The 111,397-nt window shown below is 58.0% G+C and carries 114 protein-coding genes (1 of these 114 only partly in view); 57 read left to right on the top strand and 57 right to left on the bottom strand.

Annotated features, from left to right (window positions below):
* The 3 genes in view from AC2FJZ_RS01385 to AC2FJZ_RS01375 are tightly spaced (at most 9 nt apart) and all read left to right on the top strand, a layout consistent with a single transcriptional unit that may run on beyond the window.
* Positions 1-400: the 3' portion of a YeeE/YedE family protein gene (locus tag AC2FJZ_RS01385; RefSeq protein ID WP_050603269.1), read on the top strand. 29 nt of this gene lie to the left of the window's left edge; 400 of the gene's 429 nt are visible here — the last part of the coding sequence; its start codon lies beyond the left edge, outside the window; the stop codon is at positions 398-400.
* Positions 400-831 carry a DUF6691 family protein gene (locus AC2FJZ_RS01380; RefSeq protein ID WP_050603374.1) on the top strand — a complete coding sequence of 144 codons (432 nt, stop codon included), beginning with the start codon at positions 400-402 and terminating at the stop codon, positions 829-831. Before AC2FJZ_RS01385 ends, AC2FJZ_RS01380 begins: the two co-directional genes overlap by 1 nt.
* Positions 832-840: 9 nt before the next feature.
* Positions 841-1,272 carry a protein tyrosine phosphatase family protein gene (locus tag AC2FJZ_RS01375; RefSeq protein WP_050603268.1) on the top strand — a complete coding sequence of 144 codons (432 nt, stop codon included), beginning with the start codon at positions 841-843 and terminating at the stop codon, positions 1,270-1,272.
* Positions 1,273-1,276: 4 nt separating this feature from the next.
* On the opposite strand, the gene AC2FJZ_RS01370 is transcribed toward AC2FJZ_RS01375, so the two are convergent.
* The 5 genes from AC2FJZ_RS01370 to AC2FJZ_RS01350 form a co-directional block, all read right to left on the bottom strand.
* Complete coding sequence (locus AC2FJZ_RS01370) at positions 1,277-2,380, bottom strand: FliM/FliN family flagellar motor switch protein (RefSeq protein ID WP_496775825.1); 1,104 nt, start codon at positions 2,378-2,380, stop codon at positions 1,277-1,279.
* A 78-nt stretch (positions 2,381-2,458) separates the two neighbouring features.
* The gene (locus AC2FJZ_RS01365) at positions 2,459-5,137 is read right to left on the bottom strand and encodes an ATP-binding protein (RefSeq protein ID WP_496775823.1); all 2,679 of its coding nucleotides are present in this window, start codon (positions 5,135-5,137) and stop codon (positions 2,459-2,461) included.
* On the bottom strand, positions 5,137-5,442 hold the full coding sequence (locus tag AC2FJZ_RS01360; RefSeq protein ID WP_496667442.1) for a hypothetical protein: 306 nt from the start codon (positions 5,440-5,442) through the stop codon (positions 5,137-5,139). The genes AC2FJZ_RS01365 and AC2FJZ_RS01360 overlap by 1 nt, the downstream gene beginning before the upstream one ends.
* Positions 5,442-5,822, bottom strand: a complete 381-nt coding sequence (locus AC2FJZ_RS01355) for a response regulator transcription factor (RefSeq protein WP_050603264.1) — start codon at positions 5,820-5,822, stop codon at positions 5,442-5,444. Before AC2FJZ_RS01355 ends, AC2FJZ_RS01360 begins: the two co-directional genes overlap by 1 nt.
* A 77-nt stretch (positions 5,823-5,899) precedes the next feature.
* Positions 5,900-7,192 (bottom strand): helix-turn-helix domain-containing protein, encoded by a 1,293-nt coding sequence (locus AC2FJZ_RS01350; RefSeq protein ID WP_496667443.1) that lies wholly within the window; start codon positions 7,190-7,192, stop codon positions 5,900-5,902.
* Between the two features lie 212 nt (positions 7,193-7,404).
* Between AC2FJZ_RS01350 and AC2FJZ_RS01345 the strand changes: the two genes are divergently transcribed.
* The 4 genes from AC2FJZ_RS01345 (at position 7,405) to aat (ending at position 10,622) form a co-directional block, all read left to right on the top strand.
* On the top strand, positions 7,405-7,941 hold the full coding sequence (locus AC2FJZ_RS01345; RefSeq protein ID WP_496667444.1) for a helix-turn-helix transcriptional regulator: 537 nt from the start codon (positions 7,405-7,407) through the stop codon (positions 7,939-7,941).
* A gap of 152 nt (positions 7,942-8,093) precedes the next feature.
* Positions 8,094-8,582, top strand: a complete 489-nt coding sequence (gene accB, locus AC2FJZ_RS01340) for an acetyl-CoA carboxylase biotin carboxyl carrier protein (RefSeq protein ID WP_496667445.1) — start codon at positions 8,094-8,096, stop codon at positions 8,580-8,582.
* A gap of 9 nt (positions 8,583-8,591) precedes the next feature.
* Complete coding sequence (accC, locus tag AC2FJZ_RS01335; protein WP_496775821.1) at positions 8,592-9,941, top strand: acetyl-CoA carboxylase biotin carboxylase subunit; 1,350 nt, start codon at positions 8,592-8,594, stop codon at positions 9,939-9,941.
* A gap of 48 nt (positions 9,942-9,989) precedes the next feature.
* Positions 9,990-10,622 carry a leucyl/phenylalanyl-tRNA--protein transferase gene (gene aat / locus AC2FJZ_RS01330; RefSeq protein WP_496775819.1) on the top strand — a complete coding sequence of 211 codons (633 nt, stop codon included), beginning with the start codon at positions 9,990-9,992 and terminating at the stop codon, positions 10,620-10,622.
* Here the strand turns inward: aat and AC2FJZ_RS01325 are convergent.
* From AC2FJZ_RS01325 to AC2FJZ_RS01300, 6 genes are all read right to left on the bottom strand, one after another.
* On the bottom strand, positions 10,577-10,945 hold the full coding sequence (locus tag AC2FJZ_RS01325) for a DUF2155 domain-containing protein (RefSeq protein WP_496667448.1): 369 nt from the start codon (positions 10,943-10,945) through the stop codon (positions 10,577-10,579). The genes aat and AC2FJZ_RS01325 overlap by 46 nt on opposite strands.
* Positions 10,942-11,394, bottom strand: a complete 453-nt coding sequence (gene mlaD / locus AC2FJZ_RS01320) for an outer membrane lipid asymmetry maintenance protein MlaD (protein WP_496667449.1) — start codon at positions 11,392-11,394, stop codon at positions 10,942-10,944. Before mlaD ends, AC2FJZ_RS01325 begins: the two co-directional genes overlap by 4 nt.
* 11 nt (positions 11,395-11,405) lie before the next feature.
* Positions 11,406-11,789, bottom strand: coding sequence for an NADH:ubiquinone oxidoreductase subunit NDUFA12 (locus AC2FJZ_RS01315; protein WP_050603256.1), 384 nt, complete (start codon positions 11,787-11,789; stop codon positions 11,406-11,408).
* An 80-nt stretch (positions 11,790-11,869) separates the two neighbouring features.
* Positions 11,870-12,232 (bottom strand): RidA family protein, encoded by a 363-nt coding sequence (locus AC2FJZ_RS01310; protein ID WP_496667451.1) that lies wholly within the window; start codon positions 12,230-12,232, stop codon positions 11,870-11,872.
* Between the two features lie 156 nt (positions 12,233-12,388).
* Positions 12,389-13,657: an ATP-dependent Clp protease ATP-binding subunit ClpX gene (gene clpX, locus AC2FJZ_RS01305; protein WP_050603254.1), complete on the bottom strand. Its 1,269-nt coding sequence runs from the start codon at positions 13,655-13,657 to the stop codon at positions 12,389-12,391.
* 131 nt (positions 13,658-13,788) lie between these two features.
* The gene (locus tag AC2FJZ_RS01300) at positions 13,789-14,421 is read right to left on the bottom strand and encodes an ATP-dependent Clp protease proteolytic subunit (protein ID WP_496775817.1); all 633 of its coding nucleotides are present in this window, start codon (positions 14,419-14,421) and stop codon (positions 13,789-13,791) included.
* A gap of 366 nt (positions 14,422-14,787) precedes the next feature.
* Here AC2FJZ_RS01300 and AC2FJZ_RS01295 point away from each other — a divergent pair, with 366 nt between their 5' ends.
* Together AC2FJZ_RS01295 and AC2FJZ_RS01290 are read left to right on the top strand one after the other, a co-directional pair.
* Entirely contained in the window at positions 14,788-15,126 is a 339-nt protein-coding gene (locus AC2FJZ_RS01295; RefSeq protein ID WP_496775816.1) for an ArsR/SmtB family transcription factor, read from the top strand.
* Positions 15,127-15,187: 61 nt separating this feature from the next.
* The gene (locus AC2FJZ_RS01290; RefSeq protein ID WP_083445217.1) at positions 15,188-15,325 is read left to right on the top strand and encodes an entericidin A/B family lipoprotein; all 138 of its coding nucleotides are present in this window, start codon (positions 15,188-15,190) and stop codon (positions 15,323-15,325) included.
* 1,157 nt (positions 15,326-16,482) lie between these two features.
* On the opposite strand, the gene AC2FJZ_RS01285 is transcribed toward AC2FJZ_RS01290, so the two are convergent.
* The 3 genes from AC2FJZ_RS01285 to AC2FJZ_RS01275 all read right to left on the bottom strand — a co-directional run bounded on the left by AC2FJZ_RS01285 (position 16,483) and on the right by AC2FJZ_RS01275 (position 17,794).
* Positions 16,483-16,932: a hypothetical protein gene (locus AC2FJZ_RS01285; protein WP_496775815.1), complete on the bottom strand. Its 450-nt coding sequence runs from the start codon at positions 16,930-16,932 to the stop codon at positions 16,483-16,485.
* A 107-nt stretch (positions 16,933-17,039) separates the two neighbouring features.
* Positions 17,040-17,360 carry a hypothetical protein gene (locus tag AC2FJZ_RS01280; protein ID WP_496775814.1) on the bottom strand — a complete coding sequence of 107 codons (321 nt, stop codon included), beginning with the start codon at positions 17,358-17,360 and terminating at the stop codon, positions 17,040-17,042.
* 80 nt (positions 17,361-17,440) lie between these two features.
* Positions 17,441-17,794: a hypothetical protein gene (locus AC2FJZ_RS01275; protein ID WP_496775813.1), complete on the bottom strand. Its 354-nt coding sequence runs from the start codon at positions 17,792-17,794 to the stop codon at positions 17,441-17,443.
* A 669-nt stretch (positions 17,795-18,463) separates the two neighbouring features.
* Between AC2FJZ_RS01275 and AC2FJZ_RS01270 the strand changes: the two genes are divergently transcribed.
* Positions 18,464-19,033, top strand: a complete 570-nt coding sequence (locus AC2FJZ_RS01270; RefSeq protein ID WP_496775812.1) for a hypothetical protein — start codon at positions 18,464-18,466, stop codon at positions 19,031-19,033.
* A gap of 90 nt (positions 19,034-19,123) precedes the next feature.
* Here AC2FJZ_RS01270 and lepA read toward each other — a convergent pair whose 3' ends face one another.
* Complete coding sequence (lepA, locus tag AC2FJZ_RS01265) at positions 19,124-20,923, bottom strand: translation elongation factor 4 (RefSeq protein ID WP_496775811.1); 1,800 nt, start codon at positions 20,921-20,923, stop codon at positions 19,124-19,126.
* Positions 20,924-21,084: 161 nt separating this feature from the next.
* Between lepA and AC2FJZ_RS01260 the strand changes: the two genes are divergently transcribed.
* The 3 genes from AC2FJZ_RS01260 to AC2FJZ_RS01250 all read left to right on the top strand — a co-directional run bounded on the left by AC2FJZ_RS01260 (position 21,085) and on the right by AC2FJZ_RS01250 (position 23,516).
* The gene (locus tag AC2FJZ_RS01260; RefSeq protein ID WP_496775810.1) at positions 21,085-22,191 is read left to right on the top strand and encodes a Hint domain-containing protein; all 1,107 of its coding nucleotides are present in this window, start codon (positions 21,085-21,087) and stop codon (positions 22,189-22,191) included.
* Positions 22,188-22,496, top strand: a complete 309-nt coding sequence (locus AC2FJZ_RS01255; RefSeq protein WP_496667461.1) for a hypothetical protein — start codon at positions 22,188-22,190, stop codon at positions 22,494-22,496. Before AC2FJZ_RS01260 ends, AC2FJZ_RS01255 begins: the two co-directional genes overlap by 4 nt.
* A 66-nt stretch (positions 22,497-22,562) precedes the next feature.
* A complete protein-coding gene (locus AC2FJZ_RS01250; protein ID WP_050603245.1) occupies positions 22,563-23,516 on the top strand; it encodes a LysR family transcriptional regulator in 954 nt (317 codons plus the stop codon).
* Here AC2FJZ_RS01250 and AC2FJZ_RS01245 read toward each other — a convergent pair.
* Entirely contained in the window at positions 23,513-23,956 is a 444-nt protein-coding gene (locus tag AC2FJZ_RS01245; protein ID WP_496667462.1) for a low molecular weight protein-tyrosine-phosphatase, read from the bottom strand. The genes AC2FJZ_RS01250 and AC2FJZ_RS01245 overlap by 4 nt on opposite strands.
* Positions 23,957-23,983: 27 nt before the next feature.
* On the opposite strand from AC2FJZ_RS01245, the gene AC2FJZ_RS01240 reads away from it, so the two are divergent.
* Together AC2FJZ_RS01240 and AC2FJZ_RS01235 are read left to right on the top strand one after the other, a co-directional pair.
* A complete protein-coding gene (locus tag AC2FJZ_RS01240) occupies positions 23,984-24,682 on the top strand; it encodes an NAD-dependent deacylase (protein ID WP_496775808.1) in 699 nt (232 codons plus the stop codon).
* Between the two features lie 61 nt (positions 24,683-24,743).
* Positions 24,744-25,352: an HdeD family acid-resistance protein gene (locus tag AC2FJZ_RS01235; protein WP_496775807.1), complete on the top strand. Its 609-nt coding sequence runs from the start codon at positions 24,744-24,746 to the stop codon at positions 25,350-25,352.
* Between the two features lie 90 nt (positions 25,353-25,442).
* Here the strand turns inward: AC2FJZ_RS01235 and AC2FJZ_RS01230 are convergent, their stop codons facing one another.
* From AC2FJZ_RS01230 to meaB, 4 genes are all read right to left on the bottom strand, one after another.
* A complete protein-coding gene (locus tag AC2FJZ_RS01230) occupies positions 25,443-25,916 on the bottom strand; it encodes a copper chaperone PCu(A)C (RefSeq protein WP_496775806.1) in 474 nt (157 codons plus the stop codon).
* Positions 25,917-25,956: 40 nt separating this feature from the next.
* Positions 25,957-26,232, bottom strand: a complete 276-nt coding sequence (locus tag AC2FJZ_RS01225; protein WP_496775805.1) for a hypothetical protein — start codon at positions 26,230-26,232, stop codon at positions 25,957-25,959.
* Positions 26,233-26,713: 481 nt separating this feature from the next.
* Entirely contained in the window at positions 26,714-27,001 is a 288-nt protein-coding gene (gene rpmB / locus AC2FJZ_RS01220) for a 50S ribosomal protein L28 (protein WP_050603240.1), read from the bottom strand.
* Between the two features lie 185 nt (positions 27,002-27,186).
* The gene (gene meaB, locus AC2FJZ_RS01215) at positions 27,187-28,158 is read right to left on the bottom strand and encodes a methylmalonyl Co-A mutase-associated GTPase MeaB (protein ID WP_496775908.1); all 972 of its coding nucleotides are present in this window, start codon (positions 28,156-28,158) and stop codon (positions 27,187-27,189) included.
* Between the two features lie 88 nt (positions 28,159-28,246).
* Here meaB and AC2FJZ_RS01210 point away from each other — a divergent pair, with 88 nt between their 5' ends.
* From AC2FJZ_RS01210 to AC2FJZ_RS01195, 4 genes are all read left to right on the top strand, one after another.
* Entirely contained in the window at positions 28,247-28,927 is a 681-nt protein-coding gene (locus AC2FJZ_RS01210; RefSeq protein ID WP_496775804.1) for a DUF3108 domain-containing protein, read from the top strand.
* 69 nt (positions 28,928-28,996) lie between these two features.
* Positions 28,997-31,450, top strand: a complete 2,454-nt coding sequence (gene hrpB, locus AC2FJZ_RS01205) for an ATP-dependent helicase HrpB (RefSeq protein WP_496775803.1) — start codon at positions 28,997-28,999, stop codon at positions 31,448-31,450.
* Between the two features lie 157 nt (positions 31,451-31,607).
* The gene (locus AC2FJZ_RS01200; RefSeq protein WP_496775801.1) at positions 31,608-32,066 is read left to right on the top strand and encodes an NUDIX hydrolase; all 459 of its coding nucleotides are present in this window, start codon (positions 31,608-31,610) and stop codon (positions 32,064-32,066) included.
* A gap of 89 nt (positions 32,067-32,155) precedes the next feature.
* Positions 32,156-33,634 (top strand): inorganic phosphate transporter, encoded by a 1,479-nt coding sequence (locus AC2FJZ_RS01195; protein ID WP_496775799.1) that lies wholly within the window; start codon positions 32,156-32,158, stop codon positions 33,632-33,634.
* 9 nt (positions 33,635-33,643) lie between these two features.
* Here the strand turns inward: AC2FJZ_RS01195 and AC2FJZ_RS01190 are convergent, their stop codons facing one another.
* From AC2FJZ_RS01190 to AC2FJZ_RS01180, 3 genes are all read right to left on the bottom strand, one after another.
* Complete coding sequence (locus AC2FJZ_RS01190) at positions 33,644-34,618, bottom strand: 2-dehydropantoate 2-reductase (protein ID WP_496775798.1); 975 nt, start codon at positions 34,616-34,618, stop codon at positions 33,644-33,646.
* Positions 34,619-34,695: 77 nt separating this feature from the next.
* Positions 34,696-35,658 carry a pirin family protein gene (locus tag AC2FJZ_RS01185; protein WP_496775797.1) on the bottom strand — a complete coding sequence of 321 codons (963 nt, stop codon included), beginning with the start codon at positions 35,656-35,658 and terminating at the stop codon, positions 34,696-34,698.
* A gap of 120 nt (positions 35,659-35,778) precedes the next feature.
* Entirely contained in the window at positions 35,779-36,612 is an 834-nt protein-coding gene (locus AC2FJZ_RS01180; protein ID WP_496775796.1) for a phytanoyl-CoA dioxygenase family protein, read from the bottom strand.
* A 210-nt stretch (positions 36,613-36,822) separates the two neighbouring features.
* Between AC2FJZ_RS01180 and AC2FJZ_RS01175 the strand changes: the two genes are divergently transcribed.
* The gene (locus tag AC2FJZ_RS01175; RefSeq protein ID WP_496775795.1) at positions 36,823-37,311 is read left to right on the top strand and encodes a twin-arginine translocation pathway signal; all 489 of its coding nucleotides are present in this window, start codon (positions 36,823-36,825) and stop codon (positions 37,309-37,311) included.
* Positions 37,312-37,317: 6 nt separating this feature from the next.
* Positions 37,318-37,911, top strand: a complete 594-nt coding sequence (locus tag AC2FJZ_RS01170) for a ferric reductase-like transmembrane domain-containing protein (RefSeq protein WP_496775794.1) — start codon at positions 37,318-37,320, stop codon at positions 37,909-37,911.
* On the opposite strand, the gene argF is transcribed toward AC2FJZ_RS01170, so the two are convergent.
* Together argF and AC2FJZ_RS01160 are read right to left on the bottom strand one after the other, a co-directional pair.
* Complete coding sequence (gene argF, locus AC2FJZ_RS01165) at positions 37,908-38,834, bottom strand: ornithine carbamoyltransferase (protein ID WP_496775792.1); 927 nt, start codon at positions 38,832-38,834, stop codon at positions 37,908-37,910. The genes AC2FJZ_RS01170 and argF overlap by 4 nt on opposite strands.
* 74 nt (positions 38,835-38,908) lie before the next feature.
* The gene (locus AC2FJZ_RS01160; RefSeq protein ID WP_496775790.1) at positions 38,909-40,096 is read right to left on the bottom strand and encodes an aspartate aminotransferase family protein; all 1,188 of its coding nucleotides are present in this window, start codon (positions 40,094-40,096) and stop codon (positions 38,909-38,911) included.
* A 273-nt stretch (positions 40,097-40,369) separates the two neighbouring features.
* Between AC2FJZ_RS01160 and AC2FJZ_RS01155 the strand changes: the two genes are divergently transcribed.
* Entirely contained in the window at positions 40,370-41,254 is an 885-nt protein-coding gene (locus AC2FJZ_RS01155; RefSeq protein ID WP_496775789.1) for a DMT family transporter, read from the top strand.
* A 51-nt stretch (positions 41,255-41,305) separates the two neighbouring features.
* On the opposite strand, the gene AC2FJZ_RS01150 is transcribed toward AC2FJZ_RS01155, so the two are convergent.
* The gene (locus AC2FJZ_RS01150) at positions 41,306-42,109 is read right to left on the bottom strand and encodes an ABC transporter permease (protein ID WP_496775788.1); all 804 of its coding nucleotides are present in this window, start codon (positions 42,107-42,109) and stop codon (positions 41,306-41,308) included.
* 125 nt (positions 42,110-42,234) lie between these two features.
* Here AC2FJZ_RS01150 and AC2FJZ_RS01145 point away from each other — a divergent pair, with 125 nt between their 5' ends.
* Together AC2FJZ_RS01145 and AC2FJZ_RS01140 are read left to right on the top strand one after the other, a co-directional pair.
* Entirely contained in the window at positions 42,235-42,810 is a 576-nt protein-coding gene (locus tag AC2FJZ_RS01145) for a GcrA family cell cycle regulator (RefSeq protein ID WP_050603230.1), read from the top strand.
* Positions 42,811-42,815: 5 nt separating this feature from the next.
* Positions 42,816-43,460, top strand: a complete 645-nt coding sequence (locus AC2FJZ_RS01140; protein WP_496775787.1) for an NUDIX hydrolase — start codon at positions 42,816-42,818, stop codon at positions 43,458-43,460.
* Between the two features lie 2 nt (positions 43,461-43,462).
* Here the strand turns inward: AC2FJZ_RS01140 and AC2FJZ_RS01135 are convergent, their stop codons facing one another.
* Positions 43,463-44,539 (bottom strand): T6SS phospholipase effector Tle1-like catalytic domain-containing protein, encoded by a 1,077-nt coding sequence (locus AC2FJZ_RS01135; protein ID WP_496775786.1) that lies wholly within the window; start codon positions 44,537-44,539, stop codon positions 43,463-43,465.
* Positions 44,517-46,808 carry a xanthine dehydrogenase family protein molybdopterin-binding subunit gene (locus AC2FJZ_RS01130; protein ID WP_496775784.1) on the bottom strand — a complete coding sequence of 764 codons (2,292 nt, stop codon included), beginning with the start codon at positions 46,806-46,808 and terminating at the stop codon, positions 44,517-44,519. The genes AC2FJZ_RS01135 and AC2FJZ_RS01130 overlap by 23 nt, the downstream gene beginning before the upstream one ends.
* 163 nt (positions 46,809-46,971) lie before the next feature.
* Here AC2FJZ_RS01130 and AC2FJZ_RS01125 point away from each other — a divergent pair, with 163 nt between their 5' ends.
* The 4 genes from AC2FJZ_RS01125 to AC2FJZ_RS01110 all read left to right on the top strand — a co-directional run bounded on the left by AC2FJZ_RS01125 (position 46,972) and on the right by AC2FJZ_RS01110 (position 52,792).
* Entirely contained in the window at positions 46,972-47,871 is a 900-nt protein-coding gene (locus tag AC2FJZ_RS01125; protein WP_496775783.1) for a phytanoyl-CoA dioxygenase family protein, read from the top strand.
* Positions 47,872-47,965: 94 nt separating this feature from the next.
* Positions 47,966-51,121 carry a valine--tRNA ligase gene (locus AC2FJZ_RS01120; protein ID WP_496775781.1) on the top strand — a complete coding sequence of 1,052 codons (3,156 nt, stop codon included), beginning with the start codon at positions 47,966-47,968 and terminating at the stop codon, positions 51,119-51,121.
* A gap of 135 nt (positions 51,122-51,256) precedes the next feature.
* Complete coding sequence (locus tag AC2FJZ_RS01115; RefSeq protein WP_496775780.1) at positions 51,257-52,420, top strand: benzoate/H(+) symporter BenE family transporter; 1,164 nt, start codon at positions 51,257-51,259, stop codon at positions 52,418-52,420.
* A gap of 39 nt (positions 52,421-52,459) precedes the next feature.
* Entirely contained in the window at positions 52,460-52,792 is a 333-nt protein-coding gene (locus AC2FJZ_RS01110; protein ID WP_496775779.1) for a DnaJ family domain-containing protein, read from the top strand.
* On the opposite strand, the gene AC2FJZ_RS01105 is transcribed toward AC2FJZ_RS01110, so the two are convergent.
* Positions 52,793-53,575, bottom strand: a complete 783-nt coding sequence (locus tag AC2FJZ_RS01105) for a crotonase/enoyl-CoA hydratase family protein (protein ID WP_496775778.1) — start codon at positions 53,573-53,575, stop codon at positions 52,793-52,795.
* A gap of 66 nt (positions 53,576-53,641) precedes the next feature.
* Positions 53,642-54,712, bottom strand: a complete 1,071-nt coding sequence (locus AC2FJZ_RS01100) for an SMP-30/gluconolactonase/LRE family protein (protein WP_496775777.1) — start codon at positions 54,710-54,712, stop codon at positions 53,642-53,644.
* Positions 54,713-54,796: 84 nt separating this feature from the next.
* On the opposite strand from AC2FJZ_RS01100, the gene AC2FJZ_RS01095 reads away from it, so the two are divergent.
* Complete coding sequence (locus AC2FJZ_RS01095) at positions 54,797-55,912, top strand: pyridoxal phosphate-dependent aminotransferase (RefSeq protein WP_496667492.1); 1,116 nt, start codon at positions 54,797-54,799, stop codon at positions 55,910-55,912.
* 128 nt (positions 55,913-56,040) lie between these two features.
* On the opposite strand, the gene AC2FJZ_RS01090 is transcribed toward AC2FJZ_RS01095, so the two are convergent.
* The 6 genes from AC2FJZ_RS01090 to AC2FJZ_RS01065 all read right to left on the bottom strand — a co-directional run bounded on the left by AC2FJZ_RS01090 (position 56,041) and on the right by AC2FJZ_RS01065 (position 64,849).
* Positions 56,041-57,231 carry a pyridoxal-phosphate-dependent aminotransferase family protein gene (locus AC2FJZ_RS01090; RefSeq protein ID WP_496775776.1) on the bottom strand — a complete coding sequence of 397 codons (1,191 nt, stop codon included), beginning with the start codon at positions 57,229-57,231 and terminating at the stop codon, positions 56,041-56,043.
* Between the two features lie 51 nt (positions 57,232-57,282).
* Positions 57,283-57,915, bottom strand: a complete 633-nt coding sequence (locus AC2FJZ_RS01085) for a bifunctional 4-hydroxy-2-oxoglutarate aldolase/2-dehydro-3-deoxy-phosphogluconate aldolase (protein ID WP_496775775.1) — start codon at positions 57,913-57,915, stop codon at positions 57,283-57,285.
* 3 nt (positions 57,916-57,918) lie between these two features.
* Positions 57,919-59,724: a phosphogluconate dehydratase gene (edd, locus tag AC2FJZ_RS01080; RefSeq protein ID WP_496775774.1), complete on the bottom strand. Its 1,806-nt coding sequence runs from the start codon at positions 59,722-59,724 to the stop codon at positions 57,919-57,921.
* Between the two features lie 2 nt (positions 59,725-59,726).
* Positions 59,727-61,172, bottom strand: coding sequence for a glucose-6-phosphate dehydrogenase (gene zwf, locus AC2FJZ_RS01075; RefSeq protein WP_496775773.1), 1,446 nt, complete (start codon positions 61,170-61,172; stop codon positions 59,727-59,729).
* A gap of 148 nt (positions 61,173-61,320) precedes the next feature.
* Positions 61,321-63,564 (bottom strand): phosphoenolpyruvate--protein phosphotransferase, encoded by a 2,244-nt coding sequence (gene ptsP / locus AC2FJZ_RS01070; protein WP_050603217.1) that lies wholly within the window; start codon positions 63,562-63,564, stop codon positions 61,321-61,323.
* A gap of 46 nt (positions 63,565-63,610) precedes the next feature.
* Entirely contained in the window at positions 63,611-64,849 is a 1,239-nt protein-coding gene (locus AC2FJZ_RS01065) for an aspartate kinase (protein ID WP_050603216.1), read from the bottom strand.
* Positions 64,850-65,014: 165 nt separating this feature from the next.
* Here AC2FJZ_RS01065 and AC2FJZ_RS01060 point away from each other — a divergent pair, with 165 nt between their 5' ends.
* Positions 65,015-65,371, top strand: coding sequence for a hypothetical protein (locus tag AC2FJZ_RS01060; RefSeq protein ID WP_496667497.1), 357 nt, complete (start codon positions 65,015-65,017; stop codon positions 65,369-65,371).
* Here the strand turns inward: AC2FJZ_RS01060 and AC2FJZ_RS01055 are convergent.
* The 5 genes from AC2FJZ_RS01055 to AC2FJZ_RS01035 form a co-directional block, all read right to left on the bottom strand.
* A complete protein-coding gene (locus AC2FJZ_RS01055; protein WP_050603215.1) occupies positions 65,365-66,003 on the bottom strand; it encodes an SDR family oxidoreductase in 639 nt (212 codons plus the stop codon). The two genes, AC2FJZ_RS01060 and AC2FJZ_RS01055, sit on opposite strands and share 7 nt — an antisense overlap.
* A 3-nt stretch (positions 66,004-66,006) precedes the next feature.
* Positions 66,007-66,462 carry a DUF1178 family protein gene (locus AC2FJZ_RS01050; protein ID WP_496775772.1) on the bottom strand — a complete coding sequence of 152 codons (456 nt, stop codon included), beginning with the start codon at positions 66,460-66,462 and terminating at the stop codon, positions 66,007-66,009.
* A 72-nt stretch (positions 66,463-66,534) separates the two neighbouring features.
* Positions 66,535-66,996, bottom strand: coding sequence for an NUDIX hydrolase (locus AC2FJZ_RS01045; RefSeq protein ID WP_496775771.1), 462 nt, complete (start codon positions 66,994-66,996; stop codon positions 66,535-66,537).
* 136 nt (positions 66,997-67,132) lie between these two features.
* Positions 67,133-67,876: an EcsC family protein gene (locus AC2FJZ_RS01040; protein WP_050603212.1), complete on the bottom strand. Its 744-nt coding sequence runs from the start codon at positions 67,874-67,876 to the stop codon at positions 67,133-67,135.
* Positions 67,877-67,928: 52 nt separating this feature from the next.
* The gene (locus AC2FJZ_RS01035; RefSeq protein WP_496775770.1) at positions 67,929-68,423 is read right to left on the bottom strand and encodes a GNAT family N-acetyltransferase; all 495 of its coding nucleotides are present in this window, start codon (positions 68,421-68,423) and stop codon (positions 67,929-67,931) included.
* Between the two features lie 71 nt (positions 68,424-68,494).
* Here AC2FJZ_RS01035 and AC2FJZ_RS01030 point away from each other — a divergent pair, with 71 nt between their 5' ends.
* Positions 68,495-69,100 (top strand): flavin reductase family protein, encoded by a 606-nt coding sequence (locus tag AC2FJZ_RS01030; RefSeq protein ID WP_496775769.1) that lies wholly within the window; start codon positions 68,495-68,497, stop codon positions 69,098-69,100.
* Positions 69,100-69,738, top strand: a complete 639-nt coding sequence (locus AC2FJZ_RS01025; RefSeq protein ID WP_496775768.1) for a CatB-related O-acetyltransferase — start codon at positions 69,100-69,102, stop codon at positions 69,736-69,738. Before AC2FJZ_RS01030 ends, AC2FJZ_RS01025 begins: the two co-directional genes overlap by 1 nt.
* 31 nt (positions 69,739-69,769) lie before the next feature.
* Here the strand turns inward: AC2FJZ_RS01025 and AC2FJZ_RS01020 are convergent, their stop codons facing one another.
* Positions 69,770-71,404, bottom strand: a complete 1,635-nt coding sequence (locus AC2FJZ_RS01020) for a SulP family inorganic anion transporter (RefSeq protein WP_050603208.1) — start codon at positions 71,402-71,404, stop codon at positions 69,770-69,772.
* Positions 71,405-71,495: 91 nt separating this feature from the next.
* On the opposite strand from AC2FJZ_RS01020, the gene AC2FJZ_RS01015 reads away from it, so the two are divergent.
* Both AC2FJZ_RS01015 and AC2FJZ_RS01010 read left to right on the top strand, forming a co-directional pair.
* Positions 71,496-72,131: a hypothetical protein gene (locus tag AC2FJZ_RS01015; RefSeq protein WP_496775767.1), complete on the top strand. Its 636-nt coding sequence runs from the start codon at positions 71,496-71,498 to the stop codon at positions 72,129-72,131.
* Positions 72,132-72,196: 65 nt separating this feature from the next.
* Positions 72,197-73,069 carry an S-methyl-5'-thioadenosine phosphorylase gene (locus tag AC2FJZ_RS01010; protein WP_496775765.1) on the top strand — a complete coding sequence of 291 codons (873 nt, stop codon included), beginning with the start codon at positions 72,197-72,199 and terminating at the stop codon, positions 73,067-73,069.
* Positions 73,070-73,076: 7 nt separating this feature from the next.
* Here AC2FJZ_RS01010 and AC2FJZ_RS01005 read toward each other — a convergent pair whose 3' ends face one another.
* Complete coding sequence (locus AC2FJZ_RS01005) at positions 73,077-73,874, bottom strand: hypothetical protein (protein ID WP_496667507.1); 798 nt, start codon at positions 73,872-73,874, stop codon at positions 73,077-73,079.
* A 309-nt stretch (positions 73,875-74,183) separates the two neighbouring features.
* On the opposite strand from AC2FJZ_RS01005, the gene AC2FJZ_RS01000 reads away from it, so the two are divergent.
* Positions 74,184-74,813: a LysE family translocator gene (locus tag AC2FJZ_RS01000; protein ID WP_496775764.1), complete on the top strand. Its 630-nt coding sequence runs from the start codon at positions 74,184-74,186 to the stop codon at positions 74,811-74,813.
* Between the two features lie 7 nt (positions 74,814-74,820).
* Here AC2FJZ_RS01000 and AC2FJZ_RS00995 read toward each other — a convergent pair whose 3' ends face one another.
* Positions 74,821-75,000 carry a hypothetical protein gene (locus AC2FJZ_RS00995; RefSeq protein ID WP_298853306.1) on the bottom strand — a complete coding sequence of 60 codons (180 nt, stop codon included), beginning with the start codon at positions 74,998-75,000 and terminating at the stop codon, positions 74,821-74,823.
* Positions 75,001-75,318: 318 nt separating this feature from the next.
* Here AC2FJZ_RS00995 and AC2FJZ_RS00990 point away from each other — a divergent pair, with 318 nt between their 5' ends.
* Both AC2FJZ_RS00990 and AC2FJZ_RS00985 read left to right on the top strand, forming a co-directional pair.
* Positions 75,319-75,858 (top strand): adenine phosphoribosyltransferase, encoded by a 540-nt coding sequence (locus AC2FJZ_RS00990; protein WP_496667509.1) that lies wholly within the window; start codon positions 75,319-75,321, stop codon positions 75,856-75,858.
* Between the two features lie 170 nt (positions 75,859-76,028).
* Complete coding sequence (locus AC2FJZ_RS00985) at positions 76,029-76,511, top strand: fasciclin domain-containing protein (protein ID WP_496667510.1); 483 nt, start codon at positions 76,029-76,031, stop codon at positions 76,509-76,511.
* Positions 76,512-76,547: 36 nt separating this feature from the next.
* Here AC2FJZ_RS00985 and AC2FJZ_RS00980 read toward each other — a convergent pair whose 3' ends face one another.
* From AC2FJZ_RS00980 to coxB, 11 genes are all read right to left on the bottom strand, one after another.
* Complete coding sequence (locus AC2FJZ_RS00980; protein WP_496775763.1) at positions 76,548-77,963, bottom strand: FAD-binding oxidoreductase; 1,416 nt, start codon at positions 77,961-77,963, stop codon at positions 76,548-76,550.
* Positions 77,964-78,001: 38 nt separating this feature from the next.
* On the bottom strand, positions 78,002-78,820 hold the full coding sequence (locus tag AC2FJZ_RS00975; protein ID WP_496775762.1) for an MBL fold metallo-hydrolase: 819 nt from the start codon (positions 78,818-78,820) through the stop codon (positions 78,002-78,004).
* Between the two features lie 103 nt (positions 78,821-78,923).
* Positions 78,924-79,508, bottom strand: a complete 585-nt coding sequence (locus AC2FJZ_RS00970) for a GNAT family N-acetyltransferase (RefSeq protein ID WP_496667513.1) — start codon at positions 79,506-79,508, stop codon at positions 78,924-78,926.
* A complete protein-coding gene (locus AC2FJZ_RS00965; protein WP_496775761.1) occupies positions 79,508-80,770 on the bottom strand; it encodes a M16 family metallopeptidase in 1,263 nt (420 codons plus the stop codon). The genes AC2FJZ_RS00970 and AC2FJZ_RS00965 overlap by 1 nt, the downstream gene beginning before the upstream one ends.
* Positions 80,767-82,155 (bottom strand): threonine synthase, encoded by a 1,389-nt coding sequence (gene thrC, locus AC2FJZ_RS00960; RefSeq protein ID WP_496775760.1) that lies wholly within the window; start codon positions 82,153-82,155, stop codon positions 80,767-80,769. Before thrC ends, AC2FJZ_RS00965 begins: the two co-directional genes overlap by 4 nt.
* Entirely contained in the window at positions 82,152-82,829 is a 678-nt protein-coding gene (locus AC2FJZ_RS00955; protein WP_496775758.1) for an SURF1 family protein, read from the bottom strand. The genes thrC and AC2FJZ_RS00955 overlap by 4 nt, the downstream gene beginning before the upstream one ends.
* A gap of 156 nt (positions 82,830-82,985) precedes the next feature.
* Positions 82,986-83,801, bottom strand: coding sequence for a cytochrome c oxidase subunit 3 (locus AC2FJZ_RS00950; RefSeq protein WP_496775757.1), 816 nt, complete (start codon positions 83,799-83,801; stop codon positions 82,986-82,988).
* 22 nt (positions 83,802-83,823) lie between these two features.
* On the bottom strand, positions 83,824-84,399 hold the full coding sequence (locus AC2FJZ_RS00945; RefSeq protein ID WP_050603195.1) for a cytochrome c oxidase assembly protein: 576 nt from the start codon (positions 84,397-84,399) through the stop codon (positions 83,824-83,826).
* Positions 84,399-84,560: a cytochrome c oxidase system small membrane protein gene (locus AC2FJZ_RS00940; protein WP_172677862.1), complete on the bottom strand. Its 162-nt coding sequence runs from the start codon at positions 84,558-84,560 to the stop codon at positions 84,399-84,401. The genes AC2FJZ_RS00945 and AC2FJZ_RS00940 overlap by 1 nt, the downstream gene beginning before the upstream one ends.
* Positions 84,557-85,507, bottom strand: a complete 951-nt coding sequence (gene cyoE, locus AC2FJZ_RS00935; RefSeq protein ID WP_496667519.1) for a heme o synthase — start codon at positions 85,505-85,507, stop codon at positions 84,557-84,559. The genes AC2FJZ_RS00940 and cyoE overlap by 4 nt, the downstream gene beginning before the upstream one ends.
* A gap of 89 nt (positions 85,508-85,596) precedes the next feature.
* Complete coding sequence (gene coxB / locus AC2FJZ_RS00930) at positions 85,597-86,508, bottom strand: cytochrome c oxidase subunit II (RefSeq protein WP_050603360.1); 912 nt, start codon at positions 86,506-86,508, stop codon at positions 85,597-85,599.
* Between the two features lie 176 nt (positions 86,509-86,684).
* Here coxB and tldD point away from each other — a divergent pair, with 176 nt between their 5' ends.
* The 5 genes from tldD to AC2FJZ_RS00905 all read left to right on the top strand — a co-directional run bounded on the left by tldD (position 86,685) and on the right by AC2FJZ_RS00905 (position 93,701).
* Positions 86,685-88,106: a metalloprotease TldD gene (gene tldD, locus AC2FJZ_RS00925; protein WP_496775755.1), complete on the top strand. Its 1,422-nt coding sequence runs from the start codon at positions 86,685-86,687 to the stop codon at positions 88,104-88,106.
* Positions 88,107-88,346: 240 nt separating this feature from the next.
* A complete protein-coding gene (gene dprA / locus AC2FJZ_RS00920; RefSeq protein WP_496775754.1) occupies positions 88,347-89,471 on the top strand; it encodes a DNA-processing protein DprA in 1,125 nt (374 codons plus the stop codon).
* Positions 89,472-89,651: 180 nt separating this feature from the next.
* On the top strand, positions 89,652-92,279 hold the full coding sequence (gene topA / locus AC2FJZ_RS00915; RefSeq protein ID WP_496775753.1) for a type I DNA topoisomerase: 2,628 nt from the start codon (positions 89,652-89,654) through the stop codon (positions 92,277-92,279).
* A 91-nt stretch (positions 92,280-92,370) separates the two neighbouring features.
* Entirely contained in the window at positions 92,371-93,075 is a 705-nt protein-coding gene (locus tag AC2FJZ_RS00910; RefSeq protein ID WP_050603358.1) for a CoA transferase subunit A, read from the top strand.
* A complete protein-coding gene (locus AC2FJZ_RS00905) occupies positions 93,075-93,701 on the top strand; it encodes a 3-oxoacid CoA-transferase subunit B (protein WP_050603192.1) in 627 nt (208 codons plus the stop codon). The genes AC2FJZ_RS00910 and AC2FJZ_RS00905 overlap by 1 nt, the downstream gene beginning before the upstream one ends.
* A gap of 36 nt (positions 93,702-93,737) precedes the next feature.
* Here AC2FJZ_RS00905 and AC2FJZ_RS00900 read toward each other — a convergent pair whose 3' ends face one another.
* A complete protein-coding gene (locus AC2FJZ_RS00900; RefSeq protein ID WP_496775751.1) occupies positions 93,738-94,604 on the bottom strand; it encodes a lytic transglycosylase domain-containing protein in 867 nt (288 codons plus the stop codon).
* Between the two features lie 353 nt (positions 94,605-94,957).
* On the opposite strand from AC2FJZ_RS00900, the gene AC2FJZ_RS00895 reads away from it, so the two are divergent.
* From AC2FJZ_RS00895 to pdeM, 15 genes are all read left to right on the top strand, one after another.
* A complete protein-coding gene (locus AC2FJZ_RS00895) occupies positions 94,958-95,185 on the top strand; it encodes a Flp family type IVb pilin (RefSeq protein WP_496667523.1) in 228 nt (75 codons plus the stop codon).
* Between the two features lie 299 nt (positions 95,186-95,484).
* A complete protein-coding gene (locus AC2FJZ_RS00890) occupies positions 95,485-95,712 on the top strand; it encodes a hypothetical protein (protein ID WP_050603189.1) in 228 nt (75 codons plus the stop codon).
* Positions 95,713-96,003: 291 nt separating this feature from the next.
* Positions 96,004-96,885: a Flp pilus assembly protein CpaB gene (cpaB, locus tag AC2FJZ_RS00885; RefSeq protein WP_496667524.1), complete on the top strand. Its 882-nt coding sequence runs from the start codon at positions 96,004-96,006 to the stop codon at positions 96,883-96,885.
* A gap of 194 nt (positions 96,886-97,079) precedes the next feature.
* The gene (locus tag AC2FJZ_RS00880; RefSeq protein WP_050603187.1) at positions 97,080-98,486 is read left to right on the top strand and encodes a type II and III secretion system protein family protein; all 1,407 of its coding nucleotides are present in this window, start codon (positions 97,080-97,082) and stop codon (positions 98,484-98,486) included.
* A gap of 17 nt (positions 98,487-98,503) precedes the next feature.
* Entirely contained in the window at positions 98,504-99,136 is a 633-nt protein-coding gene (locus tag AC2FJZ_RS00875; protein ID WP_050603186.1) for an OmpA family protein, read from the top strand.
* Positions 99,137-99,335: 199 nt separating this feature from the next.
* The gene (locus AC2FJZ_RS00870; RefSeq protein WP_050603357.1) at positions 99,336-100,574 is read left to right on the top strand and encodes a CpaE/TadZ family protein; all 1,239 of its coding nucleotides are present in this window, start codon (positions 99,336-99,338) and stop codon (positions 100,572-100,574) included.
* A gap of 24 nt (positions 100,575-100,598) precedes the next feature.
* A complete protein-coding gene (locus AC2FJZ_RS00865) occupies positions 100,599-102,041 on the top strand; it encodes a TadA family conjugal transfer-associated ATPase (protein ID WP_496775750.1) in 1,443 nt (480 codons plus the stop codon).
* Between the two features lie 11 nt (positions 102,042-102,052).
* Positions 102,053-103,021 (top strand): type II secretion system F family protein, encoded by a 969-nt coding sequence (locus AC2FJZ_RS00860; RefSeq protein ID WP_496667526.1) that lies wholly within the window; start codon positions 102,053-102,055, stop codon positions 103,019-103,021.
* Positions 103,022-103,030: 9 nt separating this feature from the next.
* Positions 103,031-104,005: a type II secretion system F family protein gene (locus AC2FJZ_RS00855; RefSeq protein WP_050603183.1), complete on the top strand. Its 975-nt coding sequence runs from the start codon at positions 103,031-103,033 to the stop codon at positions 104,003-104,005.
* A gap of 15 nt (positions 104,006-104,020) precedes the next feature.
* Positions 104,021-104,605 carry a tetratricopeptide repeat protein gene (locus AC2FJZ_RS00850; protein WP_496667527.1) on the top strand — a complete coding sequence of 195 codons (585 nt, stop codon included), beginning with the start codon at positions 104,021-104,023 and terminating at the stop codon, positions 104,603-104,605.
* A 26-nt stretch (positions 104,606-104,631) separates the two neighbouring features.
* The gene (locus AC2FJZ_RS00845) at positions 104,632-105,483 is read left to right on the top strand and encodes a tetratricopeptide repeat protein (RefSeq protein ID WP_496775749.1); all 852 of its coding nucleotides are present in this window, start codon (positions 104,632-104,634) and stop codon (positions 105,481-105,483) included.
* A gap of 3 nt (positions 105,484-105,486) precedes the next feature.
* Complete coding sequence (locus AC2FJZ_RS00840; protein WP_496667529.1) at positions 105,487-106,032, top strand: prepilin peptidase; 546 nt, start codon at positions 105,487-105,489, stop codon at positions 106,030-106,032.
* A gap of 117 nt (positions 106,033-106,149) precedes the next feature.
* The gene (locus AC2FJZ_RS00835) at positions 106,150-107,457 is read left to right on the top strand and encodes a DUF8689 domain-containing protein (RefSeq protein WP_050603180.1); all 1,308 of its coding nucleotides are present in this window, start codon (positions 106,150-106,152) and stop codon (positions 107,455-107,457) included.
* A 40-nt stretch (positions 107,458-107,497) separates the two neighbouring features.
* Entirely contained in the window at positions 107,498-109,909 is a 2,412-nt protein-coding gene (locus AC2FJZ_RS00830; protein WP_496775748.1) for a ligase-associated DNA damage response DEXH box helicase, read from the top strand.
* Positions 109,910-109,949: 40 nt separating this feature from the next.
* On the top strand, positions 109,950-110,612 hold the full coding sequence (gene pdeM / locus AC2FJZ_RS00825) for a ligase-associated DNA damage response endonuclease PdeM (RefSeq protein WP_496775747.1): 663 nt from the start codon (positions 109,950-109,952) through the stop codon (positions 110,610-110,612).
* 2 nt (positions 110,613-110,614) lie between these two features.
* Here pdeM and AC2FJZ_RS00820 read toward each other — a convergent pair whose 3' ends face one another.
* Positions 110,615-111,301, bottom strand: coding sequence for a LytTR family DNA-binding domain-containing protein (locus tag AC2FJZ_RS00820; RefSeq protein WP_496775746.1), 687 nt, complete (start codon positions 111,299-111,301; stop codon positions 110,615-110,617).
* Positions 111,302-111,397: the final 96 nt, after the last annotated feature.

The raw sequence follows: 111,397 nt of genomic DNA, 5'->3' as shown, positions 1-111,397 counted from the left end.
CGGCGGTCTACTGATTGGGCTGGGCGGAGCGGTTTACCTGCTTGGCAATGGCCGGATCATGGGCGCCAGCGGCATTCTGGGCGGCCTTGTTGACGGTAGCGCCCGAGATACGATGGCCGAGAAGTTGGCCTTTGTTGCCGGCCTGATCGGTATGCCAATTCTGCTGCGCCCGCTAATCGCGCCCGAGGTCCAAACGCATCTTACCAACAACCTGGGCCTTGTTGTCATAGCTGGTTTGCTGGTTGGCGTCGGCACGCGTATCGCCAATGGCTGCACATCTGGTCACGGAGTGTGCGGCATTTCACGGTTTTCTCTGCGCGGAATCGTGGCCACTGTCTTTTACATCCTTGCCGGAGGCGTGACCCTCGTTCTGCTGCGCCATATTTGGGGGCTGATCTGATGCGCCTTTTTGTTGCACTGATTGCCGGATCACTGTTCGGGGCCGGATTGCTCATCTCGGGCATGACCGACACGACAAAGGTTCAAGGTTGGCTGGATGTGTTTGGCCAATGGGACCCGACCCTGGCCTTTGTGATGGGCGGAGCCATCCTGCCGATGCTGATCGCATGGCGATTGACAATCGGGCGCAAGGCTTTGATCGGGGACGATTTTCCACCCCCTGCCCAATCCGAAGTGGATCGCAGGTTGGTTGTAGGATCGGTTCTGTTCGGGATGGGCTGGGGTCTGGTCGGACTGTGTCCCGGACCGGCCATGGCCTCGCTGAGTTATGGCGGGCTCGGCGGTCTGGTTTTTCTGGCCGCGATGATCGCAGGCATGTTCGCGGCCCCAATGCTGGGCGCGCAACTGGACAGAGCTGCAAACGCAGCCTAAGGAAATGGCATGGAGATTCGACCGATCACCCCCCGCTATGCCGTATCGCCGCAAATCACAGTTGAGGATGTGCCGGCGATAGCCGCTGCCGGTTTCGTCAAGGTGATCTGCAACCGGCCCAATGTTGAAGTACCTTCCATCATGCAGTCCGACGCAATCGGAGATGCCGTGCGTGCTGCTGGTATGGAGTATGAAGTGCTGGAACTGACCCATCAGACCATGTCGCCCGAGAATGTGAAGCGGCAACGCGATATGGCGGAAAGCTGCAGCGGTCCTGTGCTGGCCTATTGCGCATCGGGTACACGGTGTTCGGTCGTCTGGGCCTTGGGTCAATGCGACCACATGAGTCCGGATGACATCCTGAGCGCGACGACCGATGCCGGATACCAGTTGGAAGGTCTGCGCCCGGCTCTGGAGCAACTCCGCGGCACCTCCGGCTAGGCCCCTAGCCTTCCCCGCTTCCCGGTTCTTGTGTGTTCAGCCCGGCAAGGTGAGAGATTTCGGCAACCATCCGTTCTGAATCTTCAATCAACGGATTATCCGGCACGATCTCTGTGCCTTCTGGTATCGACGCAGGTGGCAAAATGTCCACGTTGTTGGTGATTGGCTCTTGCACATTGTCCTGCGGGCGAAGCCTTCCTCGGCTTTCAATGAATTCCTGTGCCTCGGCACCGCTGAGCGCAGGTAGGGCAGCATGTTCATTCAGACGCACGGCTCGTAAACCGCCGCATTGGCCCAGGCGACCGACTCCTGCCCGCGTGCGGTCAATTGTCAGAACCACCGTTCGATCCAGACGCGCCCCAGGCAAAGGCAGAACATCATCAATCCGCATCGCGGACAGCGCGGACAAAGGCAGGGTCATCCGGCACAAGGCTGCATTCAAGTCAGCCCGCACCACGCCCGAGGATTGCTCAATCCGTGGGTCGGAATGTTCCGGATCCTGCTCAGCCACCTCCAGCGCAGCGGATGTTTCGGGCAAAAAGACCGATATGTGCCCCTGCCGCACCCCATTTGCCAGATCGACGGTCAGATCATAGCTGCGGTACACCTCATGGGTCATGGCCAGAGACAACTCGCGCAGGTTTGCCGCGCGTGTCGAATATTCATGCCCGGCCAGACAAACCAGTTCGTCGGCCGTATCGATCAGGTCGGCAGATCGGGTCAGCGCCGCTTCGATCAGGGGTGCCGCCATAGCGGCATCCGTATCGGTAAAGACCCGTGGGGCCGGGTCGACAGGCATCACTTCGCCAATCGTTTGGGTCTGGACGATGGCGGACACCACATGCGGGTCCAGACACACCGCCGAGCGCCCTTCAACCGCTTCAAAAACCAACAACAGCCAGTCCTGACCAATCGTTTCGCCAAGATCTTCCGCCGATCGGCTGGATTGTTTAGCCCCGATCACCGCAAGCGGCAAGTTCAGGCGATCCCCCGCAGCCCGCGCGAACCCCAAACGCAACGCCCGCAAACCCGAGCGCGGTCGGTCGCCCAAATCCTTCTTCCCAACGGACAGTTTCCGCGCCAAAGCGGCATTGACGGTTTCTGACATGTCGCCTGATCACCAATTGTTCCAGCAATTGGCAACAGGTGTACACCGCCGGACGTTACGAAGTTCTTTATGACTGCGTCACTGCGCAGCCTGTCGATGGGCCAATGGCAGACTGACTCGAAATGCTGCCCCGCCCTGCCCCGGCAAATAGCTGATCTCACCCCCCAGCCGCTGCATGATCTCGCGGCAAATGGCCAGACCCAGTCCCGCCCCTCCGGCTTTGTCGCCGCCAACGCGCGCGAATTTCTCAAACACCATCGAGCGCGCACCGGGTGGAATGCCGCTACCATTATCGATGAAATCAATGATAATGCGCCCGCCGACGTCATATGCAGAAATGGTCAGGACGGGCTCTTCCGCGTCACAGTATTTTTGCGCGTTAGAGATCAGGTTGATGAATACCTGCCCCAACCTGTCCAGGTCCGTGTGCAAGACAATCCGCTCTGCTGCACGTGCGCGTCGCACGCTGATCTTGCTACCTGCCCCGGCCAGTGCGCTGGACACTGCGCGATCCAGAAGCGAACGCAAGCTATCATCGCTGATGTTGAGGTTGACCTGACCATTCTCCAGAACGCTCAAGTCCAACAGATCGTCCAGCAGACGGGTCAGGCGCAACGCTTCGTCATGGATGATCGTGGCGTATCTGGTCTGTTCGTCCCCGCTCAACCCCTCGGCGTCGCGCATGATCTCGGAAAACGCCCGGATCGAAGTCATGGGCGTGCGCAATTCGTGACTGACCTGACTTAGGAAGCTGTCTTTTTGCGCCGACACCTGCGTAAGTTTGGCATTTGCTTCACGCAGTTGCCGTGCCGTCCGGCTGAGTTCTGACGACTTCACCTCAAGCTGGCTGGAATACTCCAGCAGCTGAGCCGATTCATCGGCAACTGCCAACAGGTCTTCAACCGATACCGACGAGCCGCCTACGATCTGTCCGATCATCGCATGAGCTGTGGCCGTTCCAACCGACCCGCTCAACTCGCGCTCCAGACGGCCAAGGAATGCCGGTGTCGGCTCGGGCAGGTGCGAACGCCCTCCCTGTTTCTCGGCCTCGGCCTGAAAGAACTCCTGCGCGGGACCGGTGCCCAGAATACGTTGGGTCATGATCATCAGATCTTCGCTTTGCGCGACCGAGCCGGACCAGCCACGTGGCGCGACCGAATGATCGAAGACATTGACAAACTGCGCGCCCTGTAACCGCTCCAACGGGCTGGGAAAGCTTAACAATGAGGCCACGCAAAACGCGATTGTGTTCAGCAACAGCGACCACATCACGGAATGGACGATCGGATCGATTCCTTCGATCCCGAACAGAGCCTGCGGGCGCAGCCAGCCTAAGCCGAACAACCCGTCCTGCAGCACGGATTCTGGCATCGACGCACCACTCATGCCGGGCAACAAGAGAGTGTAAATCCACAGCACAAAGCCAACCGTCAGCCCCACCAGAGCCCCGGTTCGCGTGGCCCCGCGCCAAAACAGACCGCCGACCAAAGCGGGCAGAATTTGGGAAATCCCAGCAAAAGCGACCAACCCGATCGACGCCAGCGCCGCACCTCCGCCAGACAGGCGGTAGTAGAAATAGCCCAACGCCATCACAACGGCGATGGACACGCGACGCGCCATCAAAACGATATTGCGCACATCGCCCGAGACCGAGCCCGTGCCCTCTTGCGTGTTCAACCAAATGGGCATGACGACATGGTTCGATACCATCGTGGACAATGCCATGGCTGTTACGATGACCATTGAGGTTGCAGACGAAAATCCACCGATGAAAGACAGCATTGCCAGCCAGTCGTTGCCCTGCGACAGGGGTACTGTCAGAACGAAAAGGTCGGGATTGGCCCCTTCGGGTAAAAGGTCCAACCCCACAACTGCGATGGGAACGACAAACAAGCTCATCAAAAGCAGATAGAGAGGAAAAGCCCAGGCAGCGGTTCTCAGGTGGCTTTCATCATCATTCTCGACCACCATCACCTGAAACATACGCGGCAGACAGATAAAGGCCGCCGCCGACAGGAAAATGAAGGTCGTCCACCGCCCGGCATCAACATGCCACTGCCCGATCTCCGACGCGTCGATCCGCTCCATCATGGGCGCGATACCACCAGCGATGCCCCATACGACAAAAACGCCGACCGCGATTAACGCAAACAATTTGACGACGGCTTCTACCGCGATGGCCGTGACCACCCCGTGGTGGCGTTCATTCACGTCCAGATTTCGCGTTCCGAAGAGGATGGCGAACACGGCCAAGCCAGCCGCAACCCAGAACACGCTGGACCCTTCGCGATACAGGCCCGATGGATCGGCTTCGGCGAAGATCGAGAAAGACAGCGTAATCGATTGTAGCTGTAGCGCAATGTAAGGCGTGCCGCCCAACACTGCCAGAATGGTAACGCAGACCGCCAGCGTGTTTGATTTGCCATAGCGAGACGACAGCAGGTCCGCGATAGAGGTCACTCTTTGACTGCGTCCCACACGCACCAATTTGCGCAGCCCCCACCACCAGCTGACCATGACCAGTGTAGGGCCAAGGTAGATCGTGACAAACTCCAACCCTGACCGCGCAGCGTTGCCCACGGCGCCGTAGAAGGTCCAAGCGGTGCAATAAATCGACAACGACAATGTGTAGATCAGCGGCGAGCGCAGCCATTTCCCACGCCCCGCCGCAGCCATGCGATCCGCAGCGAACGCAACGGCAAACAGAAAGACGACGTAGCCCAGACAAACCAGAATCAGAACGTTTATAGTGGCCATTACTCGGCCCCTGTATCAGGGTCCTCGGGCGTGCGCACGCGGCGCGCAACAAAGCCGAAGATCAGGCCAATCACGATCAGCGCACCCCAGCAGACGAAGATGTAAAATATTGCTGAGGACAAAGGCACGGCCGCATCACCGCTGGACCTATCCGGCCAAAGAAGCGGCAGCGCGAACAAGAGCGCCCCAAGAAACGGCAAAAGCCGGGCCGCATCGGTCAGCCTGCGACGGCGATAGCTTTGCCGTTCCAGAAAAAGCGAGGGTCTCACACTCGGCGGCTGACCTTTTTCGCTCTCGTCTGACATTACATTTGGGTCGCCTGAGCGTGAAGATCACGCACAGCCGTCAACACTTCGGCGTTGGAAAACGGTTTGGTCATAAAGCGGCTGACGCCTGCATTTTCCGCCATTTCCCGGTCGCGCGACTGCCCGCGCGCTGTCAGCATCAAGACCGGAAGGCTTGCAAGCTCTTCCATCTCTCTGAGATCGCGCAGAATATCCATGCCGCTTTTGCCCGGCAGCATGACGTCCAGAATAACCAGATCGGGCTGAGCCCCCTGTATAACCTGAAGCGCATCGGTGCCATCGCCATGAATCTCGACCTGCCAACCCTCGCGGGTCAACAGGAACCGGATTGCCTCGGCAATGTTCGGCTCGTCCTCGATCAGCAGAACCTTACGGCTCATATTTTCAATTCCTCCCAAGACCGGTCGCCCATCCCAAGGCCGGTCACAGCCAGATTAAGCGTTCTGTCAGGAAAGTGTCAAAAACCTTCGCTCAAAATCGACGGCTCGCGGCGTGCGGTGCAGGTATTGCTGGGACAGACCCGGCAGTTCGGCCCGACCTTTGTGACTGCTGCGTCGCCGGTTGTTTCCTGCACGGGGCGCACCAACATGACGGATCGATAGGCCGGATCCTGATCATATCCTGCTACCGTATGCGGCCAGGCATAGGCGAAACACTCGAACGTGGCCGAGGCCCGCCCAGTTTGTACAACGTGCTTGCGCACCGGAACCAATGGGCGGTTCAGAGCGGTAAATACTGGCCAAAGGGGGCAAGCCTCGCCATGTCTTGGCATGGCAAATCCCGAAACCGGCTTAAGGAACAAGATGCTGCCGGACGCATCGCACAACACCATGCCAACCGGTTCAGAAACGATACTTTCGGGCAAGAGTGCCATGCGCCGGAGGGCTGTCGCCATATCGACAGAAAAGTGACGTGCCAGGTCAATCGGGTCCGGGCCTTCGCCTTGAACAAATGAAGCAACTGCATCCAGTGGCATGGCTTGGGCATCAGCGCGGAGTGTTTCTAGCATATCACGCGCAACAGCCCGGGCCGCAGCAGTGTTGAGGTTGCCCAGATCAACTGAATCGACCTCACCCCCGTCCTCTAACTCTGGGAAAATGAAATCACGGGTCTGGAAGAACGCTTCAACCTCTTCCAACGGCACACCGCGCGGGTCGACCGCGGTATCGCTTTCGTCCAGAAACGTCACCAACGCCTTGGAACTGTCTGCCAACCGTTCGGCATCCTGATGCAGGTTTTTATGAAACCGTTCGCGCCATTCCGCTTCGATATCTTCGGTGTCAGCAAGAATCGCAGCCGTAGACCGAATCGCGGCTGCGGTTGACAGAACCTCGTGCATCGAGTCCGCAAGCTGGGGGTCATGGGTCAGCCGGTCCGACAGTATTTCGACATTGCGCTCCAACGAGACGACACGGCGATGCATCTGTGCCAGCACCCCCGCCCAACCGGGAAAGCGTCCGGCGAATTCTTCCAGACCATCCAACTCGGCCTGTTGGCCAACCGCATCCTCCGCCGCTTCGCGCAGCGCTGAAACCAAGGTGGCCTCGATCCCCTGCGTCAGCACAGAAGGTTCCACCGATAGCGCTGTGGCGATATCCACCAACAACTTGCCCCCAATCCGACGGCGATTGTGTTCGATCAGGTTGAGATAAGAGGCTGAAATCCCTGCCAAACGGGCCAATTCCGCTTGCCTGAGCCCTGCAATCTGCCGCCGCTCGCGTATACGGCTTCCAGTCAAAGTGTCACGCATGTTTGTATCCTCCTGACCAACGTCCAGCCGATCATCCAGGCATTATTTTCGAAACATACTATATATTTCTTCTACTTAGTCCAAAATTTTCAGGTTCAATTTACATCCTTTACATGATCAAAATGCACTCTTCGACAGCGCAGTACGTCATCATCGTGCAAGATATTGCTTCACCCCTTCTCTTCTGCGCGGTTTCCCGGCACGATACGTGAATGAGCGACCCTGCCTTTGAATATGCGCCTATCGGCCTTGTAGAGCTGGAAAATCGGATTATCCGGCGCTGTAATCTGCAATTCGCGCGCACGTTCGGCGGAGAAGAAGCGGACTATCGCAACATGCCACTGCTGCACCTCTATCCCTCGGTAGCTGATTGGGAACGGATCGGAGAGCGCAGCCTGCAGGTGATGCGCGACACCGGATATTACACCGATGAACGCGTCATGCGGCGGCGTGATGGCGATCTGTTCTGGTGCCGTGCTCGTGGCCGCTCACTCACCCCCGACGATCCGTTCCGGCACGGCATCTGGAGCTTTTCCGACATCTCGGAAGAACGGCCTTTAGTTGAGTTGACGGTACGTGAACGCGAAGTCGCCATCCTGTCCTGTCGCGGCTTGTCGGCCAAGGAAATCGGCGCTGAACTGGGGCTGAGTTTTCGCACGATCGAAGCCTATCGTGCCCGCTTGCTTGAAAAGTTCGGCGCGCGGAAGTTGTCTGAGTTGGTTGCGAAGCTGTCGGGAATGCCTCTGTGACCCGACCCACCCCATAATTTAAGCTGCAAACCTGTTTGTGATGGTGCGAGTCGGCGCTTTTCATGCAGGGCTGCTTGGCCTATAACCCTGCGTAATTTGATCAGAGCCCGCGAAAAAACAAACGGGCCAAAGGGGAACCGTCGAGGACACTCATGACAGATACCAAACACGAAGCGGATGTTGCATTCATCAAAGCTCTGGCAGAGTTGCTGCGCGAAAACGATCTGACCGAACTGCAGGTCAAGCGTGAATACGGCGAGGAGGACAGCCTGAATGTGCGGGTCAGCCGCATGACACAGACCGTCGCCGCTCCGGTTCAGGTCGCAGCGCCTGTTGCGGCACCGGCCCCGGCTGCTGCTCCTGCTGCGGTCGAGGCGCCCGCTGCACAGGAAGATCCGGCAAGCCATCCTGGCGCTGTGACATCGCCCATGGTCGGCACGGTGTACATGCAGCCAGAGCCTGGCGCACCTTCGTTCATCAGCGTTGGTGCCACGGTATCCGAAGGCGACACATTGCTGATCGTCGAAGCGATGAAGACTATGAACCACATCCATGCGCCTAAATCGGGTACGATCAAGCGGATTCTGGTTGGCGATGGCGACGCTGTGGAATTCGGCACCCCTCTGGTCATCATCGAGTAAGGCGGGCCCATGTTCGACAAGATTCTGATTGCCAACCGAGGCGAGATCGCCCTGCGCGTCATCCGCGCCGCGCGCGAGATGGGGATTAAGACGGTCGCCGTCCATTCCACCGCCGACAGCGACGCGATGCATGTGCGCATGGCGGACGAATCGGTGTGCATCGGCCCCCCGCCCTCGCCGCAAAGCTATCTGTCCGTACCAGCGATTATCTCGGCCTGTGAAATCACCGGCGCGCAGGCGATCCATCCCGGCTATGGCTTCCTTTCCGAGAATGCCGAATTCGTGCAGATCGTCGAAGACCACGGCCTTACCTTTATCGGTCCCACTGCGGAGCATATCCGCGTCATGGGCGACAAGATCACTGCCAAGGATACGATGAAAGCCTTGGGCGTGCCTTGCGTTCCCGGTTCCGACGGAGGCGTACCTGATCTGGCAACCGCCAAAAAGATCGGTGAGGAGTTCGGCTATCCTGTGATCATCAAGGCCACAGCCGGTGGCGGTGGTCGCGGCATGAAAGTCGCGCAGACCGCTGATGAGATGGAAAGCGCCTTCATGACTGCGCGGGCCGAGGGCAAAGCTGCCTTTGGCAATGACGAAGTTTATATCGAAAAATACCTGACCACGCCGCGCCATATCGAGATTCAGGTCTTTGGCGATGGCAAGGGCAAAGCTGTGCATCTTGGCGAACGTGACTGCTCGTTGCAGCGCCGCCATCAGAAGGTGTTCGAGGAAGCCCCCGGCCCCAGCATCTCCCCCGAAGAACGTGCTAAAATCGGGAAGATCTGCGCCGACGCCGTGGCCAAGATCGACTATATCGGCGCGGGTACCATCGAATTCCTCTATGAGAATGGTGATTTCTACTTCATCGAAATGAACACCCGTCTTCAGGTGGAACACCCTGTGACCGAAGGCATCTTTGGCGTCGATCTCGTGCGCGAGCAAATCCGCGTCGCCGCAGGCGAGGACATGTCATTCGGGCAGGACGACTTGGAAATCAACGGCCACGCCATTGAGGTTCGGATCAACGCAGAAAAACTGCCGAACTTCTCACCCTGCCCCGGTAAGATCACCGCGTATCACGCGCCGGGCGGTCTGGGCGTACGGATGGATTCGGCGCTTTATGATGGTTATTCCATCCCACCTTACTACGACTCGCTGATCGCCAAGCTGATCGTTCAGGGCCGCGACCGGACCGAAGCGCTGGCGCGTCTGGAGCGCGCGTTGGGAGAGTTGATCGTAGACGGCATCGACACCACAGTCCCTCTGTTCCACGCCCTGCTGCAGGAACCCGACCTGCAAAGCGGCAACTACAACATCCATTGGCTGGAGCGCTGGCTTGCGGAGAACATGGAACAGTAACCGCCAAGGACCGGAGGGCACTCGCCTTCCGGTTCCCGCTTACCCAAAATGAGCTTATCCGCCGAACTTCTGCTGCACGGGTACTCCATCGGCGTTTTTCCGATGGCCGAACATCGCGATGATCCCGAGCTGTTCTGGGTCGATCCAAAGTTGCGCGGCGTTTTCCCATTGGATGGGTTCCACATTTCCCGCAGCCTTTCTCGCCGCATCCGCAATAGCGGGTTGGAAATCACGATCAATCAGGACTTTTCTGGGGTCGTGGATGGCTGCGCCGACCGGTCCGACACCTGGATCAACGCCGAACTGCACGGCCTCTATCGCCAATTGCACCAGACAGGGTATGCCCATTCTCTTGAAGTCTGGGACGGCACTGCACTTGTAGGCGGTGTCTATGGCGTGACCTTGGGGGCAGCATTTTTCGGAGAAAGCATGTTTTCACGCCAAACCGATGCGTCGAAAATCGCCCTTGCCTATCTTGTGGACCGCTTGCGACAGACCGGGTTTCATCTGTTTGACACGCAGTTTCTGACCGCGCATCTGGCGTCTCTGGGCGCCATCGAAATCCCGCGCAGTGCTTACAAAAAGGAACTGGAAGAGGCTCTGAACCGCAGCGCCGAATTCACGGCGCCGATCCGTCAGTCTGCTGCGGGGGTAATACAGCGGATCACCCAAACGTCGTAGCGTGCATGATCCAGTGCGTTCAATGCCGGGGACGTCGCAATCATCCAGCCGTCGAACAGTTGATCAGCCTTCCCGGTTTCCCAGATGGTCAGGTAAGCAAATGCGTCACCCGTCGGGTTGTCCACCGGAAAACGGCAATCTCCCAACGCAACATCCAAGCCAAAAATAGATTCGGTCTGACCGTTTTGCATTTCAACATCGACGGTCTGCCCATTGACCTTGTCCAGCCCGCGCAGCATGGCCCCCGGGCCAGATTGAACCTTTTGTTGCGCGGCAGCGCCTGTCGTTGCCAACAGCAGGGCAATCAAAGCAGCACGTATCATTCGCTGCCATCTCCGGCCACAAACTTGACCAAAAGTGAGATCAGGCTGACCGCACCTTGTGTATCTTCGATTTCGCCTCCGGGCTCGAAAAAGAACGGCGACCCGCCCGGCATGACCTCGACAAAGTTGCCCCCCAGCAACCCCTCGGATGAGATCACGATGGCACTGTCATCCGGCACGAGAATGCCGTCGGCAATGGTGAAGGTCGTGTCTGCACGATAAGTATCAGGGTTCAACGTAACGCCTGTAACGGTTCCAATCTTGACGCCCGCAAGCCGGACATCCGTCCCGACACCGACCCCTTCCAGCGACCTGAAGGACGCGCCAAGTTCATATCCGGCCGCCCCCTGTGACAGACCCGTCGATTGGCTGGCGTAAACGCCAAATGCCAACGCACCGGCCAACACGACGCCACCGACAACAATTTCGGTCCAATTATGGCTCGACATCTTCGCCTCGCTTATTCCGGGCTCCAGGCCTCATAATCCTTGCGCTCGACCGGTTCGGCCCGACGCAACGATCCTGCTGGCGAATAAGCCAGTGCGGTTCCGGTCAGGTTCTCCTGATGTGGCTTTTCCCAGGATTTATGCGGCAAAGGCTTGTCTGTCGGAGGCTCATCCCAAGTGCGGTGCAACCAGCCGTGCCATTCCGGATCAACTCGGCTGGCTTCGGCCTCGCCGTTGAAGATCACCCAGCGCCTGCTGTCATCCGCCGTGCGATAAAACACATTGCCTTCATTGTCTTCGCCCACTTTGACGCCTTTACGCGACGTGTAGATCTGCGTGTTCAAAGTTGACCCGTTCCACCAGGTCACGGCTCGCAAAAGACTGTTCAGGATTCCCATCGGGTGCCTCCGGCATTTCGGTCGAGAAAAGGTATGGACCAAAGGCTCGCCAAGGTCCAGTGCCACAGGGGATACCTGCGTCACTCCGGCAGAAACGCGGTCACTTCAATCTCGATCCTGTATTTCGGATCGATCAGGCCACATTCAATCATCGTCGCAGCCGGAGGATTTGCGCCGAAGGTCTCGGCCAGGATCGGCCAGCAAGGCTCAAATTCCGTGCGATCCGGCAGCATATACGTCACGCGCACAACATTTTGAAAACCTGCTCCGGCCTTTTGCAGAGCGGCTTCAATGTTGCTCAACGCGGAACGGCATTGCGCGACAATATCTTCGCCCTGCCCAACTGTGCCAGCCACATGAACCCAACCACCAGCGGATACTGCGCGGCAGTAACCCACTTTCGCTTCGAATTCACCACCGGATGAGATGCGCTGAATCGTCATGCTGCTTCCACTTTGTTGCTCGAAATCCGCAGACCGCCGTACCGAAAAAAGGTCCCTGCGTTCATCTGTTCAAAGAAACCGGGGGAATTGCTCGAAATACGGTGGGGGCAGCGCCCCCTACCATCTTGTCTCAAGCAGCAAACACAGCCGGACTTCTTATCCAGCCGATGCTGATTCCGGGGCCGCGTCCGCATAGATGAACAGAGGCTGCGACTCGGATATTACCGCCTCTTCGTTCACCACAACTTCGCTGATATTCTTCATGCCCGGCAGTTCGAACATGGTATCCAGCAGAATGTCTTCCAAGATCGACCGCAGGCCCCGTGCGCCGGTTTTACGCTCAATCGCCTTCTTGGAAATCGCTTTCAACGCATCATCCGTGAAGTCCAGTTCGACATCTTCCAACTCGAACAGGCGCTGATACTGCTTGACCAAGGCGTTCTTGGGCTTTGTCAGAATGGTGACCAGAGCATCTTCGTCCAAATCCTCCAGCGTTGCCAGAACCGGCAAACGTCCCACGAACTCTGGAATCAGACCGAATTTCAGCAGATCTTCTGGTTCCAGATCCTTGAAAATCTCGCCAACGCCACGATCGTCATTTTCGCGTACATCGGCGCCAAAACCCATGGCCGAGCCTTTGCCACGCTGCGCGATGATCTTATCCAGACCGGCAAAGGCGCCGCCGCAGATGAACAGGATATTGGTTGTATCCACTTGCAGGAATTCCTGCTGTGGATGCTTGCGCCCGCCCTGCGGCGGAACGCTGGCCACTGTGCCTTCCATCAGTTTCAGCAAGGCTTGCTGCACGCCCTCGCCCGACACGTCGCGCGTGATCGACGGGTTCTCGGACTTACGGGTGATCTTGTCGACTTCATCGATATAGACGATGCCGCGCTGCGCGCGTTCGACGTTATACTCACTGGCTTGAAGCAGCTTGAGGATGATGTTCTCGACATCTTCGCCCACATAGCCGGCTTCGGTCAGCGTGGTTGCGTCGGCCATGGTGAATGGCACGTCCAAAATGCGGGCCAAAGTCTGGGCCAACAAAGTCTTACCGCAACCGGTCGGACCGATCAGCAGTATGTTCGACTTCGCCAGTTCAATGTCGCTGCCGGCTTTCTGAGCATGGTTCAGGCGTTTGTAGTGGTTGTGAACCGCCACCGACAGAACCCGCTTGGCTGTGGCCTGGCCAATCACGTAATCGTCCAGAACCTCGCAAATATCCTTGGGCGTCGGAACACCGTCAGACGACTTCAGCCCACTTGCTTTGGTCTCTTCGCGGATGATGTCCATGCACAGTTCGACACATTCATCACAGATGAACACGGTCGGGCCTGCGATCAGTTTTCGCACCTCGTGCTGGCTTTTCCCGCAGAAACTGCAGTAGAGCGTGTTTTTCCCGTCGCCGCCTGAATTCGTCGCCATGATCTACCTTTCGGGCTTCGTCTCTGCACCCCGGAAAGGATGCGCTTACGCCTGTTTGTGCAGCTTAGGCCAGCGCTCTGGCGGCTACAATCTCAAAATGACCCCCGCGCCGGTGGCGCGGAGTGTTGGACTCAGGCTTCTTCCGCATCCATTTTTGCGCGGTTTTCGACGATTTCGTCGATGTGACCCCAATCTTTCGCCTCTTCCGGGCTCATGAAATTGTCACGGTCCAGCGCCTTTTCAACCGCCTTTTTGGTCTGTCCGGTATGACGCACGTAAATGTCATACAGGCGATCCTTCAGCTTTTGCGTCTCGGCTGCGTGAATCATGATGTCACTGGCCTGGCCCTGATACCCGCCGCTGGGCTGGTGGACCATGATCCGGCTGTTGGGCAGCGAAAACCGCATTCCGTTCGCGCCACCGGCCAGCAAAACCGACCCCATCGAGGCCGCTTGACCGATCACCAATGTGGAACATTTCGGCTTGATGTACTGCATTGTGTCGTAAATCGACAAACCGCTCGTCACCACACCACCGGGCGAGTTGATGTAAATTGAGATTTCCTTGTTCGGGTTCTCAGCCTCAAGGTGCAACAGCTGCGCGACCACCAGATGACTCATGCCATCGTGAATCGGGCCGTTGATGAAGATGATCCGCTCTTTCAGCAGACGCGAAAAAATATCGTAAGCGCGTTCGCCCCGGCTGGTCTGCTCGACGACCATTGGGACAAGCGTATTCATATATGTATCTACTGGATCGAACATTAGGAACCTGCCTGCTTTGCTTCGGATCGGGACACTATCCCAACAAGTATTACCCGAGTCTTAGTGTCGGCTCGGGGGGGCTGCAAGGGGGTGCAAGTGAGAACGCCGCAGGATTGTGGGCTGCGTCAGCCCCGGATACAATTGCCCTGATCCTTGGGTTTACGAGCGAGGGTCAATCGGCCATTCGGTTCCGAGTGTTTTGGTGAACAGGGGAAAAGCCCACTTGGATTCCCTTACACTCATCACAGTATTTTGATTTATACATATGGAACAAAATGACCAAAACATGTAAGGAATGGGATGCGCCACTCACGCGTGACAGAACAAAAACACGCCCGCTGAACGGGTTCGCAAGGAATATTATCGATGGCACTTCCCCAGCTGTCTCAGGACATATCCCCAGCAGATATGGACCGCATGGTCGAGAATGCGACGCGCGCGTCCAATTTTCTCAAGGCAATCAGCCATGAAGGTCGCCTTATGATCTTGTGTCACCTGGTGTCAGGTGAAAAATCTGTAACTGAACTGGAACAGCTGTTGTCCGCCCGGCAAGCCGCAGTATCACAGCAGTTGTCGCGCCTCAGGTTAGAAGGGCTGGTTGTTCCACGTCGTGAAGGGAAGGCCATCTATTATCGTTTGGCCGATGACCGCCCGCAGCGGATGCTTGAAGTTGTCTACGAGCTGTTCTGCACTGACGCCTCCTAAGTACTGGTTTCGCAAGCAGAAAGGTGTTACCGAGACATCATCGAGCACCAAGGAGACGAACATGATCCGTGTAATTTTGATTGGCCTGAGCCTGTTTGCCATCTCCGCCTGTGAGACCGCAAAAGGCGCAGGCAAAGACATTGAAAAGGCCGGAGACGCCATTCAGGGCGCTGCAACAGACGTGCAGGAAAACCTGTAAGCACTGCTCTTTGCGTGCACCACAGGCATCCAAGCAAATCAAATGTCTGGCGGTTGCGTCTGCGCAATCGTTCAGCGACCTCCGACCAAGCGGTCCCGGAGCTTCCCTGTCAATCACCAATTCGGGGCCCTTTTGCACGCGCAAAAGAGCCCCGATCCCGTTCAGCAGGGGTGAGTGGTAGCCTGTATGAAACCGTGAGCCGGCAATGGAAAAGGCGTCAGGTGCTCAGACGCGGTCTTTGCGTGTATCCTTGCGGATACGCCTGACGCCTTACCGGGTCGATGCACCCCAAGGGGCACCCCGATCCTTGTGCTACGACCCCCTCAGGGGCTGCAGCCGCCGCTTTAACCCCGAAAGGTTATTGCAGCACGCATCGGCTTTCTAAGAGGACGATCACCCTGACCGAACATTACGCTCGATTTCGGCTGATCCCAACGGTAAGTCTTTGAAGTTCTGAGAAAATACCAAGACCCCCTCGATCCCTCCAAACCTCTGGACCTTTGCGTCCCACCTTCGGTTCCGAAGACCCTAGGCAGTGACAGAACTGTTACACTCCGGCCCGCGTCCGACAAGAAAATAGCACTGCAGCATGAAAAATTGACGGGGATAAAGTGTTGATATCCGCCGGGACACTTCTGTGGATAATCCGAGAAAGCGCGGCATCGCGCAGGGTTGATCGGGGGCTTGTTCAAACGCGAGGCAACCACTCATTTTTCAACCAATGCTGCACGTGCAAACGCCTTCGCACGGCCAATTGAGCAAGAATCTCTGGGTTTATGCGGCCTTCAGACCTGGATTTTTCGAATCGTAAAGCCCGTGCGACTCACCGATCTGCTGCATCTATTTCACACCAGCGCCGCGGAACCGTGCGGATGGAACCGAGGCCGGATGGCACATACGTCACCACACGCGAAGCCGCGCTGAAGGTCCGCGAGATCAGATGACCCGGGCCGAGGAACGCCGCATTCCAACCCGAGGCGGTCTGGATCCTGTCGCGGGCGGTAAGCGTGCCACCCGGCCCACCTCCCTCCCTGGAGGAGACGATGGTTCCAATGTTGAGAAACGGTCCGACCCGATCGGCTAACCTACCATTCCGCCGCATCAGCAGTCGGGCGACGGTCCATACCCCTTACCGCCCGGACCGGGCCGGAACCGCTTCAGTTCACCTGACGTTCCAGAACGGTGCTATAGGTCGTTCCGTTCCGCAGGCTACGGAAATCGGCATAGATCTTGCCGTCTTCATACCGGGCATCGATCAGCGCGTTGGCCCCGATCACCAGCGGTGAGGTTTCAACGATGCCGATAGACCCCGAGCCATCGAGGCTGATGGTTCCGGTGGCCTCGTATTCATTCCATTCTGCATCGCCATCACGACGCCACTTGCTGGGCCCCCAAAAGACATTGTCTTCCTGCATCTGGACGTCGAGCATCCATTCGGCCTGATTGAACCGGGGTTCGTCGCCCTTGTAGTAATGGCTGGGCTGGACGGTCGTGTAGCTCCCCAACCATGTGCCACGCAGATCGGGCGTGGTTTCGGCCAGAGCGGCCGTTCCAAGGCTGAGGGTCGTGGCCAAAGCGGCTGCTCCGGCAGTCATGTATCTGGTCATGGGCTCTCTCCTTTTCGTCTGCAAAACAGATTGGGAGGGCGCACACGGGTTGCAACTCACCTAAGGGAAACTTCATGATTGATTAAGCGGAGGCTTAGACTTGGAACTCAGGCCCAGGCCAGAGCTGTCCCAACAATGACCAGCGCGATGCCGATCCCCTCGCGATACGAAAAGTTCTCGCCGAACAGGAAATACGAGGCAATGGCGATCAGCACCACCTCGGCCCCCAGAATGCCGATATAGATGATGCCCAACCGTTCGTTGCGCAGCGCGGCGAGTTCCAGCGTTGCGGCGGCCAGCAATGTAGCGACGATCAGAAGGGTCAGACCAACACCGGGGAGTTTCCACCAGAATTTCATCGAGATCATGGCAACGGAATAAAGACCCGCCGACCCGAGGGCGATGAGGGGGATCATGGATGTGGACATCTGCGCCTCCTGCCGAGGTTGCCGTTGGGTCAAGTGTAGCAGCTGGGGGCGGTCGGGGCTGTGAGGTTGGTCACAGTCGGTCAGAACACGATTGCGATGAGTTCGGCCAGCCCGATCAGGCCAAGCAACACATTCGACGTCAGGATCAGCCCCTTCATGTTGTGTGACATGACGCCCTTGGCAAAATTTGTCTGGGCAAAAGCTTCATCGAAATCACTGCGCAGGTTTTCGACGTCTTCCAGCGCGGTCTTTCCGGCGAGAATGCCGTAGGCGGCGGTTGCAATCACCAAAACGATCAGGACCAGCGAAATCCCTTCCGGGCCGAACCCGATGATCGCAGCGATGGCGATATAGGCAAAAATCGTCGTGCGCATGATGTGATAGTAATGGTCCAAACGGCCCTTGGTGATTTCGGAGCGCAGTTGAGCGTCCATGGCACTTCCCCCTTGGCAATTCGTTGTTTTCAATGAAGGGAGTGTATCACTCTTTGCGGGAATTCCGAAATTTGAACGTTCCTGCCCGGATAGTAAGGCGGACTTCAGCCCGCCCTACAAATTCAATGGCAGTGATAAGGTTTTGAGCCAGCGTGGCAGCACTGCCCCGGAGGTGAGTTTTTCCGGCACCCACCGCCATGTGCGAAAGCCGTCGTTGCGGTAAATGTAGTGATGATTGCCAATAGAACTAAATGACGCATTTGAAACTCCAGTTTTACTCGTAAATCAATACGTTAACAAAGGTTAACAGGTCAGAGCGCCACCAAAAGTATCATTTTGATATTCTCTTAAAAATTGCAAACATACATCACAGATAGCGACGTTGGATTATTAGAACTGAGGGCCGCGCCGACCCGAGGGGAGGCGCAAACGCGCCACCCGTTTTGCCGGAGGCAAACCTTTGGTTTGTTTCGCCGCAGGCGAACCTCTGGATCGACGGGCGGGTCATGCCGGAGGCATGCTTTCAGCATGACGCGGCCCGGCGTCGGCGCCGGGCGGGTGGGTTGATTTGACTGCGGCACAAAGCAAAAAATGGAAATAAGCTCTTGCTGCAGCTATTTTTTTCGCGCTCAATCAGCTGATTGAGACAGAACCTGTTTGAGCAAATACATGAGTGAACAATTTCCTTACAAAGGCACGGCTATGGAAGGATTGCTTCCAAAAGAGTTCGCTTATTGCCTGGGGCTCTATCTACAAACCTGCGCTCACATAGAACTTTGGGTAAGTGCGCTGATTGTTTGCCTTGAAGGATTGAAGCCAGAAAACAAAGACTGGTTTGATCGGTACTGCCAAGTTCGAAAGCTCCCTACAAAAGAACTCGTCAGAGAATTGAAAAAGTCTAGCGAACTCGCCAAAAACTTCGGATTCGATGAAGACTTGTCAGCGTTATCAGATTGGATAGCAAGGTTTGTTGGTAACCGACATATGGCCGCACATGGCGCTTTTTTCGGATCGCTGAACGGTTTCCTTCGTGTCGACTATGTGACGAACACTGGCTCGAGAAAGGATCCTATCTTCAAACGTTCAACAAGTGCCGTGACAAAAGAAAGTATTGACGAAGTACTAGCAGACGCAGATCGAATCTACCTCATCGTTCTTGGGATGGTTGGCCGTATCCAAGAAGATTTGCCAATTAGAGTGCATCGAGCGATCGTGCCGATAGTAGAGCACCCTAATTAGGAAACTCGGTCGCTCTCACGCTCCACCGTGTGGGCACGCAGTTGGCTGCGCCAACCGCTTTCGCCCACCCGCCGTAAAAATCGACAACCTTCAGCTGTCCATTTTTAAGGCGCTGATAAACGCCTCCTGCGGGATATCGACCTTCCCGAACTGGCGCATTTTCTTCTTACCCGCCTTCTGCTTGTCCAGCAGCTTGCGTTTCCGCGTGGCGTCGCCGCCGTAGCATTTCGCGGTCACGTCCTTGCGTAAGGCGGACAGGGTCTCGCGCGCGATGACCTTGCCTCCGATGGCGGCCTGGATCGGGATTTTGAACATGTGGCGCGGGATCAGGTCCTTGAGCTTTTCGCACATCGCCCGGCCCCGCATCTCGGCCCGGTCGCGATGAACCATGGTCGACAGCGCATCTACGGGCTCGTCATTCACCAGCACCGACATCTTGACCAGCGCGTCCTCGGTATAGCCGGTCATCTGATAATCAAACGAGGCATAGCCCTTGGTCACTGATTTCAGGCGGTCGTAGAAGTCAAAGACGACCTCGTTCAGCGGCAGGTCATAGACGACCATGGCGCGGCTGCCCGCATAGGTCAGGTCCATCTGGATGCCGCGGCGGTCCTGACACAGTTTCAGCACGTCGCCGAGGAATTCGTCGGGCACCAGAATGGTCGCCTTGATGCGCGGTTCCTCGATATGGTCGACCTTGGACGGGTCGGGCATGTCGGCGGGGTTGTGCAGCTCGATCATTTCGCCGTCTTTCATGTAGACGTGATAGATCACCGACGGCGCGGTGGTGATGAGCTCGATATCATATTCGCGTTCGATGCGGTCGCGGATGACCTCAAGGTGCAGCAGGCCAAGGAAACCGCAGCGGAAGCCAAAGCCCAGCGCGGCAGAGGTTTCCATTTCAAAGCTAAAGCTGGCGTCGTTCAGCGCCAGCTTGTCGATCGCGTCGCGCAGGTCTTCGAATTCGGCGGAGTCCACGGGGAACAGACCACAGAACACCACCGGCTGTGCGGGTTTGAAACCGTCCAGCGCGATTTCGGTCCCGTTGCGGTCATTGGTGATCGTGTCGCCCACACGGGTGTCGCGGACCTGTTTGATCGAGGCTGTCAGGAAGCCGATCTCACCGGGGCCGAGGCTGTCGACCATCTCCATCTCAGGCCGGAAAACGCCGACGCGATCGACATGGTGCAGGGTGTTGTTCGACATGAACTTGACCCGCATGCCCTTTTTCAGCGTACCGTCCATGATGCGGACCAGAACGATCACGCCGAGATAGGCGTCGTACCACGAATCCACCAACATCGCCTTGAGCGGCGCATCCAGAGTGCCTTTGGGGGCGGGCAGATGGGTCACAATGGATTCCAGCGTTTCGTGGATGCCCTGCCCCGTCTTGGCGCTGACCTGAATGGCGTCGGTCGCGTCGATGCCGATCACATCCTCGATTTGTTCGGCCACGCGGTCACAGTCGGACGCGGGCAAGTCGATCTTGTTGAGCACCGGCACGATCTCATGATCGGCGTCGATGGCCTGATAGACATTCGCCAGCGTCTGCGCCTCGACCCCTTGGGTGGAGTCCACGACCAGCAGAGAGCCCTCAACCGCGCGCATGGAGCGGCTGACCTCATAGGCGAAGTCCACGTGGCCGGGGGTGTCGATCAGGTTCAATACGTATTGCTCGCCATTGTCGGCGGTATAGTCGATGCGGACCGTGTTGGCCTTGATGGTGATGCCGCGCTCGCGCTCGATATCCATGCTGTCGAGCAGCTGTTCCTTCATGTCACGATCCTTGACCGTTCCGGTCTCTTGGATGAGTCGGTCAGCAAGGGTGGATTTGCCATGGTCGATATGCGCGACGATGGAGAAATTGCGGATATGAGCGAGGTCTGTCATGGATTGGGATATGTCCGGAGTTTGGGGCCTCGTCAAGCGTTGAAGCGTTGCAAAAAAGGTCTCGCCAGCGCCTTTCTTTTCCGCGGTATTTACCCAAAATTGGAAAATAGTTAAGATGTTGGCGTCATCAGGCCGTTTCAATAACAGAAAGCAGGGTAGAATTGGCCGATTATTCGATCTTTGTGTTGGGTGAAGGTCAATTGTCCGTCTCTGTGGCGCAGGGTCTGGACGGGATCAATCAGGGCACGGGGATACATCTTATAGGTGAGACGATTACCATTAATTCACGCGCTGCGACTGAAGTTTTCATCACGGATGCTGGATCGGACACCAACTTTTCCGACAATGATGGTAATCAGCGGTTAAACGGCGATCAGACAATCGATGGCACGCTTTTCTCCAGCGGCACGCGTGTTGAAGCCGAATATGGTATTACGCTGACTGATGGAACAACCACATGGCAGGCGGTTGCGTTCAACGTGAACAACTCATCACCGGCATATGGAACCGTTGAGGGCATCGCATTCATCGGGGGACCCGGACAGTTTCCGCCGGCCGGAGTACCTCTGACGGTCGTCAGCACACAGGAAGGTCCCAGCTTCGCATCAAACGCATATGTCAGCCCCATTTGTTACTGTCGCGGGACACTGATCGAAACCAAGTCCGGATACCGGCCCATCGAAATGTTGAAGCCGCGTGATGAAATCTGGACCCGTGACAATGGCTATCTACCCGTCATCTGGACAGGTGAACAGGCTGTCATTACAGCCGGTCGTTTCAGATTGGTCGAAATTCCCGAGGGAACGCTATCGAATTTCGCACCTTTGAAAGTGTCCCAGCAACACAGAATGCTGGTCACACACCCTTTGGCTGAAATCCTTTGCGCAGAGAACGAAGTGTTTGTTCCAGCTATCAGCCTTGTTGATGCGGGCATTGCAACAATGTGCAAGGAGAACAGTGCAACTTACCATCATCTGCTGCTTGAGACACATAACGCCATTAACGCCAACGGAGCAATTTCCGAGAGTCTGCTGCTGGCACCATCCACCAGCCGCCAGAACCCGGATGATCTGTTCTTTCGCGGCCTGGTCGATCAGGTTTCATATGCCGTTGAAACCGCGAGGCTGACACTGAAAAGAAAAGAGGCAACATTCTTGATCAACAGTATCTTGTCCGTTGATCCGAATTCCCGTTTGATTCATACTGCCGCACAGACCGAGAGGGGCATCAGACCCGTCCGGGCAGGCAAAAACGAGGCTCGAGTATGAAACAGTTTCTCCTTATCGCGTTTTGCGCCACGTCTCTGACGGCGGTGGCGCCGGTTGCAGACGCGGCGCAGATCAAACGGGCGTGTCTGGCGTCGGACCGGTCGGCGGCGACGCGGGATCGGTGTACTTGCATCCAGCGCGTGGCGGATCAGGCGTTGACCCGCAGCGATCAGAAGACCGTTGCCAAGTGGTTCTCCGACCCCCATCAGGCGCAAGAGTTGAAGATGTCGCAGACCGCGCGTGACGATGCGCTATGGGATCGTTATCAGAACTTCGGCCAGATGGCGCAGGCGATCTGTAACTAACCCGTTCACAATCCTTGACCTGATGCCCACTGCGCCTCAGTAAGGACGCAGCGAAAGGTGGAGCGCATGGTGATGAAAGGGCTGACCCTGCGAGGTCTCGAGGTGTTCGAGGCGCTGGCGCGGACGGGATCGGTGGCGCAGGCGGCCGAGATCACCGGGCTCAGCCAGCCGTCGGTCAGCCAGCAGTTGCGTAATCTGGAAAAGGCCCTGGGCACCGAACTGGTCGATCACGGGCGTCGACCGATGCGACTGACGCAGGCCGGGCGCAGCTTTCTGGCGCGGGCCGAGGCGGTGCTGGCCGAATTGCAGATGGCGCAAAGCGAGCTGTCGGTCATGGAACTGGGCCACCTGACCACGCTGTCCATCGGATTGATCGACGATTTCGACAATGACCTGACCCCCCGTCTGGCCACCCTGCTGACTGACAGCCTGTCACGGTCCAAATTCAAGCTGATCACCCTGTCCAGCCTCGATCTGTTCGAAGCCCTGGCCGAGCAGCGGCTGCACATGGCTGTCACTGCCCATAGTGGCGAGGTGCTGGAGGGTGTGGTCGAGTACCCGCTGGTCCGTGATCCGTTCATTCTGGTGGCCCCGAAAGGCTCGGGCGGGGTTGAGGCTGTGCAGGAGGGGCTGCCGTTTCTGCGCTATGCACGCGAACAACTGATCAGCCGACAGATCGAGGCGCATATGGCGCGCGGGGCGCAGGAGTTCGAAGAGCGGTTCGAGATCGGATCGCATCTGGCATTGATGGCCATGGTTGCGCGGGGCCTAGGCTGGGCGATCACAACGCCGCTGGGCTTCATGCGTGCGACGCGGTTTCATGACGGGCTAGAGGCATACCCTGCCCCGTTCGGGGATTTCTCGCGCACGATTTCATTGCTGGCGCGCACCGACTGGTCGGATCAGGTGCCTCGGGAAGTCGCGGGCATGACCCGCCGGCTGATGCAGAACCAGATCATTGAACCAGCCCTGACCAAACTGCCATGGCTGAGCGGGCAATTGAAGGTGATCGGCGGCTAACGCTCCAAATGGGCGGCCAGACCGTCGACTGCCGTTTCGATCAGATCCAGCGCGCCATCGAAATCCCGCGTGTAGTAAGGGTCGGGCACGCAATCGGCTTGGGTGTCAGTGGCAAAGTCCGTCAGCAGGCGCACAGGTGTGTCGTTGCCAGCGGGGCGTAGTCCCTCGATATCCGCGATATTGTTGGCGTCCATACCCAGGATCAGATCGAACATTTCGAAATCAGCAGCGGTGAATTGCCGGGCGCGCAGGTCGCTGAGGTCGATGCCCCTGGCTTTTGCGGCGGCCTGCATGGGGCCATAAGGCTGGTTGCCTGCATGCCAGCCCATGGTTCCGGCACTATCGGTTGCGTGGTGCGGTGCACGGGCGCGAAAAGCGCCCTCGGCCGCGGGCGAACGGCAGATATTGCCCAGGCAGACAAAGAGGATACGGTGTGACATGAACAAGCTGTACCGCGCGGAGGAGAAATGGAAAAGATCGTCATTCTGACCGGAGCCGGAATTTCCGCCGAGAGTGGGCTGAGCACTTTTCGCGACGAGGGCGGATTGTGGGCGCAGCACCGGATCGAGGATGTCGCCACGCCCGAAGGCTTTGCCCGCAACCTGGCCTTGGTACACGGGTTTTACAATGCCCGCCGCGTTCAGGCTGCCGGTGTACACCCCAATGCCGCCCACAAGGCGCTGGCCCGGCTGCAACAGGACTGGCCCGGTGAGGTGATGATCGTTACCCAGAACGTGGACAGCTTGCATGAAGCGGGCGGCGCGCGGGGCGTCATTCACATGCACGGAACACTGGCCGGTGCTTTATGCTCGGCCTGCGGTCATCGCTGGACCGCGCCGCCTGAGATGGCGGTTGGGGAACCCTGCCCTGCCTGTGCGCAGCCCACCGCCCGGCCCGATGTGGTCTGGTTCGGCGAAATGCCTTACTACATGGACGAGATTTATGACCACTTGGCCAGTGCATCGCTCTTTGCTTCTATAGGAACATCAGGTCAGGTCTATCCCGCAGCGGCTTTTGTTCACGAAGCACGGGAGGCGGGCGCGCGAACGGTTGAGATCAATCTGGAACCAACGCTGGGCGCATCCGGGTTCGACGAGCGCGTTGTCGGCAAGGCCACTCAGACAGTTCCACGATGGGTCGACCAGCTACTTGCGCGACGCTCTTAAGATGCAGACAACGCTTGCTTAATCTGTGTAAACTATCTCCGAAACGACTGGAGGAAGGGCCATGACGGAACAAGATTCCCAAAGCGGTGAAATTATGGAAGACAGCAGTATGGCCGGGCGCGACATGTTGGGGGCGCAACTTTCCGACCTGTGGTGGACTTTTCTGCTGCGTGGAATTCTGGCGGGGCTTGTCGGCATTGCGGCCCTGTTCTGGCCCTCGGGTAGTATCGCATTGCTGCTGCGGCTGGTCGGCGTTCTGCTGGTCCTTGACGGCGGCCTGACGCTTTTGGGTGTCGGGCGACGCGGCGTATTGGGCGGCGCCGCAATCGGGGCGCTTGTGATCGGGCTGATCCTGCTGATCTGGCCGGAAGGTACAGTCAAACTGGCCTTTTTCCTGTTGGGCGCATGGGCGCTGATCATCGGAATCGGTTCGCTGGCAGCCGCCGGGCAGATGCACGAGAGAGACCCGCAGCGCGGCTCCATGCGTGTCTCAGGGTTCGTTGCCCTTGTCGTCGGGCTTGTTTTGATGATCTGGCCAGCCGTCGCGCTTGTGGCTTTGGGATGGGGCATCGCATTTTCAGCGCTGGCCATGGCAGCCGTCATGTTCTGGCTGGCATCCCGTTTCCGTCAGGCGGGCGACCGTGTCGGTATGAAGACTATCAACAAATAGGTCTACACCTGATAAACGCCATCAGGCCGGGCAATACCCGGCCTGATGCATGGATGACAGCCGCAGCGCGGCCCGAAGACAGGCGTTGCCCTAGTTGGAATGTGATCCGTGGCCGCCCTTGTCTTGACGCTCCAGATCAACGGGGATTTCGATCTCAACCTCACCCGCCTTTTCAAAGATCAGCGTTACCGGAACCGTGGCGTCCTGTGCAAACGGAGCGGTCAGCCCCATGAACATCACGTGGTCGCCACCGCGCTTCAGCATGTGGGTCGCACCCGCCGGAAGGGCAAAGCCTTCTTCGACATGCACCATCTTGGCAACGCCGTTGTCATCGACCTTGTGTGTGTGCAGCTCGACCCGGGTAGCGGCTTCAGACGTCACGCCAACAAGACGATCGTCTGTATCGCCCTGATTCTGGATCATCATGAACGCCGCACCGGCTTTGGCGGACTTGCCCGACGACCGGGCATAAGCGTCATCAACTGTGATGGTGCCTTCGGCAAAAGCGGGGATAGCCATGGACACGGTGGCCAGAGTTGCAAGCAGAGTAGTTTTGAGGGACATCGTGCCTCTCCTGTGTATATGGTTTGAAAAGGATTGGTTCTCAAACCAGTACAGGCGGCGCACGCGCTGGAGCGCCCGATGCTGGCAGGGTGATCTGGTGACCCAGATGCCTCAACGGTGCAGGCTGCGCCTGTTCCGGAGCTGCGGGCAGAGCAGGATGGGCGACGGCAATCGCACCCAGCAATGATAGTGCGTAGTCCGGGCAGTAATGTGGCGGCGCGGTGGGTTGACCGCTTTCGTCCATATAGACAACAACAGGGCCAGTGCCGGTGCACAGCACCATCTGCCCCACGGCCTTGTCCATACCCCGCGACATGGCAAGGCCCTGCCCCGTCAGAACCAAGAGCAGAGATAGGACAACAGGTAAAAGTCTTACAATGGCAGGTCTCATCCTGACCCGGGTATAGGTCAGTCAGCAGAATAGCTTCAAGCGCCAAAGGGTCGCGCTTGAAGCTGATCTCAGTAGTCTATTCCTGGTCTTTTCACCTTGCTTGTATTGAAGCTGGTGTGTGACCGGTTCACCCTGCGCTGCATCCGCGTACAAGCTGAAATTGTCTTGCGAAAAACCGCAGTCAGAAACAGGAAAAGGTAGAAACTTTTTAACGTCATAATTTGGCCCCCGCCTGATGAGTGATTGTGACGTTAGGTCAGATTCGAATCTCTGTATGTGAAGCAATTCACCAATCGGGGAAAATAATTTCGAATTTGAGAACAATGCCGATTGCCACTAGGCACCCACAATACAAAAAACCCCGCACCAAAAGGTGCAGGGCCTTGAAATCCATAAGAAAAAAGGCTTAGGCCGTGGCTTGTGCCTTGGCGATTTCCTTTTTCACTTTCAGAGCGTTCGCCGACAGTTCTTCGTCCTTGGCTTTGGCCAGGAACGCGTCCAGACCACCACGGTGATCAACCGAACGCAGAGCAGCGGCCGAGATGCGCAGCTTAACACCGCGTCCCAGAGTCTCGGACTGCAGGGTAACGTCGTTCAGGTTTGGCAGAAAACGACGACGAGTTCTGTTTTTGGCATGGCTGACATTGTTGCCAGTCATCGGGCCTTTTCCGGTCAGTTCGCAACGGCGCGACATGGTTTCTTCCTTTGTTTCTGGAGGCCGGGCACAAAGCCCTCGGCCAAATCACAAGGGGCACAACCCGAAGTCGCGCCCGAAAACTGGTTGGATGCGTGTAGTGGGAATCACAGGGAGGGTCAAGACGGGCTGCGCGAAATCTTTCATTTTGCGCGGCGCGTAGAATCCCCGCCCGTGCCCAACTGTCAGGTCAGCGCGCTGAGCAGTTCTTCCGCCGCCTTGGCCGGGTTCAAATGTCCAGCAGAGACTTCGGTGTTCAGACGCTCCATCTCAGCTTTGGCCTGCGGTGTGTCGAGGCGCGCAAGAAGAGCATGGCGAACTTCTTGGTCGAACCAATAGCGCGCCTGCGCCGCGCGGTTGGCCTCCCAAATACCATGGTCGCGGCGCCATTGGGTCAGGGTTTGCATCTCATCCCATGCCTGCTCCAGCCCGTGCTCTTCAACCGCTGATGCTGTCATGGCCTTGGGGAAGCCTTCCGGGTCCTGCGGGCGTTTGCGCAGCAGTCGCAAAGCGCCCGCATAATCCGCGCAGGTGCGTGTGGCGGTGGCCTTCAGGTCGCCATCGGCCTTATTGATCAGGATGATGTCGGCCATCTCCATAATACCGCGTTTCACCCCCTGCAATTCATCCCCGCCCGCTGGGGCCAACAGCAGCAGGAAAAGGTCCGACAGTTCGGAGACAACCGTTTCGGACTGCCCCACACCGACAGTTTCGATCAGCACCACGTCATAGTCCGCTGCTTCACACAGGGCGATGGCCTCTCGGGTGCGACGGGCAACGCCACCAAGATGGCTCTGGCTGGGGGATGGCCGGATGAAAGCGTTTTTTTCACGACTCAAACGTTCCATCCGGGTTTTATCGCCCAGAATCGAGCCGCCCGAACGGGCCGAGCTGGGATCGACCGCCAATACGGCCACACGCAGCCCCTGCCCCGTCAGCATCATGCCGAAGCTTTCGATAAAGGTGGATTTACCCACACCGGGAGTCCCCGACAGACCGATACGCAGCGCCTGACGCCCCGATCCGGCAAGCTGCGCCAATAGCTCGCTGGCCTGTGCGCGATGATCGGCGCGGTTGCTTTCGACCAGAGTGATCGCGCGCGCCAGCGCCCGGCGCTCGCCCTTCAAAATCCTGTCACCTAGGCTGTCTATCTGCATACTCATCCCGATCTCTAAGGCAGGAATAGTTGCCTTTGTCCGGGGGCGTTTGTCCAGACCGGAGGAGACAGGAAATGCGATCAATGCAATGGCTGCGTCATTTCGTGCAGTGCTTTATCTTGATCTGCCTGCCCGGCATAGCCCGGGCAGAGACGGGCCAAAGCCAGTTCTCGCGACGTGCGCTGGGGGTCAAGGTCGGGGAAATGTCGCTCAGCTCGAACACGACGCCTCACAGTACGCCGTGTCAGCTCGGTTAGCCACAACCGGGCTGGCCGGAACGCTAAAACGCATCCTCTTTGTGATAGTGGCCTCTGGGCGTCGCAACGGTAACCGTTTCTTACCTCAGCGTTACATCGAGGACATGGACACAGGTCAGCGAGTTTCGCGCGCTCGGCTGGTTTACTCTGGCGGTGTTGCGCGCGCCAGTGGCCCAAAGATCGGTGATCGCGGCCCTTATGCCGTGACCGACCGGCAGCAACGCGGGGCGGTCGACCCGCTGACCGCGATTTTCATGGGTTTGCGACATCAAAGCCCTGCAGAGTTATGCCGACTGCGCCAAAGAATCTTTGATGGGGAACGGCTGACACAAATCACACTAACCCAACGTAGCGAGGCAGATGGGCGTGTGTTCTGTCGAGGCCAGTTTACACGGTTGGCAGGATACGCACCGAGCGACCTGTCCCGGGGTAACAGCTCTCCAGTGCTGGTAATCTACGAACCACTTGGCTCTGTCATGCGCGCTATGAGGGTTGAAGCGCAGACCATATAGGGTGCCGCAGTTGTTCAGAGAAAATAGCGCGAACTGGACGCCACCTGCGCGATGGCGGATAAGGGCCGGATGACGACACGCCTACCCATCGAAGACGCCATTCCCGAACTGCTGGACGCCCTGCGCGCACATGGGCGCGCGGTGCTGCAGGCCCCGCCCGGAGCAGGCAAGACCACGCGGGTCCCCCTGGCGATGCTCGAGGCGGGTCTGTGCGACGCAAAGATCGTCATGCTGGAGCCCCGGCGGCTGGCGGCACGGGCTGCCGCAGAGCGGATGGCAGAGACACTGGGTGAGCGCGCAGGCCAGACGGTTGGGTATCGCGTGCGCGGCGATGCGAAAGTGTCCAAGGACACACGGATTGAAGTAGTGACCGAAGGCATCCTGACCCGGATGCTACAATCCGACCCTGACCTGCCCGGTATCAGTTCGGTGATTTTCGACGAATTCCACGAACGCTCTCTGAACGCCGATCTGGGGCTGGCGCTGTGTCTTGAGGTTGCAGGTGCATTGCGGGATGATCTGATACTGCTGGCCATGTCTGCCACACTGGATGCTGAGCCAGTGGGCCGGTTGATGGAGGCACCGCTGGTCACGTCACAGGGGCGTAGTTTTCCGGTCGAGACGCGCTGGCTGGATCGCCCCTTGGGGCCGCAGGTGCGGCGTCTGGATGCACTGGTTGATCTCGTGGTGCAGGCCGAGCGTGAAACGCGCGCGACAGGTGGCGGCCTATTGGTGTTCCTACCCGGTGAAGGTGAAATCCGGCGGGCTGAAGCCGCATTGAAAGCCCGGCTACCCGAGGCATGCGCCGTGCATCCGCTTTTTGGGGCAATGCCCTTTGCCGCCCAGCGCGCGGCGATTGCCTCTGCCAAGACCGGGCGAAAAGTGGTGATGGCGACGTCGATTGCGGAAACCTCTCTGACCATCCCCGATATCCGGGTGGTCGTAGATATGGGGCAAGCACGGCGGGCACGGTTTGATCCGGGTTCAGGCATGTCGCGGTTGATCACAGAACGCGTGACGCGGGCCGAAGCGACGCAACGCGCAGGCCGCGCGGGCCGCGTGGCCGAAGGCGCGTGCTATCGGCTGTGGTCAAAAGGTGAGGAAGGCGCACTGGCCTCCTACCCGCCTGCCGAGATCGAGGCGGCAGACCTGACTGGACTGGCGTTGGAACTGGTGCTGTGGGGCGCGGATGCCAGTGATCTGACCTTTCTGACACCACCACCCGACGGAACCATGGCCGAGGCACGGGCTTTGCTAAGGATGCTGGACGCACTGGACGAAAAGGGGCGGATCACTGAACACGGGCGAGCCCTGGCCACGCTGCCTCTGCATCCCCGACTTGGTCATATGCTGGTGCGCGCAGGCTCACAGGCCGCGCCATTGGCAGCCCTCATGGCCGAGCGTGACCCCTTGCGCGGCGCCCCGGTCGATATCGCGCTGCGACAAGAAGCGCTGCGGGATGTGCGGGCGTTCCAACGCAACCGTGTCTGGCAGGTGAATATTGGTGCCGTGGATCGAATCAAAGCCGAGACCAAACGGCTGCGGGCGCGGGCCAAAGACGGGCCCGAGCACCTGAGCCCGGCCACCATGGCCGCCCTCGCCTATCCCGATCGTGTCGGGCAACGGCGCAAGGGGGAAGCGCCACGCTATGTGCTGTCGGGCGGCAAGGGCGTTGTTCTGGACAATGGCGACACGCTGGCGGGTGCGCCTTATTTGGTTGTGACTGATACGGATGGGAACCCACGCGAAGCAAAGGTACGCATGGCCGCGCAGATCTCGGAACAAGAGATCCGGGATTTGTTTTCCGATCAAATCGCCTGGGCTGACAGTTGCACGTGGTCTAAACGCGAACGCCGGGTTATATCCCGACGACAGGAGCGGTTCAGAGCGATCACGCTGGGTGATCGCATCTGGAAGGATGTCCCGGACGAAAACGTCGCGCGAGCGATGCTGGACGGGGTCCGCGATCTGGGGCTGCGACTGGACGGGGCTGCCGGCCGATTGGCGGCCCGGGTCGAACTGGTGCGCGCGGACGGGACCGACCTGCCCGATTTCTCGACCGACGGCCTGATGGCCGAATTGGAGGATTGGTTGCTGCCGATGCTCTCGGGTGTCAAAAGCGCCGAGGACTGGAAGCGCTTCGACCTGTTGCCCGCCTTGCGCGCCCGATTGGATTGGGCACAGACGCAAGAACTGGACCGGCGTGCTCCGGGATCGTTTGAAACCCCACTAGGGCGCAAGGTTCCGATCGACTATAGCGCAGCAGTGCCCGAGATTTCGGTCCGGTTACAGGAATTGTTCGGCGTATCTCGCCACCCGGTCGTCGGGGGCACGCCACTGAAGATCACCCTACTGTCCCCGGCCCAAAGGCCGATCCAGATCACCCGCGATCTGCCCGGATTTTGGGCTGGCTCATACGCGGATGTTCGCAAGGATATGCGGGCGCAATATCCAAAACACCCCTGGCCCGAAGACCCAACGCAGGCTGATCCCACACTGAAAGCCAAACGTAGGCGTGATTGAGGTGGTCAAAAAAGGATCCAAAACACACAGTTTTCTTCAATTCACCGCCTGAGATGGTTGGCAATCAAAGAAACCCTGAAGATATCATTGAAATACAACATTGGTACTGTTAGGTCCGTCCAGTTCCGATGACATAAATTGGTTGAAGCGCTGCTTAATGGGTTCAACACTGCGAAAACTCTGGGAAGAGGTTGGACGACCTCTGTTCATGCGCCCACAGCGGGTGCAGTTTGCAGCATTGTGCACCCGCATTCATGACGGTCAGGACGAAGTTCTGCTGATCACAAGCCGTGACACCAAACGTTGGATCATCCCCAAGGGTTGGCCTATCGATGGTCTGAATGGGGCGGAAACGGCCTTGCAGGAAGCTTGGGAAGAGGCCGGAGTGCGCGCGAATACGGTTCACAACGATCCCGTCGGCCATTTCACTTATGACAAGATCCTCAAAGACGGTTCGGCACTGTCGGTTTTGACCAGTGTCTACCGGATTCCCGTACAGGCGTTGGCCGATGATTTTCCCGAAGCCGATCAGCGTGAACGCGGCTGGTTTTCCCCAACCGAAGCAGCAACGCGCGTTCAGGAACCCGAGTTACAGGCGCTGCTGCGGCAAATGTAACGAATTCGCAACAATTTGATGACACCCAGCTTGCCCCTGCAATGGGAAACCGTTACCTGCGGGCGATCTTCAAATTTCTGACCAAACCGATGTCTGACTCAAACCCAAAACCACGTTGGCAGGCGCTTGACAGCGACCTGCACCGAATTTCCCGCGTCGAGACCGCCAATATACACGTGTCGCGCCCCTTGTTGGCCCCGGGGATCGCGCTGGCGTTCATGGCGCTGGCGGGGTTGACTGCGGCTGTTCTGTTTGGTCAGGCCGACGGCGGCCATATCATCATCGCGGCGGCTGCTTTTGGGGCCTATATGGCGATCAACATTGGCGCCAATGACGTGGCCAACAACATGGGTCCTGCGGTTGGTGCGAATGCACTGACAATGGGCGGAGCCATTTTGATTGCCGCCATTGCCGAAAGCGCGGGCGCGTTGCTGGCTGGCGGGGATGTGGTCTCGACCATCTCCAAGGGGATCATCGATCCGGCCTCGGTGCAGAACAGCGATGTGTTCATCTGGGCCATGATGGCGGCGCTGATCTCGTCGGCAATGTGGGTCAATCTGGCGACCTGGGTCGGCGCACCGGTGTCCACCACGCACTCGGTCGTGGGTGGGGTTATGGGTGCCGGGATTGCAGCAGCAGGCCTGAGCGCGGTGAATTGGGGCACGATGAGTGCAATTGCAGCCAGTTGGGTTATTTCTCCGGTGCTTGGAGGCGTGGTTGCAGCCGGCTGTCTGGCGCTGATCAAGAACAAGATCCAGTATCAGGACGACAAGATTGCAGCGGCACGCAAGTGGGTGCCGATCCTTGTGGCGGTGATGGCGGGGGCCTTTGCCACCTATCTGTCCGTAAAAGGTCTGAAACGGATCGTGAAAATCGATCTGGAGATGGCTCTGCTGATTGGTTTAGGCACAGGGCTTCTGGCCTGGTCTGTGACCGTTCCCTGGGTTAAACGCAAATCCGAGGGGCTGGAGAACCGCACCCGGTCGCTGAAGACACTGTTTGGACTTCCACTTGTGATATCGGCCACGTTCCTGAGCTTTGCCCATGGCGCGAATGACGTCGCCAATGCGGTAGGTCCACTGGCGGCGATTGTTCACGCGGCAGAGTTTGGTGATTTCGCCTCGAAGGTTTCAATCCCGCTTTGGGTGATGATCATCGGCGCGTTCGGAATCTCATTCGGTCTGTTCCTGTTCGGTCCCAAGTTGATCCGGATGGTGGGCAGCCAGATCACCAAGCTGAACCCGATGCGCGCCTTCTGCGTTGCCCTGTCGGCGGCGATCACCGTGATTGTGGCCAGTTGGCTGGGCCTGCCGGTCAGCTCGACCCATATTGCCGTTGGTGCGGTCTTTGGCGTCGGCTTCTATCGCGAATGGCATTCCGAGCGTCGGCGCAAGCAGACGAACCTTCAGCGCATTGCTACCCAGCAACTGGCCCCCGAAGAATACCGCCGCCGCAAACTGGTGCGACGGTCGCATTTCATGACCATCGTGGCAGCATGGGTTGTGACCGTGCCTGCTGCCGCAACGATGTCGGCCTTGATCTATTGGATGCTGACCGCCTTCGCCTGACGGGTGCGGTCACATCCGGATCTGATCCGGGGTCAGTTTATGATCGGGCGCGTGTTTGATCAGGTCGGACACTTGGATGCAGATCGGCGTCGGCACCCCGGTTTCCCGGCCCAACCTTATGATTTGGCCTTGCAGACTGTCGATTTCCGTCTGCCGTTCGGCCATCAGATCATAAGCCATCGAGGTTCGGGCATTGGGATCAATGGTCAGCATCCGGGCCGCAACGCGGGTAAACAGCGGTGTCGGGAGCCGCAGTATATGCGGGGTCATCCAAACTGGCAGCGGCGTGGTTGAGGCCGCTGGATGCCCTGATGCCTTGAGAACGGAAAGTGCCTCGGCCATCTGATCAGCCATAAGGTTGCGCCAATCGCGGCTTGTCAGTTGATCCACAATCGTAAGGCCGGAAAGGGCATTCAGCGCATTGTTCAGATTGATCAGCAACTTGCCCCATTGCACCGCCTCGATCTGGTCACTCGCCAAGACCGGCAGGTCAGGGCAGTCAAGACGGGCGGCCAAATCGCCGGGGCCGTTTTCGATGACAATCTCGCCCGATGTTGCCCGGTGATAGGAAGCGGGGCCGTTGGGCACCACGTTAAAGGGCACCATCCCGGCACGCACATCTCGCCCAGGCAAGGCGACACGCAAAGTCGCAGCATTTGCGATCCCGTTCTGCCAGGACAGGACAGGAGCGCTCTGCGGTGCCTTGGCGGCGATCAGGTCGGCCATATCCGCCGTGGCCCCCGATTTGACGGTGACGATCACCAGTTCGGCATCTCCCAAACATGCGGGATCGTGGCTGAGGGTTAAGGAACTGGTCGGCGCGGTGTAATCGAGCCCGTCAAAGTCGGTGACCGTCAGCCCGTGTTGACGGATCGGGTCCAGCACACGGGCGCGGCCCAGCAAGGTGACGGAATGGCCCACCCGGGCCAGCAATGCGCCGCAATAACACCCAATGCTGCCCGCACCTGCAATAACGAGTTTCATAAAACCCTCTCAGAAACACCTGAAAGGATCACCGCAAATGGCCCGTTACACAACCCCGCGGCTACCGAGGTCGATTGTCAACGCGCCAACCGTGGCTTGGTACGTTCAAGCTCTTCAGAAATAGGGATAAATTCCTGATCGTCACCCGGCGGTAAGTGGAACGCGCCATTGGCCCAATCGGCGCTTTTCCACTCACGCGTTGCGGTTTCGATCTTTTCTTTCGAAGAGGACACGAAGTTCCACCAGATATAGCGGCCCTCGTTCAGGGTCGCGCCGCCCAGCAGCATCAGTCGCGCACCCAAGGAACCTGCCTTAACCGACAGTTTGTCACCGGGGCGGAACACCATCATGCGGCCTTCATCAAACGTGTCGCCTGCGACCTCGACCGAACCCTGAGTGACATAGACGCCGCGATCCTCGTGATCATCGGGCAGCGGAAAGGAGGCGCCGGGTTCAAGCTGTACGTCCAGATAGAAGGTCTCGGACAGCATGGTGACCGGACTGGTTTGGCCATAGGCCGAACCCAGGATCAATCGGGCACTGACGCCCGCGTCTTGAAGATGCGGCAGCGCGGCCTGTTTGTGATGCTCGAAATCAGGGGCCATATCCTCGTGCGCTTCAGGCAAGGCGATCCAGGTCTGGATGCCAAACAAGCTGTGTTTCTTGCCGCGCGTCTCGTCGCTGGTGCGTTCGGAATGGGTGACACCCCGTCCTGCGACCATCCAATTGACCTCACCCGGATAGATCATCTGGTTGGTGCCGAGGCTGTCGCGGTGCTCGAACTCGCCCTGATAAAGATAGGTAACGGTGCCCAGTCCGATATGAGGGTGGGGGCGCACGTCGATACCGCCTTCGGTGATGAATTCGGCGGGGCCCATCTGATCGAAAAAGATGAACGGACCCACCAGTTGCCGTTTGACCGAAGGCAAGGCCCGGCGCACCTCGAACCCGCCCAGATCACGGGCGCGTGGAATAATCAAAGTGTCCAACGCCGGATTTTCCAAGAGACACTCTGGATTGTGGGTCGGATTCCAACTCATTGCATCACTCCCTACGCTGCACATGGCAAAGCTGAACATCGTTCGCTCATGCAAGAGATAGCCGCATTTTTCGGTCAATAAAGTGCACAAACGCACAGACTGGGTGCATTGCCGGTTTAATTAGCGGGGCCAGAGTCGGGGAAAAAACGGGCCGGTGATCCTATCCCCCTCGCCGTAGCCAGCGGCCTCGAACTGCGCGCGCTCATCTTTGGCCCAGTCGCCACGGTATCGAATGACGCCATCTGGTGCAGTCATGCGCAGCGTGAAACGGCGCACCGTTTCCGACGGGGTGGTCGAGGACAGCCCACCATGCAACGTCCGCATATCGAAAAAGATACAATCCCCAAGCTCCATATCCCATTGTAACAGGTCATAGGCGCCCGGGTCCGCGTTGACATCAGGTGGCGGGTGATAAGTTTGCCCGGCAACCTCAGTCGGTTCATAACTTGGGTGCCCATCAGCAAAGCGCACCCGCATGAAAAGCTTGTTCCACAGGTGTGATCCCTTGACGAAGGCAATACCGTTTTCCTTTGTTACCGGCTCCAACGGCAACCAAAGAACACACATGGTGCCTTCGAAATCGAAATAAGACAAATCCTGATGGAAAGGTGGACGCGAAGTTGATCCAGCTTCACGAAGAAACCAGTTGTCCATAACTAGGTTGATGGACGGTGCCCCCAACAACCCTGCGGCAAGCGGCGCACATGGTGAGTTGTGAACGAACTCGGTGAATTGTGGGATTTTGTTCCAGGCCCAGTAATCCTCGAAATAGCCGGGGGCGTTCGGATCTTTGGTATGGCGGGTGAAATTATCGGTTGGATTATCAAGGTCGGCGTCGATGCCTGCGCGTAGCAACGACAGCCAGTCGGACGAGAACTTTGACCGAAGAACAACGGCCCCATCGCGCTGGAATGCGGCAATATCTTCGTCTGAGACCTGATCAGTTTGCGTCATGGCATGACCTTTCGATTCAGACACCATGAGCGCAAGCTTCGCACCTTATAAAACGAAACGTCAAAGAGTTTCGGTCCTGCGGCCTCTGTCCTCCTCACAGAAGCGTGAGAGTAGGCCTTTCTGAATCTAGTTGTCTCGGAATCTGCCAGAAACATGCTATCTTACTTCTCGTTATCGGACCAAAAGTGGTAGCGGATTGGAGGTTTCTCGATGACTGGCGCGTTGCTCTCCCGTCGTTCACTGATCACCCAAGGTGCCGCCGTTGTGGCAACCGGGACCTCGGGGCTTTTGTTGCCAGCACGCGCAAGCGGGCTAGTGCCAACGCCTTCGATGCGGGGCGGATCGAACAATTATCGCCCCGGTGCACCAATCGTGGACCAGATCGGTGGCGGTGGGTTCTGGATGACCGGCACGGTGCGGCGCGCAGGGGACGGAGCCCCCCTGCCCGGCCAGCGCATTCAAATCTGGGCACATACAACCGAGGGGCAAGAGCGCGATCCGCACAGCCACGGCGCTACATTGACGAATGCGAAGGGTGAGTTCCGGCTGGAGATGCCGCAAATCGTGCCCGCCTTTGGTCAGCCGCACGGGCATCTGGCTTATGACAGTGAGGAGTTCGAGACCGTTTTCCTGCGCCCCGTGATGTCGAGCGCAAAAGACAAGACGTTAGCCGCGCATTTTGTATTGCAGCCGCTCTGAAACGTGGTGAGGAGTATTGTTATCTGGGCGGTGCTGGGTACCGCTGTTACCGTGCCGATCATCGCGTCGGCCTTTAGCCCTTACCTGGCGTGGCGTGACCCGATCTACATTCTAGCCGGATTTGCGGGCATCATCGGGATGTGCCTTCTGCTGATGCAACCTTTGCTGGCCGGACGCTGGCTGCCGGGGCTTTCACCGGTGACAAGCCGACACTGGCACAGATGGTGCGGCCTGGCACTGATCGCAGCCATCGTAATCCACGTCGCCGGGTTGTGGATCACAAGCCCGCCGGACGTGGTGGATGCCTTGCTTTTTGTTTCAGCCACTCCTTTTTCGGCCTGGGGCGTAATCGCCATGTGGACCGGCGTTGCCGCTGCGCTGATGGGCGTATTACGTCAACGCTTGCGCCTGCGGTTTCGAGTTTGGCGTCTGAGTCACGTTACTTTGGCCATCGCGACCATTCTGGGCAGTGTTGCCCATGCATTACTCATCGAAGGCACGATGGAGATCATCACCAAGATCGCCCTGTGTGTTCTTGTGATTTTGGCGAGCGCTGGGACGCTCGCCAGATTGCGGGTTTGGGAGGTACGACGGCGTTAAACGCCAAGGCACCAGCGCATAACCGCTTTTTGCGCATGCAGGCGGTTTTCAGCCTCGTCAAAAATGACCGAGTTCGGACCGTCCATCACCTCAGAGGTTGCCTCCTCCTCGCGGTGGGCAGGCAGGCAGTGCATGAACAACGCATCCGGCTTGGCGTGAGACATAAGTTCCGTGTTGACCTGATAGGGGCGCAGCAAGTTGTGGCGGCGTTCCTTGGCAGACTGGGAATCGTGCATCGAGACCCAAGTGTCCGCGACCACCAAATCAGCCCCTTCAACGGCCTTGAATGGATCCCGCTCGACTACGATTTGAGACCCCTTCTGCCGCGCGAATCCCATGAACTCTTCTTCGGGGTCGAATTGCGCAGGGCCGGTGAATGTCAGGTCGAACCCGAACTGGCCTGCGGCGTGAAGGAAAGAGGCGCAGACATTGTTGCCATCGCCAGTCCAGACCACCTTTTTGCCCGCGATGGGGCCACGATGTTCCTCGAACGTGAGCACGTCGGCCATGATCTGACAGGGATGGGTGCGGTCGGTCAGGCCGTTGATAACCGGCACGTCTGAATATTCGGCCATTTCGGTCAGGATGGTCTCGTCAAAGGTCCGGATCATGATCATGTCGACATAGCGCGACAGGACGCGGGCGGTGTCGGCAATCGTCTCGCCATGGCCCAGTTGCATGTCCTTGCCGGACAGCACCATGGTCTGACCACCCATCTGACGGACGCCCACGTCAAAAGAAACACGGGTCCGGGTCGAGGGTTTTTCAAAGATCAGCGCGACCATGCGACCGGCCAGAGGCTGATCGCTGTCGAGCGCTGCCTTGGGACAGCCCAGGCGCGCCTGTTTCATCGCGCCCGCCTGATCGATCATGGCCCGCAGGTCGGTGGCATCGGTTTTATGGATGTCGAGGAAATGGTTCATTTTGCTTCGCTTTTGGCTGATGGCGGGTGCGGGTCAGCCCCCGCACCCCCGGAGTATTTGGAAAAAGATGAAGCTCAGGCAGTTGCGAGCTGGGTTTCGATCTGTTTGGCAGCTTTGTCGAGGCGGATCATGGCTTGAGCGATGTCATCCTCGGTCAGTGTCAGCGGCGGCAACAGGCGGATCACGTTGTCGGCGGCGGGGACCGTGATAACCTCGTTGTCATAGCCTGCATTGACCACATCGACATTGGCAGGTCTGCATTTGAGACCGAGCATCAGGCCACAGCCGCGGACCTCTTCAAAGACTTCGGAATGATCGGCAACCAGACCTTCGAGTTTCTGGCGCAGAAGCCCGGCCTTTCGGTTGACACCTTCGAGGAAGGCCGGGGTTGCCACCTGCTCGATCACGGCGCAGCCTACGGCGCAACCCAGCGGGTTGCCGCCATAAGTCGAGCCATGGGTGCCCGCTGTCATGCCGGATGCCGCGTCTTCGGTTGCCAGAACAGCGCCGAGAGGGAAGCCGCCACCGATACCTTTGGCGACCATCATGATGTCAGGGGTGATCCCTGCCCACTCATGCGCGAACAGCTTGCCGGTCCGGCCAACGCCGCATTGCACTTCGTCCAGGATCAGCAGCAGACCGTTTTCATCACAGATCTGACGCAGCGCTTTGAGTTCGGCATCAGGCACCGGGCGGATGCCACCTTCGCCCTGCACCGGCTCGATCAGGATGGCCGCGGTTTTGTCGTCAATCGCATTGATGACGCCGTCCAGGTCACCAAAGGTCACGTGCACAAAGCCGGGCAACAGAGGACCAAAGCCCTTGGTCATCTTTTCCGACCCGGCAGCAGCAATGCCTGCGGAGGAGCGGCCATGGAATGACCCGTCGAAGGTGATGATTTCAACGCGCTCAGGCTGACCTTTGTCATAGAAACACTTGCGGGCCATTTTCACGGCCAGTTCGCAGGATTCCGTGCCAGAGTTCGTGAAGAACACCGTGTCCGCAAAGGTGTGTTCGACCAGCTTCTCGGCCAGCGCCTGTTGCTGCGGGATGTTGTACAGGTTCGAAACATGCCACAGTGCGTGGGCCTGCTCGGTCAGCGCGGCCACAAGCGCGGGGTGCGCATGACCCAGCGCGTTCACCGCGATCCCGGCACCGAGATCCAGAAAACGTCGGCCATCCGCCTCGGTCAGCCAGGCGCCTTCACCCTTCACGAAAGTCAGGGGCGCACGGTTATAGGTCGGCAGAACGGACGGGATCATGGGATCATCCTTTTCAGATAGTATGAGCCTCGTGAGTGATACACGAAGGCCCTGTTCGTCAACAGATTTGGTGAGGTTTGTGCCGAATTGGAAGGCACATAAGATCAAACAGGCCGGTTACGCAGAGATGCGTCGGCGTCGGAGCAGTTGGATATCCACGCGTTTGATCATGGCCGCCCGTATAGCGATGGTTGTGCAGGTTGGGAAGCCGCTATTTTGCACGGGTCGCATTTTGCGCTTGCCAAAGCACATGCAACCACGCACCGGTTGGCCATGTTTGAACCCAAACGCCATAATCCACCGCTGGCCGCTGCGCTGATCTTTGTCGCCACTGCTTTCATCGCGGCGACAACGCTGCTGGCCAAGGCGCTGGGGACGGATGCACTTGGGCCACCTTTGCACGCGATGCAAATCAGTCATGGGCGGTTTCTGTTTGCCCTGCTGGCCATCCTGTCCGTGGTTGCGATCCTGCGGCCCCGGCTGGTGAAGCCCCATTGGGGGCTTCATATCGGGCGAACCAGCTTTGGCTGGGCCGGGGTGACTTTGATGTTTGCCTCGGTGGCCTTCATTCCGATGGCGGATGCGACAGCTATTTCCTTTCTGAATCCCGTCTTTGGCATGGTTCTTGCAATTCCGCTGTTGGGGGAGCGGGTAGGCCCGTGGCGCTGGCTGGCCGCAGCCGTTGCCCTGATCGGTGCGCTGATCTTGCTGCGCCCAACGCCTGCCAGCTTTCAGCCTGCTGCCCTTTTGGCGCTGTCAGCCGCTGCGCTGATCGGGATGGAGCTGATCTTTATCAAGAAGCTATCGGGCCGCGAGCCGCCGATCCAGATTCTGTTGATCAACAACTCGATGGGGTTGGTGATCGCCACCATTGCGGTCAGTTTTGTCTTTCAGATGCCAACCCTGCAGCAATGGGTTGCATTGGTGGGGATCGGCGTCCTGATGGCCTGTGCGCAGGCGTGTTTCGTCAACGGCATGGCGCGGGCGGACGCGTCTTTTGTGGCCCCGATCAGCTATGCGACACTGATCTTTGCCGCCCTTTATGACTTTGCGGTGTTCGATGTGATCCCCGACTGGATCAGCATGATCGGGTCGATCACCATTCTGGCCGGCGGGCTGATTCTGGTTTGGCGAGAAGCGGTACAGCGCCAAGGGTAACAGGCAAAACACAGAGCCGACAAACCGTCAGCAAAGATGGTTTGGTATGGTTCAGGCTTTTAACCTATACCCGGTGCGCAACATCTGCCAGGTGATGAGCCCGACCACCAATGTCGCAAACGCGCAGACCGCCATGCCTAGCCACGGAGAACTATCCGACACCCCGATCATTCCGTAACGCAAACCGTCGATCAGATAGAAGACCGGGTTCAGGTGGGTCAGACGGTTCAGGACCGGGGGCAGCGAGTCGACCGAGTAGAATGTGCCCGACAGGAAGGCTAACGGCGTCACAACGAAGTTGGTGATCGCCGCCATTTGGTCGAACTTGTTTGCAAAGATACCGGCAAACAAGCCCAGCGCGCCCATGAATGCGCCTCCAAGTACGACAAAGATCAGCGCGACCAACGGATGCTGAGGGGCGATAGAAAGCAGAACCAACAACGCGATTGAGATCACTAGTGCAATCATCACACCACGGGCGATGCCCCCCGCGAGATAGCCCAACAGAATCTCAAGCGGTGATAGTGGCGGCATCAAAGTATCAACGATATTGCCTTGTACTTTGGCGATCACCATTGAAGATGAGGTATTGGCAAAGGCGTTCTGGATCACCGTCATCATCATGATCCCCGGGGCCAGAAACATCACAAATGGGACGCCCATGACGTCAGGTCGACTGGGTCCGATGGCGATGGTAAAGATCAGCAGGAACAACCCTGCCGTCACCAGCGGCGCCAGTACGGTCTGGGTCCAGACCGCCAGAAAGCGCAGGGTCTCGCGCTGTGCCAGCGTGTAAAGTCCCATCCAGTTGACTGCTCCGAAGCGGCGCGCGGTCTGATCTGCGGGATTCTGCATGTTTTGCCCTCAACCTGATTCGAAGACAGCTTGTAACTCGGGCTGCAGTGTTTAGAATAGGGGCTGAGACGAATTTCCAAGGCGGCCCGAATCCGGGGCCGCTTTCCGCTTTTGAAAGGCTAACGATGTCCTGGACAGACGAGCGTGTAGAACTGCTGAAGAAGATGTGGGGCGAAGGCCAGTCGGCCAGCCAGATTGCCAAGGAACTGGGTGGCGTGACTCGCAACGCGGTGATCGGCAAGGTGCATCGCCTGGGCCTGTCCAACCGGGCAACAGGCGCATCCCCGGCCAAGGCGGAACCGAAAGAAAAACCGGCACCCGCCCCCAAGGCTGAGGCCAAGCCCAAACCCACGCCCAAGACCGAACCGGCGCGCCCGGCCCCTGCCCCGACCGCCGAGGCAAAGCCCGCCGTTCCGGCCCGCCGCCAGATCATCCCCGCCGGTCAACCGCTGCCGCCGCAGCCTTCGGCCAATGAAATCAGCCCCGAAGCGCTGGCCAAGGTCAACGAGATCGAGAAGAAGGCCAAGAAGCTGACCCTGATGGAGCTGACCGAGAAAACCTGCAAATGGCCCGTGGGCGACCCCGCGACCGAAGATTTCTGGTTCTGTGGCCTGCCGGTTGAAGCAGGCAAACCCTATTGCGAGGCCCATGTGGGCGTGGCCTTCCAGCCCATGAGCTCGCGCCGCGACCGACGTCGGTAAAGCTCATGCGCCAGGATCCGACAGCGATAGAGGATACCTGGCTAGCCCGGGCAAAACGCCTGTTGGCGCTGGCCGAAACCGGCCAGCATTTCACCAAGGATCCGTTTGACCGCGAACGCTATGACGAGATCGCAACCATGGCTCGTGCCATTCTGGCAGATCTGGGTCAGGTTCCAATTTCGCGGATCGAAGGACTGGTTTCGGAACATGCGGGCGGCTATGCCACGCCCAGTATCGATATTCGCGCCGCAGTGATCCGGAACGGTCGCATCCTTTTGGTGCGCGAGCGCAGTGACGGGCGCTGGTCGATGCCCGGCGGGTTCGCGGATATCGGCAGCTCTCCGGCGGAAAACATCGAACGTGAGGTCTGGGAAGAGGCCGGTCTTCGGGTTCGGGCCCGACGCTTGTATGCTTTGCGCCACAAGGCGCGGCACCCCTACCCGGCAGATGCGCGGGACTTCTATAAACTGTTCTTTTTGTGTGACGAAATCAGCGATAACGTTCCACAGGCTGGCGTCGAAACCAGCGAGGCGGCCTTTTTCCAAAAGAATGCGCTGCCAGAGTTGTCACTGGTGCGAAACCTCAGGCGGGATGTATTGGAAGCGTTTGAAGCGTTTTCCCTCGATCCCGGCGCAACGTCGTTCGACTAACCTTACTGCGCCGGATGCGACGGCAGATTCGGCATCGCGACCCAACCGGGCAGCTCGTCCGGCGATACCGAGACATGTAGGCGCTCTGACTGATCTCGCCCGACTTTGCGGTGTTTGCGCAGAAGGAAAATCTTGCCCCAGCCGCGCCACGTTCCAACCGACCGTGCTTGAGTATCTATGGGAAAGCGGTCGCGCCAGCCCTCAGGCAACGGCAATCCGTGCATCTCCGCCTTGTCCAGCATCCAGATCAGGGAAATGTTGCTGAGCGGTCGCGCCTCTTCAAAGCCGTTCAACTGCCCGCCGATGTCACCGTGGGTGCCCCGAAACCAGACCTGTTCCACATGACCTTTGAACTCGGGCGTGCATTTCCACAGCACCGGGTCGAACACCTCACGCGTCTCGTCCAATGCCATGGCGTGATAGCCGTGGCGGGTCGAAGGGCCCAGTTGATGGCTGTGAAAGGCGTGGCGTTCCTCGGCCCAGCGCCAGAGCAGCGGCAGCCGCAGGCCCAACGCCTTGACAGTGTCCCAGACGCCGATCATTTCGATCTCAACCCCTTCATGACAGAACTTCCGTCGGAAATCGCGCGCGGCGGTGCCGCTGGGATTGCATTCATAGTGGCGATAGGCTTGCTGAATGTTGCGCTCGGTCGCGTGCTCGGCCTTGAGCAGACCGATCATATCGATCACCCCTGCCAGACTGCGTACGCCGTAAGCCCCGCGTGAGTAGCCGATGAAATAGATCCGGTCCCCAGGCTTGTAGCGTGAGGCCAGATAGCCATAGGCACGACGAATTTGGCGGTTGATACCCCGGCCCATCATCACATCCAGCGAGGATTTCCAGTTTTCCCACTGCACGCCCGCCTCATAAAACACCGAAACTTTGCTGCCCATCTCGCAACACAGGCGCAAGGTTTGCCCGGCATGTGTCTCGAACCCCGGTTCGAGCGTCGACATTGTGCCGTCCAGGATGATGACATGGCTGAGCGGTTCGCGGTGGAGCACCTCGGCAGAATGTTCGGACCGCAAGGGCCGTCCAAGCCATCCCAGAACCTTTCTACTCAGCTGCGACAGTTTCATGTGTCAGCAATTCCCATACTCTTTGAGGTGTGAAAGGCATATCCGCCTGTCGCACCCCATGATCCCAGAGCGCATCCTGAACCGCGTTTGCCACTGCAGCCAGCGCGCCCACTGTGCCGGCTTCGCCGCACCCTTTCATCCCCATCGGGTTTGAGGTTGACGGAACCGGCGCCGAGGTAAACTCAATCATGGGTATGTCCGCTGCACGGGGCAAGGCGTAATCCATAAACGAAGCCGTGAGCAGTTGCCCATGTGCATCGTGCACAACATGTTCGCTCAGGGCCTGTCCGATTCCTTGAACCACCCCGCCATGCACTTGCCCTTCGGCAAGCATTGGATTGATAAGGTTACCAAAATCGTCAACGACCGTATAACGGTCAACCCATGTCTCGCCGGTGTAAGAATCGATCACGACTTCGGCAACATGCGCGCCGTTCGGATAGCTGCGCGCATCCAGGTTGGCGCGGGCCTCATGTTGCAGCAGATCCAAACGCCCGTCGGCGCGGGCCATTTCGGCGGCTTCGGTCAGCGTCGGCGTCAGGTTGGACCCCGGCACGCGGAATGTCTCGTGGTCAAAACTTACATCACTTTCCTCGACCCCTATCTTATCGGCAAGATAAGGCGTGAATGCGGCGATTATCTTGTCAACGGTGGCGAGCGTGGCGGTGCTTTGCACCGTAACCGAACGCGACCCACCGGTGCCGCCACCATGGCCGAGCCGGTCAGTATCGCCCTGAATGACAGTGATCTGATTCATGGGAATTCCGGTCTGGTCGGACAGGAATTGGGCATAAACCGTCTCATGCCCCTGCCCGTTCGATTGTGTTCCGACGTACAGGTTCACGGTGCCATCCTCGCAAAACTCGACCTTCGAGTTTTCGGAAGGGTCCCCTAAAATGCTTTCGATATAGTAACAGAGGCCCTGCCCGCGTATCAGCCCCCGTTCGGCATCCGCAGCCTTGCGGGTTTCAAACCCGATGGTCTGGTCAGCCGCGCGGTTGAGGACCATGTCGAAGTCACCAACATCATAGGTTTCACCCGTGGAAGAGGTGTAAGGGAAATCGCCGGGGCGGATAAAATTCTTGCGCCGAAGCTCCCACGGGTCAACACCCAGTTCGCGCGCTGCACGGTCCATCACGCGTTCCAGAACATAGATCGCCTCGGGCCGCCCAGCCCCACGATAGGCATCGACCTGCGTTGTGTTGGTATAGAAACCCTCGGCCCGCAGATAGGTGGTTTGCACGTCATACACACCCATCAGCACTTTGCTGAACAGGCTTGTCTGAATCGCTTGCCCAAAATGGCTGTTATGGGCGCCAAGGTTCACCTTGCTGTGGACCCGGTAGGCGGTGATCCTGTAATCGGCGTCAAAGGCCAGTTCGGCCAGCGAAGTCAGATCGCGGCCATGGTGATCGGACAGCATCGCCTCGGACCGGTCTGACATCCAGTGAACCGGTTGGCCCAGCTTCATCGCGGCAACGGCAACGCAATAGTATTCTGGATAGGGCATCACTTTCATGCCAAACCCGCCACCCACATCCGGGGTGGTGACACGGATGTCTTCGGCCTCGAGTTTCAGCTTCTGCGCCAGTTGCGCCTTCATCGCCCAGACGCCTTGCCCGCCATACGAAAAATGCAGACGCCCCTCGGCCCAATCGGCCTGACAGCCGCGTGGTTCCAGCGAGCTGATGATGACCCGGTTGTCCTGCACGTTCAGCGACACCGTATGGGCGGCGGACTGAAAGGCAGCTTCGGTGCCGGTTTCGTCGCCCAAACCCCAGTCAAAAGCACGGTTATCGGGCGCTTCCGCGTGCAATGTCTCACCACCCGCTTCCACGTCCAGCTTTGCAGGGCGCTCTTCCGTGTCCATCCAGATCAACTCAACCGCGTCCAGCGCCTGTACAGGTGTGTCCGCGATGACCACCGCCACCGGTTCACCCACAAACCGCATACGGTCCTTGGCCAGCATGTGCCGATCCGGGGCCGCCGCCTTGGATCCATCGCGGTTCTGCAGAACGGCGGCATTCAGCACAGTATCGATCCCCGTTGCCGCCAGATCATCCAGTGTCATGACCAGTCGCACACCGTCAGCCGCCCGTGCGGCCTCAAGATCCAACGCTGTGATGTCCCCATGGGCCACCGGGCTGCGGAAGAAGGCAGCAAACAGAGCGTTCGAGGGCACCACATCATCCATGTAACGCCCCTGCCCGGTCAAAAACCGTTGATCTTCTGTCCGTTTGACCGGCTGGCTTTTACCGAACTTTTCCATGGGATGCTCCTGTTGCTGCCTCGGAGGCGACACTAGCCCTGCGCCCAATTATGTCCAGCGCCGTACACAATGGCGTGTGCGACAACTGTGTCGCAAACGGAATTGCGGGACCCGGAACGGGATTCGTAAGCTGGCCCATAACAAAGCCTGTGGGAGTTTATTAATGCCCAAGCCTGTCACACTGAAACAGGGCCGTCTGGACGCCCAAACGGTGGAAGCCTACTGGCAGGACGGGTTTGCCTTTCCCATCACTGCCTTTTCACCGGAGGAAACAGAACAGTTCCGTGTTGAACTGGAAGAGATCGAAGACACATGGCGCGAAGCCGACCTGCCATTGCCCTTGACCATGTACAAGCGCCTGAACGCCCATGTGGTGATGCCCCTGGTGTCGCGCATCGCATTGGACCCAAGGGTTCTGGACGTTGTCGAAGGCGTTCTGGGACCGGACCTGCTGTTGTGGTCTGCGGAATTGTTCATCAAAGAGCCGCGCACGACACAGGTGGTCGGCATGCATCAGGATTTGACCTATTGGGGCATGGGCGAAACACCCGATCAGCTGACCGCCTGGATCGCACTATCCCCGGCAACGGTTACCAGTGGATGCATGGATTTCGTCAAAGGCAGCCACAAGAACCCGATCCTGCCGCATAATGACACGTTTTCGGACAATAACCTGCTGTCGCGCGGGCAGGAGGTCGCCGTCGATGTGGCAGACGGGGACAAGACGCATATCGAATTGCAGCCGGGGCAAATGTCGCTGCACAATGGCTTGACGATCCATGGTTCGGGGCCCAACACCTCGGATGACCGACGGATCGGTCTTGCGATCCGGTACCTGAACCCAAACGCCCAGCAAAATGTGGCCGACCGCGACTATGCGGTTTTGGCGCGGGGCGAAGATCGGGCGGGGAATTTCATCCATATCGATACGCCGACAGAGTTGTTTTCGACGCCAGCGCTGGAGCTTCACGCCCGTATCCAAGAGGATCAGACCAAGGCGATGGCGCAGGGCGTGGCGCAAACCACACGCGTGTACAAAGCCGAGGCGTCCGGCACGCCGTGAATCCGGTAAGAGTCACCGCGCAGACCCTTCCCCTTTTGCCATCCTTTCGCTATTGCAATCGCTGACCCGAATTTGTTGACGCAGGACGCATCCAATGGCGATGGAAAAGACATTCAACGCGGCCGAGGCCGAGGCCCGCATTTATGAGGCCTGGGAACAGGCCGGAGCCTTCAAGGCAGGCGCGAACCGCTCGCGCGACGAAAGCTTTACCATCATGATCCCGCCGCCCAACGTAACGGGGGCTTTGCACGTTGGCCATGCCTTCAACAACACACTTCAGGATATTCTGATCCGCTGGCACCGGATGCGCGGCTTTGACACGCTGTGGCAGCCCGGTCAGGACCACGCCGGTATTGCGACGCAGATGCAGGTGGAAAAGTTGCTGGCTGCCACCCAGCAACCCGGTCGGCGCGAACTGGGCCGTGAGAAGTTCCTTGAGAAAGTCTGGGAATGGAAGGGCGAATACGGCGGCACGATCATCGAACAGCTGAAACGTCTGGGCTCATCCTGCGACTGGTCGCGCAACGCCTTCACCATGGCCGGTGCGACGGGTGATCCGCGTACGGGGCATGAGAACTCGGCCAATTTCCACGATGCGGTGATCAAAGTCTTCGTCGATATGTACGAAAAGGGCCTGATCTATCGCGGCAAGCGTCTGGTCAACTGGGACCCGCAATTTGAGACCGCGATCTCGGATCTTGAGGTCGAGAACATCGAAGTCGCGGGCCACATGTGGCACTTCAAATACCCGCTGGCAGGTGGTGAAACCTATACCTATGTCGAGAAGGACGAGGACGGGAATATCGTGCTGGAGGAAGAGCGCGATTACATCTCAATCGCCACGACCCGCCCGGAAACCATGCTGGGTGATGGTGCGGTTGCGGTTCATCCGTCGGATGAGCGTTACGCGCCAATCGTCGGTAAACTCTGCGAAATTCCGGTTGGGCCGAAAGAGCATCGCCGTCAGATCCCGATTATCACCGATGACTATCCCGATCCCGATTTCGGCTCGGGCGCAGTGAAGATCACCGGGGCGCATGATTTCAACGACAACATGGTGGCTAAACGCGGCGGCATTCCGATGTACCGCCTGATGGACACCAAGGGAGCCATGCGGGCCGATGGTGCGCCTTATGACCAAGAGGCGGGCAAGGCACAGGAATACGCCCGTGGGCGTGAATTCACTGAGAACGAGATCGACGCGATCAACCTTGTCCCCGATCACTTGCGCGGACTCGACCGGTTCGAGGCCCGGGCGAAGGTGGTGGAAGAGATCACCGCCGATGGTTTGGCCGTGATGACCCGCGCCGACAATCCAGTTCTGGGCACCAAGCTGGGCGAGGATGATGATCCCACAGCGCTGGTACCGCTGGTCGAGAGCAAACCGATCATGCAGCCTTTTGGCGACCGCTCGAAAGTTGTGATCGAGCCTATGTTCACCGACCAATGGTTCGTGGATGCCGAAAAGGTCGTCGGCCCCGCGCTGGATGCGGTCAAGGACGGCACGGTCAAGATCATCCCCGAGTCAGGCGAGAAGACCTATTACCACTGGCTGGAAAACATCGAGCCCTGGTGCATCTCGCGCCAGCTGTGGTGGGGGCATCAGATTCCGGTTTGGTATGGGCTAGACCTGTCTGCCGATGACTTCATCGACGACGAGAGTGACGGCGACCTTGATCTGGTCGAGATGGGCCGTTTGCTGAATGAAGGCGGCATGCTGCACCGTGGCAATGTCATGGAATGTGCAGCGAGCCTTGAGGCCGTTACCGAAAAATTTCTCGACGATAATGCCAACATTCCCAGCCCGCTGAGCCACGCGACGGTCATCGAAGTCGCCGACAAGCAGGAAGCGATTCATCAATTCGCCGAAAGCCTTGCTCAGTACGCAGTTGAACAAGACCCGACCAAGCTGGTCTACCCGGTTTGGCGCGACCCCGATGTCCTCGACACCTGGTTTTCCTCCGGTCTCTGGCCCATCGGTACGCTGGGCTGGCCCGAACAAACCGAGGAGTTGGAACGCTACTTCCCCACGGACGTTCTGATCACCGGTTTCGACATCCTGTTCTTCTGGGTTGCCCGGATGATGATGATGCAACTGGCCGTAGTCGATCAGATCCCGTTTCACACCGTCTACCTGCACCAGCTTGTCCGGGACGAGAAGGGCAAGAAGATGTCCAAGACCACCGGCAACGTCATCGACCCGCTTGAAATTGTCGACGAATTCGGCGCCGACGCGCTGCGGTTCACCAATGCTTCGATGGCGGCGATTGGTGGTGTGCTGAAACTGTCCCGCGAACGCATCACCGGCTATCGCAACTTCGGCACCAAGCTGTGGAATGCCGTCCGTTTTGCCGAGATGAACGAGGTCTTCACCGACGCCGTTCCGCAATTGGACGTGGCCGACCTGAAACCCAAGGCCGCGGTGAACCGCTGGATCATCGGCGAAACCGCCCGCGTGCGGGAAGAAGTCGACGCGGCGCTGGAAAGCTATCGCTTCAACGACGCGGCCAACGGGCTGTATGCCTTTGTCTGGGGCAAGGTCTGCGACTGGTACGTGGAACTGTCGAAACCCCTGCTGCAGGGCGATGACGCCGAAGCACAGGCCGAGACCCGCGCCACCATGCGCTGGGTTCTGGATCAGTGCATGGTCTTGTTGCACCCGATCATGCCCTTTGTCACCGAAGAGCTGTGGGGCCTGACCGGCAATCGCGCAAAGATGGTCGTTCACGCCGACTGGCCGACCTACGCCGCCGCTGAACTGATCGACGCGGATGCGGATCGTGAGATGAACTGGGTGATCTCAGTAATCGAAAACACACGCTCGGCCCGTGCCCAGATGCGCGTTCCGGCCGGTCTTTACGTACCGATGCTGGTGACCGAAATCGATACAAACGGTCAAGCGGCTTGGGACCGCAACGAAGCGCTGATCAAACGTCTGGCGCGGATCGATAGCCTGACCAAGGCGGACGAACTGCCCAAGGGTACCATCTCAATCGCCGCCCCCGGCGCCTCTTTCGGCCTGCCGCTGGCCGATATCATCGATATCGGTGCCGAAAAGGAACGGCTTGAAAAAGCCAAAGGCAAGCTTGCCAAAGAGCTCGGCGGTCTGCGTGGCCGTCTGAACAACCCCAAATTCGTGGCCTCGGCCCCGGAAGAGGTTGTTGCCGAAGCCAAGGCCAACCTCGCCGCCCGCGAAGAAGAAGAGGCCAAACTGAACGAGGCGCTCGCCCGTCTGGCCGAAATCGCCTGATCTTCATCTTTTTCCAAATACTCAATTTCCGAACCCCGCCGCTGATCCGGCGGGGTTTTCTTTTATGCGCAAAGCGCTTGCCCGTCCCTGCCCCCGCTTGTTAGCAATCGGCAATCGCAACCGTCCGAGGTCGGCATGACACACACAGCCCCACCGTTCCAGACAATCTCCACCGGGCTGGTTGTTGCCATTGTCGGGTTCTTCAGTTCCTTTCCCATCGTGCTGCAGGGCGTGGCCGCAATGGGCGCATCCCCAGCGCAGGCGGCGTCTGGTTTGATGATGGCCGCCATTGCCATGGGCCTGACCGCCATCGCGCTTAGCCTATGGTATCGTCAGCCGATCAGCGTGGCCTGGTCTACACCGGGTGCGGCGCTGCTGGCGGTGTCTGCCACGCCGGCCCTCGGGTTCGCCGAGGCAACGGGTGCATTCCTTTGTGCAGGGGCGTTGACCGTATTGGCGGGGCTCTGGCGGCCCTTGGGACGGTTGGCTGCGGCGATACCCACAACGCTGGCGCAGGCGATGCTGGGCGGCGTGTTGCTGCCGCTCTGCATCTTGCCCTTTCAGGCTGCGGTTGAACTGCCGTGGCAAACCTTGCCTGTGATTCTAACATGGTTCCTCGCAGGCCGGATCAATCGTCTGTTCGCCGTACCAGCAGCGGTAATTGCTGCGGCTATCATCGTGGTATTGAACGCGGGGGATGCGTCGCTGACGCCGACGCAGTGGATCGCGGCCCCGGTCTGGACCACACCCAAATTCTCAGTGGCTTCAGTCATCGGAATCGCCGTTCCGCTGTTCATTGTCACAATGGCCACGCAGAACATCCCCGGCATCGCGGTGATCCGCAGCTTTGGCTATGCGCCGCAGACAGGCAAGCTGTTCTCGGCGGTCGGCATTTCCAGCATCCTGTCCTCGCCGTTTGGGGCGCCCGCCACCTGCCTTGCCGCGATCACCGCTGCGATGTGTTCGAATGAAGACAGCCATCCAGACCCCGCACTGCGCTATTGGTCTGCCGTGATGGGGGGCGTGTTCTATTGCCTGTTCGGGGTGTTCGCCGTGGCCATCACCGGGTTCGCCATTCATGCTGACCCGATGCTGATGGGCACGCTGACCGGTATTGCCTTGATCGGCGTAATGGCCAATGCCACCTCAGCCGCGCTGGAGGTTCCTGCTGAACGTGAAGCGGCCATCCTGACCTTTGCCATCACAGCCTCGGGCATCACTGCGTTTGGTCTGGGCGCGGCGGTCTGGGGTCTGCTGGCGGGCGGGATTGCCTATCTGGTGTCGCAACGGGTCAGATAGACAGTTTTGTTGGTGCCGCAGATCGCTTAGACTACGCCCATGCTTGGGAAACTCGGAAAACTGGTCGAACGCCAGATCAAAAAGGCTCAGGCCGAAGGTCAATTGCAGGGTTTGGACGGCGAAGGCCAACCGCTGCCCGACCGGTCATCAGAAGCCATGAGTGACCCGGCCATCGCCGCCGGTCATCGGATCATGGCGCAGGCTGGGGTATTGCCGGAAGAGTTCGACATCAAGAAACAGCTCGATGCAGCGCGACAAAACTATGCGACCTTGACGGACCCTGCCGAGCGAAAAGCCGCAATGGCCCATATCGCCGATCTGGAAATGCGTTACAACATGGCCCGCGATGCGAGGCGGGCCTTTATGCGCTGATCATTTGAACTCGGGCTTGCGGCCCTGCATCCGCGCCATCACCACTTCCATCTGGTCGGGCTTGCCGATCAGTTCCACCTGCTCAGCCGATTCCGCCATCAGTACGTCGGCGCGGCCCTGAGATTCGGCTATTTCGATCAGACGTTTGGCGGCACGAATGGCCGAAGGGCTTTGACCGGCGATGTTTTCAGCAATGGCCAAAGCTTCGGTCAAAGGATCATCAGAAAGCTGCGTAACAAGACCCCAGTCAGCTGCCTGAAGCGCACCGATAGGGCGTGCCGTATAGGTCAGAAGGCGCAGCACGTCCGAACGGACCAGCCGGGGCAGCAGAATCATGCCGCCCATATCTGGGATGATGCCCCATTTCATTTCCATCACGGCCAGTTTCGCTTCGGGATGAGCAAGGCGAATATCCGCGCCCAGCGCGATTTGCAGGCCACCACCATAGGCCACACCCTGAATGGCGCAGATCACCGGAACCGGGACGCGGCGCCAAATCAGGGCCAGTTCCTGCATCTCATTGGCGTCCTCATGACTGCGGGTCATCAGCCATTCCGTGGGGTCCATATGAGCCATCTTGGCAAAGCTTGCCATGTCGAGGCCCGCGCAAAAGCTCTTGCCCTCACCGGAAAGAACCACAGCGCGGGCATCCGAGGCCGCGACCTCTTGCCCCGCGGACAGCAGCGCCTTGATCATCGCGTCATCCAGTGCGTTCATCTTGTCGCCACGGGTCAGGGTGACATGGGCAACATGGTCTTTGTAGGTGACGGATACGCGTGACATGGGGGACCTCCCGAAATTCAATTGCCCCAACAATGCCCGGCCCGGCGGCCGAATACCACTGCGACGTCAGGGCAAATCGCTGACGGGCATCCGCCCGAACCACGGGGAATCGAGGGTCATGACATATAACTGGTCGCCTACGACCTTGCCCCCGGTTGTGATACCTAAACGGCCCTGCGGGTCTTGCAGCGTGCGGAAGATGCGACCTTCACCGTCGAACTGCACCATCATGCCACGATGGATAGGTGCAGGGCGGACGGCCGGACCGAGCCGCCAGATCACCTTGCGCAAAAGCGGGTATGGCATCAGCGCCTCTGACGGTACGCGTGGGCTGGCAAACGCCATCCAATAGGTGCCATCGCCCTGCGCCTCGATGTTATCGGGATACCCTGGCAGGTTATCCATCAGAACGTCTTGCTGCCCGGCCCTGGGACCGCTCAGCCACAACTTGTGCACCCGTGCGCGACCCGTTTCTGCGATCAGCAAAAAGTCTTCATCCGGGGAAAGGGCAACGCCATTGGTGTACACAAACCCTTCGGCGATCTTCTGGGTGGTGCCGTCGGGTGTGTGGCGCGCGACATAGCCGGTGTCGGACTGCTCCCAAATGGTCAAGACCGAGGTTGGCTTGGTTCCACCCATTGTTTCGGGATCAAAACGGTCAGAGGAGTTCGAGAAATAGATCGTGCCATCCTGTGCCACATCCAATTGGTTGGCATAGATCACCGGCACTCCGTTGATGTCAGCTACCACTGTTTCCAACGTGCCTGGCCCTGTCCAGCGCATCACGCCGCGAAAGCTGTCAGCGATGTAAAGCGCGCCGTCAGGCCCGGCCTTAAGACCCAGAGGACGTCTGCCCAAACGGTCGACCTCAACGGGTTCTTCTCCGTCGATGCGATAGAGGACACCTGTCAGGCTGGTTGTGTACACCGTTCCATCGGGCATCACGGCGATATCTTCGGGGCCAATCTCTTCCCCTGGAAGGCGGATAAGCTGTGCGACATCCAGTGCCGTGTTTTCCGAGAAATCCCCTGTAAACCCAGCATCTTCCGGCATTTCAACAGCGACGGGCGTAACCGGGACGGGCCAGAACAAAAGATAGGCGAGGCCCAAGAGAATAACAGCGAAGAGAATGCGCATCTGTGATCCTTTATTCAAAATCTTTTCCAGCGTGCCGGATGCCGCACGCTTGCTCAATGTTCGGGCTTGGGGTTATCTGCGCACATGACCGGACCTCGATACACCCTGCTTGCCCAATCCCTGCCCGCCACCGTGCCCTTTGTCGGCCCCGAAACGCAAGAGCGGCAGCGCGGTGCGCCGTTTGTTGCGCGTCTGGGTGCGAATGAAAGCGTGTTTGGCCCCTCACCACGGGCCATCGAGGCCATGACGCAGGCTGCATCTGAAATCTGGATGTATGGCGATCCCGAAAACCATGACTTGCGCAACGCTGTGGCAGACCATCATGGGGTGACGCCAGAGAATATCGTTGTGGGCGAAGGGATTGACGGGCTTCTGGGTTATCTGGTGCGTCTGCTTATCGGTCCTGGAGATGCCGTGGTGACATCGGACGGAGCCTATCCAACCTTCAACTATCATGTGGCCGGGTTCGGAGGTGATCTGCACAAGGTGCTTTATTCCGGCGATCACGAAGACCCGGCAGCGTTGTTTGCAAAGGCGGCCGAGGTCAGCGCCAAGCTGGTTTATCTGGCAAACCCGGACAACCCGATGGGCAGCTGGCATTCGGGTGCCGATATCGTAGAGGCGATGGAAGCCTTGCCGGAAGGTTGCCTGCTGGTTCTGGATGAGGCTTACGTGGAATGTGCGCCCGAGGGGACGGCGGCCCCCGTCAGCGTGGATGATCCCCGCGTGATCCGAATGCGGACGTTTTCCAAGGCCTACGGCATGGCCGGCGCGCGCGTTGGTTATGCAATGGGTGCGCCCGAACTGATCGCGGCCTTCAACAAAGTGCGCAACCATTTCGGCATGAACCGTGCGTCGCAAGCCGGGGCTTTGGCGGCTTTGCAGGACGGCGCGTGGCTGGAGCACATTCAGGCACAAATCGCAGAGGCGCGTGAGCGGATCGTCGCGATCGTCCGCGAGAACGGGTTGGAACCCCTGCCTTCGGCCACCAATTTCGTGGCGATTGACTGTGGGCAGGACGGGGTGTTTGCGAAGGCCGTGCTGGATGCATTGGTCGCGCAAGGGGTATTTGTTCGGATGCCGTTTGCGGCTCCGCAGAACAGGTGCATTCGGGTAAGCTGCGGTGGCGAGTCCGATCTGGAGGCTTTTGCGACAGCTTTGCCCAAGGCGCTTGCAGAAGCGCGGGCATGGACAGACTGATCTTTTTTCCTTTGGGTTAGGAAGTATAGGGGGGCTGTCTGCCCCCCATCGCGCCACAGCGCGATTCCCCCCGAGGATATTTCCAGCCAGATGAAGAGGCGGATCGGATCCAGCGCGCAAGTGTTGTGTCAGGTGGCCAGCACGGCGGCAGCGGCCTCGAGGGCCCCCTTGCCACGTGGAATACCAAGTGCGGCCATGCCCGTTTCCATACCGCCCAGAATGGCCATCACCATCTGCCCGTTGATGTGGCCCATATGGCCGAGGCGGAAACAGCCGTCATAGTCTTCCATCCCCAACCCAATGCCCAGTGTCAGGCCCAGCTGGGTTTCGGTGTATGAGCGTAAGGCCGTTCCGCGTCCATCGGTCAGACGCAGAGCGGTTACCGCGTGACTGCGGTGGGCGCGGTCAGCGACGTTCATTTGCAGCGCGCCTTCTTCGGCCCATGTCTCACACGCCGCCCAAATGGCCTTGGCCAGCTGTTTGTGGCGGGTCCAGACCTGTTCTATCCCTTCCGAGTGGATCAGGTCCAGTGAAGCGCGCAAGCCGTAGAGATGATGTGTCGGCGCAGTGCCGTTGAAATACTGGTAGAACAAGTCAGGATTGGCGCGCGGCTGCCAGTCCCAGTATTGCGAAACACGCGGCATGGTGGCTCGTTTGGCTTGCGCTTTTTCGTTGTAGAAAACAAAGCCGACCCCCGCCGGGACCATCAGACCTTTCTGACAGGCGGTGACCATAACATCGACACCCCATTCATCCATCTCGAACCGGTCGCAGCCCAGCGAAGCGATACAGTCTGCCATCAACAGTGCGGGGTGTTCCAGATCGTCCAGAAGCTTGCGAAGCGCCGGGATGTCGTTGAGGATTGAACTGGAGGTATCCACATGCACCGCCAGAACGGCCTTGATCTGGCGCTTCTCATCAGCGCGCAACGCGTCTGCGATCCGGTCGAAATCCCAAGCTGAGGATGTTCCGAAGTCGATCAGCTGCACCTTTGCCCCGATCCCTTCGGCCATTTCTGCCCAGCCATGGGTGAACCGACCCGAAGCAGGGGCCAGAACGGTTTCGCCGGGCGCGATGACGTTGGACAGCGCCGCTTCCCATGTGCCGTGACCATTGGCGATATAGATGGCTACGTTGTGCTGTGTTCCAGCAACCCGACGCAGATCATTGGTCAGGGCAGGCATCATATCGATCAGTTCCCCATCATAGATATTGGGCGACGGGCGATGCATGGCCTGCAGAACCGCGTCCGGCATGACCGAAGGACCGGGGATGGCCAAAAATGTCCGCCCCTGGGAAAGGGAAACTGTCTGTGTCATGGGGTCAACCTGTATGAGTTGACGCCCACATTACCGAGAGGCCGCGCCGCGTCAATCCGCCAGCTTCGACGCCTCGTGCGCGAGTGTTTCAATCCCGGCCCAATCGCTGGCTTCGACCATTTGCTTCGGCGCGACCCAGCTGCCGCCAGCACAGATCACATTGGATAACGACAGGTAATCACGAGCGTTTGTGGGCGACACTCCTCCTGTGGGGCAGAAACTGATTTGCGGCAGGGGTGCACCGATAGCTTTGAGCGCAGGAGCGCCGCCCGAGGCCTCGGCGGGGAAGAATTTCAGCATGTCATAGCCTTTTTCCAACAGGGCCATCGCTTCGCTTGCCGTGGCGGCACCGGGCAGCAGCGGAAGGCCCTCGGCCTCGCACGCTGCAATCAACGCGTCGGTTGCGCCCGGAGAGACACCAAATTGGGCGCCCGCTTCTTTGGCGACACGGACGTCTTCGGGCGTCACCAACGTGCCTGCGCCGACCACACCACCGGGCACTTCGGCCATGGCACGGATGGCGTCCAGAGCAGCCGGTGTGCGCAAGGTGACTTCCAGCGCCGGCAGACCACCAGCCACCAGCGCCTCGGCCAACGGGCGCGCCTGCGCCGCATCATCAATGACCAATACTGGAACGATGGGCGCCAGAGCGCAGATTTCGCGGGTGCGTTGGGTTTTCGTCATCACTTATACTCCGAATATGCTGGCACCTGTGTCGGCGGACCCGACATTCTGCCGGAACGCACCGAAGAGGTCGCGCCCGACACCGTGTTGATTGGCTGAAAGATCGGCAGTGGCGGGGGGTCGGTCCAGTACGCCTTCGGTCAGGATTTCCAACTGACCCTGCACCGCATCAACGCGCAGGATGTCACCATCCTGCAGACGCGCTATGGCACCGCCGTCCAGCGCTTCGGGGCAGACATGGATGGCTGCGGGAACCTTGCCCGACGCTCCGGACATGCGGCCATCGGTGACAAGCGCTACTTTTTGTCCCCGACCTTGCAGGATCGACAGAATGGGGGTCAGCGAATGCAACTCGGGCATCCCGTTCGCCTTGGGGCCCTGGAAGCGTACGACAATGATGACGTCATCGGTGAACTCTCCGGCCTTGAAGGCGGTTTTGACATCGTCCTGATCATGGAATACGCGCACGGGGGCTTCGACCACCTGATGTTCAGGAGCGACTGCTGAAACCTTCATTACCCCGGTGCCCAGATTGCCCGTCAGGCGCGACAGACCCCCGGTTGGTTGGAACGGGTCTTTGGCCGGGCGCAGAATCTTGTCGTTCAGGCTGTGGTCGGTGCCGTCCTGCCAGATGAGGTCTCCGTCGAACAGTTTGGGTTCCTTGGTATAGTTTTGCAGTCCTTGACCCGCGACGGTCAGCGTATCGGGGTGCAAGAGTCCATCGTCCAGCAGCGTGCCGATCGTATAGCCGAGACCGCCAGCGGCGTGATAGTGGTTCACATCGGCCAGGCCGTTGGGATAAACGCGCGCAACCAAAGGCACCACGGCAGAGATGTCCGAAAAATCTTGCCAATCCAGCACGATACCACCTGCCCGCGCCATAGCGATCAAATGGATCAGCAGGTTGGTCGATCCGCCCGTCGCCATCAACCCCACGATGCCGTTCACAAAGGCACGTTCATCAAGGATCTGGCAGACCGGCGTGTAGTGGTTGCCCAACGCGCTAAGCGACAGGGCGCGGCGCGCGCCTTCTTCGGTCAAGGCATCACGCAAGGGCGTGTTCGGATTGACAAAGCTGGATCCCGGCAGGTGCAGGCCCATGAACTCCATCAACATCTGGTTGGTGTTGGCCGTGCCATAGAAGGTGCAGGTGCCGGGGCCGTGATAGGCGGCCATTTCAGCGGCCATCAGCTCTTCGCGGCCAACCTCACCCGCAGCGAATTTCTGACGGACTTTGGCTTTTTCGTCGTTCGGCAACCCGCTGGTCATGGGCCCGGCAGGTAGAAATACCGCAGGTAGGTGGCCAAAGGCCTGCGCACCGATGATCAGTCCGGGGACGATCTTGTCACACACGCCAAGAAATACCGCCGCATCATAAGTGTTATGGCTGAGCGCCACGCCAGTCGCCAGCGCGATCACATCGCGCGAGAACAGCGACAGTTCCATCCCTGCTTCGCCCTGCGTAACGCCATCACACATAGCTGGCACGCCCCCTGCAACCTGAGCGGTGCCGCCAGCTGCGCGGATCGCCTGGCGGATCAGTTCGGGATAGCGCTCGAACGGCTGATGCGCGGACAGCATGTCGTTATAGGCTGTGACGATGCCCAGATTGCCTGCTGTGCCAGTGGCCATGGACTGCTGGTCTTCACCCGCACCTGCAAAAGCATGAGCCTGACCGCTGCAAGACAGATGCGCGCGAGCCGGGCCTTTGGACCTGGCCTGGTCCATTCGTTCCAAGTGAGGACCGCGCAGATCGGCGCTGCGGTCGACGATCCGTTTTGTGACGTCGGCAATTACTGTGTGTACCATGATTACCCTCCGATCTGACGCCACCGGCGTCCATCGCGATGCATCAGCATCAGTGCTTCTTCGGGACCTGAACTGCCCTGATCGTACCGGGACGGGCGGTCTCCGCGCTGTTCCCAGCCGTGAATGATGGGATCGACCCAAGCCCAGGCGGCTTCGGCCTCGTCACCGCGCATGAACAGTGTCTGATCGCCACGGATGACATCCATGATCAGCCGCTCATAAGCGTCCGGGGCTTGTGCTTCGGCCCCAAGGGCATCGGCAAAGCTCATGTCGAGGGCCACGTCCGACAAGCGGAAGCCACCCGGCCCAGGATCCTTTATCGTGGTGCGCAGGGTGATGCCTTCGTCAGGCTGCAAGCGGATCACCAGCACATTTCCGTGCAGCGGGCCGACATTGGGGAAAATCGTGTGTGGCGGATCGCGGAAGAAAACCGCGATCTCGGATTCGCGCGCGCGCAGGCGTTTTCCGGTGCGCAGATAGAACGGCACACCTGCCCAACGCCAATTGCCAATATGAACCTTGAGGGCAATGAAGCTTTCGGTTCGGCTGGCGGGATTGCCGACATGATCGACATAGCCGCCCTCGCCCTTGTCCGCCCGGTATTGGCCGCGTGCAATATCTTTGGGCTCGACCGGCTCCAGCGCTTCGATCACCTTGACCTTTTCATCGCGCACGGCGTTGGGAGCGTATTTCGAAGGTGGCTCCATCGCTGTCAGACACAGCAATTGCACCAGATGGTTCTGAATCATATCCCGCATTGCACCGGATTGATCGTAATAGGCCCCGCGCCCTTCTACGCCCACGGTCTCGGCCACGGTGATCTGAACGTGATCGATATGGGTGGAATTCCATAGCGGCTCGAACAGCGAATTCGCGAAACGAAGCGCCATCAGGTTCTGCACGGTTTCCTTGCCCAGATAATGGTCGATCCGGTAAATCTGATGTTCTTCAAAACAGGCGCGCAATCCTTCGTTCAGCGCCTTGGCCGATGTCAGATCATGACCAAACGGCTTTTCGACCACGATGCGGCTGTCGGGTGTGGCCAAACCGGTGTCATGCAAACGCTGCGCAATCCCAGCGAACAGGCTTGGCCCCACCGATAGATAAAAGGCCCGCACAACATCATCACGCACCAGTTTTATCAGATCAGACCACCCGGCATCGCCCATGGCATCCACGGGCACGTATTCAACATGTGCCAGGAACCGGTCCAGTGTCTCGGCAGAAAAACCCGGAGCAAATTGCTGCATCGAGGCGCGGACCTGCTCGCGGAACCCATCGCTGTCGACTTCCGACCGCGCCGTACCGATGATCCGCGCGCCCTTGGGCATTTGCCCAATCGCAAATCGATGGTACAGGCCCGGCAAGATCTTGCGTTGCGCCAGATCGCCGGTGGCCCCAAACAGCACCAGATCGAATGGTTCTACCGGAATTACGCGTGAAACCATCACGGGCTCCTTCTGAGTGTGCCGATATCAACCTAGCATGGCGCAAGACCGCACAATACAAAGTATGTTATCGCTAACATAGCCTGTCAGATAAAAAGCCCGTGCGAAAAAATCAAGCAGAGTTTCCCAAAACGGATCTTTTTGCGCCCTAACCCTGATTGCGCAGCCATTCCATCACAGCCGGGCGCACGCTTTGCTCGCCGCGATGGCGGGCATCGGCAATTATTTTACGCACCTCCGACAGATCACAGCGCAACAGCAGACTTTTAACCGGACCGATGGAGGCTGGACGCATCGAGAGCGTCCGTATCCCAATCGCCGCCAGACACAGCGCCTCGACCGGGCGGCCTGCGTCCTCGCCACAGAAGCTGAGCGGGGTGTCCGAGATATCGCAGCGCTCGACAATCCGCTCCATCAAGCTCAGGAAGCTGACGTTCAGTGTGTCGTATCGCCGACGGACCAGTTCGTTCTCACGGTCGGCCGCGAAGAAAAACTGTTTAAGGTCATTGCCACCGATCGAGATGAAATCCACCTCGTCAAAAAACTTCTGAGGGGCAAAGGCCAGCGACGGTGTTTCCAGCATCGCGCCGACTTCAAGCATTTCTGGCAGGACGTGGCCCAACCGTTTCTCGCGCTCGATGGTTTTATTCACCTCCCACCGGGCTTCACGGAACTCATCAGCTTGCGCCACAAAGGGGAACATGATGGTCAACGGACGACCATTGGCAGCGCGCAGAAGCGCTTGCAACTGCATCCGCATGACACCGCGTTTGTCCAGGCCTACCCGAATGGCGCGCCAGCCCAGCGCGGGGTTTGGTTCGGCCACATGTTTCATGTAGGGCAACACTTTGTCCGACCCGATATCGAGGGTGCGGAACACCACCCGTTTGTCGCCCGCCGCATCCAGAACACGTTGATATTGGGTGACAAGCTCCAACCGTTTCGGCATTTTGTTGCGGATCAGGAATTGCAGTTCTGTGCGGAACAGGCCCACGCCTTCGGCGCCCGAGGTACCCAGCGACGGCAGGTCAGCCATCAGGCCCGCGTTCATCACCAAGTTGATGCGCGCGCCATCGCGTGAAACACAAGGGGTTTCTCGGATCGAGGCATAACGTTCCTGCGCCTTGGCCTGCATGGCGATTTTATCACGAAATGCACTGACCACGGTGTCTTCGGGGCGCAGATGCACAACGCCCTGATCACCATCGACCAGAATATGGTCGCCGTTCAGCGCCTCGGTCGTGATCCGACCGACATGCACCACAAGCGGAATCGCCAGTGCCCGCGCCACGATGGTTGCGTGGCTGCCGACCGAGCCTTCCTCAAGCACAATCCCTTTCAGCGCCCGCCCATATTCCAACAGGTCTCCGGGGCCGATATTGCGGGCGATCAGGATCGGATCAGGTGGCAGATCGGCACTGTCGGTCTTGCCCTGCCCGGTCAGGATGCGCAGCAGGCGGTTGCTGAGATCGTCCAGATCCGCCAGCCGTTCGCGCAGATAGGGATCGGTGACCTGCCCCATGCGTGCCCGCGCCTGCGATTGTTCCTTTTCAACTGCAGCCTCAGCGCTGAGGCCAAGGGCAATGTCCTCTTCCATCCGGCGCATCCAGCCTTTGGAATTTGCGAACATGCGATAGGCTTCCAGCACTTTGAGTTGTTCGGTGTCGCCGTTCTGAGAAATCTCGAGCATCTTGTCGACACCGACACGCAACTCATCAACCGCCTCGATCAGACGCTCGCGTTCCGTGTGCGGGTCTTCCGCGATCGGGTTGGTGACGACCACGCGAGGTTCATGAAGCCAGACATGCCCTTCGGCTGATCCCTCCTGCGCCGGGCCACCACGCAACAGAACCGATTGCTGGTGCAATGGTGACAGGGCTGCGCCCTCGCCCACAAAAGCACCAAGTTCCGCCATTTCGGCCAGCACCATAGCGACCACTTCCAGCGCATAGACTTCGTCAGCGGAAAACTCGCGCGCTTCACGCGACTGAACCACCAAAACACCCAGCTTTTCCCCAAGGCGCTGTACCGGGACCCCAAGAAAGGACGAATACCTTTCCTCGCCTGTTTCCGGCATGTACCGGAACCCTTTTTGGGATGGCGCATCCGCCGTATTGACCACCTTGCCGAATTTCGCGACGCGCCCCACCAGACCCTCACCCATACGCATTCGCGTCTTGTGGACCGCTTCAGGAGAGAGACCTTCGGTCGCGCACAGCTCCAGCGTCTCTTCATCGCGAAACAGGTAGACCGAGCACACTTCGGCCCGGATGCTGTCGGCAATTAAGTGGGTGATCCGGTCAAGACGCTCCTGACCGGCGGCTTCGCTTGCCATCTCTTCGCGCAGCCGCCGCAACAGCTTGCGGGATTCTGTTTCGGTGCCGTCCGCCATGGCCCACCCTGTCTAGTGTGTCAGGCGAGACCCGTGGCTTAAAAGCTCAGGCCGCCTTATCCAGTTCAAAGGCATCATGCAGCGCCTGAACAGCAAGTTCCATGTATTTCCTGTCGACCAGAACGGAAATTTTTATCTCAGAGGTTGTAATGACCTTGATATTGATCCCCTCATCCGAGAGCACCTTGAACATTTTGGCCGCAACGCCCGACTGCGAGCGCATACCGATTCCCACAACCGAAACCTTGCAGACGTCGTTATCCGCGACTAGATCGGCATAATTCAGTTCGCCTGCCTCTTTGATCGCCAGCAACGCCTTTTCGGCGTGGGCCACCTGATCGGTCGGGCATGAGAAGGTCATGTCGGTGCGCCCCTCATCCGAGATGTTCTGAACGATCATGTCAACGTTCACGCCCTCATCACTGAGCGCGGTGAAGATGATCGAGGCGATACCGGGGCGGTCGGCCACCGATACGACGGTCATCTTGGCTTCGTCACGGGAATAGGCCACACCGGCCACAACATTGGATTCCATGATATCCTCCTCGTCGCAGACCAAAGTACCGGCCTCGTCGGATTGTTCTTCGAAACTTGAAAGAACGCGCAGTTTCACCTTATAGCGCATCGCCAGTTCGACCGAACGGGTCTGCAGCACTTTTGCCCCCAGCGAAGCCAGTTCGAGCATCTCTTCGAACGAGATCCGGTCAAGCTTGCGCGCCTTTTCACAGATGCGCGGGTCAGTGGTATAGACGCCATCCACATCTGTGTAGATGTCACAGCGTTCAGCGCCGAACGCTGCGGCAAATGCCACAGCCGTAGTGTCCGAGCCGCCACGACCCAGCGTAGTGATACGGCCTTCGGGGCTGAGGCCCTGGAAGCCCGCGACAACAGCCACACGCATTCCTTCACCGAATTTCTGATTCAGGTTCTCGGTCGGGATTTCCTCGATCCGGGCCTGGCTGTGGGCGCTGGTGGTCAGCAGCGGTACCTGCCAGCCTTGCCAACTGCGCGCCGGGATGTCCATTTCCTGTAAGGTCAGGGCCATCAGGCCAGCGGTGACGTTTTCACCCGAAGACACGACAGCATCGTATTCACGCGCGTCAAACATGGGCGACGTCTCATTCACCCAGCCCACCAACTCGTTGGTTTTGCCCGACATGGCCGAGACGATTACGATCACGTCATAACCCTTGGCAACTTCAACACCGATGCGCTTGGCGGCACGGCGGATGCGGTCCAGATTGGCGACTGATGTGCCGCCGAATTTCATTACGAGTACGGGCATGGGGGCAAAAGTCTCCGCGCCTTGGATTAGAAGTTCCGTGCCTCATAAGCGAGGGGCACCGCAAGGGCAAGGGCGCAAAAGCCGTCTGCCTACGGCGCAGGGCCGCTTTACATTATGCAGGCGCGATGTCAGCCTATGGACAACAACCAAATCAAGAGGTTCTTCATGTTTCGCCTAGCCCTTGCCGTCGCCCTTATTTCGTCGCCTGCCTTGGCTCAGGTCGCAAGCGTTGCTGGAACCGACGGCAAAAACGCATTGGGCACAGTGCCTTGCGCCGCAAACGCCGGTGATCCGCTACAAAGCTGCAATGCAGAGCTGCGCCGCCACGATGACGGCACGACAACCCTTGCTGTTGGCCTGGGCGGTGGGCAGGTGCGCAATATCTATTTCAAGGACGGCGTCCCTGAATCCAGCAGTTCGACCTCGAAGATGTCCTATGAAACGCGCGGCGATCTGTTGGTGATCTATATTGATCCTGGCGAAGTCTACGAAATCCCCAAGGCCGCGCTGACCTCTCAATAAGCGTGCTGCTGTCCGTCATAGGTTTCAAAGCACCCTGTGGTGGCCAGTGACAAATCATCGAACCGCTTTATCAGGCCGGACACGGCCTGATCGACGTCGATATCCGCTGTCGCTCCGCCCATGTCTGTCTGAACCCAGCCCGGATGGTAGATACCAACGGCAATACCGTCTTTTTTGAGGTCAGTCGCCAGATTACGTCCTAGATTCAACACCGCCGCCTTGGACGCGCGATAGATATAGCTGCCGCCCGGAGCACGGGTATGCGACGCCATTTGTGACGAAAGGATCGCCACCTTGCCGCCTGACGCGCGCAAGTTGGGCAACAGCGCTTGCACAGTCAGAAACACGCCAGTGACATTGGTCGCAAAGCTCTGCGCCCACATGTCAGCCGGGTAGTCGTCGATCGTGTGCCCCTTGTCCAGATACACTCCGGCGTTGCAGATCAGCAAATCAACAGGCTGGTCTTTCAACTGTTCTGCCATGGCCGATTGCTGCAAGGGATCAGACACATCAAGGCGAACCTGCAAACTGTTGTCACGTGCTGTTCCGGTGACGTTTTCACCCCGGTTGACGTAACATTGCGCCAGAGTTTGCCCGATGCCGCGATTAGCACCAGTGATCACGATGTGCATGGTTCAATTGGTCTTTCTGCTGGGGACAAACGGTAGTGGGGCCACCGGTACGCCGTCTTCGATCAGCGATTTCGCCTCATCTGGCTTGGCCTCGCCATAAATGGCGCGGTCCGGGGCTTCGCCCAAATGGATCTTACGCGCCTCGCTGGCGAATTCCTTACCTACATAATCCGAGTTCTCTTCGACATGGCGGCGTATCTCGGCCAGAACCTTCTCGATTTCCGGAGTCGGTGTGGCCACATCAATCTTGTCGTCCGCAGCGGGCAGTTGTTCCAGCTTCGGCTGCGCATTTCGTGCCGGACGGACACGCGGAGTCATGATCGCTTTTTCAACCTGCGTGCACCCGCAGACTATGCAAGTCACCATCCCCGTCGTGGCCAACTTGTCATAGGCTTCAGCGGATTGGAACCAGCTGTCGAACGTGTGGCCTTCAATGCATTTCAATGCGTATTGAATCATGTTCAGTCCAAAAAATAGATTGGCGAATAGATACCGACCAGAATGACAATATCAAGCCTCTCTGGCCCAATCTTAATGTGCGTAAGGCTTAAAGTCTCGTAACAGTTCGGCAAGCTCCGGAGAATGCACCTTGAGAGCCGCTTTTTTGAGCGGGCACCACTTGCGTTTGCGCATCCCCTGTTCAGGGAAATCCTGCGAAACGGACCGCACAAGAACGGGGAAGACATCCACCAGAATCGGTACAGGCGGGCGATTCAGCCGGTGCTTGTGGTGCAAAAACTGCCCCAACCGCCCCCCACTGCTTTGACCGGCCACACCTGCTTCTTCCCAAGCTTCCTGCAATGCCGTGTCAGCGCGTGATAAGCCGGGGATAAGCCAGCCTTTGGGAATAATCCAACGTTGCGCCCTGCGTGTCGTTATCAGCAAGACCTCGGGTCGATTGCCTTTGATCCGGTAACACAGCGCTGCAGCTTGCTGCAAAACGGGCTGTTCCGCAGCAATGAGATTTTCAAGACGCAGCAGCCGTGGCTTCATCGTTTGATGGTCCCTTCAGCCAGTACCTAATCCCTTTGCACTTGAGGTCAGTGAATACTCATTTTGTGGAAGGTTCACGCAAGGATACCACATGATGTAGAATCCGCCAAGTCAGGTGCTTGTGCTGAGGGTTGATCTACATGCGGGACGAGAGTTGCCGCACCAGATCATCATGTGGAATATCGGCGTCGATTGCCAGCCGCCGCAGACCAAAATGCACACGCGCGATCTGCTGATAATACCGCGTGTAGACATAGTTTGTCCCGCCTCCGGCCAAAGCCCCAAGGACAGGAACTGACTGGGCTGCCAGTTTTTGCCCCAGCACAATCGAAAAGCGCGGCGCAACGGCAGCGATCAAACGCTGCATGGCCGGTCCCGTCAGCGTCAGACGCACCGAGAAAAAGCCAAGATCTGCACCGTCGTCATGTGACAGCGGACCAGCTGCGGACAGCACACGTACACAGTCGAACTTTACGTTTTCTGCAGATGGATCGAACCCTTCGCGGGCGGCGGCCCCCTGAATGGCGCGCAGCAGCATGGTGGTCGTTGCAGGCAGTTCCATCAGGGATGTGGAAACACCGCCCAGCCCCCCGGCCGCACCCATGGCCGTGGTCACGGCGGTGTTCACCCAAGGCTGTTGATCGGGAACAGCGCGCCGTGACCCCTGTGCCGCGTGCATCGCCAGCCACAAAGCCTGCTCGGTCGCTCCGGTCAGGCCATGCCGCACTGGTTCCGGCAATTTTTCCAGCAATGACTCGGCCGAGCCACCCAGCTTGTTCAGCAGTTTGACACCAGCCCCTCCGGCAGATCGGTAGTGATCCGCCAAGCGATCCAGCTCGGCGTCTGTATCTACGTTTTCGACAAGAACCACGTTTTGCATTCACGCCCTCCTGCCTTTCAACATCGGCGTTGCGCGGCGTGGATTCAATAGGTCAGCGGCTCCAGCGGGTCACTGTCCCCTGAACCCCGCACCAGACACCGGGCACCAACTCCAACCCTAGAACCCGGTCCGGGTTGGTGGGCGGCGGCATCTCAACCCCTTGCAATCGGGTAAAACCAAACCGTTTATAATAGGATTCATCCCCCACCAACATGACGCGCTGCCACCCACGAGCTTGCCCGGCTTCGACACCGGCATGAATCAGATATCGGCCCAACCCCTCGCCCTGATGGGTCGGGTGCACAGCAACCGGCCCCAGCAGCAGTGCATCATGATCGCCGACATGGACGGGCCAGAACCGGATCGCACCAGCCAGAATGCCCTGACCGTCGCGCGCAACCAGAGACAGGCCCGCAACCGGAGGCACATCATCGCGCAACCGATATGACGACAATGCCTCACGACCCGGTGCAAAACACAGGTCATAGAGGGCTTCGACCTCCCACCAATCGTCCGGCTCTTCCGGCCTGATCCCGAATTGCTGCACCCTGCCCTCTTTTCCTTGCTGGAATTCGCCCTAGCACTTCGGTACGCCTTGGGCAAACGCTTGGAGATCAGATGTTCTATCGCCCTGAAGACGGCCATGGCCTGCCGCACAACCCGTTCAACGCCATTATCACACCGCGCCCAATCGGCTGGATATCAACCCGGGATGCGGACGGGATCAACAATCTGGCGCCTTATTCCTTCTTCAACGGAGTTGCTTACACACCGCCACAGGTGATGTTTGCCACAACTGGTACCAAGTATGATCAGGATGGTGGCAAAGACAGTGTTGCCAATATCGAGGCAACGGGAGTTTTCTGCGTCAACGTGGTGGCCCATGCCCACCGTGATGCAATGAATGCCAGTTCCGAAGGGTTGGGAAAGCATGTTGACGAGTTCGCACATGCTGGGCTGACGCCAGTTGAATGCGAGACCATCCCTTGCGCCCGTGTCGAAGGGGCCCCAGCAGCCTTGGAATGCAAGCTGACGCAGATCGTGACCCTGCCCGGAGTGGCGAACCGGGTTGTGTTCGGCGAAGTGACAGGTGTGCATCTGCACGACGATCACCTTCGGGATGGCAAATTTGACGTGACTTCTTTCAAACCACTGGCACGGCTTGGGTACCGGGACTATTCGGTCGTGTCCGAGTTGTTCAGCCTTTCAAGACCGGATGACTAATGCCTTTACCTGACGCATCGCGCCGATACCCCGTAACACTGCCGGACGGCTCGGATTACCCCGGGACGGTCTTCCTGTCTCAGGCCATCGACCACCCCAGAATAACAATCGGTGATTACAGCTATGCGTCGGATTTCGACGTGCCCGAAGACTGGGCGAAACGGCTTGCCCCTTACCTGTTCCCGTTTTCCCGCGAAAAACTAGTTTTGGGTAAATTCTGTCAAATCGCCCACGGCGTCCGGTTCATCACTTCATCGGCCAACCACGCCATGGACGGGGCGACTTGTTACCCATTTCCGGTTTTCGATCCCGCAAAGCTGCTGGAGTATCAGCCGGACAGGCGCGATACCGTGATCGGCAATGACGTTTGGATTGCCTATGGCGCTTTGATCATGCCGGGGGCAAATATTGGCGACGGAGCAATAATTGGAGCAGGCTCTGTCGTGCGCGGAACGATCCCGCCTTATGCGGTCGTCACAGGCAACCCAGCCGAAGTGCGCCGATTTAGGTTTGACCGGGACACCATTGATCGATTGCTCGCCTTGAAATGGTGGGACTGGCCTGCCGATAGGATATCAGAGGCCGAGGATGCATTGTTGTCGGGCAATATCGAGGTGCTTGAACAAATGGCTCCATGAAAAAGGCGACCCTCAAAGCCGCCTTTTGAAATCAGTGCCCGCCCAGAACGCCGGTGCGGACGGAGTAATCGACCGCCAGTTCGTAATCCGGGTCGTCGTCACTGTCGACCATCAGGTGACCTGCTTTGTTCAGCAGCTTGTGACAATCGCGGCTCAAGTGGCGTAGCATAACGCGTTTGCCCGCCGCCTCGTATTTTGCAGCGATGTTTTCGATGGCCTGAAGGGCTGACTGATCCACGACTCGGCTTTCCGCGAAATCGACGATGACAGTTTCAGGGTCGTTCGGGACATCGAACAATTCGATAAAGCCTTCCGACGATCCAAAGAACAGCGGCCCCTGAATTTCATAGACTTTCGCACCTTTCTCGGTCTCGGATTCGCGCGTGACGGCGTGAATGCGTTTGGCGTTGTTCCACGCATAGGCCAGCGCCGAGACAATGACACCGACCACAACCGCAACAGCCAGGTCTTCCATCACTGTCACGACGGTCACCAGAACGATGACGAAAGCATCCGTCATCGGCACTTTGCGCATGATCTTGAACGAGTTCCACGCGAAGGTGCCTATCACCACCATGAACATCACGCCGACCAGCGCGGCCAGCGGAATTTGCTCGATCAGAGGTGAGGCAAACAGGATGAAGACCAGCAGGAAAAGTGCCGCCGCGATACCTGCGATACGGGTACGTCCGCCAGATTTCACGTTGATCATCGACTGACCAATCATCGCGCAGCCGCCCATACCGCTGAAGAAGCCCGTTACAATGTTCGATGCGCCCTGAGCGATACACTCCTGAGACGCCCCACCGCGCTTGCCGGTGATCTCGCCAACAAGATTCAGGGTCAGCAGGGATTCAATAAGGCCAATTGCGGCCAGAATGACAGCATAGGGCAGGATGATTTCGAATGTTTCCCAGTTCAGCGGGACCATCGGAATGTGGAATGCAGGCAGGCCGCCTTCAATCGACGCCAGATCGCCAACGCGCGGGACATCCAGACCAAATCCGATCACCAGAGCTGCAACCACGAAAATTCCAGCCAGAGGCGCGGGAATAACGCGCGTGATACGCGGCATGACCCAGATCACAACCATGGTCAGCGCCACAAGGCCCAGCATGGTGTAAAGCTGCATTCCCGACAGCCACTCACCACCGCTCATTCCATGACCGGTGTTTTCCATGGTTCCGGGCACCTTGAACTGCCCCATCTGGGCCAGAAAGATTACGATAGCCAGACCGTTCACAAAGCCCAACATCACCGGATGTGGCACCAGCCGGATAAAACGCCCCCAGTGCATCGCCCCGGCAATGACTTGGAGAATCCCCATAAGAACAACGGTCGCAAACAGATATTCGACCCCATGCTCGGCCACCAGCGCGACCATGACAACCGCCAGCGCGCCGGTCGCGCCCGAGATCATACCGGGCCGTCCGCCAATCAGCGCGGTGATCAAACCCACCAGAAACGCCGCGTAAAGACCAACCAGAGGGTGCACGCCTGCCACAAAGGCAAAAGCCACGGCCTCAGGCACCAAGGCAAGGGCCACGGTCAGACCTGACAACAACTCAATCCGCAAGCGAGAGAAGGTCAGCCCCTCATCTGGCACCCAGCGCAGATCGGGCATGGCGACGCGTTTGGCAAAACTTGCCAGCAAGGCTCGGGGCATTGGTCAGTCCTATTGGGTTTTATGTTCGCGCGAAGGCGCCGTTGTAGCGGACGCGAGGGCATTGAGCTACTGCAGTACGTGGGATACAGCCATGCGCCCCACGCATGTCTTGGCCTCGCGGCAACGTGATTTGCGGGACCGTGGTCGAACGACCAACTCTGAGATCATGCGCTGGATCATCCTCTTTTTCCTCTCTGCCCTTCCCGCCGTCGCGCAGGACCTGCAAGGCAATGACACAGCCGGAAACTGGCGCGTGACCCATCACGAGATTTTCGGCATTTGGAATTCGATCTGCGACGAGCGCGAAGAAAATGGCGCGCTGAAGCAGCGGTGCTACATCCGGCGGGCAGAGGTTTTTTCACTTAGGCCCAAGTTTGCAGCGCAGTTCGTGTTCATTACGCCCGAACCCAACGGGTTCAAAGTGGAATTCGGGATGGAGCCCGGCACCTTTTTCAGCCCGTCTGGGTTTCGCATCGACAAGGGTGAAGAAACAATCTGGCGCACAAGGCGGCCGGGGTGTCTGACCGGGCTTGCCTGCATCTTCGAAGATCGGCGGGCCGAAGACGTTTTGCAAGCAATGCTGACTGGGGATGCGTATCGCTTTGTCTTTCGCGACAGGCACGGGCAATCACAGGATTTAACTTGGCCTTTGGACACGTTCGGCACGGCCTGGGCTGACTTCACAGCGCAGTCGCAGCAGCGTAACCTGTTGCCGAAACAAGACTAACCCTCTTGTCAAACCGGGCCGCAACCCGCACAAATCCTACAGTATTCAAGATGTGGAGCAGGACAGTGACCCAAACCAAGATTGCCGTCATCGGCGGATCAGGCATCTATGACATTGATGGGCTGGAGAACTCGGAATGGGTCGAGGTTGAGACCCCATGGGGTGAACCCTCGGACCAGATCCTGACCGGGTCGCTGGAGGGTGTCGAAATGGCCTTTCTGCCACGTCACGGGCGTGGTCATGTGCATTCACCGACAGATGTACCCTATCGCGCCAATATCGATGCTTTGAAACGGTTGGGCGTAACGGACGTGATCTCGATTTCGGCCTGTGGATCATTTCGCGAGCATATGGCACCGGGCGATTTCGTGATTGTCGATCAGTTCATCGACCGGACTTTCGCAAGAGAAAAGAGTTTTTTCGGCACAGGATGCGTCGCCCATGTCAGCGTCGCGCACCCCACCTGCCCGCGCTTGTCGGACGCCTGCGAAACTGCAGGCAAGGCCGCAGGCATCACCATCCATCGCGGCGGCACCTATCTGGCGATGGAGGGACCTCAATTCTCGAGCCTCGCTGAATCCAAAATGTATCGCGAGCAATGGGGCTGCGACGTGATCGGAATGACCAACATGCCCGAAACCAAACTCGCCCGCGAAGCCGAACTCTGTTACGCCTCGATCGCGATGGTCACTGACTATGACAGTTGGCACCCCGACCATGGTGAGGTGGACGTGACGACCATCATCGCCACCCTGACCGGCAATGCTGACAAGGGCCGCGCAATGGTCAAGGGCCTGCCCTCTCTGTTGGGAGGTGAGCGCGCGCCCTGCCCGCATGGCTGCGACAGAGCATTGGAATATGCGATCCTGACTGCCCCCGAAAAACGTGACCCGGCGCTGTTGGCCAAGCTGGACGCAGTGGCCGGGCGCATTCTCTAGAGCCGCGTTAGGGCACGCGCGCCATGGCTGTCAGCAGGTCCTTTTCGCGGATCACGTTCAGCAAATCCCGAACCCTGACATCAACCGATTGCCCGTAGGTTTCCGGGCATTCGGGATCCGAGTCCAATCTCGCGTCAGGGTTGACACCGTCGCAATGCATCAATTGTGAAAAATCACCCACCGTAATCCCAGCGGGTCGAAAATTCACACCGATCGTGACTCTCTGCACCCTGTCGCGATCCGGGAACGCACCCGGTTGCAATGTGATCAGTTGCGTTTCAACCAGCGATTTCGTGACAACGCAGACTTTGTCGCGCGCCATCAAGGCCGCGACCATCTCACATGCGCAATCATCTTCTGTATCCGGCATCACGTTGGTGTTCTCCAGCCTCGAAACAGTTCCCTCAAAGGCGACGCGCCGACTTGCGGACGACATGTCGTGACCAGGCGCAGTGGCGTTTTCACCGTCGGAAAACCACGACTGTACGAGTTCGACCAACTGAACAAAATTCGGAAGCGCTTCGGTCAGGCCGTTCACATATTCGGAATTCTTGTAATAGGTGTTTTTGTCCTCCTCATCAATTTCAAGCGGACACAGCTTGGTCATACGCTGCCCGTCGGCCGAGACACGTACCAGATCGCCGGCTTCGAAAGGTGCGGCGTTCAACAGGACGTTCATCCCGTTATACTTCACCACATCCCCCTTGTGCACGTCCGACATCACGAAATAGGCAAACCAACCCGCCACAAAAAACCCTGCCACCAGAGCAACCGAGACCAGTGTTAATACTAATTTACGGGTCATGTCGCACCTATGGGTTTGGGCAACAGAAACCGTTTCCACAGGCATATTTGCCCGGACCACATAAAGCCAAGGAAACCGAGGGAACGCTGATCAAAGATGCGCAGACAAGCAAGCAAAGGAAAAATCTCATATCTAATCTCCTTAAAAAAATATCAGTATAGCACAAAACACTATACAAATCGAATCTCGCTGAACCCTAACCTGAACCAGAATGTCTGATCTCAGCCGAAGTCTGGCGGGCGCAGGAATTGTCAGGCAGCCGCAGTTTGGGTAAGCAAAACTTCAGGAATGTGTTTCGAGAAGAACCTTATGTCTTTAGAACTCTGGCTGACCTTTGTCGCTGCTTCGACCGCCCTACTGTTGATCCCCGGCCCGACCGTGCTGCTTGTGCTCAGCTATGCCCTGTCCAAGGGGCGCAGTGTTGCCGTGGCATCGGCTACCGGGGTCGCTGTGGGTGATCTGGTGGCCATGACCGCCTCGCTTCTCGGGTTGGGCGCATTGGTATTGGCCTCGGCTACCCTGTTTTCAGTGCTCAAATGGATTGGGGCCGCCTATCTGGTCTGGCTTGGGATCAAGCTGCTGCGCAGCGCCCCGGCCAGCGGGCTGAACGCGGTCGATACCGGACGCGATGTGACGGCGCGCAGTGTGTTTGGCCATGCGGCGGCCGTAACTGCGTTGAACCCGAAATCCATCGCCTTTTTTATCGCCTTTGTGCCGCAATTCCTGCGCCCGGCTGATCCGCTGGGTCCCCAATTCACCATTCTGATCGTGACCTTTGTGGGACTGGCTTGGCTGAACGCGTTGGCTTACGCATTGCTGGCCGACCGGCTGCGGCGGCTGATTGGCCGCGCCAGCGTCATCACGGCAATGACACGTTTTGGCGGGCTGACCCTGATCGGGATGGGCGTGGCCACAGCGGTTCTGCGCCGCCCGGCCTGAGGCGGCCTCAATCCTCGGCGTGTTCCTTCATGAAACCGCGGATAAACCTGCGGATTTCACGTGCGGCCGAGGTGTCAAGCTCCTTGCATAACTCAACAAAAGCGTCGCGTTCGTCCTTGTCCAAGCGCAGGACCAATTGACTGTTTTTCTTGGTTGATCCCTTGCCGTCTTTCTTAGCCACGCGCATTGTCCCCAACAAAAGTTTGCAATTTTAGACGATACATTGTATATACATAGCATAGTGATTGTCGTTATCGGGCACTTAACAACAATAAAAGGAATATGGCAATGAACCTTCATGCTGCTCAGGCATTTCTTTTGCGAGATCAACGCAATTGGCGCAAACCGCACCTTTCGTGGCTGCCGTCCACGCTGTACCGCTATTACAGCCTGCCGAAAGCCATAATCTCGCGCCGCTCCTGATCGCGTATTTGAATTGTTCCTTGCATGGCTAACCCTCATGGGCGAAACACACTTTGGTGTTTGAGGCAAAAAGGGTTGGCCCATGTCCAGGAGCAAAACTGTAAAAGATTACATCCGTACCATCGTCGATTTCCCGCATGAGGGGATCATGTTTCGTGACGTGACCACTCTGTTTGCGGACCCGCGCGGGTTTCGGATGGCAATTGACCAGATGCTGCACCCCTATGCCGGCGAACGAATTGACAAAGTTGTGGGACTTGAGGCGCGCGGTTTCATTCTGGGCGGCGCGATTGCGCATCAACTGAGCGTTGGTTTTGTGCCGATCCGCAAAAAAGGTAAGCTGCCCGGCACAACAATCAGTCAAGACTACAAGTTGGAGTATGGTGAGGCGATTGTTGAGATTCATGACGATGCCATCCAACCCGGCGAAAAGATTCTGGTGGTCGACGATTTGCTGGCCACGGGCGGCACTGCAGCAGCAGGCATCAAGCTGATCGAGCGACTTGGAGGCGAGATCGTCTCGTGCGCGTTCATTATCGACCTGCCCGAGTTAGGAGGGCGCAAAGTTCTGGAAGAGATGGGAATGGACGTGCACATCCTGTGCGAGTTCGAAGGACTCTAACCCAGATACCTTCACAAAAGCGTGACTGGAAAGCAAAAACCGCGCTGGCTTAGCGCGGTATTTCATTTCTTCAATCCACAAATCAGCGCAAAACAAGTGATCTTGCTGTGAACGTGCCGCGTACTTCGGGTGATGCTGATTGAAGCATTCTAACCTTGGGAGTTTAAGTTATGTTCCGCAAATTTGCCGCTGCCGGTGTAGCCTCGATCCTGTTCAGCACCACTGCATTGGCCGATGGTCACGGCAAGGACATTGTTGACACCGCTGTTGCCGCTGGCAGCTTTGAAACACTCGTCGCCGCTGTGCAGGCCGCCGAACTGGTGGAAACACTGAAAGGCGAAGGTCCGTTTACCGTATTTGCCCCCACTGATGATGCATTTGCGGCTCTGCCCGAAGGAACGATCGAAAACCTGTTGAAGCCGGAAAACAAAGATCAGCTGGTTGCCATTCTGACCTACCACGTTGTGCCGGGCAAAGTGATGTCAGGGGATCTGAGCGACGACATGACCGCCGCAACTGTTCAGGGCGGCGATATCACCATCGATCTGGATTCGGGTGTGATGGTGAACGACGCCAACGTTGTTCAGGCTGACATTGAAACCAAGAACGGCGTGATTCACGTGATCGACAAGGTGATCCTGCCTGCGTCGTAAGAGATGTCCGAACACGGCCCGGGTCTTGGGCCGTGTTCATTCATTCAGGACCGCGCCGGGGTTCATGATGCCCTGCGGGTCCAACGCCGCCTTGATGGCCCTCATGGCGCCCAGCTTAACCGGGTCGCCATAGCGCTCAAGATCGTCCGTCTTCAAGCGTCCGACCCCATGTTCAGCACTGACCGAGCCGTCGTATGCGTCAACAAGATCATGCACCGCTTGTTTGATCGCGCCTCTTTGACCCTCAAACTCTGATCGGTTCTGTCCTTTCGGCGGAAACACGTTGTAATGCAGGTTTCCATCCCCAAGATGGCCAAAGCAATTGATCCGAAATTGCCCACGGTCAGCGATCATCTTTCCACCTTCGCGAATGAAGTCGGGAATTCTGGAAATCGGGATCGAAATATCATGGCTCGAGACCGAACCGACCAAGCGATTGGCTTCGGGGATGCGTTCACGCACAGCCCACAAATCGGCGCGCTGCGCCTCACTTTGCGCAATGACCCCATCCCGAACCAGACCAAGGCTTTCTGCATGGTCGTAAAGGTTCTCCAGCGCATCTGACGATGACTGCCCTTTTGCCAGACCCAACTCGATCAATACGCTCCATTCCGGCGGCGCGCCGAAGGGTTGACGAACATCCGGCAGAACCTCAGTCAGGAAATCCAGCCCCTGCCGGTGGATCAATTCAAAGGTGCTGACGGCCTCACCCACCTGATCCCGAGCCAACGCCAGCAAGTCGATGGCCGCTTCGGGCGAAGCAACTTGAAACATCGCAGTGCCAACGGCTGCGGGTCGGGGAAACAGCTTGAGCGACGCGGCGGTAATGATCCCCAACGTGCCCTCGGCCCCGATCAGAAGGTCCCGCAGGTCGTAACCCGTGTTGTCCTTTCGCAACCGGCTGAGACCATGCCAGATCTCGCCATTGGGCAGCACCGCCTCAAGCCCCAGACACAGGTCGCGCGCGTTGCCATAGCGCAAGACATTGACGCCCCCGGCATTGGTCGACAGGTTGCCCCCGATCCGGCAGGACCCCTGCGCCGCCAACGACAGCGGAAATAGACGGTCCGCCTCCTCAGCCGCGGCCTGAACGTCTTGCAGAATGGCTCCGGCCTCGGCGATCAGGATGTTCTCGGTCGGAAAAACAGACCGAATGGCAGTCATTCGTTCCAACGCGATCAGCAAAGGCTCCGGACCCTCTGACATCACCTGCCCGCCAACCAGACCTGTACCGCCGCCGTAGGGTACAACCGGCACCCGCTCCACCAAAGCCAACCGCACCAGCGCGGCAACCTCTTCAGCGGTGCGAGGCAAAGCCAACACACCGATCTGCCCGGCAAACCGCCCGCGCGGTTCTTCCAGATACCGTTCTTCAACAGGGTGCAGGATTTCGTCGCCCAATTTCGAACGGATCAGTGCAGCAAAACTGTCATCAGCGGGGTTCAAACTCATACGTTTTCAATGCCCAAGCAACGCGGCTGCGGCAAGCCCTATTCCAGATCAATCAGATACTGCGGCTCCAGCACAATGACCGTCGGTCGATCTGGGAGATCCCTCAGAGAGACAGTGATCTCTGACACCCCGTTGCGTTCAACTGGAAATGTATCCCGAATATCGACCAGAAACCTGTCCAGCGAGAACCCTGAAAACCAGTGCATCGGAATGATCACCGAACTCTTCAACCGCTTCAAGACCGAGATCATGTCCGGCAAGGGCATTGTCGTCCCGCCATCAACTGCGGCCATAACCACATCCAACCGCCCCAACGCAGCAAACTGTTCGTTTGACGGCACATGATGCAGATGACCCAGATGACCGATACATAGCCCCTCGACCTCGAACACAAAGATCGAGTTGCCCCGTTCTTCGACACCGCCATAGGCTGAACGAATATCGGTCGAAACATTGCGCACCAGCAACTCCCCTAGATCAAGGTGATGCTCAATGCCCTGCCCGAACTCGCCCCATCCCGACAGAACATGCGGGATCGCTGGGTCGGGATGGGCCGTCCAATGGGTAGAGTGGGCATGGTTCATCGTCACAACGTCGGGGATAAGGTCAGCGCTGCCGATGAACCCGGTGAAGTCGGTCACGGCATTCAGCCCACCCCGCGTCTGAATCAGAAAAGACGCGTGTGCGATATAACTGATCCGCACCGAAAATTCCGGCACCGGGTCTTGCCAGGCAGCTTTGTGAAGGTACTCAATCCCCGGCGCGGCATCTGCGATCGCAATACAATGGCTGGGCCGCCGATCCTGCGCCGCGGCCCCGCCCGAAATCACCATCAATGCCGCAACCAACCAGCGCATACGGCAATTGTAGCGCAGAACGCGCCCAAGTCATGCCCCTTGTTCATCTGGCCTAAAATACTTCGGGGAAGGCGCGGCTTGCCGCAAACGGGGGCAGAGCCCCCTACCCAGCGTCGGTTTTCCCGCGCCGGTCGGACCGCAGGCTGGCATACAGAACATGCGTCCGCCACCGCCCGTTGATCTGGAGGTAAGACTGCGCAACGCCTTCATATTTGAAGCCCGAGCTTTCCAGCAGCCCGCGCGACGCCTGGTTTTCGGGCAGGCAGGCGGCTTCAATCCGGCTCAGATCCAGACGGGTAAAGGCGTGATGCACCATGGCCCCGATCGCCTCGCGCATGTATCCCTGACGGGCAAAAGACTGGCCGGTCCAGTACCCTAGGGTACCGGCCTGCGCGGGCCCACGCCGTATATTGTCCAGCGTTATGGCCCCAACCAAGACATCGTCTTCCCGGCGAAACAGAAATAACGGTATGGCCGTCCCGCTTGCGACCGAGCGCTGCGCCCAATAGACCCGGTTGGTAAAGGATTTGCGGCTTAGATGGTCGTTTGCCCAGATCGGCTCCCACGGTGTCAAATAACCCTGGGACGCCCGTCGCATCGCCGCCCAGCCATTGAAATCGGAATGGGCAGGCGGGCGCATACTCAGCCGCGCGGTTTCGAGTTTCAGCTTGCGTCTGCCCAACAGCATCACGCCGCCCGCCTCTCCTGCAGTTCAGCCAGTGTCGGCGCGCCTGAAACCGGACCATACAGCGCCAGTGCCGCCGGGGCTTGCAGGGCCATGGTCTCAGCGAAGGCGCGCACATCCTCGGTACCAACCGCATCGATCTTGGCAACGGTATCCTCTAGCGAAGGCACCCGGCCCCAGATCTGCACCAGCCGTGCCAGACGCTCCGCGCGGTTCGACGGGCTTTCCAGCCCCATCAGCATCCCGGCCTTCATCTGGGCGCGGGCACGAGCAACCTCTTCCGGGCTCATGTCTTCAGCGGCGCGTTTCATCTCATCGATGGTGATCGCTGCCAACTCACCCACCTGATCCGCCGAAGTTCCGGCATAGATCGTGGTGGTTCCGGTATCAGCATAAGCACCAGCCTGAGCAAAGATCGTGTAACACAGCCCACGCGTCTCGCGCACTTCCTGAAATAGACGCGAAGACATGCCACCACCCAGAGCAGTCGAATAAATCTGTGCTGTGTAAATAGCATCGTCGCGGTAACCCGGGCTTTCCAGCGCCAGTGCGAAATGAGCCTGTTCCAGCTCTTTCTCTTGCCGCGCTTCGCCGCCAGTGAAACGGGCCATTTCGGGGATCAGACCTTTGCGCGGCTGTAAATGGCCAAACATCTCTTCGGCCACTTTCATCAGCTGATCATGACCCACAGCGCCAGCTGCCGACAAAATCATCTGTTCCGGCCCGTAGTGCTGGGCCACGAAGCCCGACAGATCCTCGCGTGAAAACGCGCTGACCCGTTCGGTCGGGCCCAGAATGGTGCGGCCCAGAGGCTGGTCGTGATAGCTCTGCTCTTGCAGCCAATCAAAGATCACGTCATCGGGCGTGTCATATGCCTGACCGATTTCCTGCAGGATCACGCCACGCTCGACCTCGATCTCGCGCGGATCAAAAACCGGGTTGAGAACGATGTCACCGATCACGTCCATCGCCAACGCCACGTCGTCCTTGAGAACGCGCGCGTAATAGGCCGTCACCTCGCGCGAAGTATAGGCGTTAATATAGCCCCCCACATCCTCGATCGCTTCGGCGATCTGCAGCGCCGAACGTCGCTCGGTTCCCTTGAACGCCATATGTTCAAGGAAGTGCGCAATACCGTTCTGTTCGATGCGCTCATGCCGCCCACCTGCGGTCACCCAGATGCCGATGGCTGCCGATTGCAGCCCCGGCATATGTTCACTGACGATACGAAAGCCGTTCTTCAGTTGGTCTTGTCTGACAGTCACTCAGCGATATGCCTTCTGATATGATCCTCAAGTGCACCCAGATCATTGGCAATGCGGGTCACCCGTTCCGGACGTTCATACAGATCAGACATGCGGGATGGAAGAGGCGGATGTACGTCGCTCGCCTTCTCAACCGCCGCCGGGAACTTGGCGGGGTGCGCAGTTGCCAGCGTGATCATCGGAATGTCGGCGGCACGCTGGTCTTCTGCTACTTTGATGCCAATCGCGGTATGCGGGCAGACCAGTTCCGCGCTATGAGCCAGCGTAGATTTGATGGTGGCAAGCGTTTCGTCTTCGGATACACGCCCCGAGTCATAAATCTCACCCAGCGCTTCCATCGCGCCCTGGCTGACATTGAAACCGCCGTTCTTGAGCTCATCCATCAAATGCGCCACAGCCCCGCCATCCTCGCCATAAGCATAATACAGCGCCCGTTCAAAGTTCGAGCTGACCTGAATATCCATCGACGGGCTAATCGACGGGATGGTGTCGCCCTTGAAATACCCCTCGCCCGACAGGCAGCGGTGCAGGATGTCGTTCTGATTGGTCGCCACGACCAGCCGATCGATCGGCAGGCCCATGCGCTTGGCTAAATACCCTGCGAAGATGTCACCAAAATTGCCGGTCGGCACCGTGAAGCTAACCTTACGATGCGGTGCACCGAGGCTGGCGGCGGCCGTAAAGTAATAGACAATCTGCGCCAGAACCCGCGCGAAGTTTATCGAGTTCACCCCCGCCAGTTTCACGCTGTCGCGAAACTCGAAATCGTTGAACATATCCTTCAGCGCCGCCTGACAATCGTCGAAATCTCCGTCCACTGCCAACGCATGCACGTTGCTGTCCGCAGGTGTTGTCATCTGACGGCGCTGCACCTCGGAGACACGGCCATGGGGAAACAGGATGAACACATCCACTGCATCCAGCCCCCGGAAGGCCTCGATGGCTGCCGATCCGGTATCGCCACTGGTCGCACCCACGATGGTCACGCGGTCGCCACGGCGTTTCAGGGCTACCTGGAACAGCTGACCGATCAGTTGCATGGCGAAATCCTTGAAGGCCAACGTGGGGCCGTGGAACAACTCCAGCAGGAAATGGTTTTCGTTCAGCTGCTTTAGCGGCGCGCGGGCGTCTTGGCCGAAGCCTTCATAGGCGCGGGCGATGATGGCCTTGAACTCATCCTCGGCAAAGGACTCGCTGACATAGGGCCACATCACGCGGAACGCGATCTCTTCGTACGGCAAACCTGCCAAGGCTGCGATCTCGTCCTGCGACATCACTGGGATCTCGGCAGGCAGATACAAGCCGCCGTCGCGGGCCAATCCGGTCAGCATCGCCTCTTCAAAGGTCAGTTCGGGCGCCTGCCCACGGGTCGAGATGTATTTCATGTCGCGTCACTCTCAGAATTGGCGCGGCTGCGCCACAGGAAGTATCCGGTCATCGCGGCCCAGACCAGAGCCAGACCAAACCAGGTGATTGCATATTGCAGGTGATCGTTGGGGATGCCTGCCGTATCAACCGGCAAGGGCGTCACGTTCGGGTCGGTCTCGGACCGGGCGATCAACAGCACCGGTTCGGCGCCCAAAGCGGCAGCCAAATTGGGCACGTCGCGGGCAAACCAGATATTGGCTTCTATATCAGCTTCGGGCGTATAGCTGTCGATCTCATCCGGCCAGTGCAGGTTGCCGGTGATTTCCATCGGACCAGTCAGGCGATCCGCCCGTTTGGCGGTTGTCGGAATAAAGCCCCGATCCACCAAAATAGTCCGGTCCCTGGTGCTGAAAGACTGAATGATCCGATACCCTGCCCCGACGTGCTTGACCGAGACGAGAACATGAATTTCGCCTGGCTCCAGCTCGCCCGAAACGGTCACCGGAAGGTATTTGTCTGCGCCCTCTGAGACCTGTGGCGGCAAGGCGACGGGATCGGCCGAAATTCGGCTTTCGATTTCGGTCAGCACGTTCTGTTTCCACGCCAAACGCTGCATCTGCCAGATACCCAGCCACAGCAGCACCCCCAGACCAGCAAGGCCGAAGATCAGCAGGAACAGAATGCGGCGCATGTCAGGAACAAACCTCGTTGCAGGAACCGGCGTCTTGTTAAGGGGGGCGTGCACCAAATTGCAACCACGCAATTGTATGGGGCGCAATCTTGCGCCCGGAATAGAGAAAAAGCCGCCCCGAAGGGCGGCTTTTGCAATTGGATCACCTGAACAGCGTTACATCAGCGGGGCTTGACCCCAGATGTAGACGGCGAAAAACAGGAACAGCCAGACAACGTCAACGAAGTGCCAGTACCAGGCGGCCGCTTCGAACCCGACATGTTTCTCAGGCGTGAAATCGCCTTTGAGCGCCCGGATCAGACAGACCGACAGGAAGATGGTCCCGATGATCACATGCGCGCCGTGGAAACCGGTGGCCATGAAAAAGTTCGAATAGAACTGATCGCCACCGAATTTCCAGCCTTCATGCGCCAGCAGCTCGTAGTATTCAAAACCCTGCAGGAAGGTAAACGCGATACCCAGAGCAATACCAATTGCCAGACCCTGCACCAGCGCCTTGCGGTCATTGCCATGCACCAGCGCGTGGTGTGCCCAGGTGATGGCACAGCCTGACAGCAGCAGGACCAGAGTGTTGATCAGCGGCAAGTGGAACGGGTCAACCGCGTGGATATTTGGCTGGATGTATTCAGTGCCCGCATAGTCGTACATCGGGTACATGCGATGTTTGAAGAACGACCAGAACCAGGCGAAGAAGAACATCACCTCGGACATCACAAACAGGATGAAACCATAGCGCAAGCCGATGCGGACGACGGGTGTGTGATCGCCCTGGCGGCTTTCAACCACCACTTCGGACCACCATGCGAACATGGTGTATAGCACCGCGACCAGACCGGCCCAGAACATCCACGGCGTAATGCCATGCATCCAAAGGACGGCTCCGAACAGCATCACAAAGCCACCAACGGCTCCGATCAGAGGCCAGATCGACGGGGCCAGAATGTGATAATCGTGGTTTTTAGCGTGTGCCATCAGCGTCCCTCACCTACAGGCGTTAGTTCTTTGTTGTCTCAGCCTGCACGTCAAGGGCGGCGTAGCCCTCCGGCAGGTCAATTTCGTAGAATGTATACGACAGAGTGATCGTATGAACATACTTGGCTTCAAGATCATCGACCATTTCAGGATCGACGAAGAAAGTTACCGGCATCTCTACGCGTTCGCCGGGTTGCAGCACCTGCTCTTCAAAGCAGAAACAGGCAATTTTCTGGAAATACCCACCCGCCGAATAGGGGGCCACGTTGTACGAGGCCTGACCGGCAATCGGGCGGTCCGTCGGGTTATAAGCCTCATAAAAGGCCAAACCGGTCTCACCGATGCGCACTTCCATCTCGCGTACAACCGGCTTGAATTCCCAGGCCATGTCCTTGGCCTTGGAGGCGTCAAACCGTACGGTAATGGTGCGATCCAGAATGTCATCGGGCGCTGCTTCGGCCACACCTGTGGTGCCACCAAACCCTGTCACCCGGCAGAACCAATCGTAAAACGGCACAGAAGCCCAGGCCAGGCTGCCCATCAGAACAACCACACCGACAGTCTGGACAACCGTTTTCTGGGGGCCGGTCAACGCCATCAGTTCTGAATCTCCTGTGTTGCCATACCGAAATCCGTGCCCGACACCTTTACGACCGTCAGCCCGAAAATGATCACGATAAAGGCAGCCAGTGTCAGAGCAACGCCCAGATTGCGGCTGAAACGGCGCTGATGCAGTTCGTGGTTTTTGCTCAGACTCATGACCAGCCTCCCAGCCCATAGGGTTTCAGCAGCGCCTCAGACAGAATGGCGCCGAAATGCAAGAAGAGGTAGAGCAGCGACAATTTGAAAAAGCTGCGCTCGACCTTGAAGTTGTCGGCCTCGGAATCCTCTTCCGTCCGACGCGAGATTTGCCAAGCGCCCCGCAGGAACAGCGCGTTCAATACCAAAGCAACGGTCAGGTAAATTGGTCCACCAATGCCAGAGAACGCGGTTCCCACCGCCAGAATGGCCAGCAAAGCCGTGTAGAAAAGTATGTGTACCCGTGTGGCGCGGCGACCATGCGTGACCGTCAGCATCGGCACGCCCGCATCGTCATAGTCCGAGCGCATGAACAGAGCCAACGCCCAGAAATGCGGTGGGGTCCACATGAAGGTCAGGGCAAACATCAGCCACGGCTCAACTGACATCGACCCGGTTGCGGCGACCCAACCAATGACGGGCGGGAATGCACCTGCAGCACCGCCGATGACGATGTTCTGCGGTGTCGAACGCTTCAGCCACATCGTATACACAACGACATAGAAGAAGATGGTGAATCCCAGGAACGCGCCTGCAAACCAGTTGGTTGCAAGGCCCAGCATGATCACCGAAAGACCAGACAGCGCCAGACCGATGGCCAACGCCTCGCCCTCTTCTACTTTGCCGGACGGGATCGGGCGGCCCTTGGTGCGTTTCATCACCCGGTCGATATCCGCATCCCACCACATGTTCAAAGCGCCAGAGGCCCCACCGCCGATAGCGATGAACAGGATGGCACAGAAGCCGACAACGGGATGTACGGTAACAGGCGCCGCCAGCAATCCGACCAGCGCCGTGAAAACGACCAGAGACATCACACGCGGCTTCAGCAGGGCGAAGTAATCGCCAAAGCTGGCCTCGTCCGCCTGGGCTGTCGCGGTGCTGGCATTGATGCTTGCGTCGGTCATTTTCGGTCCTTCTGGGGCGAAAGCTGCGCGGTTCACCCGCGCAGCCTGCTTTTCATATCAGGTGGGGACTATCCCTGCCTTTAGCTCACTCAGTTCGAAGCGACCTGATAGCTTTGTGGCAGTCCCGCATATTCGTCGATCGCGCCTTGTAGCCACTGGTCATAGGCTTCTTGACTGACCACTTTGACGGTGATCGGCATATAGGCGTGATCTTTGCCACAAAGTTCCGAACACTGGCCGAAATAGATGCCTTCTTTCTCGGCTTCGAACCACAGCTCGGCCAGGCGTCCTGGCACACCGTCCTGCTTCACACCGAAGGACGGGATGGTCCAGGAATGGATCACGTCAGACGCCGTGACTTGCATCACGATGACCTTACCAACCGGAACAACAACGGCGGTATCGGTGGCCAGCAGCCATTCGTCGTCGCTGTAACCCGCGTCGGCCAGCTTGGCACGCATGGCGTCATCCAGAACAAACGGGGTCACGTCCGCATCGGCTGGGCGCGCACCTTCATCCAGGGTCGCAGGGTGGCCCAAAAGATAGCTGTCGAACGCAAAATCGTGATCGACATACTCGTAAGTCCAGTACCACTGGTTGCCGACCACCTTGATGACAATGTCGCCTTCAGGAATTTCCTGCTGCTTGAACAGAACCGGCAATGAGAACGCGCCGATGAACACCAGAATCAGGATCGGACCCAGGGTCCAGGCAATTTCGACCGGGGTATAGTGCGAGAACCCCGCCGGGGTCGGGTTTGCGCGCTTGTTGTAACGCACGATGCAGTAAATCAACAATCCGGCAACCAGCAGGCAGACGGCGGTGATGATCACCAGAATCATGCCGTCCAGACGCTGAATTCCTGTGGCAAGGCTGGTGGCTGCTGGCTGAAAACCCATGCCGCCGTCGACCGGCTTGCCAATAATCTCAAGCTCCTGAGCCATGGCGGGAAGGCTGGAGAGGGCTGTCATAAACCCTGAAAGCATCAAAGCATTCTTCATATTCTGTCCTGATCGTTTGATCTTTGCGTCCCTGGCGAAAAGGTGTGAATCGGTCGCACCTCTCCCGTTGTCTTTGGCCGCGTTAAAAACCATATTCCTTCGGGTAGATAAAGCAAAATGCTTGCGTCAAACAGACGCTATTTTTGATCTGGATCAAACCCGAAAGGTCACAACCCATGCCCGACGCCCCATTTCGCCCCTTTGAAAGCGCCCTACCGCATGATGAAGCGCTATCTATTTTGCAATCGGCGACCGCCGGGGCTGAGGACGGAGAACTGTTTGTCGAGCGTCGAAAGTCCGAGTCATTGGTGTTTGATGACGGGCGTCTGCGCACTGCTTCTTATGATGCCTCCGAGGGATTCGGCCTGCGAGCGGTCCAAGGCGAAGTCGCAGGTTACGCACATTCAACGGACGTTTCGATTCCTGCGCTGAAGCGGGCTGCTGAAACCGCGCGTCTGGCCGTTGGGGATGGCGGCGGGACGCTGGCCGAGGCACCCCGGCCCACCAACACGCGCTTCTACACAGACGATGACCCCATCGACTCTGCTGAGTTTCCGGTCAAGATCGAAACCCTGCGCGAGATCGATGCCTTTGCCCGCGATATGGATCCGCGCGTTGTGCAGGTCAGCGCAATGATTTCGGCCGCTGTTCAAGAGGTCGAGATTCTGCGCCCCGATGGCGTGATTGTGCGCGATGTGCGTCCGATGACACGCGTGAATGTTTCTGTGATCGTGGAACAGAACGGACGCCGAGAAAGCGGTTCGGCAGGTGGCGGTGGGCGCGTGGGCCTGAGCGGATTGATTGATCCGGCAGATTGGCAGGCCAAGGCCCGTGAAGCCCTGCGTGTTGCCTTGGTCAATCTGGATGCGGTCCCGGCCCCCGCAGGTGTGATGGAAGTGGCGCTTGGACCCGGCTGGCCCGGTATTCTTCTGCACGAAGCCATCGGCCACGGATTAGAGGGGGATTTCAACCGCAAGGGCAGCTCGGCCTTTGCCGGGCTGATGGGTCAGCAGATCGCCTCAAAAGGTGTAACCGTTGTGGATGACGGCACCATTGCCGATCGTCGCGGCTCGATCACCGTGGATGATGAGGGCACGCCCAGCTCTCGCACAGTGCTGATCGAAGACGGTGTCCTGACTGGCTATATGCAGGACCGCCAGAATGCGCGGCTGATGGGTGTCGCACCCACAGGCAACGGGCGGCGGCAGAGCTATGCGCACAAACCCATGCCACGCATGACCAACACGATCATGCTGGGGGGCGAGTCCGACCCTGCAGCTTTGGTCGCGGATATCAAGGACGGCATCTGGGCGGTGGGTTTCGGCGGCGGTCAGGTGGACATCACCAATGGCAAGTTCGTTTTCTCGTGCACCGAAGCCTACCGGGTCGAAAACGGCAAGATCGGCGCGCCCGTCAAAGGCGCAACGCTGATTGGTGACGGGCCATCCGCTTTGAAACGTATCCGCGGGCTCGGCAACGACATGGCGTTGGATCCTGGTATGGGCACCTGCGGAAAGGATGGGCAATGGGTACCGGTGGGCGTCGGGCAGCCGACCGTCCTGATGGATGGGATGACTGTTGGCGGCTCGGCGGCCTGAGTCGCAAAAGACTGAAAAACACGGGCACAGGGTTAACCTTGCGCCCGTGCGCCAAACCCGCAAACCGTTGAAAGATGCTTTGCTTCAAAAAAAAATAGTTTTTGGCTTCTCCATTTCTTTCAATAACTTAATGTAAGTTTGGGTAACAATTTCGGGCAAATACAGATCTAATTTTCCACGATTTACAGGCTGTTAACCCGCCTTCTTGTAAACCAGTTTTGCAACAAGGCGGAGCACCGGATGACCGAAGAGCAGCTTTCTTCCAATCACCCCCCACTCCCACCCACCACGGAAGAGGACCGGTTTTCGTGGCTTCGCCTTTTGCGTTCTCGCAAGGTTGGTCCGGCGACGTTTCGCCGACTTCTGCGGGAACATGGCTCGGCGCAGAACGCGCTGGCCGCGCTGCCCGAAATGGCACGCGCCGCCGGAATAGAAGGGTATGAAATCTGCCCCCCCGGCGTGATCGAGGCGGAGCTCAAGGCCGCAAAAGCCGCAAAAGCGCGGCTTTTGTGCCTTGGGTCCGCTGCTTTCCCATCAGCCTTGAATGATCTGAACGATGCGCCCCCGATACTGTGGGCGATCGGCAACGTTTCCCTGCTGCAACAGCCAGCAATTGCGATGGTCGGTGCGCGAAACTGTTCTTCACTTGGCGCACGAACGGCCCGAGGGTTGGCGACCGATTTAGGTGGCAAGGGACATGTGATCGTGTCTGGCCTGGCCCGTGGAATTGATACGGTAGCACATATGGCAGCCCTGACTTCCGGCACCATCGCTGTCATGGCGGGCGGCGTGGATGTGATCTACCCGGCAGAGAATACAGAACTGGCCCATGACATCGCCTCGGACGGGCTGCGCCTGTCGGAACAGCCGATGGGCGTGACACCTCAGGCCCGGCACTTCCCCCGTCGCAATCGGATCATCTCGGGCCTCGCGCAGGCTGTTGTCGTGGTCGAGGCTGCCGCCAAGTCCGGCAGCCTGATCACGGCACGCGATGCCTTGGATCAGGGGCGCGAGGTTCTGGCCGTTCCCGGTCACCCCTTTGACGCGCGGGCCGCCGGGTGCAATCTTTTGATTCGGGATGGCGCCACCCTGGTTCGGTCCGCTGAGGACGTGATTGAAGCCTTGCCGCCAAAGGACAACCTGTTTTCACGTCAACCTGAGCGGCCACCTACCGCCATCGTGCACCCCACCCAAGACTTACACATTCAAATCCTTGAACGACTTGGCCCCTCACCCATCGCAGAAGACCAGTTGTTGCGCGACATCGCGGCCTCGGCTGGTGAGCTTGGCCCCGCATTGGTCGACCTGGAACTGGAGGGGCGAATCCAGCGGCAGCCTGGGGGTCTATTGTCCCTGGCAGGCTGATTGAACCGCCCACTGGGGTCGCCGCGTCGACCCCTCTGTCGGCACGGCACCCGTAATAGTGACCTGAAATCACGTTGTTTTTCAGCCTGCAAAAGGAACGCATTGACAATTCCCGCTTGCCCCTCACATTTTGCACCACCATAGAAGGCGTCAAATTCGTCGAGCGAGGTTTCCCCTTAAATGCCTGTAGTTGTTGTAGAATCTCCGGCCAAAGCTAAAACAATCAATAAATATCTCGGCCCCGACTACACAGTTTTGGCCTCTTACGGCCATGTGCGGGACCTTCCCCCGAAGGATGGATCAGTCGATCCCGAGCATGAATTTTCCATGAAATGGGAAGTCGGCAATGACAGCCGCAAGCATGTCAAAGCCATCGCTGACGCGCTGAAAGAAGACAACGCACTGATCCTCGCCACCGACCCTGACCGCGAAGGCGAGGCGATCAGCTGGCACCTGCAGGAGGCGCTGACCAAACGCCGCTCGATCAAGAAAGATACGCCGGTCAGCCGCGTAACCTTCAATGCCATCACCAAAGAAGCCGTCACTCAGGCGATGCAGAATCCGCGTCAGGTCGACATGCCGCTGGTCGAGGCCTATCTGGCCCGCCGCGCATTGGACTATCTGGTGGGGTTCAACCTGTCGCCCGTTTTGTGGCGCAAGCTGCCCGGTGCGAAATCAGCTGGGCGCGTCCAATCGGTCTGTCTGCGCCTGATCGTCGAACGCGAGATGGAGATCGAAGCGTTCAAGCCAGTCGAATACTGGTCGGTCAAAGCACTGTTCGAGACTCCACGAGGTCAAACCTATGAGGCGAGACTGGTCACGCTGGCAGGCAAAAAGCTGGACAAACATGATCTGGCCAATGCGACCCAGGCGGAACTGGCGGTACAGGCCATCACCAGCCGCGCACTCAGCGTCACTTCGGTCGAGGCCAAGCCCGCTGCTCGAAACCCCAGCGCGCCATTCATGACGTCAACCTTGCAGCAGGAAGCAAGCCGCAAGTTCGGAATGGGTGCACGCCACGCGATGCAAGTCGCGCAGCGGCTCTATGAGGCGGGCTACATTACCTACATGCGGACCGACGGCATCGACATGGCGCCTGAGGCCGTGGTGGCAACGCGGGATGCCATCGCGGATCGTTTTGGCGCAGAATATGTTCCGGGCAGCCCGCGCATCTACAAGAACAAAGCCAAGAATGCGCAGGAAGCGCACGAGTGTATCCGCCCGACGGATATGTCCCGCGACGCCAAGGCGCTGAAAGTCACGGATGACGATCAGCGCAAGCTTTATGATCTGATCTGGAAGCGTACCATCGCCTGTCAGATGGCCGCCGCCCGTTTGGAACGGACCACCGTCGAGATTGGCAGCGACGACGGTCAGGTCGGCCTGCGCGCCACCGGTCAGGTGGTTCTGTTTGATGGCTTCATGCGCGTTTATGAAGAAGGTCGCGACGATGTGGCCGATGACGACGAAAAGCGCCTGCCGCAGATCATGCAGGGCGATCCGGCGCGTTTTGCCAAGACTTCCCTAAAGGATCAGTTTGCCAAGGCGACCAGCGACAGCGGTGACAGGGTCGCGAAAGAGGCGGTCCTGTCCGAGAACGAATCCGTTCTGGCCCTTCAACACCACACTCAACCGCCCCCGCGCTATACCGAAGCGACGCTGGTCAAGCGGATGGAAGAGCTGGGGATCGGACGGCCTTCGACCTATGCCTCGATCGTAACGACGATTCAGGACCGGGAATATGTACGCAAGGACAAGAACCGGCTGATCCCCGAGGAAAAGGGGCGGATCGTTACGATTTTCCTGCTGAATTTCTTCCGGCAATATGTCGGTTACGAATTCACCGCCAATCTGGAAGAAGAGCTGGATGACGTCAGCGCCGGGGACCGTGACTACAAGGACCTGTTGGGCAAATTCTGGCGCGATTTTTCGGCTGCAATTGGTGAGACGTCCGAGCTGCGTATTTCCGAAGTGCTGGACAAGCTGGACGAAGCACTGGCGCCGCAGTTGTATCCGCCACGCGAGGATGGATCGGATCCGAGGATTTGCCCGAAATGCGGCAACGGCCAGCTGCACCTGAAGACCTCGCGCACCGGCGGTTTCGTCGGTTGCGGCAATTACCCCGAATGCACCTATACCCGCCCCATCGCAGGTGAAGGTGCCGAAGGTGAAGAACGCTTGCTGGGTGAAGATGCAGGTGATGAGATCTGGCTGAAATCCGGTCGTTTCGGTCCTTACGTTCAGCGCGGCGAACCCACGCCCGAGAACAAGAAACCTCCACGCGCCTCTTTGCCACGTGGGTGGAGCAAGGATGACATGGATCTGGACAAGGCGCTGACGCTGCTGTCCCTGCCCCGCCAAATCGGCGAACACCCAGAGGGTGGCATGATCAGCTCGAATTTCGGGCGGTTCGGGCCATACCTGATGCATCAGCTACCAGAAGACGCGAAGCCGGTTTACGCCAATCTCAAGGATCCCAACGATGTGTTTGAGATCGGCATGAACCGCGCAGTCGAGATGCTGGCCGAAAAGCGTGCCAATCCGGGTCGCGGGCGGCGGGCGGCGGCGAAACCGCTGAAAGAATTGGGCGAGCATCCCGATGGCGGAACTATGCAGGTTCTGGACGGGCGCTATGGGCCTTATGTGAAGTGGGAAAAGGTCAACGCGACCATCCCCAAGGACATCAAGCCCGAAGACGTAACCCAGGAAATGGCCATCGAACTGGTGAATGAACGTGCCTCCAAGAAGGGCACCAAGAAAAAGGCCGCCCCTAAGAAGAAGGCAGCAGCCAAGAAGGCGGCGGAGTAGGTAGAAATACCAACACCCCCTTGGTTTCATTGACTTCCCAATGACGTGGCGGCACAACCTGCCCATCACCATGTCATTGGGGGAGTTTTCCATGAAAAAAATCTATGCCAATGCCACCGAAGCGCTCGATGGGGTGCTGACGGATGGTATGTTGATCGCCGCGGGCGGCTTTGGCCTGTGTGGCATTCCGGAACTGTTGCTTGAAGCTATAAAAGAGTCGGGCGTCAAAGACCTGAGCTTTGCATCGAACAATGCCGGTGTGGACGATTTCGGTATCGGCATCTTGCTGCAGACGAAGCAAGTCAAAAAGATGATCAGTTCGTATGTCGGCGAAAACGCTGAATTCATGCGCCAGTATCTGAGCGGTGAGTTGGAGCTGGAATTCAACCCGCAAGGAACACTGGCCGAGAGGATGCGCGCGGGTGGTGCCGGCATTCCCGGCTTCTATACCAAAACCGGTGTTGGCACCGTGATCGCCGATGGCAAGGAACATAAGGACTTCAACGGCGAGACCTACATCCTTGAAGAAGGCATCTTTGCCGATCTGGCCATCGTCAAGGCGTGGAAAGCCGACGACACAGGAAACCTCGTATTCCGCAAGACCGCCCGGAATTTCAACGTCCCTGCGGCGACCTGCGGCAAGATCTGCGTGGCAGAAGTGGAAGAGATCGTTCCGCGCGGCTCGCTCGACCCTGATTCGATTCATCTGCCCGGCATCTATGTGAATCGCATCGTTCAGGGCAGCCATGAAAAGCGCATAGAACAGCGCACCACCCGCAAGAAGGAGGAAGCATAATGCCCTGGGACCGCAATCAGATGGCCGCGCGCGCGGCAGAGGAACTGGAAGACGGCATGTATGTGAACCTCGGCATCGGTATTCCGACGCTGGTGGCCAACTATGTGGGTGACAAAGACATCACTCTGCAATCCGAGAACGGTATGCTGGGCATGGGCCCCTTCCCGTTTGAAGGCGAAGAAGACCCGGACCTGATCAATGCGGGCAAGCAGACGATCACCGAACTGTCCCGCACGGCATATTTCGACAGCGCCACATCTTTTGCCATGATCCGCGGCGGCAAAATCGCAGCAGCGATTCTGGGCGCAATGGAAGTGGATGAGAAAGGCGACCTGGCCAACTGGATGATTCCCGGCAAGCTGGTGAAAGGTATGGGCGGTGCAATGGATCTGGTCGCTGGTGTTGGCCGGGTGATCGTTGTGATGGATCACACCAACAAGCACGGCGACAGCAAGGTCCTCAAGGAATGCACCCTGCCACTGACCGGCAAAGGCGTGGTCGATCGCATCATCACCAATCTGGGTGTGCTGGATGTGGTCGAAGGTGGCCTGAAGATCGTCGAACTGGCTGATGGGGTCAGCGAAGACGAGATGCGCGCGGCTACACAAGCGACACTCGTTTCCTAAAAGAACCAAGGCCCGCCGGATCAAGGCGGGCCTTATTCAGTTTGAGGTCTGGAACACGCATCCGTCAGAAATCAGATCGGGCGGCGTGGCACACAAGGCCTTTGCGATCTGGAATGCGGCCAGAACTTTGGGCACATAATCCCGTGTTTCTGAGTACGGTGGAACGCCGCTGTGTTTGCGCACAGAACCTTCACCCGCGTTGTACCCGGCCAACACCAGAATCGGATCATTCCCGAATTCTTCCATCAGCCAGTTAAGGTATTTCACGCCCCCGGCGATGTTCTGAGCTGGCTGAAGACTGTCTTTCACACCGAAACGAGCTGCCGTGGCCGGCATGAGCTGCATAAGCCCCTGCGCGCCCGCAGAACTGATCGCATCCACCCGCCCTGCGGACTCGACCGAGATCACCGCCAGGACAAGGGCTGGTGAGACATTCGTTCCAACAGTTGAACGCAGGATCTCTTTGCCTTGCTGCTGCGCAATGTTCTGAAGCGTTTGCAGGCGGGGAGACCGCACGCTGGTAGCAGCAAGGGCAGAAATAGCCGCATCAAGGCGCCCGGCCCCGCCCTGACCGATTTCGGGCGATATCCTGTCCCAGAACGCCTTGTACGACCCTTTGGGATCACGCTTGGCTTGTGTCTCTGGTTGAACGGGTTGGGCAACTTCTGTCCGTGCGACGACATCCGGCACAGATATCTCTGCCCCTGTGCTGGGTGCTGAAGGGCGTGTCGCATGTTCTTCTGCAGTGATCTGCACCGTCACCCGGGGACGATCGCCGGGTTTGGGGGCCTTGATCCTTTTGTACACGCCGCGGGGTTCAGCCTCGGTCGCGCCAACCGATGGGGGCCCCGATAGAAGAAACGCCAGTACACCGGCGCAATGAAGTGCGGTCCGGAGAGTCATTTGCCTGCCTCATGTTTTCTTTTTAGGCGATTTGAACTCCGAATCTTCGCGCAAAGCCAGAAAAACAAAGCGAAATGGGGCAATTTCGCCTCATTTGACGCAATTTTGCATCGCCAAAGGATGAGCGAACCAGCTTAGGGAGATTTTTTTTCTTTTTATTTCAGGGCGTTACAAATTTCATGACCAAAAAGTTAAGTTGCACGAAAAAAAATCTGCGTTTGGCCCAATTCCTGCCACGCCTAACAGGCAAACATAGTCCCATACCGAGACGATCGGGAGCGGACTGAGAGAGAAAGCTCTGGAAGACGCCGAGGTTCATTAAACTTTTTTAGATCCTTTAGGAGGGACGTAACATGATCAAGTTCATCAAGAACTTCCGCAAAGACGAAGACGGCGCAGTAACAGTTGACTGGGTTGTTCTGACCGCAGCAGTCATCGGCTTGGCAGCCGTTGCATATCAGCAGATTTCGGCTGGCGCGACTGGCCTGGCAACCGATGTGAACACCGCGCTGAACGCAGCGTCGCTGAGCACCGGCAGCAACACCGCAACAGGTGGTATCACTGCTGCAGGCTCCAACTAAGCTTCTGCTTTAATAAGAATTCGAGACCGCGCCTTCTTGGCGCGGTCTTTTTTTTTGCGATGCATGACCACCCACTTGAAGTCAAAAGACTTGAGCTAGAACCAGCACGAATAGCTGGGCGCTTATCCCAAAAAGCCGCGATCCCGCATCTGTGTCTCTGCACAAAATTGCTGTCAAAAAGCGCGAAGCCCTCAACCATTCCAACAAAATCAATTTTTGGCCCGATTTCCGCCATTCGAGCGAACCAGTTATGGGTGACGCTACGGAAAACACATACGTAATAGATTGGAGAGAAAGTCATGCTCAGGTTCCTTAATCGGTTTAAGTCCGACGAAGCGGGAGCGGTGACAGTTGACTGGGTGGTATTAACCGCTGTGGTCATAGGATTGTCGGGTGCGACCTTCCTCGTCATCAGCTCAAGCGTTGACGGCATGGGCGGCAACATCAATGAGGCCATGAGTAGTTCTGTAGTCAGCACCGGCTCAAACAGCGCAGCCGGTGGCCTTGTCACAGAGGGAACCAACTAAAGCTCAGCAGGCTTACGTATTGGCCCGTTTTTCCCGACATGGTGCCGAGCTGGCTGAACAAAAAACGCTGCACCCCTCAACGGAGCAGCGTTTTTTTGACGTCTGCATTCCGGTGGAAAGCAGACAAATGGACGACATTTCTGAGCCAAATTGTGCTGAAGATAACGCGAAATCTGATAATCAGACATATTTGTCCCACATTTCGACACAATTTATGGCTAGGCATTAGGCTGTTTCAAAGCGACCTCTTGGCCGCTAAGAATTCGACCAAACAATAGAAGAGGTACTCGCATGCGAGCGGTATTCGGACTTGTCCTGATTGTCGGCGTTGCTCTGGCCGGGGGTGCTGTCTATATGGCACGCAACTATATTTCGGCCTACCAGAACGAGCTGGCCCGTCAGAGACTCGCCGCAGAAGAGGCGCTGGCCAATGCCCAGGTCGAAGTCATCCCCACGGTAACAGTTTATGTCTCGAATCGCCTGCTGAAATACGGTGAGCGTCTCACTGAAGAGGACATCCGCGCCGTGGACTGGCCGGAAAACGCGATTCCTGAGGGAACCTTTTCCGAGATCGCAGCACTGTTCCCGGAAAGCGGCCCCAATGAGCGTTTTGTTCTCAGGACAATGGAAAAAGACGAAGCGATCATGGGCGTCAAGATCACCGAACCCGGTGAAAAGGCTGGCCTGACGTCGCGCCTTGAAAAAGGAATGCGCGCCTTTGCGATCAGTGTTGACGTCGCTTCGGGCGTGTCGGGCTTTTTGCGGCCGGGTGACAATGTTGACATCTATTGGACCGGCACCAGCGGCACTGTGGAAGGCAACGGCAACGGCGGCATCACCCGTTTGATCGAAACCAGCGTTCAGCTCATTGCCGTCGACCAGACAGCCGGTTCCGACGTTGCCAACACAACCATTGCACGGACGGTTACGGTTGCAGTTACACCGGAACAGGTTGCGGCACTGGCGCAAGCTCAGAATTCCGGACGACTGTCCCTGGCACTGGTGGGTGTCGCAGATGAATCCGTTGCATCCACGATTGAAGTCGACCAGCGCAAGCTGCTTGGCATTCAAGACGCAGCCCCGGAGCCAGAGAAACAAGTCGAGCAAGTTTGCACGACCCGCATCAGACGTGGCGGCGAGATCGTAAATGTGCCCATTCCCTGCACAAACTAACGCCAATTCAGAACCTTACAAGATCAGAGCCGCGCCGTGTGCGCGGCTCTTTTCTTTGTGAATGTTGCCATTTCTCCACATAAGGAAAATTCCGGAAACCATTGATTATTGCAATAAATTCGGATTTCGCGCAGTCTCCTTCCCCATAGGGCATAAGACCCAAAAAACGAGGCGTGATCGGAGAGGCAGGTCACATGACATTACGTTCCTGGATCAGCGCAACCCTGCTGGGGTTGACGCTTGTAGCAAGTCCTGTCGGAGATTCCGCCTGGGCTGAAACTTTGCGTGTGGTGAAGAAGGGCACGGTGGAAACACTTGATGTCCCTATGAATCGCGCGATCGTCGTTGAAAGCGAGCAACCCTTTGCAGAGCTCAGCATTGCCAACGCGGGCATTGCAGATATCTCATCCCTTTCGGACCGGACCATTTACGTTCTGGGTAAGGCCCCGGGCCTGACGACACTGACCCTGTTTGACGGGGCCGGCAACCTGTTGGCCAACGTCCGGGTGCGAGTCTCGCCCGATGTTTCAGAATTCAAGGAACGTCTGCGTCAGATTCTTCCCGATGAACCAATCGAAGTTCGTACCGCCAATGATGGCATCGTGTTGTCTGGAACGATTTCAAGCGCGGCCAAGCTGGCACGCGCGCTGGAATTGGCTGAACGCTATGCTCCTGAGCGCGTTTCGAATCTGATGTCGGTCGGTGGCGTTCAGCAGGTCATGCTGAAAGTACGCTTTGCGGAAATGAACCGCTCCGTCGCCAAAAGCCTGACAGCATCGCTTGGTTTCAGCGGTGGAGACGTAACTGGTGGTTTCAACTCGCTCAACAACCAGTTTTCACTTAACAACGCTCTCGCAAACAACATCCCGGCCGTGCAAACAAACACTGGAGCGATTCTGTTCGGGTTTGGCGCTGGTTCGACGCAGGTTCGCTTGTTGCTAGAAGCGCTTGAAAGCAAAGGTCTGGCCCGCAGCTTGGCTGAACCCAATCTGTCGGCCCTATCTGGGCAGGAAGCAACGTTTTTGGCGGGTGGCGAGGTTCCGATTCCCGTGCCGCAGGATGACGGTGTCGTAGCCATCGAGTACAAGGCGTTCGGTGTCGAGATAGATTTCATCCCTCGCGTTGTAGATGGCGACCTGATCAACCTTGAAATGGGAACAGCAGTTTCAAGTATTGATCAAAGCTCAGATTTTACAATCAACGGGGATTCCGTTCCCAGCTTCATCACCCGTCGAACCACGACCACGATCGAGTTGCGCGATGGTGAAAGCTTTGCCATTGCAGGGCTCATTCAGGATGATTTTGCAGATCTGAGCAATCAGGTGCCGTGGCTAGGCGATGTACCGGTTCTGGGTGCTTTGTTCCGCAGTTCCAACTATCAGCGGCAACAGAGCGAACTTGTGATTATCATCACTGCGCACCTAGTTACGCCGACACGTGGAGAGGCACTTGCCCTTCCGACCGACCGAGTCAAACCGCCCAGCGAATTTGACCTGTTCGTCAATGGCAGGGTAGCGCGGACGCAGCGTGCTGGCGCCGGAGGGGCATCAGAAGTTGCACGGCAAGACTTCGGCAGTTCCTACGGCTATGTCCTAGATTGATCAGGAGGATCGGACCAATGCAAAAGTGGATCATCACACTGGGTCTTACGGTCGCTGTCGCCGCATGTACGCGCGAGGCCGGATACGAGATCGATGCTGGAACATTCGGCAACGCAACATTGAACAACATCCAGGTACAGAACGGCGAACTGACATATGCTCAGATTCTCGGCCGCCGCTTTGCCGCAGATGTGCCAAGTCAGGTCAACTTTGCGTTCAATAGTTCGCAACTGGACGCATCGGCCCAACGTGTTCTGTTGCAACAAGCCGACTGGATCAAACAGTTCCCCGAAGCGCGATTCCGTGTTTACGGGCATACGGATGCGGTGGGATCGACCAGCTACAACAAAAGCCTGGGTATGCGCCGCGCGCAGGCAGTCGTGGCTTTCCTTGAACGGCAGGGTATCTCACGTTCACGCCTTGAAGCAGTCGTGTCCTTTGGCAAAACACAACCGTTGATCGCAACACCGAACCGGGACCGCCGCAATCGCAGAACGGTAACTGAGGTTTCAGGTTTCGTTGACCGCAACCCGCAATTGCTGGACGGTAAATACGCCGAAGTAATTTACCGCGAATATGTCGAAAGCGCGACTTGGAAAAGTACGATTGAACAGGTTACAGCGACAGAGGGCGCTGACGCGGGTCAATAATACGCACGAAATGGGCGACATCGTCGCCCATTTCCCTACAATTGGTTCTTTTGCGCCCAATTCTCGCCCAACTTCAAAGCGATTTTGTGAACAATAGGGTGACCTGCGGCCAAATTTGACCGTATCGGGGCGACAGCACATCAAACTGGCGGATTTCGTTCATATGACATGCTGAGCCCTCACGACGAGGATAATGTTTATGACCAGCGCGACGCCGCAAGATGACAATACTGCAATTTTGGCCTGCACCATCAGCCGGGATGTCCAGAATTTCGATCTTTTGATCGAAGATATGGAAGCCATTTTAGGCGAACGATGGGGTGACCTGGGATTTGCAGAAGCATTGGCCTTTTTCAGCCAACCCGAAGCCGAAACACTTGAGTTTGTCGCGTTGGCGATCGATGGCGAAGATGAAGACAACCTCTCTTTGATGGGTGAGATCATCACTCAGGCCAAAGAGAAGAAAATCAAAGTTGTTCTAATTGCTGAAGACGTCACTCCCGCCTCGCTGCATCAATTGCTGCGCAAGGGCGCTGACGAGTTTGTCCCCTACCCCTTGCCTGAAGGCGAGTTGCAGGAAGCCATCGAGCGTATGAAGCAACCCGATCCGGTTGCCATGGCCCAGGCCGCTGCGGTCCCCCTTGCAAAAGGGGATTCGAAAGAAGGCGCGTTGTTTGTCGTTCAGGGACTGGCCGGCGGCGTCGGTTCTACCACCATGGCCGTCAATCTGGCCTGGGAACTTTCCTGTGTGTCCGACAAGGATGCCCCCACTGTCTGTTTGATCGACCTCGATCTGCAGTACGGTACTGTTTCCACGTATCTGGATCTGCCACGTCGCGAAACAGTGTTTGAAATGTTGTCGGACACCGATTCGATGGACAGCGAGGTGTTCTCGCAAGCCCTTCAAACATATGAAGAAAAGCTTCAAGTCCTGACATCGCCTTCCGACATGGTGCCGCTGGATCTTATCACACCTGAAGATATCCAGCGCGTCATCGACATGGCGCGCACGCATTTCGATTATGTCATTGTCGACATGCCCAAAACGCTGGTCCTGTGGTCCGAGACGGTCTTGCAGGCGGCGCACGTGTATTTTGCCATGATTGAGTTGGATATGCGATCTGCACAGAACGCTCTGCGCCTTAAGCGCGCTCTGCAGGCCGAGGAACTGCCCTTCAACAAATTGCGTTTCGCGCTGAACCGGGCGCCAAAGTTCACCGACTTGAATGGGAAAAGCCGCGTAAAGCGAATGGGCGAAAGCTTGGGGATCTCAATCGACCTGCAATTGCCCGACGGGGGCAAGCCAGTCATGCAAAGTGGCGACCACGGTCTGCCATTGGCAAATTCTGCCGCCAAGAACCCGTTGCGCCGGGAAATCGCCAAGTTAGCGAAATCGCTTCACAGCCTTGGTAGCAGCAGCGCCGAAGAAGCAGCTTAACATCTTCGCAAAGGGGTACCTGCCGTGTTTTCAAGATATAAAAAACAGCCCGCTGCACAGCCGGTTAAAGCTCCGGCAAAAGCCACTGAACCGGCATCGCCCGTCGCAGAGGCTGCGCCCACAACAACGGCAGTTGCACGCAAACCCCATAAGAAGAAAGTTGGCGAGTTCGCCGGATCTGACCGTGATCGCAAGCGTAAAGAGCGGCTGGGCGAGATCAAAATCGAACTCCACCGGGAATTGTTGGAAAACCTGAACCTTGCCGCTTTGGAAAACGCTGGCGAAGCTGAATTGCGTGCAGAAATTAGCGCAATCGCAAGCGAGGTTCTGGAAACAAGAAACATTGTCCTTAACCGAGAAGACCGGTCGCAGCTGAACAAAGAGCTGTATGACGAAGTGACCGGCCTCGGCCCGCTTGAAGCTCTGCTCCAGGACGATACGGTCAACGATATTCTTGTGAACGGCCCGCAACAGATCTTTGTGGAACGTGAAGGTAAGCTGGAACTCAGCGACATTACCTTCAAGGATGAAAAGCACCTGATGCGGATCATCGACAAGATCGTGTCTGCCGTGGGCCGTCGTGTTGATGAATCAAACCCTTATGTTGACGCCCGTCTGGCTGATGGGTCGCGTTTCAACGCCATGGTGCCCCCGGTTGCGGTTGACGGCTCTCTGGTTTCGATTCGTAAGTTCAAAAAAGACAAGCTGGGCATCGACGACCTGGTCAATTTCGGTGCATTCACCGAAGAAATGGCCGCGTATTTGCAAGCGGCGGTCTCGACCCGTCTGAACGTGATCGTATCTGGCGGTACCGGTTCTGGTAAAACCACCACGCTTAACGCCCTGTCCAGCTTTATCGACGATGCCGAACGTATCCTGACCATCGAGGACACGGCGGAACTTCAGCTGCAACAGACCCACGTGGGCCGGATGGAAAGCCGCCCGCCCAACGTCGAAGGCAAAGGTGAAGTCAGCCCTCGCGACTGCTTGAAAAACGCCCTGCGTATGCGCCCCGACCGCATTATCGTGGGCGAGACTCGTGGCGCCGAGGTGATCGACATGTTGCAGGCCATGAACACGGGCCACGACGGTTCGATGACCACGATCCACGCCAACTCGGCGCGTGACGGGATTTCGCGTCTCGAGAACATGATCGCGATGGCCGGGATCGAAATGCCGATCAAAGCAGTGCGCAGTCAAATCTCGTCCGCTGTGAACCTGATCGTGCAGGCCAGCCGCTTGCAGGACGGTTCGCGCCGCATGACCTCAATCACCGAGATCACCGGCATGGAAGGCGACGTCATATCAATGCAGGAAATCTTTCGTTTTCAACGTGTTGGCCTGACACCGGACAACAAGATTATCGGACATTTCACAGCAACCGGCGTGCGCAGCCACTATTCGGAACGCTTCCGTCTGTGGGGCTTTGACCTGCCAGCGTCGATCTACGACCCAACCGCAATGTAGGAGAACCGGGTATGCAATTGCCTATGGAGGTGATCATCTATGTCGCCATCTTTGTGGGGGTCCTTGCCCTGGTCGAAGGCATCTATCTTGTCGCCTTCGGCAAATCCATCAGCCTGAACAGCCGGGTTAACCGACGTCTGGACATGCTGGAAAAGGGTGCCGGGCGCGAACAGGTGCTGGAGCAGCTGCGCAAGGAAATGCAGCAGCATATGAAATCGCAGAGCATCCCTCTGTATTCGTTGCTTGCTGACAAGGCGCAAAAGGCGGCAATTGCGTTCTCTCCACGCCAACTGATCATGATTATGGCCCTGGTGTCTGGGATGGCCTTTGTCGGCCTAAGCATCGGCACCGCGACGGACACGACTCTGCGCATCGCGATTTCCATCGCCATCGGCATCGGTGGCGTCTATGCCTGGGTCAACCACAAAGCCAAGAAACGTATGGGCATGATTGAAGAACAGCTGCCGGATGCGGTTGAACTGATGGTACGCTCTCTGCGCGTCGGAAACCCGTTTGTTTCGACAATTCAAGTGGTTGCAAACGAAGTCCAAGACCCTTTGGGCACTGAGTTCGGCGTTATCGCCGACGAATGTGCCTATGGCCGCGAGGTCGGCGAGGCGCTGAAAGACATGGCTGAACGCCTGGACAATCAGGATTTGCGTTTCTTGGCCGTGGCTGTGGGCATTCAACAACAATCAGGCGGTAACCTAGCTGAGATTCTGGCAGGTTTGGCACAGGTGATCCGCGCGCGCTTCCGCCTGTTCCGCCGCGTGAAAGCCATCACTGCCGAAGCGCAGTGGTCAGGCAAGTTCCTGTCCGGCTTTCCTGTCGCCTGTTTGATTTTCATCTTGGTCAAAGACCCTGGATACTACGACGACGTTATGGACCACCCTTGGTTTATCCCCGCGTGTTTCGTCGTCGGCATACTTCTGACGCTGAACCTGATCGTCATGAAGATCATCACCAACATCAAGGTCTGAGGAAAGCCAATGGAATTTCTGACGCGCATCAATGACCTTTTGACCCAGAACCTGGGTGAATTCGGACCCCTCATAGCTGTAGGCGTCCTCGGCTTGCTTCTGATTATCGTGGCCGTGTTGCTGATGGTGAATCAGCCTGAAGACCCGCTGAAGAAGCTGCAGAGGTCGAACGCCGCCCCTAAAAGGCAGCCCAAGGACAAGAAAGAGCGTCTGCGCAATTCCGGCCGCAACGAACAACTTGAGAAATTCGCGAACTTCCTTGAGCCCAAGAACGAGGAGGAGTATTCGGCGGTCGAGCTGAAGCTGCGTCAGGCCGGGTACCGATCAAAGGACTCGGTGCGTTTCTTTCATTTTGCGCAGTTTGCGCTGGGGATTGCTGGCATCATGGTTGGCATTCTCTTGATCACAGTTCTGGCCGGTGATCAGGAGTTCACCGGTCAACAGATGATGATCCGGGTGTTTGTTCCCGCCGCAATTGGCTATTTTGCCCCCAAGTACTGGATCACACGCCGCGTGGCCGAGCGGCAGGAAGCGATCACCGCAGGCTTTCCGGACACGCTTGACCTGATGTTGGTCTGCGTCGAAGCCGGACAATCTCTGGATCAGGCCATCGTGCGTGTCGCCAGCGAAATGAGTTCCTCTTACCCGGAAATTGCCCAGGAGTTCGAAATCGTCGCCCACGAAATGAAGGCTGGTAAGGACAAAGATAATGTTCTGCGGGACTTTGGCACGCGGTGCGGGGTGCAGGATGTGACCTCTTTTGTAACCGTGATGATCCAATCGGCCACATTCGGTACATCGATTGCCGAAGCTCTGCGGGTTTATGCCGGCGAGATGCGCGATAAACGGGTCATGCGCGCCGAAGAGGCTGCGAACAAGTTGCCGACCAAGATGACTCTTGTCACAATGATGCTGACAGTGCCGCCACTGCTGATCATTCTGGTCGGTCCGTCGGCAAACGTCATTTCGAGTTTTGGTCGCTAGGGCGGATAGAACCCTATGAAAGCTGAATTCAGGTGCTTCCCTGTGGGGTTTCGCCGTATCCTCAAAGCCACCATGGTTTGCGCCGTGGTGGCTTCCTGCACGGAAGGGGTGTCCCCCGATGCACTGGATGCGCCAGGCGTCGATAATAAGGGGCAAGCTGAAGACAGCATAACGGTCGGAAACAGGTTGATGGCCGCCGGGGAATACGAACTGGCATTGGAATCCTTTTCCCGCGCGGCACTGGATCAGGGTATGACAACGCAGGTCCTGACCTCTTTGGGAACAGCCAATCTTGGCTTGCGGCGCTTAGGCCAGGCTGAAAAACTCCTGCGACGCGCGGTCGAAGATGAGCCGGATTGGCCCGTCGCCTGGAACAATCTCGGCGTCCTGTTGATGGAAAAACAGGAATACCCCGAGGCCGCGCAGGTTTTTCAAAGGGCATTTGCACTGGACAATGGCGAAAGTGACGCAATCCGGGACAATCTGCGCTTAGCTCTCGCAAAAATGGAAAATCCTGTTAATACTGCTCCTCAAGAACAAGAATACACACTGGAACAGCAGGGCGACGGGCAATTTACGCTCCGCAAGATCCAGAATTGAGGAAAGAGCAGTAAAGGACGCAAAAAATGCGCCAGCAATTCTTGATTCCGGCTGTCATTGTCAGCGGTCTGGTCCTTTCGGCCTGTGCAAAGGAAACCGAAGAGGAAAAGGTTGAACGCACCTTTCAAGAGGTGAACGTCATTGACGAAACCAATCTGAACGAAGTTCTGCTAAGCGCCGCCGACCCGAATGAGGCCGTGACCTATTTTCATGGGGCCGCGCTCAAGAATCCGGACCGGATCGATCTTCAGCGAGGGCTGGCCATTTCGCTGGGCCGAGCCAAACGGACGACCGAGGCCGCAGCCGCCTGGAAGCGCGTGACAACGATGAAGGGCACGAACGCCGCGGACAAGGTCGAGTATGCGGATGCGCTGGTGCGCAGTGGTGATTGGACGCAGGCAAAGACCGTTCTGGATTCAGTTCCTCCGACATTCGAGACCTTCAAACGCTATCGCCTTGAAGCCGTGGTCGCGGACTCCCGCAAAGATTGGAAGCGGGCCGATCATTTCTATGAAACAGCCATCGGTTTGACCACCCGTCCGGGCAGCGTGATGAACAATTGGGGTTATTCGAAACTGACCCGGGGCCAATATGCCGAGGCCGAGCGCCTGTTCTCCGACGCTATTCGTCAGGACAATTCTCTGTTCACCGCCAAGAACAATCTGGTTCTGGCCCGTTCAGCGCAGGGCAACTATAACCTGCCCGTCGTTCCAATGACACAGGTCGAGCGTGCCCGCTTGCTGAATACGATGGCGATTTCAGCGGTCAAGCAGGGCGATGTCACAACCGCCAAGAACCTGTTCCGCGAAGCCATTTCCACCCACCCGCAGCACTTCGACGAGGCGGTGCGTTCGCTTCGCGCGCTTGAAGGGGCCTGATACATGCACATCCCCGCAGCCGCTGCGGCTTGGTTTCTGCCGTTCGTGCTGCCGATTTGCTTCTACGTTGCTTTCACCGATATGCGTGAAATGCGGATCAAGAACCATGCCGTCTATGCATTGGCATTGGTCTTTGTTGTGGTCGGCCTGATTGCGATCCCGCCCTGGTCCACGGGCTGGCTGGGCGGTCATCTTGGTCCGTATTCCGTGTCGTTGCCTATTTATGTCTGGCAGCTGCTTCATATCGTTGTTGTCTTGCTTTTGGGCATCATCCTGAACGCGTCAGGTGCCATGGGTGCCGGCGACGCAAAGTTCATGGCCGCAGCATCAGCCTTTGTCTGGCTGGGTGATCTCAAGGTGATGGTAATGATCTTGACCGCCTGTATTCTGGCCGCTGTTATCACACACCGACTGGCCAAACACACCCCTCTCCGGGCCATCGCACCACATTGGGAAAGCTGGGATCGCGGCAAGCAGTTTCCAATGGGGCTGGCTCTGGCTGGGACACTGGCCATGTATTTGATTTTGGGTACTGTTCTCGGATCGTAAACTATCATCAGCACGCCTTGCCATTGCCTTTGTCCCGCCACAAAGCTGGGTCATTTTTCCTCCAAACCGCCCACTTTCGGGCATTTGGCGTGACATTTTGATGAACGAGCAACGCGCATGAATATGCAGACTTCCTCTGTTATGGCCCCCCCTACCCCCAAGGGATTGGGTGAAATGAGACTTCCGCTGGTAATGATGCGGGACATTCTGCTGAAGACCGTCTTCCGCAAAAACGCCAGCACCGTTTCCGAAATCGCAGAGGCAATCTGTCTGCCCGGTTCGGTCACGCAAGAGCTGGTCGACATCGCACGCGACCAGAAGCTGCTTGAGGCGACCGGGACACTGAATGCCAACAGCGGTAACGAAATGGGCTATCAGTTGACCGATGCAGGCAAAGCCCGCGCGTTGGACGCATTGAGCCAGTCAGAATATTTCGGCGCGATGCCCGTGCCGCTCGATGTTTACCGCGAGCAAGTCAAACGCCAGTCGATACGGAACATTCAGGTCACACGGGAACAACTGGTTGGTGCAATGGGTCATCTGGTTCTGCCCGACAGCCTGCTGGACCACCTGGGCCCTGCGGTCAGCGCCGGCCGGTCGATTCTGATGTATGGCCCTCCGGGCAACGGTAAATCCTCGATCTCGAACGGTATCCGCGACGCGCTGGGGGACAATGTCTATGTGCCTTACGCCATTGAATATGCGGGTCAGGTGATCACGGTCTATGACCCGATCGTACACACCGCGATCGAACAGGAGCCCGATGATCCCAATAGCCTGCGCCGCCGCAAACGTTTCGATTCGCGTTATGTGCAATGTGAACGACCCACGGTTGTGACCGGTGGTGAACTGTCGCTGAGCATGCTGGATCTGGTCTACAACCCGACCGCCCGAACTTATCAGGCCCCGTTGCAGTTGAAGTCGACCGGCGGCATCTTCATCGTGGACGACCTTGGCCGTCAGGCCGAACCGCCGCAGGCTCTGGTCAACCGTTGGATCGTTCCGCTGGAAGAGAACAAGGATATCCTCGGCCTGCAATCGGGCGAAAAGTTCGAGGTGCCCTTCGACACGCTTGTTATCTTCTCGACCAACTTCCACCCGAACGAGATCTTCGACCAAGCCGCCCTGCGCCGGATCTTCTTCAAGATCAAGATCGACGGCCCAAACCAGGAAAACTTCCTGAAGATCTTTGCCATGGTGGCCCGCAAACGCGGAATGCCGCTGGATGAGGCGGCACTGGTGCACCTGCTGAAGGTCAAATACCCGACCATCAACAACATCTACGCCAACTATCAACCGATCTTCCTGATCGATCAGATGATCTCGATCTGCGAGTTCGAAGGCATCCCCTATCAGATGAGCCCCGACCTGATCGAGCGCGCCTGGGCCAACATGTTCGTAAAAGACGAGAAAATCGTCAAATAACGCCCTGCCAATCCCTCCTATGGGCGAGTAATCTGTGTTCATGACGCAGATTCCCGCTTCGATTGGCGCGTGGTTTTCCACCAAAGGCTGGTCCATTCACCCGCATCAACAAGAGATGTTCGACCGGGCGCATGACCAAGCGACCTTGCTGATCGCCCCGACCGGCGGCGGCAAGACTATGGCCGGGTTTCTGCCCTCTCTGGTGCAGCTGGCTGACGGTGCCCATAGCGGATTGCACACGATCTATGTTTCACCGCTCAAGGCGCTGGCGGCCGATATCAAACGTAACCTGCGCTCTCCGGTGGACGAGATCGGCCTGCCAATCCGGATCGAGGATCGCACCGGTGACACTTCGGCCACGCAAAAGAAACGTCAAAGGGTCGACCCGCCCCATATCCTGCTGACCACACCTGAAAGCCTCGCACTGCTGACCTCGTACGAAGATGCTTCACGCATGTTCGATGGCGTGCAGCGGATCATTGTGGATGAAATCCATGCTCTGGCCGAAAGCAAACGCGGCGATCAGTTGATGCTGGCTTTGGCGCGACTGCAACGCCTCAACCCCGATCTACGTCGCGTTGGCTTGTCAGCCACTGTAGAAGACCCCGATGCAATTGCCCGTTTTCTGACCCGCCACCCGGGTCCCTGCCAGATCGTGCAGGCAGATCCCGGCCCGGACCCGGATATCCGCATGTTGGAAACGGTCGAGATGCCGCCCTGGTCCGGCGGTGGCGCGGCTTATGCAATCCCGGCGGTGCTGGAGCACGTCCGGCAACACAAAACCACGCTGATTTTTCACAATACGCGCGCACAAGCTGAGATTTTTTTTCACAACCTGTGGCTGGCCAATGAAGACGGCCTGCCCATTGGCATCCATCACGGCAGTCTCGACCGCCAGCAACGCGAACGGGTCGAGGCAGCGATGGTCCGGGGGGATTTGCGCGCCATCGTCTGCACCGGTTCTTTGGATCTGGGCATCGACTGGGGCGATGTGGATCTGGTAATCCAGATCGGAGCACCCAAGAATGTCAAACGTCTGGTGCAACGGATCGGGCGGGCCAACCACCGCTATAACGCTCCTTCCAAGGCGCTGCTGGTGCCTGCCAACCGATTTGAAGTGGTTGAATGCGTCGCCGCACTTGAGGCCGCAAAGGCCCATGAACTTGACGGAGAACCCCGCGGCCCCGGCCCCCGAGACGTCTTGTGTCAGCACATCCTGATTGCGGCCTGCGCCGGACCGTTTGACGCCGACGATCTGTACGTCGAAATGACTGCTGCGGGGCCTTATGCGCATCTGACCCGGCCCGAGTTTGACGCATGCGTCGATTTCTGTGCCACCGGCGGTTACGCCCTGAGGGCATATGACCGCTGGCAACGGCTGCAAAGACGCGCGGATGGCAAGTGGCAGTTGCGCGATCCACGTGCAGCGTCGCGCATTCGTATGAATTTAGGAACGATTCAGGACACGGACACCCTCAAGGTACGCCTGAGGCGCAGCCGGGGTGGCAAGCCGTTGGGAGAGGTCGAAGAAGCTTTTGCAGCCTCGCTGACGCCCGGCGACACTTTTTTGATCGGCGGGCAAATCGTGCGGTATGAAGGCCTGCGTGAAATGGTGGTTGAGGTCAGCCGTCGCGCCGATCGCAAGCCCAAGATCGCGACCTTCTCGGGCACGAAATTTGCGACCTCCACCCAGCTCAGCGACCGTATTCTGCGCATGTTTGCCCAAAAGGATTGGCCGCAATTGCCACCGCATACCGCGGAATGGTTGGCCTTGCAGCGCCAGATCTCGCGCCTGCCTCAGCGCGACCGTCTGCTGATCGAGAGCTTTCCAAGCGACGGTCGGGAACATCTATGCGTATACGGTTTTGCCGGTCGCAACGCGCAGCAAACACTGGGTCTGCTACTGACCAAACGGATGGAGGATACCGGCCTGGCCCCGATGGGCTTTGTTGCGACAGATTACGCAACGCTTATCTGGGGGCTGGATGCGGTCACCGATCCTACGCCATTGTTTCAACGCGACGCGCTGCGCGACGGGCTGGACACTTGGTTGGCTGGCAACGCCGTGATGAAACGCACATTTCGCGCCTCTGCCACCATAGCGGGTCTGATCGAACGCAACACGGCCGGGCAACGCAAAAGCGGGCGGCAGGCTACGTTTTCATCGGATATTCTGTACGATGCCCTGCTGAAATACGACCCGGATCACTTGCTTATGCAGATCACCCGCGAAGAAGCCATGCGCGGATTGGTCGATTTTGGTCGGATTGAAACGATGCTGGACCGGATCGGCGACCGTATTGATCTGCTACGGCTGGATCGCATCTCACCCCTGTCCGCCCCACTGTTCCTTGAGGTCGGAAAAGTGCCGGTCAAAGGCGCGGCAGAGGAACGCCTGCTGGCCGAAGAAAGCGCGCGCCTGTTGCAGACAACCGGGCTCGATCAGCTTTGATCCTCTTGCGTCGGGCATAAAAACACGCCAAGAACGGATCATGAACGTGTGCGAGTTTTCCTTTGCAGGTCAGCGCCTCGGCGCTTTACCTTCCGGTGCTCTGTGGTGGCCCGAGCGCCAGTTGCTTTGTATCTCAGACCTGCACTTGGGTAAATCCGAACGTATGGCGCGGCGCGGTGGGCCTGCATTGCCCCCCTACGACATCCGAGAGACGCTGGATCGGTTGGCGAGTGACTTGGAGCGCACCAACGCCGAAACTGTACTGTGTCTGGGTGACAGCTTTGACGACCTTGAAGCCGCGCAAGCGTTGCCTACAACCGAAAAACTTCGGATCGCGGCCTTGCAGGCCGGACGCAAATGGATATGGATCGAAGGTAACCACGACCCCGGACCGATTGAGCTGGGCGGCACCCATCTATTCGAATGGCGCTGCGGTCCAATGGTCTTTCGCCATATCGCAGAGGGCCGAGCGCAAGGAGAGGTTTCCGGCCATTATCATCCAAAAGCGCGGATCAGGGTAAAAGGGCGGCACATTTCACGACCCGCCTTTCTATTGGATCAAAAAAGGCTGATCCTGCCTGCCTACGGCGCTTTCACAGGTGGGTTGCGCAGTTCTGATCAAGTTCTGGCGGACCTCATGGACCAGAACGCCATGGCTATTCTGACCGGCCCGCACCCGCAGATGATTCCAATGCCGCGCTAGCGTCAGATCAAACCGTCCTGTTCCAACATCGGTTTATACTTGCGGCTGACCGGAACCAGATCGCCGTTGACCAGCTTAAGAAAGGTCTTGCCGCCTGTTTTCTCGACACCCACGATCGCGGCGTCTGTCACCCAATGTGAGCGATGCGAACAATGACCCGGAACCGGCTCCATCTCGGCAATGGCGTCCGTGAATCGCGACCGGAGTGTGAATATCCCATCCGAGGTCACTACATCCACGTTATGATCCCGCACGGTAAGGCGATAGATCTGACCGTCAAAGCCGGCTGGAAGGCGTCTGACAAGGCGTGGCTGTTCCGCCTTAGGCACGGCTGCCTTCGCAGTGGTTAGGTCATTGCGTTGTACAAAAACCAAGCCTGCGGCCAGCAGCGCCCCATAGACGGCAACCGTTTGCGCACCCGGAGCCATCTGCCCCCCAAACGTAAACAGAATCCAGGCCAGCAGCCATAGCGAGGGCGTAAACAACGCGAGGATCAACCCAGCGTAAGCCAGATCGCGAAGGGGAATTCTTAACAAAGCAGGATTGTTTTGCATGAGTTTTCGGGCCAGCCCCGTCACCGTAAGTGCAAGAACCATGACCCCGGTCCAAAACAAAAGCCGCAACCCAAAGCTCAGTTCAAACGCAAGAAAGGGCGGAAACGCATATGCCAGCAAGGGAAGGAATACCACGCCCGCTGTCACTCGCTGCGGAGTACATGCACTTCGTATCGTACTTAGTTTTGACGTCATACTGCTTTTGAATGTGCTTAACCCAAGCGCGAACGA

It is taken from the genome of Ruegeria sp. CDSA079 (assembly GCF_059612245.1).
Note: the sequence above shows the minus strand (reverse complement) of the source record. Positions and strands in the feature narration are given on the sequence as shown.

Coding starts and splice junctions, on each gene's coding strand:
- AC2FJZ_RS01050 (WP_496775772.1), bottom strand. CDS start 66,462: ATGATTCAATACGCATTGAAATGCATTGAAGGCCACACGTTCGACAGC.
- AC2FJZ_RS01210 (WP_496775804.1), top strand. CDS start 28,247: ATGGCTGCGTCATTTCGTGCAGTGCTTTATCTTGATCTGCCTGCCCGG.
- AC2FJZ_RS01345 (WP_496667444.1), top strand. CDS start 7,405: ATGAGCGACCCTGCCTTTGAATATGCGCCTATCGGCCTTGTAGAGCTG.
- argF (WP_496775792.1), bottom strand. CDS start 38,834: ATGAACCATTTCCTCGACATCCATAAAACCGATGCCACCGACCTGCGG.
- cpaB (WP_496667524.1), top strand. CDS start 96,004: ATGCGAGCGGTATTCGGACTTGTCCTGATTGTCGGCGTTGCTCTGGCC.
- AC2FJZ_RS01240 (WP_496775808.1), top strand. CDS start 23,984: ATGGAAAAGATCGTCATTCTGACCGGAGCCGGAATTTCCGCCGAGAGT.
- AC2FJZ_RS01120 (WP_496775781.1), top strand. CDS start 47,966: ATGGCGATGGAAAAGACATTCAACGCGGCCGAGGCCGAGGCCCGCATT.
- AC2FJZ_RS01015 (WP_496775767.1), top strand. CDS start 71,496: ATGCGCCCCACGCATGTCTTGGCCTCGCGGCAACGTGATTTGCGGGAC.
- AC2FJZ_RS01020 (WP_050603208.1), bottom strand. CDS start 71,404: ATGCCCCGAGCCTTGCTGGCAAGTTTTGCCAAACGCGTCGCCATGCCC.
- AC2FJZ_RS00945 (WP_050603195.1), bottom strand. CDS start 84,399: ATGGCGTTGACCGGCCCCCAGAAAACGGTTGTCCAGACTGTCGGTGTG.
- meaB (WP_496775908.1), bottom strand. CDS start 28,158: ATGCAGATAGACAGCCTAGGTGACAGGATTTTGAAGGGCGAGCGCCGG.
- AC2FJZ_RS01365 (WP_496775823.1), bottom strand. CDS start 5,137: ATGGCCACTATAAACGTTCTGATTCTGGTTTGTCTGGGCTACGTCGTC.
- aat (WP_496775819.1), top strand. CDS start 9,990: ATGAGCTTATCCGCCGAACTTCTGCTGCACGGGTACTCCATCGGCGTT.
- AC2FJZ_RS00905 (WP_050603192.1), top strand. CDS start 93,075: ATGCCCTGGGACCGCAATCAGATGGCCGCGCGCGCGGCAGAGGAACTG.
- AC2FJZ_RS01315 (WP_050603256.1), bottom strand. CDS start 11,789: ATGGGAATCCTGAACAGTCTTTTGCGAGCCGTGACCTGGTGGAACGGG.
- AC2FJZ_RS00870 (WP_050603357.1), top strand. CDS start 99,336: ATGACCAGCGCGACGCCGCAAGATGACAATACTGCAATTTTGGCCTGC.
- AC2FJZ_RS01325 (WP_496667448.1), bottom strand. CDS start 10,945: ATGATACGTGCTGCTTTGATTGCCCTGCTGTTGGCAACGACAGGCGCT.
- AC2FJZ_RS01270 (WP_496775812.1), top strand. CDS start 18,464: ATGAGTGAACAATTTCCTTACAAAGGCACGGCTATGGAAGGATTGCTT.
- AC2FJZ_RS01135 (WP_496775786.1), bottom strand. CDS start 44,539: ATGAAACTGTCGCAGCTGAGTAGAAAGGTTCTGGGATGGCTTGGACGG.
- coxB (WP_050603360.1), bottom strand. CDS start 86,508: ATGAAGAATGCTTTGATGCTTTCAGGGTTTATGACAGCCCTCTCCAGC.
- AC2FJZ_RS00835 (WP_050603180.1), top strand. CDS start 106,150: ATGAATATGCAGACTTCCTCTGTTATGGCCCCCCCTACCCCCAAGGGA.
- AC2FJZ_RS01095 (WP_496667492.1), top strand. CDS start 54,797: ATGACCGGACCTCGATACACCCTGCTTGCCCAATCCCTGCCCGCCACC.
- accB (WP_496667445.1), top strand. CDS start 8,094: ATGACAGATACCAAACACGAAGCGGATGTTGCATTCATCAAAGCTCTG.
- AC2FJZ_RS01045 (WP_496775771.1), bottom strand. CDS start 66,996: ATGAAGCCACGGCTGCTGCGTCTTGAAAATCTCATTGCTGCGGAACAG.
- AC2FJZ_RS01145 (WP_050603230.1), top strand. CDS start 42,235: ATGTCCTGGACAGACGAGCGTGTAGAACTGCTGAAGAAGATGTGGGGC.
- AC2FJZ_RS00850 (WP_496667527.1), top strand. CDS start 104,021: ATGAAAGCTGAATTCAGGTGCTTCCCTGTGGGGTTTCGCCGTATCCTC.
- AC2FJZ_RS01155 (WP_496775789.1), top strand. CDS start 40,370: ATGTTTGAACCCAAACGCCATAATCCACCGCTGGCCGCTGCGCTGATC.
- ptsP (WP_050603217.1), bottom strand. CDS start 63,564: ATGGCGGACGGCACCGAAACAGAATCCCGCAAGCTGTTGCGGCGGCTG.
- AC2FJZ_RS01245 (WP_496667462.1), bottom strand. CDS start 23,956: ATGTCACACCGTATCCTCTTTGTCTGCCTGGGCAATATCTGCCGTTCG.
- thrC (WP_496775760.1), bottom strand. CDS start 82,155: ATGAAATACATCTCGACCCGTGGGCAGGCGCCCGAACTGACCTTTGAA.
- AC2FJZ_RS01310 (WP_496667451.1), bottom strand. CDS start 12,232: ATGACGATTCAGCGCATCTCATCCGGTGGTGAATTCGAAGCGAAAGTG.
- AC2FJZ_RS01065 (WP_050603216.1), bottom strand. CDS start 64,849: ATGCCCGTACTCGTAATGAAATTCGGCGGCACATCAGTCGCCAATCTG.
- AC2FJZ_RS01025 (WP_496775768.1), top strand. CDS start 69,100: ATGCCTTTACCTGACGCATCGCGCCGATACCCCGTAACACTGCCGGAC.
- edd (WP_496775774.1), bottom strand. CDS start 59,724: ATGGTACACACAGTAATTGCCGACGTCACAAAACGGATCGTCGACCGC.
- AC2FJZ_RS00900 (WP_496775751.1), bottom strand. CDS start 94,604: ATGACTCTCCGGACCGCACTTCATTGCGCCGGTGTACTGGCGTTTCTT.
- zwf (WP_496775773.1), bottom strand. CDS start 61,172: ATGGTTTCACGCGTAATTCCGGTAGAACCATTCGATCTGGTGCTGTTT.
- AC2FJZ_RS00970 (WP_496667513.1), bottom strand. CDS start 79,508: ATGCTGTTGGGCAGACGCAAGCTGAAACTCGAAACCGCGCGGCTGAGT.
- AC2FJZ_RS01200 (WP_496775801.1), top strand. CDS start 31,608: ATGGGTTCAACACTGCGAAAACTCTGGGAAGAGGTTGGACGACCTCTG.
- rpmB (WP_050603240.1), bottom strand. CDS start 27,001: ATGTCGCGCCGTTGCGAACTGACCGGAAAAGGCCCGATGACTGGCAAC.
- AC2FJZ_RS01055 (WP_050603215.1), bottom strand. CDS start 66,003: ATGCACATCGTGATCACTGGTGCTAATCGCGGCATCGGGCAAACTCTG.
- AC2FJZ_RS00855 (WP_050603183.1), top strand. CDS start 103,031: ATGGAATTTCTGACGCGCATCAATGACCTTTTGACCCAGAACCTGGGT.
- AC2FJZ_RS01360 (WP_496667442.1), bottom strand. CDS start 5,442: ATGTCAGACGAGAGCGAAAAAGGTCAGCCGCCGAGTGTGAGACCCTCG.
- AC2FJZ_RS00985 (WP_496667510.1), top strand. CDS start 76,029: ATGTTCCGCAAATTTGCCGCTGCCGGTGTAGCCTCGATCCTGTTCAGC.
- AC2FJZ_RS01140 (WP_496775787.1), top strand. CDS start 42,816: ATGCGCCAGGATCCGACAGCGATAGAGGATACCTGGCTAGCCCGGGCA.
- AC2FJZ_RS00980 (WP_496775763.1), bottom strand. CDS start 77,963: ATGAGTTTGAACCCCGCTGATGACAGTTTTGCTGCACTGATCCGTTCG.
- AC2FJZ_RS00895 (WP_496667523.1), top strand. CDS start 94,958: ATGATCAAGTTCATCAAGAACTTCCGCAAAGACGAAGACGGCGCAGTA.
- AC2FJZ_RS01005 (WP_496667507.1), bottom strand. CDS start 73,874: ATGACCCGTAAATTAGTATTAACACTGGTCTCGGTTGCTCTGGTGGCA.
- AC2FJZ_RS01115 (WP_496775780.1), top strand. CDS start 51,257: ATGACACACACAGCCCCACCGTTCCAGACAATCTCCACCGGGCTGGTT.
- AC2FJZ_RS01190 (WP_496775798.1), bottom strand. CDS start 34,618: ATGAAACTCGTTATTGCAGGTGCGGGCAGCATTGGGTGTTATTGCGGC.
- AC2FJZ_RS01195 (WP_496775799.1), top strand. CDS start 32,156: ATGTCTGACTCAAACCCAAAACCACGTTGGCAGGCGCTTGACAGCGAC.
- AC2FJZ_RS01150 (WP_496775788.1), bottom strand. CDS start 42,109: ATGCAGAATCCCGCAGATCAGACCGCGCGCCGCTTCGGAGCAGTCAAC.
- AC2FJZ_RS01355 (WP_050603264.1), bottom strand. CDS start 5,822: ATGAGCCGTAAGGTTCTGCTGATCGAGGACGAGCCGAACATTGCCGAG.
- AC2FJZ_RS01250 (WP_050603245.1), top strand. CDS start 22,563: ATGGTGATGAAAGGGCTGACCCTGCGAGGTCTCGAGGTGTTCGAGGCG.
- AC2FJZ_RS01370 (WP_496775825.1), bottom strand. CDS start 2,380: ATGTCAGAAACCGTCAATGCCGCTTTGGCGCGGAAACTGTCCGTTGGG.
- AC2FJZ_RS00995 (WP_298853306.1), bottom strand. CDS start 75,000: ATGCGCGTGGCTAAGAAAGACGGCAAGGGATCAACCAAGAAAAACAGT.
- AC2FJZ_RS00975 (WP_496775762.1), bottom strand. CDS start 78,820: ATGCGCTGGTTGGTTGCGGCATTGATGGTGATTTCGGGCGGGGCCGCG.
- AC2FJZ_RS01350 (WP_496667443.1), bottom strand. CDS start 7,192: ATGCGTGACACTTTGACTGGAAGCCGTATACGCGAGCGGCGGCAGATT.
- AC2FJZ_RS00890 (WP_050603189.1), top strand. CDS start 95,485: ATGCTCAGGTTCCTTAATCGGTTTAAGTCCGACGAAGCGGGAGCGGTG.
- AC2FJZ_RS00880 (WP_050603187.1), top strand. CDS start 97,080: ATGACATTACGTTCCTGGATCAGCGCAACCCTGCTGGGGTTGACGCTT.
- AC2FJZ_RS01180 (WP_496775796.1), bottom strand. CDS start 36,612: ATGACGCAAACTGATCAGGTCTCAGACGAAGATATTGCCGCATTCCAG.
- pdeM (WP_496775747.1), top strand. CDS start 109,950: ATGAACGTGTGCGAGTTTTCCTTTGCAGGTCAGCGCCTCGGCGCTTTA.
- AC2FJZ_RS01090 (WP_496775776.1), bottom strand. CDS start 57,231: ATGACACAGACAGTTTCCCTTTCCCAGGGGCGGACATTTTTGGCCATC.
- AC2FJZ_RS00940 (WP_172677862.1), bottom strand. CDS start 84,560: ATGAGTCTGAGCAAAAACCACGAACTGCATCAGCGCCGTTTCAGCCGC.
- AC2FJZ_RS01030 (WP_496775769.1), top strand. CDS start 68,495: ATGTTCTATCGCCCTGAAGACGGCCATGGCCTGCCGCACAACCCGTTC.
- AC2FJZ_RS00990 (WP_496667509.1), top strand. CDS start 75,319: ATGTCCAGGAGCAAAACTGTAAAAGATTACATCCGTACCATCGTCGAT.
- AC2FJZ_RS01160 (WP_496775790.1), bottom strand. CDS start 40,096: ATGATCCCGTCCGTTCTGCCGACCTATAACCGTGCGCCCCTGACTTTC.
- cyoE (WP_496667519.1), bottom strand. CDS start 85,507: ATGACCGACGCAAGCATCAATGCCAGCACCGCGACAGCCCAGGCGGAC.
- AC2FJZ_RS01295 (WP_496775816.1), top strand. CDS start 14,788: ATGGCACTTCCCCAGCTGTCTCAGGACATATCCCCAGCAGATATGGAC.
- AC2FJZ_RS01275 (WP_496775813.1), bottom strand. CDS start 17,794: ATGGACGCTCAACTGCGCTCCGAAATCACCAAGGGCCGTTTGGACCAT.
- AC2FJZ_RS01235 (WP_496775807.1), top strand. CDS start 24,744: ATGACGGAACAAGATTCCCAAAGCGGTGAAATTATGGAAGACAGCAGT.
- AC2FJZ_RS00840 (WP_496667529.1), top strand. CDS start 105,487: ATGCACATCCCCGCAGCCGCTGCGGCTTGGTTTCTGCCGTTCGTGCTG.
- AC2FJZ_RS01175 (WP_496775795.1), top strand. CDS start 36,823: ATGACTGGCGCGTTGCTCTCCCGTCGTTCACTGATCACCCAAGGTGCC.
- hrpB (WP_496775803.1), top strand. CDS start 28,997: ATGACGACACGCCTACCCATCGAAGACGCCATTCCCGAACTGCTGGAC.
- AC2FJZ_RS01280 (WP_496775814.1), bottom strand. CDS start 17,360: ATGTCCACATCCATGATCCCCCTCATCGCCCTCGGGTCGGCGGGTCTT.
- mlaD (WP_496667449.1), bottom strand. CDS start 11,394: ATGTCGAGCCATAATTGGACCGAAATTGTTGTCGGTGGCGTCGTGTTG.
- AC2FJZ_RS00860 (WP_496667526.1), top strand. CDS start 102,053: ATGCAATTGCCTATGGAGGTGATCATCTATGTCGCCATCTTTGTGGGG.
- tldD (WP_496775755.1), top strand. CDS start 86,685: ATGCCCGACGCCCCATTTCGCCCCTTTGAAAGCGCCCTACCGCATGAT.
- AC2FJZ_RS01110 (WP_496775779.1), top strand. CDS start 52,460: ATGCTTGGGAAACTCGGAAAACTGGTCGAACGCCAGATCAAAAAGGCT.
- AC2FJZ_RS00845 (WP_496775749.1), top strand. CDS start 104,632: ATGCGCCAGCAATTCTTGATTCCGGCTGTCATTGTCAGCGGTCTGGTC.
- AC2FJZ_RS01185 (WP_496775797.1), bottom strand. CDS start 35,658: ATGAGTTGGAATCCGACCCACAATCCAGAGTGTCTCTTGGAAAATCCG.
- AC2FJZ_RS00830 (WP_496775748.1), top strand. CDS start 107,498: ATGACGCAGATTCCCGCTTCGATTGGCGCGTGGTTTTCCACCAAAGGC.
- accC (WP_496775821.1), top strand. CDS start 8,592: ATGTTCGACAAGATTCTGATTGCCAACCGAGGCGAGATCGCCCTGCGC.
- AC2FJZ_RS01100 (WP_496775777.1), bottom strand. CDS start 54,712: ATGCGCATTCTCTTCGCTGTTATTCTCTTGGGCCTCGCCTATCTTTTG.
- AC2FJZ_RS01300 (WP_496775817.1), bottom strand. CDS start 14,421: ATGTTCGATCCAGTAGATACATATATGAATACGCTTGTCCCAATGGTC.
- AC2FJZ_RS01380 (WP_050603374.1), top strand. CDS start 400: ATGCGCCTTTTTGTTGCACTGATTGCCGGATCACTGTTCGGGGCCGGA.
- AC2FJZ_RS00955 (WP_496775758.1), bottom strand. CDS start 82,829: ATGCGCCGCATTCTGTTCCTGCTGATCTTCGGCCTTGCTGGTCTGGGG.
- AC2FJZ_RS01000 (WP_496775764.1), top strand. CDS start 74,184: ATGTCTTTAGAACTCTGGCTGACCTTTGTCGCTGCTTCGACCGCCCTA.
- AC2FJZ_RS01085 (WP_496775775.1), bottom strand. CDS start 57,915: ATGACGAAAACCCAACGCACCCGCGAAATCTGCGCTCTGGCGCCCATC.
- AC2FJZ_RS01375 (WP_050603268.1), top strand. CDS start 841: ATGGAGATTCGACCGATCACCCCCCGCTATGCCGTATCGCCGCAAATC.
- AC2FJZ_RS01255 (WP_496667461.1), top strand. CDS start 22,188: ATGAAACAGTTTCTCCTTATCGCGTTTTGCGCCACGTCTCTGACGGCG.
- AC2FJZ_RS01230 (WP_496775806.1), bottom strand. CDS start 25,916: ATGTCCCTCAAAACTACTCTGCTTGCAACTCTGGCCACCGTGTCCATG.
- lepA (WP_496775811.1), bottom strand. CDS start 20,923: ATGACAGACCTCGCTCATATCCGCAATTTCTCCATCGTCGCGCATATC.
- dprA (WP_496775754.1), top strand. CDS start 88,347: ATGACCGAAGAGCAGCTTTCTTCCAATCACCCCCCACTCCCACCCACC.
- AC2FJZ_RS00875 (WP_050603186.1), top strand. CDS start 98,504: ATGCAAAAGTGGATCATCACACTGGGTCTTACGGTCGCTGTCGCCGCA.
- AC2FJZ_RS01225 (WP_496775805.1), bottom strand. CDS start 26,232: ATGTCGCGGGGTATGGACAAGGCCGTGGGGCAGATGGTGCTGTGCACC.
- AC2FJZ_RS01040 (WP_050603212.1), bottom strand. CDS start 67,876: ATGCAAAACGTGGTTCTTGTCGAAAACGTAGATACAGACGCCGAGCTG.
- AC2FJZ_RS01105 (WP_496775778.1), bottom strand. CDS start 53,575: ATGTCACGCGTATCCGTCACCTACAAAGACCATGTTGCCCATGTCACC.
- AC2FJZ_RS00910 (WP_050603358.1), top strand. CDS start 92,371: ATGAAAAAAATCTATGCCAATGCCACCGAAGCGCTCGATGGGGTGCTG.
- AC2FJZ_RS00950 (WP_496775757.1), bottom strand. CDS start 83,801: ATGGCACACGCTAAAAACCACGATTATCACATTCTGGCCCCGTCGATC.
- AC2FJZ_RS01130 (WP_496775784.1), bottom strand. CDS start 46,808: ATGGAAAAGTTCGGTAAAAGCCAGCCGGTCAAACGGACAGAAGATCAA.
- AC2FJZ_RS01125 (WP_496775783.1), top strand. CDS start 46,972: ATGCCCAAGCCTGTCACACTGAAACAGGGCCGTCTGGACGCCCAAACG.
- topA (WP_496775753.1), top strand. CDS start 89,652: ATGCCTGTAGTTGTTGTAGAATCTCCGGCCAAAGCTAAAACAATCAAT.
- clpX (WP_050603254.1), bottom strand. CDS start 13,657: ATGGCGACGAATTCAGGCGGCGACGGGAAAAACACGCTCTACTGCAGT.
- AC2FJZ_RS01290 (WP_083445217.1), top strand. CDS start 15,188: ATGATCCGTGTAATTTTGATTGGCCTGAGCCTGTTTGCCATCTCCGCC.
- AC2FJZ_RS01285 (WP_496775815.1), bottom strand. CDS start 16,932: ATGACCAGATACATGACTGCCGGAGCAGCCGCTTTGGCCACGACCCTC.
- AC2FJZ_RS01060 (WP_496667497.1), top strand. CDS start 65,015: ATGTTTCGCCTAGCCCTTGCCGTCGCCCTTATTTCGTCGCCTGCCTTG.